The following is a 115,062-nucleotide window of genomic DNA, read 5'->3' as shown; positions in this document are numbered from 1 at the left end:
GGTCACACCGTGTTCCTGCGCCCGTCTTTGCGGGCTGCCATGCACCTTGAACGGCTGCACGGTGGCTTTCCCGAACTGCTGCGCAAGCTGGAAGAATTCGACACGCTGACTGTCTGGCAGATCATCACTGCCGGAGCTGGCAAGACAGCCACTGATGCCCTGTTTGGCTATGTCGCAAAACAACCCTTGTCCGGGTTCGCCAACGCAGCACTTATGCCGCTCTTTGAGTTTGTCACAGCTCTGTTCCCGACCAGTGCAGACGATGGCGAAACCAAATCGACCAGCACCAATCCACTGCCTTGGGCTGATCTGTTCAAGCAGCTCTATGGATACGCTACCGGCTGGCTGAACTGGCCGCCTGAAACAGCATGGAATGCAACGCCGCAGGAAATCACAGACGCCTTTGAAGCCCACATGAGCAAGCTCATGGCTATCCACGGCGCTCCTGAAGAAAACCAGCAAGGCCCCACCGAAGAACAGCGCCAAGAGAACGTTCGAAACAACCTTGACCCTGAGTTTGACCGCGCCGGGCTGGATAGCCTGCGCGCACTCAGCACCATTCGAGAAGGACAAATGATCTGATGCCGACTATTGACCCGTATTCCGGCTACGGCCAATCGCCTGACGGACCGTATGAAAACGCGGTCGAAGTGCAGGCAGACGACAATAATGACCTACCGGTCATTCCCGGTGCGCTGGTCTTGAACAGCTATTGGGAAACCCCGCTGCCCGTCCGCATGACTTTGCAGAACGGCAATGCTGTCACCTTACGGTTGCTGCCGGGTATCATCCACCGGATACGCCCGAAGCGCATTCACGTCACGGGTAGCACGCTCGTCCCTGAAGACGCATCATTCACATTGCTCTGGTGATCTGATGCCCCGCCCGCCTCATATCTGCTCGTGTGGTCAGATCGTTCCGCATGGTGAGCGCTGCGCCTGTCAGGTTGCGCGCACCCGTGCGCGGAACAAACGCCATGATGCGCGCCGCCCGTCTGCATCGGCACGAGGCTACGGCAGCAAATGGCGCGCAGCTCGTGACGCTTTCCTAAAGATCAATGATCGCTGCGCATGGCCCGGCTGTGGAGCCAAGGCCACGCTTGTAGATCACATCATCGCTCATCGTGGCGAAACGCGCCTGTTCTGGGATCGCTCAAACTGGCAGCCGCTCTGCACGTCTTGTCACAGCCGCCACAAGCAACGGCGGGAGCAGTCTTCATGAACTTAGGGTTTTCTGTTCGCCAGCGCCATTTCGAGCTGCCGTTTACGTTCGGCAAGTTCTTCATCGGCATAAATCGTAGTTTCGGACGTTCTTTCAGTAGGCTTTGTTTTTGTGGGCGTCGAATCTGCACCGACATTAATGCGAGCCGTAACCTTGTCACCCACTTGCTCAATCGCACCCCAAAGAACCAATGCGTAGCCAAGCAAGATTACGTTCTCAGCAATCGAGACAAGGTGAAGGTTTACAACTTGACCAAAATCCGTGTCAGCTCCTGTAAATCCAATCAAGAATATCCATCCTGCCACGCCAATACATGCGCCTACAGTGATTTTCGTCATACTTGTTCTCTCATTTTCAAATCAACTCTGAGCTGCACCCGTAGCACGAGAGGAAACACCGGGAAACCTGCAAACTTTGCATTCGGCTGCTGGAACTTGATGCAGGTTAGGAGGTGTTCTGGATGAGCTACAACCCTAAATCTATGCTCACTTATCAGGGCAGCACCCAATCCATCACCGATTGGGCGCTAGACTATGGCATCCCTCCTGCAACGATAATCAAAAGACTTAAGGATGGCTGGCCTGTTGGCTGTGCTATCGGCGAACCTATCGCTGCTGACCCCGGTGATAAGCTGAGAGATCGGCTGACCATCGCGGCAATCCGCAAGCTGAGTGAAGCCAAGCCGAAGCAGACGAGATCGTTTGTCCGCCTCACATTCCGTGGTGAAGAGCACAGCCTCAATCAATGGGCAGAGATCACCGGAATACAAAAAGCTACCCTGCGATATCGGCTGAACCAAGGCTGGTCGGTTGCAAGAGCATTGACTGAGCCCGTGTCGAAGAACAGCCGCCCCAGACCGGGGGTGGGTTCGAACTTTAGGCGCTTTAAGGGGACCGGCGTGGGGACGTCCGCACAAGACAGGCCGAAAATAACTTTTTCAGAAAGAGAGGCGAGCTGATGGCCGCACTGACACCCGTTGCGTTGCTGAAATCGCAGCTCAACCTTGATCATGATCTTGATGACGCCCTGTTGGCGCACAAGCTGGACGCTGCCGAAACATGGATCGGCCACTACACCGGAACAACCTTTGTGGCTGGTGAAGCACCCCTGACCGAAGCCGCTTTGCAGCTTGCGGCCTATTGGTATGAGCAGCGTGAGGCCGCGTCATTCGGCATGACTACTGCGCATATTCCCTTTGGTGTGCGTGACCTGCTTTCCCCTTACAAGAATCCGGTGACTGGTCATGTTCAAGAATAAGAGCCTGACCGAACAGTCGAAGCGGCTGGAAGCCCGCCTGAATGCTATTCCCAAAGAGGTGGTCGCAGCCTTGCGCCCTGCGTTGGTGAAAGGTGCTGAGGAAATGGCCGCAAACATGCGCGCTCTGGTGCCCGTCGATGAAGGCGACCTGAAAGAGTCCATCACTGTGACCGCACCGGGCGAAACCACTCCGGCCTATGCAGAGGGTGGCGGCAGGCGCACCGCTGGCCCCAATCAGGCACTTGTCACTGTCGGCAATGAAGACGTGCGCCACGGCCATTTGCAGGAATTCGGCACAGTCAAACAGGAGGCGCAGCCGTTCATGCGCCCCGGAGCCCGGCTGGCGAAACCCCGTGCACAGCGGCGCATCAGCCGCGCTATCGGTCAGGCAATCAAGAAGGCAGCGGAGGGCAATGCATGATCACGCCCGATATCGAGTTCCAGACGCAAATCAGATCGGCGCTGATCGCCAGCTCGGCGGTCACCGACCTTGTTCCTGTTGACCATATCCGGGCTGGATCGACGCGCCCGGACAAGCTGCCTTGTGTCATTATGGCGAACCCTGACACTGCCAACCTTGGCCGGGCCGGTGAATGGCACCTAACGCGCGTGTGGCTGGACCTGCATATTTGGGCGATTGAAGACGGTGCCGATATGGCCCGGCAGATTGGTGCTGCCGTATCACATTCGCTGTGGGATGCGCCTGTATTGGGCGAGACCGATATCGACACCTATGGACGCCCCAGCTTCAAATACATGCGCGACCCGGACCCCGACAAAGCATACTGCCACGGCATTGCGACTGTATCGGGTGTTGTCAGGTGGAGGCCGTGACCATGATCCGAGCTGGCAAACTAGATCGGGAGATCACCATTGAACGGGAAAATGAGACCGTGGCCGCGTCTGGTGCTGTTTCGAAGACGTGGGCACCTATCGCAACTGTCCGGGCAGAATTGGTGCAGCTCAGCGCCGAAGAATACCTGACGGGGTTCGGTGAAGGTGACGCAAGCGACGCAGTGTTCCGCATTCGCTTTCTATCGGGGATCACCACGGCTGACCGCGTGACCTTCGATAGCACGGTTTACGACATTGACGAGATCGTGGAACAGGGCAGAAAACGCGGCCTTGAGCTTCGCTGCTCTTTGGTGGCGTCATGAGCGTTCATTCGCGCGGTGTGAAACCGCCCCTTTCACCTGACGCCGAGGCCCTGACCAAAGCACCGCCGGTGCCGAAATACCTGTCAGCACATGCCAAGGCGGAATGGCGGCGCATCATGCCCCAGCTCATTGCCCGGTGCGTCATCACCAAGGCTGATCTAGCCGGGGTTGAGGCTTATTGCGTGGCCGCTGGTGCTGCCCGGCAGATCGCCGACACCATGAGCACCGGTGCCCTGCCCGATCTGAAACTGGGCGGGTTGCAAATCCGATACATGCAAGCAGCACGCCAGTTTGCCGCCGAATACGGCCTGACGCCGACAAGCCGTGCCCGGATCGGTGCTGTGCAATCGGATGACGATGATGAAGACCTGACAAGAATCTAAGATGGCTAAAAAGAGCACATATCCGCATTGGCTGTTTGATAGCAGCGAGATCCCGGACCCCCTTGGGCACGGGGAACGCGCTGTGCGTTTCCTGCGCGGTCTCAGACATCCCAAAAGCACCGAACCCAAGCAGAAAATCAAATGGGCTGAGTGGCAGGAACGGATTGTGCGGCGCATCTACGGCCCAGTAGATGAAGACGGCGAACGGCTGGTGCGTGAAGTCTTTCTGATGATCCCGCGCGGCAATCGCAAAACGTCGCTGGCGGCAGCGCTTTCGATCCTTCACCTGCTGGGTCCGCAGAAGCTACCGGGCGGCCAGATCATCTTTGCCGCCGCTGACCGATCGCAGGCCGCAACAGGCTTTGAGGAAGCCGCCGAGCTGGTGCGCTACCAAAAAAGCTTAGAGCGCTCAGCCACAATCTACGACCCCAGCAATGCGCCCAAATCCATCAAATCAAAAATAGATAGTTCCCGGCTAAAAGCTGTTTCCAGCGATGGTAAAAATGTGCACGGCACAACGCCAACATTCGTCCTGGCTGATGAAATCCACGTCTGGCGCAACAAGGCCGGACGTGAAATGTGGGAAGCGATTAAGAGTGGCATGTCAAAGCGCATTGGCGGCCTTACTGTTGTTGCCACCACGGCGGGCCGTGGCCGCGAAGGTCTCGCTGCCGAACGCTACGAATATGCGCGCAAGGTGGCACTTGGCGAGATCGACAACCCGGCGTTTCTGCCGATCATCTTTGAACCTGAAGAGGGTGACGATTGGCTAGACGAGGAAGTTTGGCACAAGCTCAACCCCGGCTTCAAAGACGGGTTCTGCGACCTGAAAGGGATTCGAGCTGAGGCGCTGGAAGCGCAGCAAAACTCATCCAAGCGCTTCGAGTTTCAGCAATACCGCTTGAATGTCTGGCATGCCAACAGCCGTGAACCGCTGTTCGATTTTGACACCTATGACGAATGCTGCTTCCCCGATGAGGAAACTGATTTGCTAGGATTGCCGTGCTACCTTGGTGTTGACTACGCGCAGTCTGGCGACCTTGCCGCCGTGGTAGCTGCGTGGAGGTTCCCGGACAAGCGGATAGCTATTAAACCGTGGTTTTTCGTGGCTGGCGAAAGGCTTCAAGAGCGCGAACAGTTGGAAGGTCTACCGTATCAGCGTTGGATTGATGATGGCTATATCACCGCCTGTGACGGGCCAGTGATCCCCCAACAGGATGTCCAAGACCTCATTGAGAAACTGTGTGCTGACTATTCAGTTGAAGAAGTCGCCTACGACCCTTGGAAATTCCGTGTTGCGGCAATGGAACTGCACGATAAGGGCCTGCCCATGATCGAAATGAGGCAAGGCCCGGCAACGATGGCACCGGCGACAGGTGAGTTTGTCCGCACTGTGAATGGCCGTGTGATCCGGCATGACGGCAATCCGGTCTTGCGCAATCACTTTGCTAACGTGGCTGCCGTGACCGGCGATACCGGCAAGATCACAATGTTCAAGGCCGATCCGAAACACGACCACATCGACGGTGCCTTTGCCGCCGTCATGGCTGTGTCACGGGCCGTCGCCGCAGAATCCAACAAATCAAAATACAACGATCCGAATTACAAAACGTTGTCAGATATCCTTGAGGAAGCAGCATGAACGACGCAACACTGCCCGGCCTAATTGTCCCTATCGAAGCCCGGATCGACAAACTTGAGAAAGGCTTACAGCGCGCGAACCGCACACAACGGCGCGGCGCACAGCAAATGGAACGCCGGGCGCAGCAATCGGCCAACCGTATCGACGCTACCTATTCCAAGATGGGCCGGAATGTTGCGGCCAGTTTCGCCCGGATGGCAGTCCCGCTGGCTGCCGGTATCGCATCAACATCGACGCTCAGGGCGATCTCAGACACCACCAAAGGCGTGGCGAAACTTGGCGACGAAGCGAAGCGGGCTGGGTTGTCACTTAGAGAACATCAAGAATGGCGTTTCATCGCGCAGCAGAACCGCATCGAAGTTGACGCGATGGTCGACTCTTTCAAGGAACTGAACCTGAGAGCCGATGAATTCATCGAGACCGGCAAGGGTGGAGGCGCTGAAATGTTCGAGCGCCTTGGGTTCAGTGCCGAACAGCTTCAACAGAAGTTGCAGAAGCCGTCCGAGCTGATGCTTGAAATTCTTGAGCGGTCGCGGCGATTGAACCGCGCTGGCCGTATTCGTGTCGCAGATGAGATTTTCGGTGGCACCGGTGGCGAACGCTTTGTTGCGCTAATGGAACGTAGTGACGCCGAGCTGCGCAATACGATCAACCGGGCCCACGAACTTGGTGCGGTGCTGGATGATGACATTGTCGCTTCGGCAGATGAGGTCAGCCGCAAGTTTGATGAGCTGAATACCCGGCTCAGTGCATTCGGCAAAAGGCTGGCCGTGTCCATGTCCGAAGGTGTGGCTGGCATCCTCAGCGCCAAGAAGAACCTTGAAGGTATCTTTGGCGACATCGAACGGGCTGAGGCTGTGCTAGGCCAAGAACTCGCCAAAGGCCTTGAAGGCAATAAGGCGGCCATTGCAGCTCATGCCGGTGATCTCCGCGACTTGCACGGCACCTATGATGAGCTGTTCAACCTGATCAACCGTATGACCGGCCCGGATGGTGTGCGCGTTTTTGAGATCGACAACACCGACGCGCGGTTCGCCCTGGCTGATATCATGGGCGACTTGAAACGGCTGGTGGATGCGCTGGAAAATGGCCAGATCGAAGCCGACGAATTTGAATCTGAGATCGGCGACCTTGTTGGCGACGCGCGCGAAGTTGCCAAGGAATTGGGAGAGATCGACGGTGCACGTTTCGCAAATGTGATTTCTGCCATTAGTGGTATTGGCGACGCGCTGGACAAAGCTATCGGCAAAGCGACCTTGCTGAAAACACAACTACCCGGAAATGGAGGCTATACATCGTCTGGCCGTGGCAATGGTGAGGCCGAAGCTGAACGCCGTCGACTAGAAGGCAATCAGCCTGCATCTGATCTAGCCCCTACATCCTCCATTCGCCCCCGTGTCGCGCCGCCGATGCTTCATGAGAACGTGGACACCGGGCGTGGTGGTGCTGGCAGGCTCAACGAGTATGAGCGCATCACATCTGCCTTGCGCTCAGAGATCACCATGTTGGAACTTGAAGCAACCGCACTTGTCGCAAGTGCCGCTGCTGGTGGGGAATACTCAGTTGCGATTGCGACGGCCCGCCGTGAAGCTGAATTGCTGCATACTGCGCAAGAATCCGGCAGGCAGATCACCCCGGCCCTGCGTGAAGAAGTTCGGCAGTTGGCACGCGACTATGCCGACGCTGCAGAAGCCGCCAACCAGACCGCACAGAAGTTTGATGAAGTCGATGCGGCGCGTGCTAATTTCACCAATCAGGCCGCAGATGCGTTCACTGGGATCGTCACCGGCACAATGAGCGCACGCGAAGCGCTGGCAGCCTTAGCTAAAGACTTAGCGGCCATGGCAGCCAAGAAACTATTCATGTCGATCATTGGCGGCGTAGTTGGCGGCCCGGCGGGCACTTTGCTAGGTGGTCTCTTCGCCGAAGGTGGCTACACCGGAGATGGTGGAAAATATCAACCGGCTGGTGTCGTTCACCGTGGCGAATACGTCATGAGCAAAGAGGCCACGAACCGCATTGGCGTCAGCAACCTAGAGGCGCTGCACAGCTCCGCTAAGCGGGGTTATGCGTCTGGCGGGTATGTGGGCCGGGCACCTGTTCAGGCGGTCTCAGCGGCGCGCTCTGAGTCTGTTGGCGCGGAGGCAGCACCGAATGTCACGATCAATTCGCCGATCACCATCAATGGTTCCGCTGGCACGCCGCAACAGAATGAAGACTTGGCTGCCCGGATGGCTTCGCAAATGGAAGGCACGGTGCGCGGCGTGGTTGTGGATGAGATCAGGAAACAGGGACGCCCCGGGAACATGATGAATAACCGGCGGCAAGGTGCGCGCTAATCCGGAGATGTGGAATTCTGCCCGCCAAATGTGGAATTCTGCCCGTCCCGGAGAAGTAGAGCTATGCCAAAAATGTGGAATTCTGCCCGTTTTCAAAATGTGGAATTCTGCTCGTATATATAGATATTACTTCTTACTTAGTCTTATTAAGAAAGAAGAATAAGAAGAACGGGCAGAATTCCACATTTTCATCAAACACCTTCCGGGACAGCAAACACGCTTGTCTCTTCTTTCCTACACAATCTGCATCATCCGGGTTGTTCATCTAATAGTTAACTGTTAGAATGGCGGAAAGATGAAACAGGAGACCCCATGTCTAGCCCCGCTATCAAACTTTCCCCGGAACGCCATGCCCAAGTCAAAGCCATTGGTGCCGCACTCGGCGGCCTGTCTTACGCCGAAACCGTCGGATACATGGTGAATTGTGAAATCGCCAAAGGCACTATCCCGCCGGGTATCCAAGGTGTGAATTTGGTCGCTGGCAACACTGGCATTCTGATTGGACTTGACGATCAGCCGCCCGTCCCTTTCTCGAAAGACGGTGTCGCCGATCTGGCGAAAACACTGCGCGCTTTCGTTGATGGCGATGAGAAAGCCCAGAAGCTTGTCAACATGCAGCACAACTACCTGATCGAGCGCAAAGGCAATGGTGTGAAGCTGACCATCCCCTTCGCTGGCAAGGTGACAAAGTCGTTCCCGTGTGACGTGGCGCGCGACCTTGCAGAGCTGCTGGCAGCTTAAACGAAGAAGGGGCAGCGTCGCACCGCTGCCCCCTCCAATCTCAACATCGTAGGAACTACCATGCTTATAGCAGAACCCGACCGGGACGACGCGGAAAAGGCTGAAAATCTGCGCGCATTTTTTTCGGGGGAAGCACCTACGAATTCCCGAAACGACCTGTCGGCGGGCATCAGTGATGAAGCCTACGCACTGCGCCAGAGCAACCGGCTTGAGGGAATACTGTCTAAGCTGGATGACTTGGACAGTTTAGATGAACAGACTGCCTCAGAGCCTCTTGTGAGCGCTGATGAGGCATCCACTGACCGAATCGACCACAAGCCCCATCTGACGCGCTACGACAAGGCGATGAGCGCCGAACGTGAAGCACTGGCTCTGGCCGCCAGATCGGAACAAGGATCAGACGCCTACCGTCAAGCAATGTCTGACGCAGCCGCTGCCCGATCCAAACGTAAGGCAGAGGAAAACCGCGATGCTGATCCGGTTGGCCGCAAGCAGAACGAGACTGACCGTTGGCGTGCAGAAGAAGGTCGCCCGACTTACAACGCCAGCCGCCGGTCGCGTGAACGGCCAAACGACATGACGCCGAATGAAGTTCTGGCTGCGATGACACCGGAACAGCTCGAACGGTATAAGAAGGACCAAAAAGCAGACAGCAACGTCCGTATCAGGTTCACCAAGAAGCTCGGACCCAAAGGCCAAGGATTGACGGGTGCTGCTTTGGTCGATGCCGTTGAGGCCGAAGTCGTAAAGCGCCGCAATAGTCGCCTAGCGAAAAGGTCTGGCGGCTGATTCCAATCTGTTATAAAATAACACATGTAGTTGCAGCAAAGGCAACACCAGAACCCCGCGCAGGATCATCGCCACGATGTAAGTCAACCGGCGCGGGGTTCATATGTTCAGCGCTAAGTAAGTTATTACTTATAGTAAAAACAATAGCTTACGTCATTTTCCCTCTTGCACCTCGGATTCCACTTATGCGAGTCTGAGCGCACCAAATCATCTTAAAGAGGAATAGTTTCGTGCAGGCCCCCACAAATACACAAGAAATCTATCTGCCGGATCACATTTACCACGCACTGAAATCCAAGCTGGAAAAGCTAGTATCTGAGCCGTTCGAAGAGTGCGGCACTGACCCTGAGACCGAAGTTGTTTCGGCTCTGGGCGAGATCGGAAACATCTGGCCTGTGTCGGTGCTGGATGACGCTCAGATCGCGGAGGCGGCATAGGACCGATTCGGCCCTAATTTTCCTACGAACTTCCCATCGAAATTGTGCTATAAGGTAGTTGTGACGCGGATCAGTTTGGCGACCGGACCGCGTCACATTCATGTAAATGACAACATCAAAGGAGCCATTTATGGCAACAGAATACGCGACTTCAACGAATGGGGCAACTCTGCCCAGCGAAGGCAGCACCTTGACGCTCAATATGAGCTGGAGAGAGTTCAATAGCTTCCTGCATGAGATGCACGGGAACCCCCGACACGATGAATGGAAAGTCCCGTCAATCGATCTTCCGGATTGTCAGTTTGATCGTTCTAAGTATTCGCAGATTGAAATCTTCGCGGACACGCTGGTTGGCCCTATCGTGGCCCAGCATTTGTCAAAAGCTGATGCAGTCCAGGTAACGGTCAACCGGCCCAAAGATGCAATCTGGAAAACCGCGCAAGACTTGATCGCGGAAGTCCGCAGCGGTGTCGCGGCATAGCGACAAAAGCAACTCTGAATTTGACGAACCCGCCGGTGCAAGCTGGCGGGTTCTTGTTGTTCTTGAGACATTCTGGTTTCAAGTTACAAGCGATATTTCAAAGGGATTCTCTATTGTTCACTTCCGCACAAGCACTGCATCAAATTCTCGTTTCAACATCAAGAGCGCCGGATCAGACCAAGTTTCTTGAGGCTCTTGCCAAGGAACTGGGATTTACTGAAAAGGATGCCGAAATCGAGGCAGCAACATACATCGTTAAGCTATCACGTGATGTTGAAGCAGATATCGAACAGATTCCATTTGGGGCCACTGAGAAAAAACAAGCCCATCAATGGTTTGCCAACTTTAGCGGTCTATCGAACTACGCCCACCTCGGAATGGACATACGCGGCGCAAAAGGCAACTTTCTTCATCCTAATCACCTCCTAAACCTCACTCATTTACATATGGCAATGTCCGGCCATATCACTCGTGTCAGCACATTTCCAGAGGCGGAAGAACTCGCGCAAGAATTCAGAGATATCCGCGAGAAAATTGCAGAACAAGACTTCCCGGACTCTATTAGGGATGCATTGTTTAGCCGCGTCACGCAGATCATATCGATGTTGGACAAGGTATACTTCTACGGCACTGATGGTATTGCTGACGAGCTAAATGGATTGGTTGGCGCCATCGTTATTAACGCACCAAAAACCGCCGCTGACACCCGCCCGTTTTGGAAAGATTTGGTTAACCTCGCCAACCGCTCTGTGAATGCAGTCTATTGGGTGGATAAGGCGAGCGGAGCTGTTGAGATAGCAAAAGACAAAGCGGCTTTTCTCATCGACATTCTACCAAAGTAATTGAGAGTAGCAGTTTAGTTTGGCCCTGCTTGGGTCAGATCAACAACAATCAAAAGTCAGACACAGACCAAGAAACAACCCATGACAGAAAACAAGAACAACAACGTTATCAACGTAAACCTACCCGGAGATGCGATTGATAAAGCTGCCGGTCAAGTAATTTCAAAGCTGTTCGGCGGCGCAAGCGATGGTGCGCTTGATGTTGCTGGCAATGTCTTTGGGGGCTTAATAGGTGATCGCATAAGAGAATGGCGAACTCGAAACTTGATCCACACCACGGCCCGGACCGCTGAGTTTCTGAAAGAGAAAGGGATATCTCTTGAAGACGCCAAAGCTCTACCTATGGGTGACATCTACCGTATCTTTGAGGGTGCCTCCAAAGAAGAAGAACCAAGTGTTCAGGATATGTGGGCAAAGCTGTTGGCGTCCAGCCTAGACATGAAGAACTCTGACTTGAATAAAGCAATTTACCCGGTGCTTGAACAGTTCTCGGGAATTGATGCCAAGGTATTTAATCTCGTCAACCAATATTGGCTATGCCAGAGGCGTTTTGATCAATCGTTTCACGATGACGGCATCTTGGTGGGTAAAGATGAAGATCTCTATTCTGAACGCGTCAAAATTTTTCAGGCGGAGATTTCAGAGATACTGGATGAAATCGAACCTCTCAAAAGATATGAAATTGATCTCTCGACCGCTAACCTCGTGCGGCTTCAGTGTATTGCCCCATCGGACGCCCAACGCTCGACCAGTATATGGGGATCGGCATTTGAGAAGACGAACATTGGTTTCGCCAGACCCAGCCTAACAGAAGTCGATACGGACAAAATTGCAGAAGAATTCTGCAAAGTTTCAGACCGTATTGGAGAACTCTTTGGGCTGAGAGACTATCCAGAAATAATCTTTCAGAATGCGTTTACCGGGAAGCCGGAATGCAATTTTCAGCCAACAGATTTCGGCAGCCATCTATTCGAAACTTGTATTGAGTAACATCATTGGTTTGAGAGACCACAAACTGCATCAGACATAGCTTGACGCAACGTCATCCAGTCCATACTAGGGCCGGTTACACGGTTACAAAACTACACCTAAGTCATTGATTTTAAACGATTCGGTGGGAGTTCGAGTCTCTCATCACCCACCATCCTTTCCACACAATGTATCAAGGTCTTACGCGACTAGCACCTTTTGCTGTGCTGCGCATGAAACTGTGTCCGCTGCGCCTCCGCTGCACTTAGACAGAAAAGATGTCTCCAACACAGGAGATATGGGCCATGGCAACAATCGTAAAACGGCCTAGTGGAAAGTGGCAGGCGACGGTTCGGAAGGACGGGCAATCCCGATCCAAGTCATTTCTAAAGCGTGCTGATGCGACGAAGTGGGCTCGTGAGACGGAGTTGAGCGCCGACAGGGGATTGCTAACCCCAGACCTCAGTGTGAACGCATCCGAGATGACACTTGGTGAAGTGTTGCGAAAATACCGAGATTACATCACGAGCGAGAAACGGTGCGCGGACAATGAAAGTTATGCAATCAACGGGTTCCTGCGTAAATGCTCCAAGTTAGCCAACAGGAAGGTCGGCAAGTTACGATCCGCTGACTTTGCCCACTATCGTGACCAGCGCATTAAATCCATGAAGGCGGCGACTGTGGTGAGGGAACTGGGTTGGTTGCAGCACGCCCTTGATGTCGCCTGCGAGGATTGGGGGCAGAACCTGCCACGGGGGAACCCAGTCAAGCCTATCCGGCGACCCAAGATCGACAACCGCCGCGAGAGACGATTGCAGCACGGAGAATGGCAGGCTTTGTTGGGTGCTGTGAACCAAGCTCGGTCTCCATTAATGAAGCCGTTGCTGACGCTGGCTTTGGCGACTGGGATGCGCCGAGGGGAATTATTATCAATGCAATGGAAGCATGTAGACCTTGAGCGTCGAACAGTGTTCTTGCCCCAAACCAAAAACGGTCGCGCCCGTACAGTTCCTCTCAGCCCGAATGCCGTTACCGTTTTGATGGACCTGCCACGCGGGAACGACCGTTGTTTGCCCCTGTCTGGTAACTCTGTGCGATTGGCCTTTGAACGTCTCAGAAAACGAGCAGGCGTGGAAAACTTTACATTTCACGATATTCGGCATGAGGCGGTGTCCCGCTTTGTGGAAAGCGGTTTATCGTTGGCGCAGGTCCAAATGATCAGCGGACATCGGGATTTGCGGATGCTGATGCGTTACACCCACCTGCAGACCGATGACATCGTGGCAAAGTTGGCAGCCGTCGAACATGCCTAAATCGGCGTGATGCTGTGCAGGGTGGTCGTAGTCTCTCGATGCATCAGTTTTGACCACCCTACTCCTTGTCAAGCGACAACACTGCTCCCCGTGCCTTTTGGCTGTCCCGTGGCTGGCTTTCTGTCCCGCACACATTTGGAAATGGCATTAACCCTTCTTCTTATGAACACACAGGCACTAACCCTCCCTCTTGTGAACTAACAGGCGTTACCACTCCCTCAGTTGAGCAAAACCCCTCCATCAATTGAGCACACAGGTTTCGCTTGGTCAGCGTTGATCGGGCCGCTTAAGCGGCTGGAAGATACGAGTTTCACCTGGCCCGCCATTCGGGACGGTGCGATGGCGCTGAACCATGCCCAGTTTGAGGCGCTTTTTGCGGGGTTGGACTGGCGTAAGGTGAAGGCTTTGGAAAACCTGCTCAAGTCAGAGTTGAAACGTAAGGGAGAGACTTACGCTCAACTTGTTGAAAGATTGGCCGATATTGGAATCAGTGAGAAGGAGGTAAACGTCGCCAATAAGCTGTCCCGAGGGACGTTTTCAGCGGCGTTTATGTTGGCATGTTTAAACGCTATTGGATCGTCGCAGTTGCATTTGGATTGAGCGCATCATTAGGGCAAGCCGATGAGAAAGCAGGAGATGCCGATCATCACAGCCGAAACAACCCAAATAAAGTTTATGAGTTTCCAATACGCATTCCCGTGGAAATTGTTGAGGATGAGGGTGTCACCAATGCACGCAAGCAAAAGGAAGAAGAAGCCAACCAGCGGGAGATACGTGATCTTATAGCCCAAGAGGGAATGAACACTGCGACACACGTAATGAACCGGGCCACCCAAGACATGGCCAAGTACGCTCTCTGGTCTACAGTGTTTGTCGGGATCGGCACTGTTCTTTTGCTCTATACGCTCTGGCTTACTCGCCAAGCTAATAGGTCCGCCAGAGACAGCGTAAGTGTAACTGAGAGGCTCTTGCAAGATCAACTTCGAGCATACATTTGTTTTCAATCTTCCAGCGACACTGGGATTTGTACGTTTTTGTTGTCCCATGATCTGCAAATTGACTTGTCGTTCCAAAATGTTGGCAAAACACCTGCTAGAGATATTGTATTCAACGGGGTGGCTTATGTGAAATCTGGCAGGCAAGTTTTGGCATGGGCTAAGATTGTCGATGTTCACGGCGGCATTGCCCCGACCGGGGAAGCTACAATAGGCACTCGTGTCACTGGAATTTCTGCCAAAAGTATGTCCAAGATCGACAACGCCAATGGGCCATGGCAACTATCGTAGATGGCCAGGCATGGCCCTCCTCTTCTTGACCCATTAGTTACTGCGCTCGCAGCGCTGCGAAACCCTCAGGCTGCAAACAGGTTCTGTTTCAACTCCTGATCCAACTGCATATCGCTGTGAATCAGTGCCTGAATCGCAGGGCGTGCCAAAACGCGCTGACGATAGGCTTCGATGTTGGGGTAACTCGCATGATCCACTTGCGCGTGACCCGACAGCACGAAGAACCATGTCAGATATGCATCTGCTGCCGAAAACCGGTCGCCAAGCAAAAACTCCTGCCCGTTCAATTGGTCTTCCAGCACATGAAACCGCGACGGCATCAGCCCGCGCACGCGCTCTTTCACCTCGTCGGTGGCTTCCTGATAGAACACGACACGGAACAGGCCCTTGTGCAACTCGGTTGCGCAGAACGCCAGCCAGCGCAGCATCTGGAAATACAGGGGGCTGTCCGGATCAATACGGAAATCGGCATTCGCCGACTGCGCCTGAATCCACGCGATTACCGTCGATGTCTCGGTCAATTTGGTCCCGTCGGGCAGAGCCAGAACCGAGACCTGCCCCAAAGGATTAACATCATAGAGCGAACCGCCCGCCGCAAGCTCCTTGGTGGCAAGGTTCAGCGGGGCGATATTCAGATCCACGTCGCCCTCGGCAGCGGCAAACCGTGCGGCCAGCGAGCATGTCAGCGGTGCGTGATAAAGTGTCGTCATTTTGAGTTCCGAAAGTTCACTAGAGTTATACCGAAGCCAGATAATCGGTGGTTGTCACAACTTTGGCATAGGCAAAAGACAGCGCGGACATATACGCTTTGTGCACTTGTTCCGCTGCGATGACATCACCGTTGAATTCGAGATCGCGGGATGAGCAGGCATCTTCAACGACGGTGACATTCAGCCCGATATCGGCGGCATTTCTGGCGGCCGCGTCGATACACATGTGGCTCATATCCCCGACGATGGTCACATCTGTCACACCGTTCTGTTCCAGCAGTGATTGCAGATTGGTGTCGCGAAACGCGTTCACATAATGCTTGAGCACCTTGTGCTCGCCCTCTTGCGGCTGGACAGAAGGGTGAAATTCCGCCCCCGGTGTGCCCGCTTCAAAGAAGGGCGGGTTTTCGATCTGAAACTCGTGATGCACGTGAACGATCATCTGATCCGCCGTGCGGGCCTGCCCCAGAATGCGGGCAGCGTTGGCTGCGGTCTGCTCGATCTGGTGCAGCTCCCATTTCCCGCCGGGGAAGTAGTCCTTTTGGATGTCGATCAGGATCAATGCGGATTTGGCCATCTTGGTCTCCGTTGCTGGCTGTCTCAGTTGGTTATTTAGCGCATGGCTCGCCCTTTCTTGATTGGCGCATCGGACATAAAACGCGCTAGATCGGACAAATGAAAACCGGAACCAACCCCATCAGGGTCGGCCTTGCGGCCTATCCCGGATCACAAAGCGCCGCCATATATGGCTTGCAGGACCTGTTTGCTGTCGCCAACCGCTTTCAACAAGATCAGGCCACGCAGATCAGCCCGATGGAAACCGAAACCATCAGTAATTTCCCGGCGCACGGCAGCGCCCTGCGCGCGCTGATCCTGCCCCCCGCGTTGGGGCAAAGGGTTGAGGGCGCGACCGAGCGGCAACTGGTCGCCTGGGTACAGCACCACCACAGGCAGGGGGCGCTGATCTGTTCGATCTGTGCCGGGGCCTTTCCCCTGGCGGCCTCGGGCCTTTTGGACGGTCGGCAGGCCACGACACATTGGGCGCTGGCCCCGGAGTTCGCCAACCGGTTTCCGGCCGTTCACCTTCAGGCGGATCGTCTGGTGGTCGATGATGGCGATGTGATCACCGCAGGCGGGTTGATGGCCTGGACCGATCTGGGTCTGCGGCTGATCGCGCGGTTCATGGGCCCTGCCCTGATGCTCAAGGTGGCGCGGTTCTTTCTGATCGACCCGGGCGAACGCGCGCAGAGCTTTTACAGCTCGTTTTCGCCCAACCTTGCCCATGGTGACACGGCGATCCTGCGGGCCCAACACTGGGTGCAATCCCGCTATGCCCATACGGTGTCCGTGCGGGAGCTTGCAGAGGCCGCGCAGCTTGAACTGCGCACTTTCGGGCGGCGGTTTCAGGCCGCCACCGGGTTTAGCCCGTCAGAGTATGTGCAGCAATTGCGCATCGCCAAAGCGCGCGAGCGGCTGGAGCTGTCACAGGCCAGCATTGACACCATTGCGCACGAAGTTGGCTATCTGGATATCTCGGCGTTTCGCCGCATGTTTCACAAAATCGTCGGCCTGTCGCCGGGCGAATACCGCAAGCGGTTCTCTCCGGCCGTGAAGTAAACCCTTTGATCCGACGCCGGTTCAATCGACCGCAGCTGACGCCACGGTCTTCAGCCCGTTACCACCCCGGTTTTCAACTTAGGCTTACATCTCGGATATCAGCTTCATGGCCGCCATCTTGGCGTGATTTTCTGGCCGTTGCGCGTTGGAAGCGGTCGGCGCGCTAGAGAATGTGGCGATGACGGTGTTGCTGGTGCGGTCAACATACAACACCTGCCCGTAAACGCCCCGCGCTGTGAACACGCCCTTGGCGCGATCGTGAATCCACCAGAAATTTCGATATGCCTGCAGCAACGCGTCGTAGCTGGCTGACCCCTCGCCCTTATAGGCCGAGCGATCGGTAAAGGTGATTTCTTCGTCCGTGGCGGCCTGAATACTTAAGGTGTATTCCTCGGGGAAGACGCGGACACCGTTAAACGTGCCTCCGTCCAGAACGGCAAGCCCAAACCGGGCAAAGTCGCGCAGCGTGGTATTGAACCCCCCGGTCGCAATCGGAACAAACCCGACATCGGTGGTGAAATAAGCGTCGTGTTCGGCCCCGATTTTCGACCAGATGTTTTCGGACACGAACTCGTTCAGGGGCATGCCACTGATCCGCGCGATAAGCCAGCCGATCACATCCACATTGGGCGAGTGGTATTCGAAGACATAACTCGGCTCCAGATCCGGGTTTCCTTCGAACTGCGGCAGGAACTCCAACGTGCTGCGGGGCGTGCTGTCGGTCTGCGGGTCGACCTGCATCAGATCAAAAGCCGGGGTAAGACCCAGTCGGCGGAAGTACTCATAATGGACCGTCCCGGGGCGCAGGTCGGCATAATCTTCGGAATAGTTTAGGGCGCTGACCATGTTCATGACCTGCTGAACGGTCAAATCTGCAAAGGCACCATCGGCCAATTCCGGTATGTACACCTTGATCTTTTCTTGTGGGTCCAGCCTGCCATCGGCCATCAGAATCCCCGCCGCCATCGAGATCAACGATTTGGTCGACGAGGCCCACAGATGGTGGCTGTTTGCCTGAAAGCCGCCGAAATACCGCTCGTACACGATCTTACCGTTCTTGATGACGATAAACCCGTCGGTGTTCTCGGCCTCCAGCGCGTCGAGCACGGTCATCCGTTTGCCGTCATGTTCGAATTCAAGCGGCTCGATGTCGATCGGATCGCCATAGGGTATGTCTACGATTGGCCCGCCCCTGGGCACCATCACCGACGACTGAACGCTCATGTTGCGGAAACCCCAGCGGGAATAAGGCGCAATCGCCTGGTTCATCAGCGTGACCTGACTGTCCGCACTGGCAGGAACACCCTGCATGACGCCCTCCTGCCCAAGCGCCGGATGGACAAGGGCGCAGATTGCTATGCTGAACGATAGGATTGTGCTTTGAAAGTGCTTCATGCGAATGTCCTTGCTGTCTGTGGAACGAAGGAAAATCAGTGGTTGAACCGACTTGTTCATTTCAACCAGACTATTGCGGCAGGTCAAGCCGCCCAGCATATGCCCAAACGTCCTGAACCCTGCGTCATCCGGCAGGTACCCTTGCAACCGATTGCAAGTTTTGTGCGGCGGTGCATAATATCATCCCCATGAAATCCTGTACCAACCTCATCCAAAACCCCGGGTCCCGATCATGAGTGTCACACTGAAAGACGTCGCCGCGCTGGCCGGTGTGTCACGCTCGGCCGTGTCGCGGACTTTTACCGAAGGCGCGTCCGTATCCGCCAAAACCCGCAGCAAGGTTGAAAAAGCGGCGCAGGAATTGGGCTACAGTCCCAATGCGCTGGCCTCGTCCCTGACGACCGGGCGGACGAAATTGATCGGGCTGATTTCCAACAACTTTCACAACCCGATTTTCCTTGAGGTTTTCGACCAGTTCACCCGCGCGTTGCAGGAACGGGGATTGCGACCGCTTATCGTCAACTTGACCGACGAGACCGAGCCCGCCAATTCGGTGCGGATGCTGCGGCAATATTCGGTGGATGCCGCCATCGTCGCCTCATCAACCCTGCCGCCCAGCTTTGCCAAAGCGTTCCATGACGCGGGCGTGCCGGTGGTGCATACCTTCGGGCGTTCAGCCACATCGCCCGAGGTTCACGTTGTGGGGATCGACAACGTCGAATGCGGGCGCATGGCCGCCCGGGAATTGCTGGCCCGCGGGTATAAGCGTGTCGGGTATTTGGGCGGCCCCAAAAATGCCACCTCGGCCATGGACCGGTATCGCGGCTTTATGGAAGAGGTCGAGAATCATTCCGACCTGGAAGTGTCCCACTCATTCGCAGACAATTATTCCTTCGAGGCCGGGCGCGCCGAAATGCTGCGCCTGCTGAAGGGAACCCCGGCCGATGGCTATTTCTGCGGCGATGATATCCTGTCGATTGGCGCGCTTTCGTCACTGTCTGACAACGGGTTGAAACCGGGCAAGGATATCGGGATCATTGGTCTGAACGACATGGAAATGTCGCGCTGGGAAAGCGTAAACCTGACCACGATCCATCAGCCGATCAAGCAGATCATTACCTCATCCGTCGATCTGGTGGAAGAAATGCTGAAAGATCCCACGCGCTATCCCGAAGCGCGAATATTCCCGTGCCGGGTGATTGAGCGGGGCACATTGCGGCCCCGCCTCTGATCAGCGGAACATGGGCGGGCGCGCGTCTTTCCAGGCGCCGTCCTCTTTACCCGACGCCACGGCGGCATGTACTGCGGCAATCGACCGGACACCATCCGATGCACCCGGCAGCCCGTCACGGATTTCGCCCCGGATCGCATCGGCCAGATCGCAATAGATATTGGCCACAGCCAGCGGAAAGCCCTCGGGGTGAGCGATGGCAACGCGCGACAGGCGCTGAACCTCGTCATGCAGCCCGCCTTCACCTTTCTCGACGATCTGCGTGCGCCCGCCAACCGGGGTATAGATCAGTTGATTGGGCTGCTCGGACGCCCAGCACAGACCGCCGGTTTCGCCAAAGACCTGAATGTCGAATCCGTGCTGCCGCCCGATGGCAATGGATGAGGTCCAAAGACGGCCAACCGTGCCACCCTCCATCCGGAAGTTGACCATGGCGTCATCCTCCAGCTCGCGACTTGAAATGGTCGAGGCCATGTCGGCGGACAGAGTTTTGACCTCATCGTCACAGATGAAACTGGCCATGTGCAGCGCGTGAATGCCGCAATCGGCGAACTGGCCGGACACACCCGCCATCGCCGGATCATAACGCCAGCGCACACGCGGGTTGTCGGCATCGGTGGCGTCGCCGTGGTGGCCGTGGCTGAAATTGGTCACCACCAGCCGCACCTTGCCGATATCCCCCGCCCGCACCATGGCCCGCGCCTGCCGCACCATCGGATAGGCCGAATAGCAATAGTTCACCGCGCATATCCGACCCGAGGCTTCGGCCACGCGCACGATCTCCTCGCCCTCTTCCACGGTCATGGTCATCGGCTTTTCGCACAGCACGTTGAACCCGGCCTCAAGAAACGCCTTGGATATCTCGAAATGGGTGGCGTTCGGGGTGGCAATTGTCACCAGATCAATCCGGTCATCGCGATCCTTTTCACCGGCCAGCATGTCCTGCCAGTTGCCATAGGCACGGTCAGCGGCAACGCCCAACCGCTGCGCGTAATCCCGCCCCACCTCGGGGCGGTGATCCAGCGCGCCTGCGGCGAATTCGAACTTCCCGTCCGCCTGCGCCCCCAGACGGTGGGCGGGTCCGATCTGGCTGCCTTCACCACCGCCAATCATGCCCCATTTCAGCTTTGCCATGGTCTTTGTCTCTCTTCAGAATTTGTCGTTAAACGATCAGAAATCGCTGATGTCCTGCCATTGCCGCTGGTCGGACGAGGCCAATGCGGCGGCCAGCACGCGGTTGACCTCATGCCCATCGCGGAAGGTGGGCCAGATCGCTTTGCCGGTATGGATGGCCTGCAGGAAATCCTTGGCCTCGATGATGATCTGGTCCTGATAGCCGGTGCCATGCCCCGGGCCCTGACAGAACGGTTCATAATCCGGGTGGGCCGGGCCGGTCAGGATTTTGGTGAAGCCACGCTGCGCTTCGGGGCCGTCGTGGCGATAGAACCACAGGGCGTTCTGATCTTCCTGATCGAACCGGATCGCGCCCTTGGTGCCCGAAATCTCATAGGCGTAGCCCATCTTGCGTCCGGTCGCGATGCGGCTGACATAGATATTGCCCATCGCGCCATTCGCGAACCGGCACATGATCTGGGCATGGTCATCATTGGTCACCGTGCCACCGGGACGGGTGTGATGAACAGTTTCCACTTCGGCCATGACTGCGGTGATCGACCCGATCAAAGCAAGCGCACCATTGACCATATGCGGGGCAAGATCGCCGATTGTGCCGTTTGCCATCCCCGTGGTGCGCCACGTGGCCGGGGCCTGAGGGTCGGCATAGAAATCCTCGGTATGTTCGCCCCGGAACCAGGTGATATCCCCGATATCGCCATTGGCAATCAACTGCCGCGCAAATTGGGTTGCCGGTGTGCGGATATAGTTGAACCCAACCATATTGGTCACCCCGGCGGCCTCGGCCGCGTCGACCATCGCCTGACCGTCCTCAAGCGACGCGCCCAACGGCTTTTCGCACAGCACCGGCTTGCCCAGCGCAAAACCCGCCTCGGCGATCTGTCGATGCGTTGTCTGGGGCGAGGCGATGACGATGGCCTCGACCTTCGGGTCGTTGACCAGCACACGCCAATCGCCGGTCGCGCGGTGGAAACCATAGGCGGCCCTATACCGTTCCGCGCTGTCCGGATTCGAGGCGCATATCATCTCAAGACGCGGGCGCAGCGCTGTGTTGAACACCGCCCCCACCGCCGACATGGCAACGGAATGAGCTTTGCCCATATAGCCGCCACCTATGATTCCAATTCCGATTTCAGGCATCTGCCACGGCTCCGAACATATCATTTGCAACCGGTTGCAAAATCAGTATCGTGTGAATCGATTCAACGCAAGGTCCAAACTTTGCCGACCCCATTTTGCCGGAGGACATGACGTGAGCGCTTTGATGGACGGTATCAAAGGAAACCGTTTCGCCGTTCTGGGGCGGGCTGGCATGGACCTGTACGCAGACCCGGTTGGCGTCAAAAGCGAGGACGCCGATACGTTTCACGCCGATCTGGGCGGATCGTCCGCGAATATCTGCGCGGGTCTGGTCAAACTGGGCAGTCAGGCGGCCTTGGTCACCTCGGTCTCGGACGATGCGATTGGCCGCTTTTGCGTGAACCGGCTGCGCCACTACGGCGTCGATACCTCGCATATTCGCGTGGTGGGCGGTGAATATCGCATGTCGCTGGCGGTCTACGAAAGCCGGGCCGAGGATTTCCAGAACGTCATCTATCGCAACGGCGCTGTCGATTTTCAGGTCACTGAAGAGGATATGGACAGGGTCGACTATGACGCATTCACCGCACTGATCTCGGCCGGGACTGTATTTGCCGCCGAACCGTCCCGCAGCGCCACGTTCCGGGCCTTCGACAACGCCCGCAAGGCCGAGTTGCCGGTGATCTTCGACATCGACTATCGCCCCTATAGCTGGCCCTCCGCGCAGGTGGCCGCCGACGTGCTGTCGCGCGCGGGTGACGCATGTGACCTGATCGTTGGCAATGATGAAGAGTTCGGCTTTATGGCCGGTGGCATCGAAAAAGGTTTTGCCAAGGCCAGAGAGCTGGCCGAAAAACCCGGCCGTATCGTCATCTACAAGATGGGTGAAAAAGGCGCGATCACCCTGACCGACGGGCAAGAGATTCACACAGGCATCTATCCGGTCACCGCCGTCAAACCCAATGGCGCGGGCGACAGTTTCATGGCCGGGCTGCTGGCCTCGGTCGCGGCGGGGCATTCTTTGAAAGACGCAGTCATGCGCGGCTCTGCCTGTGCTTCGATCGTGGTGTCCCAACCCGGCTGCGCGCCTGCCATGCCCACCACATCCGAGTTGGACGCGTTCCTTACCGATCATCCCAGCCCGACCCCGTAGGAGTATCCAATGCATATCGCGCCCTATGACAATCAGAACAAACCCATTGTCGATGCCGACGACCCGACGGTGCCGCTGAATTACTTCAACATCGTCAAACTGAAAAAGGGTGAGGCGTTCGAATATCAGGTGCCGGGGTACGAAACCTGCATCGTGCCCGCAACCGGCAGTGTCGATGTCGAAATTGAAGGCGTCCGCTTCGACAGTCTGGGCAATCGGGGCGAGGATGTCTGGGACGGCGAGCCGGAAGGTGTCTATGTACCGGTCGGTGCCGAAGCTCTGTTGGTCTGCCTGTCGGATGAGGCTGAAGTGTTCATCGCCGGTGCGAAATACGACAAGGTGCTGGACCCGTTCGATGTTCGTAAACATGACCTTGTCCAATACGGCAGCGACGACACCAAAACCCATCGCAAGATCAAGCATATCCTGGGCCAGAAACAGCAGGACAAGGTCGGTCGTCTGCTGGTCAGCGAATTGTTTACAGTTGGCCAGGGCGGCTGGTCGGGTTTTCCCAGCCACAAGCACGACACCAACCGCCTGCCCGATGAAACCCGCCATGATGAGACCTATAATTTCCGTTTCAAACCCAACTGGGGGTCGGGCCTGCAGATGCTGCAACGTGAAGATAACGAGCCGGGTGATGCCTATCACATCGTCGACGGCTCAACGATCTGCATCGACAAGGGCTATCACCCCTGCTGCGTTTTGCCGGGGTACGAGATGTATTACTTCACCATCCTCGGCGGGCTGACCCAGCGCTCTCTGGTGCAATATTTCCAACCGACACATGCCTATCAGATCGAAACCATCCCGGGCATCAAAGACATGATTGCAAAGTTCAAATGACCCTTGTCACACTGAAAGACGTCCTTACGCCCGCATACACGCGGGGCTATGCGGTTGGCGGCCTTGTCACCCTTGGGTGGGAGGATATGCGCGCCTATGTGGCCGCGGCCGAGGCTGAAAACGCACCTGTCATCCTGCAAGCTGGCCCCAGCTGCCGCGACCACACACCCCTGCCCGTTCTGGGCAAGATGTTCCGCCATCTGGCCGAGAATGCTTCGGTCCCCGTAGTGGCTCATCTGGACCACGGCTATACGTTCGAGGACTGCAAGATCGCCCTCGACAGCGGGTTTACCTCGCTAATGTTCGACGGCTCGCGCAAGCCGTTGCAGCAAAATATTGATGAGACCGCCGCGATTGCCGAAATGGCCCATGCAGCCGGAATCTCCTGCGAAGGCGAGATCGGGTTTGTCGGCTACTCCGGGGGTGAAGGCTCCAACGGCACCGACCCTGATGAGGCGGCGCAATTCGCCAAAGAATCCGGCGTGGATGCGATGGCGATCTCGGTCGGGAATGTGCATTTGCAGGAAAACAAGGAAGGCGGTCTGGACGAGGACCGCATTGCCCGGATCGACGCCATGACCAATGTGCCGCTGGTCATCCACGGCGGCTCGGGCGTGCCAGTGGAACAACGCGCGCGGCTGGCGCGCGAAACCTCGATCTGCAAGTTCAACATCGGAACCGAATTGCGCATGGCATTCGGGGCCGCCCTGCGAGAGGCGGTGACCCGCGACCCCGACCGGTTCGACCGCGTTACCATCCTGAAAGAGACCCAAGACCCGGTCGAAGCCGCAGCCCGTTTAGTCATCCGCGCCTTTGGTGCGCCGCCTCAGAGATAGCAGCGCACAGGTTCAGATCGACCCGCCTTCGACCATGAAATTCCCGGCGCTGCACATGGCTGCGTCATCAGAAGCAAGAAACACCACCATTCGCGCCACGTAGACCGGATCAATCGAATCCGGCAGGCATTGCCGATCCACTTGCTTGGCCAATGCCTCGGGCGTGACCCACAGGTCTTTCTGACGCTCTGTCATGATCCAGCCCGGCACCACAGTGTTCACCCGAATACGGTGATCGCCCAGTTCACGCGCCATGGTTCGGGTCAGGCCGTGAACGGCGGATTTGGCGGTGGCATAGGCCGGAAACCCGGCCCCGGCCTCCCACCACGAATTCGATCCGAGATTGACGATAGACCCGCCACCTCGTTCGATCATTCCCGGCGCGACCGACTGGATGGCAAAGAACATATGGCGGATATTGGTGGCCATACGCTCATCCCAATACTCCGGCGTCACCTCGCGCCAGTCATGGCGGTCATCATGGGCGGCGTTGTTGACCAGCACATGAGCGTCGCCCAACTCATCCACCAGTTGGCGCAGCGCCACCTGCAGCGCAGTGATATCGCGCAGATCGCATTGCGCAAAGGCGTGCGCGCCGTCCAGTTCGGCCAGCAGCGCCTGCCCGGCATCCGCGTTTATGTCCAAAAAGCCGACCTTTGCCCCCTGGGCCACAAAGGCGCGCACCGTTTCCGCGCCGATGCCGCCCGCACCGCCGGTAATGAAAACGGTCTTGCCGCTCAAACTGGGATAGTTGGCAAAATCTGGGGTCATCCGTCACGCTCCATGATCCATTCGACCTCGGGGGCCGCCACAAAACGCCATTTCCGCAAAGGCCCGGCCATGACGTTCAGATAGTACATCTCAAACCCATAGGGCGCACCGCAAGGGTGATGACCGCGCGGGACAGTCACAACATCGCCATCCGAAACCGCCATCGTCTCATCCAACTGCCCATCATCCGTGTAAACCCGCTGAATCCCAAACCCGTTGGCCGGGTTCAGACGGTGGTAATAGGTTTCCTCCAGATAGGTGATGCGGGGGTAATCATCCTCGTCATGGCGGTGGCTGGGGTATGAGGACCAATGCCCGTTTGGTGTAAAAACCTCGGTCACCAGCAGGCTGTCGGCGCAATCTTCGGCCTCCATCGCGATGTTGTTGATATGGCGCGTGTTCACCCCCTTGCCACGCTCGGTCAGGGTTATGCCATCCGGGCCGATGCGGCGTGCCGCGTGTCCACCCTTGCCGGGGGCCGAGCAGACGGCGATGACACAATCGGTTTCGGCCACGGCCTCCCACTCGGTTCCGTTTGGCAGATACAGGCAATGGGGCGGCGATTTTTCGAACACATTCATCCGGTCACCCAGAACGCCCCAATCCTGCCCGGCCCCGGTGATCTGCGCCTTGCCCTCGACCATCACCAGAATGACCTCGCGATCACCCGTGGCCTCAGCTGCCCGGTCGCCCGCGCGCAGGTGGTAAAGGCCGAACCCGACATAGCGCCACCCGGCACTGGCCGGGGTGATATCGTGGACCTTGCCGCGGGTGCCGACGGGTTTCTTGAGCAGGTCTGCCATATTTGTCTCCACTAAGGACGGGCACAGGACCCGCCCGGTTCTTGTTTCAGGCAGCTTGCCGTGTGTGCAGCGCCAGGAACGCTTCGGCCAATTGCGCCCCGTTCCAGCCCTCGGCCACCGCCCGGCGCAGAATGTCGGCCTGACTTTCCGGCGCGTTGCCCCCGATCGGAGGGTCCGTGTCCAGATTGGTCGGAAAGGCATACCCCTCGGCCGTGGCTGCAATCGCCGCGTCCAGTTCGGGGGTGGTCAGGGCACCGCGTTGTTTCAGGGCCACCAGCGATGGAAAGACGGCCTTGGACATCGCGTGCCGGTCAACCGCCTCCATCGCGCGCCCGAAGGCGGACGAGATTTGCAGCAGGTTCGCCATGCGGTGAATATCGGTGCTGCTGTTTTCGCCCGCCGCGTGGAACAGTGCCGGGTTAAAGAACACCGCGTCGCCCTTTTGCAGGGGTAGTTGGATATAGCTGTCTTCGAAATGCGCCCGGTGCGCCGCGTCGTGGAAGGCCAGATAGCCGGGTGGATAAAGCTGCGAAAACGGCAACAGCTTGGTTGGCCCGCTTTCCACCGGCATATCGCAATGGGCCACCGCCCCCTGCAACGTCAGCGAGGCCGTGACCAGATGGGCGTGCGCCGGATAGCGCGCTGCGTTTTCAGCACTTTGGAACCCCAGATGGTAATCCCGATGCGCCTGCTGCGCCTTGCCCCCGGGCCGCACCTGATTGATCTGTGCGGTGATCTGATAGTTGGGCCCAAGCCACGCCTCACACGCCGCCGCAATCGTCGTGTTCCCGAAGTACAGTGCAAAACCTTCGGGATCGCGCAGGCATTGTTTCTGCAACGCGTTCCAGATCCGGTCATTCGCGCCCGAGGCAGCAAAATGGTCGCCTTCACCTGCCCCGCTTTGGCGTTCTTCCTTGATGATCTGGCGAAAGACGTCGCTTGCCCGGTCGATCACCGATGTGTCGGCATAGGCCCCTTTCAGAACGATCACCCCGGCCGATTTGTCCAGCACACGGCCCCACTCCGCCAGCAGCGCGCGGCGCTGATCACTGTCCTCCAACGCCGGGCGCAGGGCTTGCATGTCATAGATCGGCACGTTCTTTTCAATCGCCGCGGCAAAGGGAACCGCCGCCGCCAAAAGGTTCTGCGAGGTCAACACCTTGAATTCATCCAGATCACAGGAGTCCCGGTCGAAATAGCCGACAAAACCCAGTTCTTGGTTCACCATGACAGTCTCCTTTCGCATGGCTGCGGTGTTGGTCATTGGGGCGGAGTGTCAGGCCGTGATCTCCAACCCCGCCTGCTCGCAGACATCGACGATGTGTTCATACCCTTTCCTGGAATACTCATAGGGCGGTGCCTTGGCCGGGTCCTGTTCGGCCTCGACCACGATCCAGCCGTCGTAATCCATCGCCTTCAGCGCATTGGCAACAGCCTGAAAATCAACACACCCATCGCTGGGAACGGTAAAGGCACCGGCGATGACCGCGTCCAGAAAACTGCGGTTGTTTTCGCGGGTGTCCTGCACGACCGCCGGGCGGATATCCTTGAAATGCACGTGATGCACGCGGTCGCCCCAACGGTTCAGGGTGGCCATCACATCGCCGCCGCCGAACAACAGATGGCCGGTGTCAAAGCACAGCTTCACCTCCGGCCCTGCCCCCTCCATCAGCCAGTTCACTTCATCTTCGCTTTCGATGATCGTGCCCATATGGTGGTGATAGGCCATCGGCATTCCCTGATCGGCCATCCATTTCGCCAGTTCGGTGATCTTGGCCGCATAGGCCAGCACCTCATCCCGCGACAGCTTTACCCGGTCGTTGACCGGCGTCCCGATCTGGCCCTGCACGGTGTTGGAGCATTCGGCATAGACAATACACGGGCTGTTTAGCGCCACGAACTGTTCGACCTGTTCGCGCACCGCCTCGCGCTCGGTCGCGAAGTCGTTGACCAGCGATGCGCCGGAACACCATCCGCCACACAAGGCGATGTCATTGCCATCCAGATAGGCGCGCAGACCTTCGGTATCGCCCGGCATCCGCCGGCCGCGTTCCACGCCGGTATAGCCGATCTCGCGCGCTTCTTTCAGCGCTTGCTCCATGGTGTAGGCTGCCGTCAAATCCGGCAGATCATCATTCTGCCACGCGATCGGAGAGATCCCGATTTTCACGCTCATTTCGTGTTTCTTTCCTTGATCGCGACCTCATAGGCCGCGCGTTTTTCGTTGACTTCGGGGCGGGTGCTGACCTCGGGCACCGCCACTTCCCACCAGGTGCCGCCATATTCGGTCGACGGGTAGGGGTCGGTGTCGATGACCACCACATAAGGGCCGTTGATGTCACCGCGTTTGGCCAAGGCTTCCTCCAGCCCGGCAATCGAGCCGACCTTGACCGAGGTCGCCCCCATCGCCGCCGCATGGGCGGCGAAGTCGATGGCCGAGGGCGTGTCATGTACCGCATGATCCAGAAGGTTGTTAAATTCGGCCCCACCGGTGCCCATCTGCAAGCGGTTGATGCAGCCAAAGCCCCGGTTGTCGGTGATGACCACGGTGAAGGACACCCCCATCATCGCCGCCGTCGCCATTTCAGAGTTCGCCATCATATAGGTGCCGTCGCCGGTAAAGCAGATCACATCGCGTTCGGGCTGGGCCATCTTGATGCCCATGGCACCGGCGATTTCATACCCCATGCAGCTGAACCCATATTCCATGTGATAGGCCCCAGGACGCGGCGCTTTCCACAGTTTGTGCAGCTCGCCGGGCATGGTGCCTGCGGCGCACATGACCACCGTATCGTCATGCGCGGCGCGCTGCACCGCGCCCACCACCTGCATATCGGTCGGCAAGGCGTTGCCGTCACCCGGCGCGTCGGTCAGCGCATCGACCTTGCCGAACCAGTCCGATTTCAGCGTATCGGCCACGGGGTCCGCGCGGTATCCCGGCAGGGCAGTGCCCAACGCCTGCAACCCGACACGGGCGTCGGATTGCAACGGCATGGCACCGTGTTTCTCGGCGTCATAGGCGGCGGTGTTCAGGCAGATCATCTCGCGCTCAGGGTTCGAGAACAGCCCCCACGAACCGGTGGTGAAATCCTGCAGGCGTGTGCCGACCGCCAGCACCAGATCAGCCTCGGCGCAGGTGGCATTGGCAGGCTCACCGCCGGTTACGCCCACGGGTCCAAGGTTCAGCGGGTGATCCCAGGCCAGTGCCGATTTGCCCGCCTGTGTTTCGACAACCGGGATGTTGTGGGTCTCAATAAAGCTTTGCAATGCGTCGGTCGCACCTGAGTAATGCACACCGCCCCCGGCCACGATAACCGGGCGCTTGGCCGCCTTGATGGCCGCAACGGCGCGGGTAAGTTCCCCCTCATCCGGGCGGATGCGGCGCTGATACCAGACGCGCGGTTCAAAGAAGCTTTCGGGATAATCATAAGCCTCGGCCTGCACGTCCTGACAAAAGGCCAGCGTCGCCGGCCCGCAATCGGCCGCGTCCGTCATCGTGCGAAAGGCGCGCGGCAGGGCGGTCAGCAGATGCTCGGGGCGCGAGATACGGTCGAAATAGCGGCTGACCGGGCGGAAACAGTCATTGGCGCTGACCGTGCCGTCTCCGAAATCCTCGATCTGTTGCAAAACCGGGTCGGGCCCGCGCGTGGCAAAGACATCGCCGGGCAACAGCAGAACCGGCAGGCGGTTCACATGCGCCAGCGCCGCCGCCGTCACCATATTGGTGGCCCCTGGCCCAATCGAAGACGTCACCGCCATGGCTCGCGTCCGCCGCATCTGTTTGGCATAGGCAATCGCGCAATGCGCCATGGTTTGCTCATTGTGCCCGCGATAAGTTGGCAGACTGTCTTTAACGCCATGCAGCGCCTCGCCCAGCCCGGCCACGTTGCCATGGCCGAAAATGGCCCAGACACCGGCGATAAAGGGCTCTCCGGCCTCGTTCATCTGCGCGCCCAGATACCGCACCAGAGCCTGCGCAGCGGTCAATCGGATTGTCTTGCTCATCATGATCCCTTTCAACACATGCCGCCCCGGGCAAACTGTCGAGTTTCACATTTTCCATGGTTTCAGGCCGTTTTGCACGGCCATATTGTTTGTGGCAAACCTGCGCCACTTAGTCTTTGGATGCCCCGCCCTGTCAGCCAGGGCACCCGGGTTTTCTGGCTTTAGACAGTTCCGCCCAAAGACCCTTCTAGCTGTGCCATTTCCTGACCCCCGGCCATAAGGTCCTGCAATTCCTCGGGCGTGATTTCACCGCGCGTAGCTGTGCCCAGGGTCTTGCCCCGGTTCAGCACGGTAAAGCGATCCCCTACCGCCAACGCGTGGCGCACGTTGTGGCTGATAAAGACGACTCCGATACCCTGGTTGCGCACCCGGTCAATGGTGGCCAGAACATTCGAGGTCTGGCGCACACCCAGCGCCGAGGTCGGCTCGTCCAAAATCAGGATTTTCGCACCGAAATACACGGCGCGGGCAATGGCAACGGTCTGACGTTCACCGCCCGAAAGGGTTCCCACTGCCTGATCCGGGCCGCGCAGGTTGATGCCCATCTTGCGCATCTCTTCCATACAGACGTCATTGGCCTGATCCACATCGAACCGCTTCAACAGGCCCCTTCCTTTGGTCGGCTCGCGCCCCATGAAGAAATTGCGTGTCACGCTCATCAGCGGGATCATCGCAAGATCCTGAAACACGGTGGCAATGCCTGCCTCCATCGCGTCGCGAGGCGTGTCGAAATGCAGCGGCTTGCCCTCGAAAAAGATCTCGCCCTTGGTGGGTTTATGCACACCGGACATGGTCTTGATAAAGGTCGACTTGCCCGCACCGTTGTCGCCCAGAAGGCAGTGACATTCGCCCGGTCTGACGTCAAAGCTGACACCGGCCAGCGCGATGATGTTGCCAAAGTGTTTTTCGATGTCTTTCATCTGCACGATCGGGGCCTTATCGCCCGTCGCATCGCCATGATGGAACTTGGTATCTTCGGTCATATCAGCGCTCTCCGGTTACGCGTTTGCGGATCGCGTTGTTGAACAGAACGGCAATCAGCAGCATGGCACCCAGGAAGACCTGGAACCAGTCCTGATCAAAGTCGGTATAGGTCAGGCCAATCACCACCATGCCAAAGATGATCGAGCCGAAGAACGCCCCGATGGCCGACCCATAGCCGCCAGTCAGCAAGCAGCCACCGATAACCGCCGCGATGATCGCCTCGAATTCCTTTTGGAAGCCGCGGCGCGCATCGGTCGACCCCGCATCCATCACAGTGATGATCGCCACCAGCGCGGCGCAGCAGGCCGTCAGCATGAACAGCGAGACCTTGACCCGGTTGACCGGCACGCCCGAGTTTGACGCCGCAACCTTGTCGCCACCGGATGCGAAAATCCAGTTCCCCGCCGGTGTCCGCAACAGCACATAGGTCGCCACCAGCGTGATCACGACGAACCACAGGATTTCAACCGGAATACCAGGCACCTTGGGCGCGCCGTTTTTGAATGTCGCGATGACCCCGGTTTCGGCCAGCCAGGCAAAAAGGCTGCCGAATGCCTCGCCCGAGAAAACCGGCGCAAGCCAGTCGTTTTCGACCTGATCGCGTACACCGCGCAGCTGCGTGGACCCACCCGTGGCCAACTTCAGACCAACCAGCGACAGACCGCGAAGAATGAACAGAAACGCCAGCGTCACAATAAAGGACGGCAAGCCCGAGCGGATCACGATATTGCCGTTGATCGCGCCGACCGCCGCCGCAAACACAAACGTCATGGGGATGGATAGGATCAGCGGCAATTGCCAAGTCACCACGCAGACACCGAAAAACAGGCCGGAAAAAGCAACCATCGAACCAATCGACAGGTCGAACTCTCCGCCAATCATCAGCAGTGCGGCCCCGATGGCAAGAATGCCCAGCTGAGCCGCAGGCGTCATGAAATTCATGATCCCGGCCAAGGTGAACATCGAGCTGTCCGCGGTGATCGCGAAGAAGATGAACACCAGAATGACACCGGCCATGGCGCCAAGCTCGGGGCGTTTCATTAACTTGGTCAGAAAAGGTTCTTTCTTGACCCTTTCGTCCGCTGCACCTTGCGCTGACTGACTCATCATTCCCTCCCGGTTCGATTGAAACGGCGCAGGCCGCGCCGTTTCATGTGTCACTGTCCAACAGGCTTAGCGGATGCCCTGAGACGACAGTTCAATCACCTGTCCGGCCTTGTCCCCTGTCACCAGGTTCGGGCCCGAAGGAACATCGCCACCCGGCATCAGACCGTATTTGGCGTGCAGGCCCATGAAGTTCACCGCCAGATAACCTTGCAGGTATTGCTGCTGGTCAATCGCAAAGGCCGCATCCCCGTCGACGACCGACTGCAGGAAGTTGGCCGACAGGTCGAAGGACGCGACGTTTACGTCCCGGCCCGAGGCCTTGGCTGCGGCCACCGCAGGCTCGCCCGCCGAACTGGCACCCAGTGCCATGACCGTGTCGACGCTTTCATCCGACGCCAGGGCAGCGGCCACTTTCGATTCAATCTCGGACGGGTCGTTCGACGTTGGCAAAACCGAGACATTGCCGCCAAACCCTTCGGCGAAGCCTTCGCAGCGCAGATCCAGCGACACGTTGCCAACCTCGTGGTTGACGCAGATCGCATTGCTGCCGCCCATGGACGCCAGTGCCGCACCGGCCGCCTTGCCCGCGTCGAATTCGTCTTGTCCGACATGCAGCAGAGCGCCCAGTTCTTTTGCGACCTCAGCACCTGAGTTGATCGAGATCACCGGGATACCGGCGGCAACCGCGCGTTCGATTGACGGGCCAAGCGCGTCCGCATCGGGGATCGAAACGATCAGCCCATCGGGTTCCTGATTCACGGCGGCGTCGATCAGTTGCGACATGGCCACCATGTCAAAGGTCTCAGGCGCGCGGTATTCGACGTTGACGCCAACGTCCTTGCCCGCCTGCTCTACCCCGTTCTTGACGACGTTCCAGAACGCATCATTCGCCTGACCGTGAGATACGACCACGATCTCTTGCGCAAATGCAGGCGTGGCCAGGGCCAATGCGCTGGCAGCCAGCGCGCCTTTTACGAACTTATTCATTTGGTTTCCTCCCATAAGAACAGTTTGTCTTTTTGTCGGGGTATCAGCCCCGATCATCCGGATTCACCGAATCTCCTCCGCTCCGGTTACTGGCGGAGCTTTCCTCAGTTTCCGGAAATCCATTCATTTTGCAACCGGTTTCAAAACATCAACCATCGCAACCGGCTGCCCGGACTGTGCCGACCGGCTCGCAGCCTCGGCCATGGCCAGGGCGGCGACGCCGTCCTCCAGCGTTGCTGGCATCGCTGATCCAGACAGCGCGGCCTGTACAAATGCGTCCCATTCCGCACGGTAGGCGGGCATGTAACGTTCGAGGAAAAAATAGGTCGGCTTGGCACCGATGACGCCCTCTGCCGTCGACTTGACCACCGCGTTTTCCAGAACGTTGTGCGCCTGCAGCAGCCCGCCCGAGCCAAGCAATTCGATCCGCTGATCATACCCGTAGACAGCTCGCCGTGAATTCTTGATAACTGCGATCTGACCATTCGCGTAAGTCATTGTGACCACAGCGGTATCCACATCCCCAACCTGCCCTATTTCAGGATCGACAACCGAGGTGCCCACAGCGGAAATCCGCACCGGCAATTGGCCCATCAGATAGTTCGCCATGTCAAAATCATGGATCATCATGTCCCGAAACAGCCCCCCGGACACCTTGACGTAACTGATCGGCGGCGGCGCCGGGTCGAAGGAAGTGATCGACAGCAGCTCGGGCGTACCGATTTCGCCCTGATCGGCGGCTGATTTCAGCGCTGCGAAGCTGGGATCAAACCGGCGGTTGAACCCGACCATGACCGGCTGGCCGGTTTCCGCCGCAACTGCCTGACAGGCCAACGCCCGCTCAAGGCTCAGATCGACCGGTTTTTCGCACAGAACCGCCTTACCGGCGCGCGCGGCGGCCTCGATCAGGTCGGAATGGGTGTCCGTCGGGGTGGCGATCAAAACCGCATCAATCGACGGATCAGCGATAATTTCCTGAGACGTGCGCGCCGCAGCCCCCTGTTCAGCGGCAAGGCTTTCAGCGGCATCGGATATTGCGTCGGACACTGCACAAAGCTGGCTCTGCGGATGCGCGGCGATGGCCTGTGCATGCACCCGGCCAATGCGTCCGGCACCAAGCAATCCGGTTCTCAGCATGCGGTTCTCCCGATTCTCTTTCGGGTGTCACAATGATTCTCTTTGCAACCGGTTGCAAGAATTTTTTCAACAAGATGAATCCACACCAAGGAAACCCGCGAATTCTGCAGCGCGAACGTGGTCTGTGAATGAAAGAAAATGGCGATCCCGGAAGGACTCGAACCCTCAACCTGCTGATTAGAAGTCAGCTGCTCTATCCAGTTGAGCTACGGGACCGCTGCGCCCTTCTTGCGGTTTTTACGGGCGGGGTTCAAGACCCAAGCGCATGAACGCACTGTTGGGATCGGCCTGATATCCAAAGATTGGCCCGCAATAGGAATATCCCAACGCTTCGTACAGTTTTCGGGCTGCGTCATATTCGGTCAGATGGGGCGCGCCGGTTTCCAGAACCAAAGCGATGGCCCCTTCGGCCCGCGCCACATCCGCCAGATGCAGCATCATCGCCCGCGCCAGCCCGCGCCCACGGGCCTGCGACAGAATATGAACCGATTTCACCTCGGCTGTGCGGTCCGGCAAAGTCTTGAGGGCACCACACCCCAGCGGCGTATCCCCATCATAGATCGCCCAAAACCGGATTCCGGCATCGCGCAGGGCATCGACATCCAACGTATGATTCGACGTCTGAGGTGTTGCCGCCCAGCTGTGCGCCAGATGCGCCTGAACAAGCGGGCGCAGATCTTCTGCACCCGGATCAGCCTGACGAATGTCGATCATTCAGTGGGTCCAGGGAGCACGCCGGTCGGTGGCAAAATTCTCGCCATAGCCGCGCGACCGCAGCTTTGGCTTGCGCTTGTGCGGCTCGCTGACCAGCGCGTCAATACCGTGATCCTTGGCGTAATCCAACGCCTCTTCCCTGGTGTCGAACTTCAGCCGTACCTGAGTTTGCGTGTCCGACGAAGACGTCCAGCCCATCAACGGGTCAACCTCACGCGCGGACGCGGGGGCGTATTCCAGAACCCACTTGCGGGTCTTGGCCATCCCCGAGGTCATTGCATTCCTTGCGGGCTGGTAAATCCGTGCGCGCATGTCGCCTCTCCGTACTCACTTGGCTGGGGCTGTTTATGCGCTACGTAAGCCGCGCGGACAAGCCCGCAATTGTCGCAATTCCACTGAATTGATTTGCCTCTTGAACAAGAACAAAAACAGATCAAAATCAGGCGCGAAAGGAATCCCCCCTGATGGCTTACGCTCATTCCGATAAAACCCAGCTGACCGCCGATGACGTCCGCGCGCGCCTGAAGCTGGAAGGCGGCAAACCCTTTGTGATGCAGACGGAGTTCGCGCCGGCGGGTGATCAGCCAACCGCGATCAAGGAGTTGACCGGCGGCGTGTTCGACGGGGAGCGCGATCAGGTGCTGCTGGGCGCGACTGGCACCGGCAAGACCTTCACCATGGCCAAGGTGATCGAAGAGACGCAGCGCCCGGCCATCATCCTTGCACCCAACAAAACGCTGGCGGCACAGCTTTATGGAGAGTTCAAAGGCTTCTTTCCCGAAAACTCGGTCGAATACTTCGTGTCGTACTACGACTACTACCAGCCCGAGGCTTATGTGGCGCGGTCGGACACCTACATCGAGAAAGAATCCCAGATCAACGAACAGATCGACAGGATGCGCCACTCGGCCACGCGGTCTTTGCTGGAACGCGATGACGTCATCATCGTCGCCTCGGTATCCTGCATCTATGGTATCGGGTCGGTCGAAACCTATGGCGCGATGACGCAAGAGCTGAAGGTCGGCAACGAATACGACCAGCGGCAGGTGATGGCCGATCTGGTCGCCCAACAATACCGCCGCAACGATCAGGCATTTCAGCGCGGGTCCTTCCGGGTGCGCGGCGATTCACTGGAAATCTGGCCTGCCCACCTTGAGGACCGCGCCTGGAAGTTCTCTTTCTTCGGTGAGGAACTGGAACAAATCACTGAATTCGATCCGCTGACCGGTGAACGCGCCGCCACGATGGAGCAGGTGCGCGTCTACGCGAACTCGCACTACGTGACGCCAAAACCGACGATGCAGCAGGCGATCATCGGCATCAAAAAGGAACTGCGGATGCGCCTTGACCAACTGGTCGGCGAAGGCAAATTGCTGGAGGCACAGCGACTGGAACAGCGCTGTAATTTCGATCTGGAAATGCTCGAGGCCACCGGCGTCTGCAACGGGATCGAGAACTATTCGCGCTATCTGACAGGCCGCGCGCCGGGTGAACCGCCCCCCACCCTGTTCGAGTTCATCCCTGACAATGCCATCGTCTTCGCCGACGAATCCCACGTCAGCGTGCCGCAGATCGGCGGCATGTACCGGGGCGACTATCGGCGCAAGTTCACGCTGGCCGAACACGGGTTCCGCCTGCCCTCCTGCATGGACAACCGCCCCCTGAAGTTCGAGGAATGGGACGCCATGCGCCCCCAATCCGTCTTCGTCTCGGCCACCCCTGCGAAGTGGGAGATCGAACAGACCGGTGGCGTCTTCACCGAACAGGTGATCCGCCCCACTGGCCTGCTGGATCCCGAGGTCGAAATCCGCCCCGTGTCGATGCAGGTCGACGATCTGCTGGATGAGGTGCGCAAGGTCACCGCCGATGGCTATCGCACGCTGGTCACCACGCTGACCAAACGCATGGCCGAGGACCTGACGGAATACCTGCATGAACAGGGAATAAAAGTCCGCTACATGCACTCGGACATCGACACGCTGGAACGCATCGAAATCCTGCGCGACCTGCGTCTGGGCGCCTTCGACGTGCTGATCGGCATCAACCTGCTGCGCGAGGGGCTCGATATTCCCGAATGCGGGCTGGTCGCCATTCTGGACGCGGATAAAGAGGGCTTCCTGCGGTCTGAGACTTCATTGGTTCAGACCATCGGCCGCGCCGCGCGGAACGCGGATGGGCGGGTGATCATGTATGCCGACAAGATCACCGGTTCCATGGAGCGCGCGCTGGAGGAAACCAACCGCCGCCGCGTCAAGCAGATGGCCTATAACGAAGAACACGGCATCACCCCCGCAACGGTGAAGAAGAATGTCGAGGACGTTCTGGCCGGGCTCTATCAGGGCGATGTCGACATGAACCGCGTCACCGCCACCATCGACAAACCGATGCACGGCGCCAACCTTGAGGCGCACCTAGACGGTCTGCGCGACAAGATGCGCAAAGCCGCCGAGAACCTGGAATTCGAAGAGGCCGCCAATATCCGGGATGAGATCAAACGTCTGGAAGCGGTCGATCTGGCCATCGCCGACGACCCCATGGCGCGCCAATGGGCGGTCGAGAAAGCCTCGGAAGACGCAGTGAAATCGCGTGGTCGCTCAACGGCTGGCAGGCCGGGCCAGCGGGGTGGGAATGTGAAGAGAAGGAAACGGTAACTGGTTGAAGTAGGTGTCTACTTATGGGAGAGTGTCCCAACAAATCTTTATCGGTGAAATGGCTTCAAGATGTTGAAAAAATTGTTCTTTACATGTTTTCTAGGTTTAATTGCGCCTATGGCGAACGCGGAAAAGGCCACAGTACTCGTACAAGAAAGCGCACCGTTAGAAATCACATCTTATACGAACCGTTACAAGTCCCCGGACCGAGTTGGCGATGGGACTGTCATCCATCGAGCGCAAGTACAAAATGTGTCCAATCAACCGGTTGAGGCATACGGCCTCGGCTTCTACATCTTTGATGCGTTTAATAGAGACATGGGGCGACCGTTCGTCGGATATGCCATGAACCAAGTTATGGTCGATGCAAGCGACGAACCGGGCTGGGAACAACGTGCCAGTTCGGCGTTTTTGTTTCAACACCACGGACATGGCTTGGCCTACGTTGCGATCGTCAGATTCAAAGATGGGTCCATTTGGCGAGCGGACAACTCTGCTATAACTAAGCAGCTTGAAGACTTTGAACTCCTTCTCGATGGAGAGACCAGTAACTAGTCTTCTTAGAATGGGTACTTCTACCTATGTTGTTGAATTGTTCACGATGCTTGATTTATGAACCTTCCCATCCCAAGGCGCTGCATTCTAGCGGCAAGCGTAGGATGGGTTTCCAACCCATCACTTCGGATTCAACCAAACGCGCGATGGGGTAAAACCCCATCCTACCCCCTGCACACTCCCCCCTTGCAGCCCAGCGCGCACTCCTCCACGTTTGAAATCACAAATTGTGATTCCAAACGGTTGCCATGACGAACCCGAACACCCTGCCCAGCACGCATGAGGTCCAAAGCGCCATTCACCGGGTGCGCGGCACCCGCGTGGTACTGGCCGAGGATCTGGCGCAGTTCTACGGAAAATCCGTCAGCGCCTTCAATCAGGCCGTCTCGCGCAACAAGGACCTGTTCGAGGGCTACCGCTTTCAGCTGACCGATGCCGAGGTCGGTGATTTGCAATCACGGAATGTGATCTCAAAACCCAAGGGCCGCGGCGGGCGACGGGTCAATCCATGGGTCTATACGGATTACGGCGTGGCCATCGCCTCGGCCCTGTTCAAGGACCCGCGCGCGATCAAGATCACCCGGATGATCACCGAGGCCTTTGTCGACGGCGCAAACGCCCTGGTCGAGACCCCGCGCAGCGTGCCGGAAATTCTGCCGCCCGCCGATGCCCCCGCCCCGCTGCTGCCCAATGGCGAGCAACTGCGCGATCTGGCGGAAAATATCCTCGATTCCGGGCAACAGAGCCTGGTCGATTACATCGCCAACCCCACCACCAAACGACAACAGGCCGTGGCGGTGATCATGAAGACCCTCGCCGAAACCGCCGGAGAAGAGGTGCGCACCCAGCAGGAACGCCTGCGCCTGCGCATTGCCGAACGTCTGGCAAGTGGCGATTACACCGATGATGACGACCGGAAACAATTGCTGGAACTGCTGCACGCGATGAAGGGTTAAACGCCCAACTCAGCCCGCATCTTTTTGGTCAGCTTGGCCACGACCAGATCATAAGACGTGACGATATGCTCGCGCAGTGAGGCGTCGCTCATCCCGCGTTCTTCATAGACCTGCAGCCATTTCATCCCCCGCGACGCCAGATAGGGCGCTGGGCGGATACCGGGTTCATCCTGAAGCACTTCAAAGGCCAGATCGGTGGCCTTAAAGGTAAAGGCATCTTCGCCGTCGTTCCAGCCACAGAGCGCGAACACCTTGCCGCCCACTTTCCACACATCCGCATTGCCCCACTGCACCACATGGCTGGTGGCTTTCAGGGCGGCGCAGAATGCATTGAACTCATCACGGGTCATGACCCCAACATGGGCAATCTGGTGAATGAAATGCAAGACAGACTTCGCGTCTTAACCCGGCCTTAACCAAACCGGATAAACCCTGCGACCATGCACACCCGAAACTCTCCGCTCTCGCCCGAAATATGGCTCAACGACCTGTTCGCATCCAAGGCCGTACAACAGGGTGGCGTGATCCGGCGCAAGGCACGGGACATCGAACGCTTTGCCGGGATGGAGCGGTTCATGGCCGAAATCCATCGGCGCGGATATCAGGTAGCCGAAAATTCGGGCCAGATCGTGATCTTCTGCAATCGCGCACCTGTGCGTTGGCTCACCTGAGCCACGCATCGCTTTCTTGAAAAGAAAGCGGACCAGAAATCTTTTCAAGATTTCGGTGCGAGCTTACCCCTTGTCCCAATGGACAACCACGTCGAACCCGGCGGGCGATGGCGGGCCTTCGAGGAACTCGGCGAAGTGACCCCAAAGCTGCGCCACCTTGGACGCATTGGTGTTCGAGGTTTCTTCGCTTTGCACAACCGCAACCACGAAACCGGTGCCGTCCTCGTTCATGACATTGGTAAAGCTGTGCATGCCATCCATGCCCATGATTTGATCTTTCAATTCGTTCATCTTCGCCTCGGCCGCGTCTCGCATGCCCGGCTTCATTTTGAATTGAGTAATACGTGCAAACATGTCGTTCCTCCCTTTCAGGGCGAAATCCCCCAATGACGACGCGCACGGCGCGCCGTACTGCATGATAGCACGGCAAAGCGGGTGTCAGGCAGAAAGGTCCACGCGGCGATCAGGGGCGTACAAACTTGGCGTTACCCACCGACCTTTGTTGCGATGCCCCGCCTTGTTGCGGTACCGCAGCTGGCACCGGCGCAGCCCGGATTGTGCCGCAGGCAACACCATCACCGTCAGGGTCATTGCGCGCATGATACCCCGGCTGACCGACCAGAAAGGGCCCCGGCACAATGGCTTCAGCCGCCTTGCACCCTGCCATCGCAATCAGATGAAACGCTGCCTGCTCGTGTTCAAATTCGGATGTGCGCATATAGACGCCCATCGCAATGATCAGCGTCGTGAAAGGCAGCATAAGGACCATCGTCAGAATTCGCACCGGCGACAATGCCCGTTTCCGCAGGGCCTCGGCACGTTTTTGGCGCCTCTTGAGAGGCGGGTCGGACATCGTGGCACGCGGTTCGGAATTCTTCGATGGCATTGCCGCAAGATAGGCCGGATTTGTGGCAATACCGAGGCCCAATTTCCCGCCATGGGATCACGATCCTTTTGACGCGGGCCCATACTAACTGTCGAATTTAGTGGGAGTTTGAGCTATCCAGTCGATAGCAGCCAAACCAATGAACCTGAACATATCGTGACAAACGCTGATCCATATCGCCACGTCGACGACACGGCCCGAACCTTGGCTTGGAACCTGATAGACCGGGTCAGCCATGCGGCCCTTGCAACGTTGCACCCGGACAGTGGGCTGCCCACCGTGTCACGGATCGCGCTGGCAACCGACGAGGATGCGAGACCGATAAGCCTGATATCCGCACTGGCCGATCATACGCAGGCCGTGCATGCCAATCCGGTCTGTGCGCTATTGATCGGTGAACCGCAAGAAACCGGAGACCCCCTGATCCACCCCCGGTTAACCCTGCATGTCCGCGCCGGGTTCATTGCACGAGAAACAGCGGAACACGCCAGATTGCGGGCGCGGTATCTTACGCTGCGCCCCAAGGCGAAACTCTATGTCGATTTCGCCGACTTCAGCTTTGTTCGTTTTGAAGTATCCGACGGAGTGCTGAATGGCGGTTTCGGAAAGGCGTGGCGTTTGGCCGAAACTGATCTTTTCCCCGTTCAGCGCACCACATGAACCGCACAGGCGGCGTGACGAACAAGGTGATTGGCCGTCGACCCCAAAAGCAGATCCTGCATTCCAGGCCGATGTGAAGCCAGAATAATCAGGTCCGGTTTATGCTCTAGCGACCAATCCAGAATGGTGCGGCCTGAATGGCCCTCGACCACCACCCCTTTGGCATTGGGCAGTTTCGCCGCCAGGTCATCCAGCTCTGTCTGGATCGCGCGGCGCGCTTCGGTCAGGTATTCGGGCGGCATGTATGAAATGGCATAGTTCGGAATATGCTCGACCACATGCAACAGGGTGACCTGCGCATCGGGGGTCGCCAGTATCTCGGCCAGCTTCAGCGGGCCAGATATATCCCTCTCGGCATCGAATGAAATGGGAACAAGAATGTTATGATACATGACGCGCACCTCCGTTTTCACGTCACCACGTTGCAACCAACCCGGATTTTCGGCTTTGATCTGGGTCAGGAACTGCCAAACGTTCCGGCGACATCATACATGACCGGCTCAAAACTCTTGCACAGTTCGTTGATCTTTCGGTTGCGATCCCGCATCTCCGGGGTTCGCAGCATGGCCAGAAAATCCTCGCGGCGCTGCCACTGTGAATAATTGGCAATCCTTGTCTGGGCGTCGTTCACATGCAGGCCTGCCGCAATGAAGCCGGGTTGTTTCGAAATGAATTCAGCAAAGGCATCTGTCAGCGCCTCCAGCAGGTCCTGACACGTACCGGGCGTCATCTCAAATGTTGTAATAACGGTCTGGATACTGGCGCTCTTGGAAATCTTCGGCATCTTGTTCCTCCCTTGACAGCTCTAGCCTAACACAGGTTTTGAAAACGTCTTGGGTTTCCTTCGCTTACCCGCCCTTTTTGGGCGTTTCCAACAATTGAACAAAATACTAACGGTCCGTTAACCATGCCATTGGATGCTGCGCGCATGGGCCGGGTCGTATTATTGTTGTTTCTTCTGCTCGCCGCAGCGCCTGCCAGACCGGGGGCCTGGCTGCAGGAAAAGGATTCAGCATTCACCGCAGCGTCCGTCGCTGCGTTTCGAAATCAGGATGGCAGCTTCGACTACAAGTCGTCGTTTTATGCGGAATTTGGGTATCGGCCCAACCTAACAATCGGATTGGATTTAGAGGAACGCCAGGACCTAAATGGTCATGCCCTGATGTTTGCCAGAATACCGGTTGCCGACTTTGGCCAATGGGGGCGCTTTTCCGCAGAATTCGGTGCCGGGGCTCATCACAAACAAGCCCGCGCCTGGGCCTTGTACAAAGTGACCCTATCCTACGGCAAAGGGTTTCAAACCGGACGGGGAAACGGCTGGCTGGCCATAGATGCGGCACTTGAAAACCGAACGCATGATGGCGTGTATCGTAAACTGGATTTCACCGCGGGCTTATCCTCGGATCGGTTGCTGAATCCTCTTATTCAAGTCGAAACAGCCTATCGTTCTGGTGAACCGTTGTACTGGAAGGCGCGGCCATCGGTGATGATCCGCGCCAAAGACAGTGCGATAACATGGGTACTGGGCCTGGAACGCAATGATGCCCGCGATGACACGGGCATCAAACTTGCAATCTGGAACAGGTTTTAGGCGCTTGCCGCGGCCGTCCTACCCAATTGGGCCGACCCGATGATCAACGCTCCATTCGCATGATTGCGGACACTTCCCCCCTGACCGCCTGCGGCCAGCGCAAACGAATGGCCTGGGCGCCTGCATCCTGTTCCAACTGAACGTACGGGGCTGCGTATACAGCGGCCCCAAAACCGTTCGTCAACGGCCCCAGGGCCGTAACCGCGTCGCAGCTGCGTGCCCTGCCCCCAAATGGCAACCGCCCCTGAGACGAGATCGCCCAAGCCTGAGCCGCGGTCCCCTGCGCATGCCGGATACGCAGCGGGTTTTCGACCTTTGCCGTCACCCCGTGAAAGGTGTTGTTCTGGAACATCACGTTGCGATGCGCAGTGTTGTTCAGATCCGCGAAAGTCGTGTCCACCCGTTCCGCCCGATCAATACTGCCATTGGCCGAACGGAACTTGTTCCCGGCCACGATCACACCATTCAGGAAATGCCCGGCCCCATAAGGGCGGATGACAATACAGCTGAACCAGGGGGCCACCTCGCTGGAATAAAAGATGTTGTCCGAGATTGTCATCGAGCTAAAGGAAAACCCGGCCGTGTAAACAGGGTTTGCATCCCGCTCATTGGTCCACTCGACAAAGCAATTGTCGACATAGTTTTCGGAAATGGTCGAGCTGTTATAGGTGCCGATCATGACCAGCCCGGCGCTACGCACCCCTTGTGGGATTCTATCCCCCTGAAAGAAGTGGTTCCCCAGGATCATATTGTTGGTGCCGCCCACAACAGCAAAGTGCAGGAACCGCACCACACGGTTGTGCCGAAGTTTGAGGTCATTCGCATTGGTGTTCACGGCGATAGAGGTCCGGTCGGACACGTTAAAGGATTCTTCGCGCGACAGAAACTGACAATTGTCGATCAGCATCCCCTGACAGCCGATCCCGATCGAGGTGATCCCCCGATCCCTGGGACGGCTGATGAAGCAGTTGGAAATCGCAAAAGTGCTGCCCGCCGGGGCCAGACGGATCGCGCTGCAACGGCCATTGCACTGGAATTCGATCTCTTCCATGCCAAACTTGCGCAGGGTGTCGAACTCACTGAAATCAAGCAGGTATTTGAACGAGACAAAGGTGAAGGTCTGCGTGCCCGCTGCATCATAGATCGGCGCGTTCAAAGTAATCTCGCCTGCGCCTTCGTTCTTGGATCGCACATAGATTTCGCGCCCGACCCCGCTGCCTTGTACCAATGCACCGACGGGGATATTTGCCACATTTGCCACATTGGTCAGCCGGGTTCGGTCATTTGGGTTGTAGGTCGCGACCGAAGTGAACGTTTCGGTATCCCAGGCCGAGCTGGACTTGACGTCAAACTGACCGTTTCGGATGATACGGCGTGTTGAAAACCCGCTTTTCTTGTTCGGAACCGCAGCCGCCATATCAATCGGTGCGTTAACCGATATCTTACGCCCGCCCATATCCAGAGATTCATGATCCGAATTGTTCAACAGTGCCTGAAATGCCTTTTTGAAGGCCAGCATTTCGTCACCAAAGGCATTGATGTACGCGGGCAGATCAAAGTTCTTTGTCAGCAGCAGCATTTTGTCATCGGGCATCGTGACGGTGCCCTCAAAATCCATCTCGGACGCCATGCTAGTGTTTTCAGCCAGATGATACACGCCTTGCGGCACGTAAACCCGCCGCCCCCCAGCGGCCTGATCGGCGGCCTCAAACGCGGCCGAGTCATCTGTGACCCCGTCGCCGACCGCACCGAAGTCGCGCACGTCCACGATGCTGATCATCTCACGCAGGAACACGCCGGTCACATCGGTAATCTCGATGTCATCGACCCGCACCAGAGCGCCGTTGGCGCCTTCGATGTCCAGACCGAAATGCCCGTAAAGGGCCGCAACACCCCAAGGCATATCCACGCCCGGGCGTCGGCCCGTGCCAACAATCGCCGTAATCTCATGCACGGTGCCATAACCGGACAGCTGGGTCACCGGCCCCTGCTCGACCACGCCGGGCACATGGGTATCCCCGGCCGCACCGGCCCAGGCAGCGATCCTGACTTTGGGCAGCGGGCCGCTGATCGCCTTAACTCGCGCCCTTATCTGCAGGTAACACCCCGGCAACAGCGGCGTCTGACCCATGTAGCGCAGCTTTTGCGTGGCAGTGACCTTCAAAATCTCAAGGCAGCCGCCAAAATCCGCATCTGCCGGGACAAAGACGCCGGTACCGGACCCGTCATAAGTCGGCGATCCAGGCGTGCCGTCCCCGGCGGACCAAACCCCCAGACCATTTGCGAAAGCAGGCGGCGTGAACACGATGCCGTCGGTGATTGCCTTGTTCATTGAAATCCCTTTCCCAATCGCGCAAACGCGCGCCAAAACCCAAGGCCCGGGGCAAGCCCCGAGCGCAAAGGTCTGAGTATCGAAAAGGAATTAATCCCGGCTCATACCACCGTGACGGTGCTGTTGCCTCAGGCCGCCGGGTCCGCGTTGTCCAACAACTGCACGCCGTTGATCTTCCAACCGTTTTCCTGCTGCACCATCTGATAATCCAGAATATGCACCCGGCCGTCGCCGTCGGTGATCATAACCTTCTGCCACAACGCCCCGGCTATTTCGCGCAGCTCCAGAAACCGCACATCAGCGGGCCGCCAGACCATCGGATAACCGTTGCGGACCATAGCGCCAAAGTTATCGGGGGTGCGGAACAGATTCTGAATGTTGGGGCTGGCAAAAGTAAAGGCGGTGGCGAAATCATCCACCTTGAACGCCTGTATCTGCGCCGCGATGTTCGCCTCGATCTCGGCATTTTGGGCAATCGCAGCGGACGCCAATCCGGCGCTCAGGGATACAGCAAGCAACAATCGACGCATGGGGCCACCTCCTGACGAAAGGATAGCCCCACGCGGTATCAGGTCAAATCAGGCCAGCTCTCCGGCCAGCGCCTTGTCGATCAGCGCGATGGTTTCAGGCACGCCATAAAGCGCGATGAACCCACCGAACCGAGGGCCTTGGGACGCGCCCAGCAGCACCTCGTACAGCGCCGTGAACCAGCCGCGCATCGGGTCGAACCGCTCGCGCCCGATGGAATAGACCACCGATTGCAGCGCCTCATCCTCAACAGGCCCGTCATAGGCCTCAAGCGCGGTTTTCAGCGCCTCCAGCGCCTCGCGTTCCTGATCGGTCGGGGCGCGGTGCTTGCGGGTCGGTTTGACGAAATCGTTGAAATACCGCACGGCAAAGCCCGCAGCCTGATCCAGATCGGGATGCGTTTGTGCCGTGGCTTCGGGCGCATAGCGGCGGATAAAGCCCCACAGCGCCTCTTTGTCCTCGGCCCCGGAAACGGATGCAAGGTTCAGCATCATCGCAAAGGGTACGATCAGCGTCGATTCTGGCACGTCTCCGCCGTGAATGTGCCAGACCGGGTTGTTCAATTGCGCCTTCAGCTCTTGCCCCGGATAGGCCCGCAGCTGCTGATGATACTCATCATAAGCTTTCGGGATCACATCGAAATGCATCCGCTTGGCCGTCTTGGGCTTTTGATACATGAAATAGGCCAGGCTTTCGGTCGGCGCATAGGTCAACCATTCGTCAATCGACACGCCGTTACCGGACGATTTCGAAATCTTCTGACCGTTTTCATCCAGAAACAGCTCATAAGAGAAATGCTCCGGCGCGCGGCCCCCCAGCGCCCGGCAGATTGCGTCATAAATCTTTTCGTTGGTCGCGTGTTCCTTGCCGTACATCTCGAAATCAACGCCCAGCGCGGCCCAGCGGGCGCCAAAATCCGGCTTCCACTGCAGCTTCACATTGCCGCCTGTGACGGGCAGCGTCCATTCCTTGCCGTCTTCGTCATCGAAGGTCACGGTGTAGGTCTCGGCGCAAACCTTTTTCATCGGCACATACAGAACCCGGCCCGTTTCGGGATGGATCGGCAGGAAGATCGAATAGGTCTGCTGGCGTTCCTCGCGCAGGCTTTTCAGCATGATGGCCATCACGTCATCATACCGCTCAACCGCCCGCTTCAGAATCTCGTCAAACTGTCCCGAACGATAGAATTCGCGCGCCGAATAGAATTCATACTCGAACCCGAAGGTATCGAGGAACCGACGCAGCATCGCATTGTTGTGCTCGCCAAAACTGTCATGCGTGCCAAACGGATCGGGGACCGAGGTCAGCGGACGCTGCAAATGCTCCTCCAGCGCCTTTGGGTTTGGCACATTGCTGGGCACTTTGCGCAGCCCGTCCAGATCGTCCGAGAAACAGATCAGCTTGGTCGGGATATCCGACAGCGCCTCGAACGCGCGCTTGACCATTGTGGTCCGCGCCACCTCGCCGAACGTGCCGATATGTGGCAGCCCCGAGGGGCCATAGCCCGTCTCAAACAGTACATATCCCTTGTCCGGGGCACCCTGTCTGTACCGTTTGAGCAACCGCCGCGCCTCTTCAAAAGGCCAGGCCTTGGACGACATCGCGGTTTCACGCAGTTCAGACATTTCAAAGTGCTCCATCGGGAAAAAACAGCGCCGGTCGCCCAAAGCAACCGACCGACCCCTCCTATTGTGCCGGTGCAGCATGAGTCAATAAAGCGCGGGTTTTTTCCGGACGGGAAAGCCGTTCAACACCGTTTCAGGCGGTCAGCTGGTCCAGTTTGGCCGCCCAGATAAAGTCATTCTCGCTCAGACCGCCAATTTCATGCGTGGTCAGTTTGACGTCCACATATCCCCACCCAAAGGTGATATCCGGATGATGCCCCTGCTGATCGGCCAGCCAAGCGCAGAGGTTTGCCAGATAGGTTGCCTTGGCAAACCCTTTGAACTTGTAATGACGGCTCAACGCTTTTGCGTCCGCGTCCAGTTTCCAGTCGGGCGCAAGTTCGGCCATGTGGGTATCTGCCTCGGCGCGGGTCAATGCCGGAATGCCACCGGAACAGGGCACACAGGTCCGGTCTGACAGGCTGCAGGTTTGTCCTGATGTGGTCATGGTCTGTTCACTCCGCTGCGGTTGCTTTTTCAGGGAACTTGTTCGGCAGCAGCCCAAGGGACTGCGCCCGGTGCACATCTGCCAACAGGTCACGGTCGGCGGCTGCAAACAGCTCCTCGGGTGAGTTTAGCACGAAATAACCCATCTGGTGCATGTCGATCCGATAGGGTGTGCGCAGGATCGTCAGGACATCGAATGGGTCCCGATCCGGAATGTCACTTTCCACGGCATAGACCAACTCGGTTGGCGAGGACGCAAGCCCAGACCCCAGCGCCTTGATCTTACCATCCTGGCGACGCAGCCCGAATTCGATCGAGAACCAATATAATCGGATCAACCAAGCATAGTCTTTATCACCCGCCTGCGCCCCCGCACGCCCAACGGCATGGCTGAAGGCCGCGAACCGAGGGTCGCTTAGCAATGGGGTGTGGCCGAAAATCTCATGAAAGATATCGGGCTCTTCGATATAGTCGAAATCCTCGCGCGACCGGATAAAGGACGCGGCAGGAAACACCCTGTCCGCCAGCATACCAAAGAAGGTCTTGAACCCGATTAACGCCGGAACCGGCTGAACCCGCCAGCCAGTCATGTCCAGCAGCCGTTCCGAGATATCCAGGCAAGAGGGCACGCGGGTTTTCGGAAGGTCCAATCTTTCAAGTCCGGCAAGATAGTCGCGCGCCATATATTGCTGTACGTTTTCCTGCTGCGCGGCATAAAGATCGGCCCAAACCGCGTCTTCCTCTGGCGTATAGGCGATATGGCCGCGTTCGTCGGCCACTTTGGCGGTGTATTTGGTCGACTTTGGCATGGTCGTCTCCTCCTGCGAAGAAGTATAGCCGTGCGACCTGATGATTTTGGTTTGGTTAATCAGTGAATTTCCGGTAATTTAGCGTAAACATGTCGCAGAGCACCTTATTGTGAAACAAACCATTCAAATCGCCGACATCGCCATCTTGCAGGAACTGCAGACCGATGGCCGCTTGTCGATGCAAGAGCTTGCCGATCGCACCGGTTTGTCGGCTTCACAATGCTGGCGACGGGTGCGGGATCTGGAGGCATCCGGTGTGGTGTCCGGCTATGCCGCACAGGTGCGGGCCAAATCCGTGGGCCTGAACGCCATTGCCTATGTCCATGTCGCGCTGCGCGATCACCAAGAGGACAGCATCACCTCATTCCTGCGCTTGGTCGAGATCGAGCTTCAGATTGTCGAATGCGCCTCGATCACCGGGGATCACGATTTCATCCTGAAGGTCTATGCAAAAACCCCCGAAGATCTTGAACATTTCATCATGCAGAGGTTGCTGAAATCCGGTCTGGTACGCGACACGCGCAGCAATTTCGTACTACGTCAGACGAAAACGCGCGGGCCATTGCCTATTCTCTAACCACATCCACGGCAAATTTCGTTGAACCTGCCCGCCAGCCCTCTTATCGTGCGCGTTCAGAACAGCCCAATCAGGACGACTCCATGACTGAACAAGTTCCCCATCCGATGTCCCCGCAGGATTGCCTTGTCGCGATCATGGTTGCAGTATCCGCGTCTGATGAGACCATCCGCACTGCCGAGTTGGTCAAGATCGAAACCGCGGTGAACATGCTGCCGGTCTTTGCCGATTACGACATCGACCGCACACGCCGCGTGTCGCAGATCGTGTTCGACCTGTTCGAGCAAGAGGACGGCCTGGATGCCCTGTTCGGTTTGATCCGGGAAAACCTGCCCGAACGGCTGAACGAAACCGCCTATGCGTTGGCCTGCGACGTCGCCGCCGCAGATGGATCGCTGGCAGAAACCGAACTGCGCCTGCTGGAAGAAATCCGCTACGAGCTCAGCATCGACCGCCTGCACGCCGCCGCCATCGAACGCGGAGCACGGGCACGTCATACGATCTGAGGCTTCAGCTGCCGGACAATGATCCCCAGCGCTCCAGCAGCGTGCGCTGCAACCTGCGCGACCTGCTGCTCCAACTGCGCGCGCCCTCGGGGCGTTCGCGGTGGGCGCGCGGGATCGTGGCGCGGTGTTCCATATCAGCAGTGAAAATCGCAAAAGCCAGATCGGTCCCGTCCACAGTGGTCAGAAACCCGCCCAGCCCCGAAACAAAGTTCAGCGTTCCGGTTTTGGCATTCACATTGATCGGATGGTCCCGAATGGGCCGCCCGTTGCTGTCCAGCAAGGAATAGGATTTCAGCAGCGGCCGCAGTGTCCCGGCCTTTTGTGCCGCCACCAGTGCAGTCACCAAATCACCTGGTGCCATGCGCGACGCATCCCCCAACCCGGAATGATCCACCATGGCAATTCCGCGCACCCCATAGACCTCGGCGGCCCAGCGGTTCATCTCGGCGGCCGAGGCGGCCAGATCCTGCGGCATGACACCACGCGCCTTGGTGGCCGCCATTCCGACCATCTCGGCGGTCAGATTGGTCGAATATTTCAGCATCCCGCGCAGAATACTGTCCAGCGGATCGCTCTGATGCACCACCAAGACAGTGCCCTGCGGCGTTTGCCGCGTGATCTGTACCCGGCCCAGAACGATCCCGTTCACACGCGCCAATGTCCGAAACACATCGCCAGTGTACAGCGCAGGCTTGCGCACCGGTAACCACCGGGCACCACCATTGCCCAACGCGCCTTTGGCAACGGTCCAGCGGTCCTGCCGTGCCGTGGACTGATAGGTGTAGATCGGCAGCGACCGCCCCTCGACCTCCATCGCGGCCATATCGACGTCCGGTCGATACCGCGCGGTGCGGGCATCCATCGTCACGTCATAACCTTTGCCCGCGCGCTTCCATTCGAAATGCACCCGGTTGAAATTCAGGGACATCCCGCTGATGGCCGGGCTGTACCCCAGATGATCAGGCTGGCCCGGGTCGATACTGAACACATATGGCAGCGCCCCGTCATAGACCTTGAACGCGCCCTGCACTTCGGTGATCCCGGCCTCGCGCAGATTGGCGGCCATTGCCGCCAGCGCATCTGTATCCAGCAGCGGATCGCCACCACCCACAAGGATCAGATCGCCCTTGAGAATACCGTTTTCAATCGGCCCGTTGGCCATCAAGGTTGTTTCGAACCGGTAATCCGGCCCCAATACATCCAGTGCGTACAATGCCGTCAGCGCCTTGGCGACACTGGCAGGCGGTAAACCGTCCCGATCGCCAAATGCCTCTAGCTGCGCGCCGGTTTCCACGTCGGCGACGGCAAAAACCACCTCGCCCTTTAGCCCGGCGGCCTGGATAATCCGTTCGACCCCGTTCAGTTCGACCCCGCGCACCTGGGGACGCAACGACTCCAGCGGCGCTTCCGCCAGCCCGGCAATGGGGATCAGTGCAGCCCCCAGCCCCCCAAGAAATTTACGACGTGAAAAACGATCAATCATGGATCAAATAAAATCCCAGAGACAAAAGGCAGACAACCGCAGATTTACACTATGCGACTATAGGGGCTATTCCGGCAACACCCCATCCGCCCATTCGCCGCGTTTGCGGATGTCGCTGGAACTGACATCGACCATCGGTACATTGACAAAACACCACGCCGGAGCCTGCGCCCGCCCCAGCAGATGCCTTGCCTGCCCATCGATCCGGTATTTGGCATAAATCCGCGCGGCAGGCGACATTCTGGCCGAAATCCGGTCCCCCGGCCGCGCCAGAACGCCCACAGGCACGCTGTCCATGATCTGCCGCCAATCCTTCCAGCGGTGAAACTGCGCCAGATTGTCGGCGCCCATCAGCCAGACAAACCGCACCTGCGGGTACAGTCGTGTCAATGCGGCCAGAGTATCCGCTGTCGCCCGCGTTCCGATGAGGTCTTCCAGACCCGTCACCTCGACGTGCGGATGCTGCATCACCGTGCTGGCCGCCTTGATCCGCCGCGACAGCGGCGCAGGACCGCGTGTTTTCAACGGATTGCCCGGTGAGACCAGCCACCACACCCGATCCAACCCGAATGCCTTCATCGCCTCATGCGTGACATGCACATGCCCCTGATGCGGCGGATCAAAAGACCCGCCGAACAACCCGATGACCTGCCCGGGCCGCGCATATGGTATCGCGCTTCGCATCATCCCTTGCTGATGTTCAGAACTGAAGCGGGTTGTCAATCAACAGGTTGTACCGGATCACCCAAGCGAACACGCCCGGGCCGCACCACCTCGGCACACCAACCGCCATGCCCGCGCACGGCAGAGTATCCCCCCTTGCCCAGCGCCTCCTCCATCCGGCTACACGGCGCACAAATCACGGTGAACCGCAAAATGGCCTCGCCCACCTGCACCTCCCGCCCCTTGAGCGCCGCCAGATTGATCCCCGAAACCACCAGATTGCGCCGCAGGATTTCGGGTGAGACCGGTCCGCGCCCCAGATAAGAGCCAATCGCCCCCAGATGCTCCTGCTGGATCAAAGTCACCGCCCGCTTGCCCGCACGGCTGCGGTCGCCGTCGAGCCCGACGGAAGAAATCATAGTCGCGTCCGCAACCTCCACCCCAAGTCGTCGGGCGGGCCGCAGACCGATCCACTCAACGCGGCCCGGTTTAGCCCAGCCGGATATCAGTTCACGCAGGGACAAAACACCTCCTGATCAACCGTTCATACATGTTTTGAATTCGGCGGTTTCAACAATCTCTTTCAGTGGCAAAAACGGGATGTCACTTTCAACAACACACTTAATGTGAAGTTTAGAATCCTCTGACTGCTGCTTCCATTCTATCTGCGGATAATTCACGCTCCTTGGCAACCTTACCGTCGGCTCAATGAAAAAATCCAAGTAAGCCAAATAGACTTGAGCTCTGATCTCGTCACGTGTCAGCGATACATATCTAAGCATCTGGTGCGTAAGTGACCTTTTGAGCTGTCGGTAATCTTCGGTCAGTGCGAAGCCTTCCTCGATATTTGCAAGTGATTGAATAAGCTTGAAAGTAACGTAAAACCTTATGCTGTACTCTGCCTTATCCGAAACATTGACCATAGTCAGAATACTTACGGAAGCAAAATCACCGCCCTCTATTTGAGACGTCGACATCTCCGTCACATTATATGTTGAGCAATAAGTTGCATCCTTGTACGCCTTGCAGTCCGACGAGTTTTCAGCACGAGCCACCATTGAGCTGATCGCCCCGAAACCTAAGAAAAAGGCGATCGAGATTAGCGCCTTGCTGCTCATCTTCATTTACACTTCTCCCGTTTGAGTTGCGTGTATACAGCAAACCTTGCTGAGGGAATGCTCAAGATCCGAAACCTGACGGCTTCAGCCCATCGAAGCCACGTTCTAAAGATTGCTCTGACCCAGTGATCGATCCAATGGTTCATGATTGCCCCCACCCAAACCATCCGCTATCACACCGCCCAACCCAATTTCCCCGACCCAGAGGACGCGACATGGCCGCCTATCAATATGTCTACCACATGCAGGGTGTCTCCAAGACCTATCCCGGTGGCAAGAAGTGCTTTGAAAACATCCACCTGAGCTTTCTGCCCGGCGTGAAAATCGGCGTCGTCGGCGTCAACGGCGCGGGTAAGTCGACGCTGATGAAGATCATGGCGGGGCTCGACAAGGACTTCACGGGTGAGGCATGGGCCGCCGAAGGCGCCAAGGTTGGCTATCTGCCGCAGGAGCCGAAGCTGGACGAAAGCCTCAGCGTTCGCGAAAACGTCATGCTGGGCGTGGCCGAAAAGAAGGCGATCCTCGACCGGTATAATGAGCTGGCCATGAACTATTCGGATGAAACCGCCGATGAGATGGCCAAACTGCAGGACGAGATCGACAGCCAGAACCTCTGGGACCTCGACAGCCAGATCGACGTCTCGATGGAGGCGCTGCGCTGCCCGGCAGACGACGCCAACATCGCCAACCTCTCAGGCGGTGAAAAACGCCGCGTGGCGCTCTGCAAACTGCTGCTTGAAGCGCCTGACATGCTTCTGCTCGACGAACCGACCAACCACCTGGACGCCGAGACGATCGCGTGGCTGCAACAGCACCTGATCGACTACAAGGGCACCATCCTGATCGTCACCCACGACCGCTATTTCCTGGACAGCATCACCGGCTGGATCCTTGAACTCGACCGTGGCCGCGGCCTGCCTTACGAGGGCAACTATTCCGCATGGCTGGAACAAAAGGCCAAACGGCTGGAGCAGGAAGCGCGCGAGGACAAGTCCAAGCAAAAGACCCTGCAACGCGAACTGGATTGGATGCGTCAGGGGGCCAAGGCCCGTCAGGCCAAATCCAAGGCCCGGATCAATGCCTATAACGAGTTGGCAGACCAGTCCGAGCGCGAAAAGCTGACCCGCGCCCAGATCGTCATCCCCAACGGCCAGCGTCTTGGCGGCAAGGTGATCGAGGTCGAAGGTCTGGCCAAACACATGGGCGACAAGCAATTGATCGAAAGCCTTGATTTCACCCTGCCCCCTGGTGGCATTGTCGGCGTCATCGGCCCCAACGGCGCCGGTAAATCGACCCTGTTCAAGATGCTCACCGGTCAGGAACAGCCCGACGCCGGCACCATATCGCTAGGTGACACGGTCGAGCTGTCGTATGTCGATCAGTCCCGCGACGACCTCAAGGACAACGACACCGTGTGGGAGGCGATTACCGGCGGTGCCGAGATCATCCAACTGGGTGACGCGCAGGTCAACTCCCGCGCCTATTGCTCGTCCTTCAACTTCAAGGGCGGCGATCAGCAGAAAAAGGTATCGCTGCTATCCGGTGGTGAGCGCAACCGCGTCCACATGGCCCGCCTGCTGAAAGAGGGCGGCAACGTCCTGTTGCTGGATGAACCGACCAACGATCTGGACGTCGAAACCCTGCGCGCGCTGGAAGACGCGCTGGTCGATTTCGCCGGCTGCGCCGTGGTCATCTCACACGACCGCTTCTTCCTCGACCGGATTTGCACGCATATTCTGGCGTTTGAAGGCGACGCCCATGTGGAATGGTTCGAGGGCAACTTCGAGGATTACGAAGAGGACAAAAAGCGCCGTCTGGGACCGGATGCGCTGGAGCCTAAGCGGTTGAAGCATAAGAAGTTTGCGCGGTGACTCTCGTGCGGGTTGCGGAGGTAACTCCTCAACCCTTTATTTAGAGCTGGCGCCAGTTTTGCTGTAACCAGATCATAGCATCAAAGGATGCTAGTTTTGCTTCTCTTTCAGAGTCAAAAGCTTTCCGTCCGAATTTTCCGTCCGCCAAATGCGGATGCTTGATAACAAATTTGTATCTGCTGCCTCTTTGAAAGACCGTAACTCGCATTCCTTCCTTCAGAATAGTGGGGTTTCCGTTTCGGGAATGCGCCCATGATTTCAATGAAGGAAAATTTTGACGTCGCTTTGATGCGTTTCGCATGGCTTTGTCGCGTTCATTTGATCGCGTCAAGCTTCCTTCCATGTGCCCAGCACAGTCGCACCCGCATGCTAAGACATTTGGATAGTCTTTGTGAGACATGTAGTGAACAAATCGAATCTCTTGAGATTCGCACATCTGGCAGGTTTCGCTTGGTTCGCCCAAATCTTCAATATCTGAACAAATCCAACCCTTCTTAGGCACACCAGCTTGTGACCACTTACCTCTGTTCAATAATCACCTCGTATACATATTCACGAACATACAATTTGGAAACTCTTCTAGCAATTTCAATAGCCTGAAACAGCAAGCGTAGGATGAGTGCTCGCACCCATCACTCCATCTTGTAGGCCGGGCTTCAGCCCGGCAATGCGTGCAACACTGGCGACTTGGTCAACGTCCACCAACGGATTTCACCAAATCCATCCAATCGCCCCGAAGGTCATGGTGAATGCCGGGCTGAAGCCCGGCCTACAAAATTCGGATTTCCATCCTACGGCTCTCCGAACGTGCCCTTGGTCACACCGCCACTCCATTCCGGATCAACCCGGCCTGCGCGGATATCGCGATGGATGGACGAATATTGCCAATCGGTCGGATGCTCTACCAATCCATGTTTGACCGGATTACCCCAACAATAGGCCATGTGATTGCGATAATCCTGCTCATCCCGAATGGTATGCTCCCAAAACCGGCGCTGCCAAACGGCACCTTCGCGTTTGTCGGCCCGTAGGCCGGGCTTCAGCCCGGCATATCTGCCAGAGGTTATTACAGGCAAGTTTTCGGGCACGGGTGCCGGGCTGAAGCCCGGCCTACGGTTTGTCTTGTTCACACGCATGGTAAACCGCGCCTTGATCGCACCCCACCGCGTCGAATAATCCGCATCCCCCGGCGGCAGAGTCCAAACCGCGTGCAGATGATCGGGCAACACGACAAACGCATCACACCAGAATGGCCACTCTCTCTGTGTCGTCGCGAAAGCCATCCGCAAATACGCTACCTCGCGCGTCAACAAATCCGAAGACCGGTCGGCCAGAGACACCGTGAAAAAGTACTTGGCACCAGGGATGCGGATGCGGCGGTAATTGCTCATGCCGCGACTTGATCACAGGCTTGGTTAAAGGATTCTGAATTTCTGTTGTGCCCTTTGAACCAATAACCACATCATATAGAAAGCACTCCAAACCATAACCAAGCCCATCAGCGGATTCTTGTACAAACCGGGCGGTTGGCCCTCAAACCCTTGTACGAAACGCACAAAATCCCTTGTCACACGACCTGACCGATGCCATATCCAAAGGGCTTACGTTTTTCTATTTCGACCCACTGTCTCCGATTCCGGCGCTCAGTCTATCGATACAGACAACGACGCCGGGCTGCCGCAACTCCGTGGGCAGCACTAAACAGGAGACAACGGATATGCCCGCAGGCACCGTAAAATGGTTCAACACAACCAAAGGCTTCGGCTTTATCGCACCTGAAGATGGCGGCAAAGACGTGTTCGTACACATCTCAGCTGTCGAGCGTTCGGGCCTCACTGGTCTGGCCGACAATCAGAAAGTCACGTACGAGCTGCGCTCGGGCCGTGACGGCCGCGAAAGCGCCGACGACATCCAGCTTGCCTAAGCTGCTGAAAGGGTAGAGGTTTTCTCTACCCTTTCGTTCCAGGCACATGGCTGCGTCACAGGTGACAGCAGACAGTGTGTCCTGAAGATTACATCACATTTGGGTTACTTCTGTTTGGCGATTGACCGGATCGGCTATCATTCCGACACTATGGTCATGATTTTTCTGTTGAATTGAAGAGAACCACAATGTTCACACGTCGCACATTTCTATCGGCAACCGCAGCGGCGGGCCTTGCGCCCAGCATTGCATCGGCAAAGAAAAAAGCCGCTGAATATGATGCCGCGCCACAATTCGTTCGGGTCAAGAAACAGTTCCAGCCGGGCCAGCTTCTTGTTGTTCCCCGGTCTTTCTACCTGTACTTCGTGACCGAGCCCCGAAAAGCGATCCGGTATGGTTGTGGGGTAGGTAAGGCAGGGTTGGAATTCACCGGCACAGCCACGATCGACGTCAAGAAAGAATGGCCGACATGGCGCCCGACGGACGAGATGATCGAACGTGAACCAGCCACTTATGCACGCTTCAAGGACAACGACTATGTCCAACCCGGCGGCAACGATAACCCGTTGGGCGCACGCGCGCTGTACCTGTTTCAGAACGGTGTCGACACATATTTTCGCATCCACGGCACGACCCAGCCGCAAACCATCGGACGCGCGGCGTCAAATGGATGTATCCGGATGTTGAACGCGCATGTTGTCGACCTGTACGAACGCGTGCCGATCGGAACCGTGGTCACGGTTGTCTGATCATCGCTTCGCAGATTGCACCAGATCCATGACATGCGGGCCTAGCTCCTCGACAATCAGGGCCACACCTGCGGCATTGGGATGAATGCCATCAGGCTGCATGTAGGGCTGCGCTATATCCGGGTCTCCTTCGGCGTTCAGACCGGCAAAAAAGCTGGCGGCATAACCCGTTTGGTACAGCCGGGCCAGATCCGGATAGATCGCATCGAAGGTGGTTTTGTACTCGGCCCCGTAATTCCCCGGGGCCTGCATACCGATCAACAGGATGTCGACATCCGACGCGGTTGCTGCTTTGACAATCGCCTCAAGGTTCCCGCGCGACACCGCAGGATCAATTCCACGCAGCAGATCATTCCCCCCAAGGGCCACAATGATCCCATCCACATCCGGCGTCAGCGTCCAGTCGACGCGCGCCGCCCCGCCCGCCGTTGTATCCCCTGAAACACCGGCATTGATCAGGCGTACATCCGCCCCCTGCGCCCGTAGCCACCGATCCAGCTGAGGCACAAACCCATCCTGTTCGGGCAACCCATACCCCTGGGTCAGTGAATCCCCCAAGGCGGCAATCACCACCGGTTCAGCTGTGGCCCCAAAGCCGCAGCACGCAAACAGCACTGACATCAAAGTCTTGCGCAACATCCGAACCGCTCCATATCCCAATTGACCGCTCCTGTCTGGAATGACCTATGACTACATCTGTTCTTACGCTCCAAAATGCTGCTTTGTCGCTGGATGGCAATGCCGGTCGGGTTGATATCCTGCACGACATTAATCTGAGTGTGCAAAAGGGCGAAACGCTGGGATTGGTGGGACCGTCCGGGTCCGGGAAATCCTCGCTTCTTATGCTGATGGGCGGGCTTGAGCAGGCAACACGCGGCAAGATCGCTGCTTTGGGCCATGATCTGACCGCTATGAATGAGGACGCGCTGGCCCGATTCAGGCGCGATACCATGGGCGTGGTCTTTCAGAACTTTCACCTGATCCCGACTATGACTGCCCTGGAAAATGTCGCCACACCTTTGGAACTGGCCGGGCACAAGGGGGCCTTTGACCTGGCCGAGGCTGAACTGGAAATCGTGGGCCTGTCGCATCGGCGCGATCACTATCCTGCGCAGTTATCCGGGGGCGAACAACAGCGTGTGGCGCTGGCCCGTGCATCAGCCCCACGCCCGCAGATTTTACTGGCCGATGAACCCACCGGAAATCTGGACGAAACGAACGGCGCGGCCATTGTGGATTTGCTGTTCAGCCTGCATGACACACATGGGGCGACATTAATTCTGGTGACGCACAGCCATGGTCTGGCCCAGAAATGCGACCGGGTGATCCGACTGCGGGACGGGCGTATCGCAGATGACGCGCAGCATGAGGCGGCGGAATGAGCCTAAGGCTCGCCAGTCGGCTGGCGCGACGGGAACTGCGCGGTGGGTTGCGTGGCTTTCGGGTGTTTCTTGCCTGCTTGGCATTGGGTGTCGCAGCCATCGCCGCTGTTGGATCGGTCCGATCCGCAATCCAGACCGGATTGGTACAAGAAGGTGCCGCGCTTTTGGGCGGTGACGCGCAGTTAGAATTCACCTACCGCTTTGCCAACAATCAGGAACGGGCCTGGATGGAGACAATCGCGACGGACCTGTCCGAAGTGGTGGATTTCCGATCCATGGCCGTGGCGCGGCAGAATGGTGAAACCCAGCGCACCCTGACACAGGTCAAAGCCGTAGACAGCGCTTATCCGTTGATAGGGTCGGTCGAACTGGCGCCTGATCAGCCGGTTTCATCCGCATTGGACGGAATTCAGGGTGTGCCCGGCGCACTGATGGACCCGTTATTGATTGACCGGCTGGGCCTTTCGATCGGGGATCGCTTCTCCCTCGGAACGCAGGATTTTGTGTTGATGGCTGCCTTGATGCACGAACCCGATGGCGCTGCGGACGGATTTCGCCTTGGGCCCCGAACCCTTGTGCGAACGGCCGACCTGCGGGCGTCGGGTCTTTTGGCTCCGGGGACGTTGTTTTCAACCAAGTATCGGCTGGACCTGCCGCCGGGGTCGGATATCGAAACCCTGTCATCCCAAGCCCGGCGAACCTTTGACAGCACCGGCATGCGCTGGACCGATGCCCGAAACGGCGCGCCGGGAATTGCCGAGTTTGTCGCCCGGCTCAGCGCCTTTCTGGTGCTGGTCGGCCTGTCCGGCCTTGCGGTTGGCGGCATAGGCATTTCCGCCGCCGTGCGCGCCTATCTGGCGCAAAAAACTGAAACCATCGCCACGCTGCGCACATTGGGCGCGGACAGGGTAACGATTTTTCAGACCTACATGATACAGATCGGCATTCTATCAGGGGTTGGTATTGTCTTGGGCATTGCCTTGGGCGCATTTACCCCCCTGCTGCTGGCCCCTTTGATTGAATCCCGGCTGCCGGTTCCGGCTGTTTTCTCGCTCTATCCCCGCCCTTTGGCCGAGGCCGCCCTATACGGTCTGCTGACCGCCTTTCTGTTTACCCTATGGCCGCTGGCCCGCACCGAAGACGTGCGCGCCGCAACCCTGTTTCGCGATGCGCTGTCAACCACTCGGCTCATCCCGCGCGGTGTTTACGTGTTTGCGACGGGCATCGCCCTGACGTTGCTGGTCACATCGGCAGCTTGGTTCAGCGGCTCGGTGCGCCTGACCCTATGGACAACAGTCGGGCTGGCAGGGGCGTTGGTGCTTTTGTCCCTGTCATCCCTCGCAATTCGCAGACTTGCCCGCATCAGCGCCCCGTCGACCCGCGGTCGCCCTGCCCTGCGTTGGGCTTTATCGGCCATATCCGACCCACGCGAAGGCGCGGCCTCGGTCGTTTTGTCCCTTGGGCTTGGGCTTTCGGTTCTGGCTGCTGTCGGGCAGATCGACGGAACGTTGCGCAATGCGATTTCTGGCAACCTGCCCGATGTGGCACCGTCGTATTTCTTTGTCGACATCCAGAAGGATCAGATGCCCGGATTCTCAGATCGGCTTGCGTCCGATCCCCTTGTCAGCCGGGTCGAAAGCGCGCCGATGCTGCGTGGGATCATCTCACGTATCAATGGCCGCCCGGCGCGTGACGTGGCGGGCGACCATTGGGTTCTGGACGGTGATCGGGGCGTGACTTACTCCACAAAACCGCCCGGCAATGCCCGCATCACCGCAGGTGAATGGTGGCCCGAGAATTACGCGGATACACCACAGATCAGCTTTGCCGCAGAAGAGGCCCAAGAGATGGGCTTGAAACTGGGCGACGAACTGACGGTCAACATCCTGGGGCGCGACATCACCGCCAAGCTCACATCCCTGCGCGAGGTCGACTTTTCAACCGCCGGCATGGGTTTTGTCATGTCGATGAACCCCTCAGCACTGGCCGGTGCTCCACACAGCTTCATCGCCACCGTTTACGCCGAAGAACAGGCAGAGGCCGCCATTCTGCGCGATCTGGCCGAGCAGTTTCCCAACATTACCGCGATCCGGGTTCGGGATGCGATTGATCGCGTATCAGACCTGCTGGCAGGGCTGGCGGCGGCCACATCCTATGGGGCTGGCGTTTCGTTGCTGACCGGTTTTCTGGTCCTGATTGGCGCAGCCGCCGCAGGCGAACCGGCGCGCCGTTACGAGGCGGCAGTCCTCAAGACATTGGGGGCAGACAGGCGGCGGATACTACTCAGCTTTGCGCTGCGGGCCATTCTGCTGGGTGCCGCCGCTGGCAGCGTTGCCCTGCTGACCGGCATACTTGGGGGGTGGGCTGTCGCCACCTATATCTTTGACACCAAATTCACGGTCATCTGGCCATCCGCCATCGGCATTGTTCTGGCCGGGATCGGTGTAACTCTGGGCGCGGGCCTTGTCTTTGCGCTGCGCCCACTGGCGGTGCGCCCGGCCCGCATCCTGCGCGCCACTGACTAGGATCAGCGCACGCAGGCCACCGGTTGCAGGATCTTCAGCAACTGATCGTTACCGCAGACCAACGCATCCAGCGTTATTTCGTCCAGCGAGGCATAGAACACCTCGGCCGCGTCCTGCAGGGCCAGCCGCAAACGGCAGGCGTCCGTCAGCGGGCAGGTGTTGTCGGCATCAGCAAAACACTCGGCAATTGGCAGGGTGCCTTCGACGTGCCGAAACACAGATCCGATGCGGATCTGGTCGGCTGGCCGCGCCAGAGACATGCCGCCGTTGCGGCCCCGTTGCGTGCTTAGATAATCCAGCTGGCTGAGTTGATTGATCACCTGCGCCAGATGGTTTTCCGAGATATTGCAGACATCGGCGATCTCGGCCTTTGTGACCAGCCTGTCCTGATGCGCGGCGCAATACATCAGCAAGCGCACCGCTATGTTCGTCCGTTTGGTAATCCGCATGGTGGCCTCGCAAAATTCAAGATGCGGACTTATTGCATGTCTGGCAAAAAAGCGGTTTGACATACATCAATCGTCAGAAAAGGATGCGACGGCACATGGCAGACCCGTATTTCTTTGGCTATGGCAGCCTTGTGAACCTGGCCACCCACGATTTCCCCGATCCACATCCGGCCCGGCTGAAGGGGTGGCGACGTGTATGGCGGCATACGGACCTGCGCCCGGTCGCCTTCCTGACCGCGGTGCCGGACCCAGCGTCCGAGATCGACGGGATGATCGCCCATGTTCCGAAAAACGATTGGGCGGCGTTGGATGAACGGGAATGGGCTTATGACCGGGTGCCCGCAACGCAGGCGATCGCGCACCCGCTGACCCATGCGGTCGAAATCGCCGTTTATGCGGTGCCGCAGGATCGTCAGAACGACCCATCCAACCGCCATCCGCTGCTGCTTAGTTACATCGACGTGGTCGTGCAGGGATATCTGCGCGCATTCGGCGAAGACGGCGCTGACCGTTTCTTTGCCACCACCGACGGGTGGGACGCGCCGATCCTGAATGACCGGGCCGAACCTCGATATCCCCGCCACCAGCAATTGAAGCCCTTCGAGGCTGACTTTGTAGACGACCGCCTGCGCCGTCTGTCCACGGCCATAGTGCAATCGGCATAGAAAAAGGCGGGGCCATCTGACCCCGCCTTTGGTGAGTTCCCAAGCCCTGCAATCAGCCGCGCGCGCGGATCACCTGCAACAGCGGCAGCAAGGTGGCCATTTCCGGGCCACGCTCCATCCCAGTCAACGCTTTGCGCAGTGGCATGAACAGGCCCTTGCCCTTGCGGCCGGTGGCCTCTTTCACCGCTTTGGTCCAGATGCCCCAGGTCTCGCCGTCGAACGGGCCTTCGGGCAGCAGGGCCATTGCCTCGGGGATGAAGTCACGATCCTCATCGGCAATCAATGGGTCCGCGCCATCGCGGCACAGATCCCACCACGCCTTAAGGTCGCCCAATGTGGTGATGTTTTCGCGCGCCATCGCCCAGAAGGGCTCGGCCAGATCGGCGGGAACACCGGCTTCGGCGACCGCCTCCGCGACCTCCGACAGCGGTAGTGATTGCAGGTGTTTGGCGGTCAGCGGAAACAGGTCCTGAACATCGAACTTGGTCGGCGCGGCGCCAAAGCGATTGATGTCGAAACCTTCGATCAGCTCGGCCATTTCGGACCGCAGCTCAATCGGGTCGGACGAACCCAGACGTGCCATCAGGCTCAGCAAGGCCATCGGTTTCACGCCCTGTTCACGCAGGTCGCGCAGGGCCAGCGTGCCCAGACGTTTCGACAGCGCCTCACCTTGCGGGCCGGTCAGCAGTGAATGGTGGGCAAAGCGCGGGCAAGCACCGCCCAGCGCCTTGATGATCTGAATCTGCGTCGCCGTGTTGGTCACATGGTCGGACCCCCGCACCACGTCGGTCACGCCCATCTCGGTATCATCCACGACTGATGCAATCGTATACAGCACCTGACCATCCGCCTTGATCAGCACCGGATCAGACACGGATGCCGCATCAATCGAGATATCGCCCAGAATGCCGTCATTCCACTCAATCCGCTCGTGATCCAGCTTGAACCGCCAAACGCCGGTGCCACGTTCGGCCCGCAGCGCGTCTTTTTCAGCATCCGACAGGTTCAGCGCGGCACGGTCATAAACCGGCGGCTTGCCCATGTTGAGCTGCTTCTTGCGCTTGAGGTCCAGCTCGGTCGGCGTCTCAAACGCCTCATAGAACCGGCCCATCTTGCGCAGCCTGTCGGCGGCATCGGCATAATGGTCCAGCCGGTCCGATTGACGCTCGACCCGGTCCCAGTGCAGACCCAGCCATTCCAGATCCTGCTTGATGGCGTCGACATATTCTTCTTTCGACCGCTCAGGATCGGTGTCGTCGATACGCAAGATGAACGTACCGCCGGCCTTGCGGGCGATCAGATAGTTCATCAAGGCGGTGCGCAGGTTGCCGACATGGATGAAACCGGTGGGCGACGGGGCGAAACGGGTGGTGGTCATGGAAGTCTCCTGTTGGCGCGGCTCATGTCACATGGGCGCGTTTTTGTCCAGCAGATGCTGTACCAACAAGGGGTTCAGGTCGGCTCGACAGGCCATAAACGGTTCAGGTCGTCCAGCCCGGCCCGGATCAGCCGGGACAGAACGTCCAGATCAATATCCGCCAGCTTGTTTACGTACAGACAGGATTTGCCCAGCTTGTGCTTGCCCAGACCGGACAGGATATCCCCGAAATCCGCATATCCGGGCATGATGTAAATTGACAGCGCCGCCTTGCGCGGGGAAAACCCGGTGGCCAGAAAATCGCCCTCGCGCCCGGATTTATAGCGATAGTGATAGCGGCCATAACCCACCATCGACGGCCCCCACATGACCGGTTCAAACCCGGTCGTCCTGCGGAAAAGCCTGTCCAGAACCTGCGCATCCTGGGCCTTCGACGCCGGTTGAACGGCGGTCAGAAAGCGTTCAACGCTTGCTTTGGTGGGTACGGTCTTGTTTTCTGATCGCGGCATAAACAAAATTTAACACGACATGTTCATCCACGCAGCCCATTTCAAAAGAGTATATACTGGCCACAATCTCGTGCCGACCTAATTCACCCACAGGTGTTCTGACAGGGAGAACCACAATGACCATCAAATTGACACGCCGCGCCGCGCTAGGATCCGCAGCCGCTTTGCCATTTGCCGCAGCCGCGACACCGCTTTTGGCAGCAGGGGCTGAAACCAAGGCAAATTCAACCATCGCCAAATCATTCAGCTTGGGCGATTTCACCGTCACCACGCTGCTGGACGGCAGCCTGCCCCGCGATGGCGCCAAAGAGATTTTCGGCGGCGGTGCCTCGGATGAGGATTTCGCCAAGGTCTCGGCCGACAATTTCATCTCGCCAGAAGTGGCGCAATTCTTCTTCACCCCGACATTGGTCAACACCGGATCCGAACTGGTTCTGTTCGACACAGGGCTTGGACAGGGCGGCATTCAGGCCGCGTTGGCGGATGCGGGCGTGACCCCCGATCAGATCGACATCGTGGTTCTGACCCATATGCATCCGGATCATATCGGCGGCATGACCACCAATGATGCGCCCACTTTTGCGAACGCGCGCTATGTCACGGCGTCGCCCGAGTATGATTTCTGGGCTGCTCAGGACGCGGGCAATCGCGTGGGTGATCTGGTTGCGGCGAAGGTCACACCGCTGGCCGAAAAGATGAGCTTTCTTGAAGACGGTGGCGAAGTGGCCTCTGGCATTACCGCCGTGGCGGCCTATGGGCACACACCGGGCCACACGGTCTTTCATCTGGAAAGCAATGGTCAACGGCTGGTGCTGACAGCCGACCTGGCCAACCACTACGTCTGGTCCTTTGCCCATCCGGAATGGGAGGTCCGCTTTGACATGGACAAAGCCGCCGCAACCGCGTCACGGCGCAATGTTCTGGGCATGCTGGCCGCCGACAAGGTGCCGATGATTGGCTATCACATGCCCTTCCCGTCGGCTGGCTATGTCGAAGCTCGCGGCGATGGCTTCCGGTTTGTTCCGGTCAGCTATCAGATGATGGGTTAAGCCCCTAGTATCCAGGGTCCGGCCGCACCTTTGAGCCATCCGTAAAACGGGACAGGCGAAAGGCGGCCGGATCAACAAAGGGTGCCGTACCCGCCACCAGATCAGCCATCAGGCGACCCGCCGCAGGGCCGATTCCGAACCCATGGCCGGAAAACCCGGTGGCGATGAACATGCCCGGGATGTCCTCCACGCCCGAGATGACCGGCACGGCGTCCGGCGTCACATCAATCATGCCTGCCCAGCTTTGCACGATCTCAGCCTGCTCTAGCGCCGGAACCCCTTTGCGCGCCTTTGCCCAGACCTGCCGCAGCACCCTGGATGACGGCTCGGGGTCCAGCACGCGGCAATGTTCGAACGGAGTCACATCAGTGGGCAGCCAGGTCCGGTCCTGCTGCGCCTCGATGCCCCAGCGATTTGAAAGCCGGAACCGCAAAGACCGCCACTCCTGCGCGAAGGCAGGCAGGAACAACCGCGCCAACCGAAAGCTGTCGGGTACGATATCCACGGTGTTTTCGTGGCCAGAGGCGATGGTATATCCCCCGTCCGCGCGCTTGCGAATGGCAAACTCGTCCGACCACAGCGCCGTTTCCGGCCCCGGTGACGGGGATGTCCGCAGAACCGTGTTCAGAACCCTGAGCTGAGGCAGCTCGATCCCGGCATTCCCGGCAAAAAGACGTGACCACGCCCCCCCGGCCAGAACGACGTAGGGACACGCCACGCGGCCCCGTTCGGTGAAAACACCGGTGATATGCCCATCTTTGGTATCAAGGCTGCGCACAGCACAATTGGTCATCAAAACCGCGCCCTTGTCGCGCGCGGCCTCGGCAATCGCAGGGGCCGCCCATTGCGGCTCGGCCCGGCCATCCTGCGGCATATAAAGGGCGCGATCAAAGCTGGTCTGATTGTCCGGCAGCAGGGTGCCCAGTTCCGCTCCGGCGACCAGTTTCGCACCGGTCTGCAACCCGTCCACATGGCGCAACCACCGTTCCAGTTGACCGCTGCCGCGCTTGCCCGAAGCTCCGAACAGAATGCCCGCGCGGGAATATCCGGTTTTGCGACCGATCCGCTGGTCCAGACCCTGCCACAGGCGCTGTGCCTCAATCATCAGCGGAATTTCCCGCGGGTCGCGCATCCCCAGACGCACCCACCCCCAGTTGCGAGAGCTCTGCTCGCCCGCGATCTGGCCCTTTTCGCACAACAGGACGGACGCCCCCCGTTCCGACAATTCAAGCGCGGTCGACGCGCCGATGATACCGCCGCCGATGACGACAACATCGACGGATTTCGGCAGGTGCAGATCTGGTTCAACGGGGGTTGGCTTGGGGCCGGGCATCAATTGCTCTTACTTCATGGCTCGAACTGCCATGAAGGCGTGGGGTTGCTGCACAGGCAACATGCCTTATGCCGCAAGGGTGATGATTTTTGGAAGCTGTGGCTAACGCGCCAAACGGAGCGAGAAATTCGCGCCGATCTACTTGGAAAAAACGATGATCTATGCCGCCCCGCGCAGCCCCGCCCACTTCTGGCGCAAAGCCGTTGCCAATCCAATTTCCCCAGACTGGACCTCTTCGTCGATCTCTGCCTGTTCGGGCAGTTCAGGAAAGGCCGTATGGGTTTTCTCAGGCCCAACCTCAGGCTCGGGCTCGTCGGGTTCTTCCTCACGCAAAAGGTCAGCAATTGCCGAATCCAGCTTGGATTCGTCCAGAACCCGGGCCTCGGACTCCATCGACTTGTACCTTAAAGGCGGGTGAATAGGCTTGTCATATCCCTCATACATAATAACACCAAATCGTTAACACAGACATCCAACAACATGTGCGTCACATTCGTAAAAATCGAATTGAGGTCGCACCGCCCCACATGGGGCGTCAATTAAGCTAAAATGTGGCAAAAAAATGTCTCAACTTCAAGCCGTCAGTTCCCTGTCAGCCCGAAAAACCAGAGCATCGCCTGTTATTTAGAAACAATGATGGAAAAATCACCCGCATTGGGGTGATTTTCAAAACATCAGCTTTCCCGCCTGCACGTTTCCAGACCGGCTCAGCCCTGATCCCGCCACCTGTTCACGATCGGATACCGGCGATCTAACCAGAATGCGCGGCTGGTCAGGCGGGTTCCGGGGGCGGACTGAAAGCGTTTGTATTCGCTGATGTAAATCAGATGCTCTATGCGTTGCGCGACAGCCGCATCAAAACCGGCCGCGACGCAATCCGCGGTGGACCCGTCCTGATCGACCAGAATATCCAGAATCGCGTCCAGAACCGGATAATCCGGCAGGCTGTCGCTGTCTTTCTGATCTTCACGCAGTTCCGCGCTGGGGGGTTTGTCGATGACCGAGGGGCGGATCACCTCGCCGTCCGGCCCCATCATCCAGCTGCGGTGATTGGCGTTGCGCCAGCGGCAGGTCTCAAACACGCGCGTTTTATAAAGATCCTTGATCGGGTTGTAGCCACCATTCATGTCGCCATAGATCGTGGCATAGCCGACCGCGACTTCGGACTTGTTGCCGGTGGTCAGCAACATCTCGCCGAACTTGTTCGACAGCGCCATCAGCAGCAATCCGCGCAGGCGGGACTGGATGTTTTCCTCGGTCAGATCCGCATCATGCCCGGCAAACAAAGGGGCCAGAGTATCCGTCACAGCGGCCCGGCTGTCCGAGATCGGCACATAGTCGTAATGCACGCCCAGCGCCTTGGCGACAGCTTCCGCATCATCCAGCGAAGCCTGGCTGGTGTATTCCGATGGCAACATCACACAGCGCACGTTTTCGGCCCCGATGGCATCCACCGCAATTGCCGCGACCAGGGCAGAATCCACCCCGCCGGACAAACCCAGCAACGCCTTTTTGAACCCGGTCTTGGCCATGTAGTCGCGCAAGGACTGGACCATCGCGCGATAATCCTGCTCCCATTCATCCGGTTGCGGGACAACCTCGGCCGGGACAATGCGCCAACCATCATCGCCGCGTTCCAGATCGACATGGGTCACGGCCTCGTCGAACACTGGCATCCGGAACGCCAACTCTCCGCCCGGGTTCAGGCCGAATGTGGCACCGTCGAACACCTGATCATCCTGCCCACCCACCATATTGAGGTAGATCAGCGGCAGGCCGGTTTCGACCACCCGGGCCACCATATGATTCAGGCGGATATCGTATTTGTTGCGGAAATAGGGCGATCCGTTGGGGATCAGGAGAAACTCTGCCCCGGTTTCCTCAAGCGTCTCGGCGACATCAGGATGCCAGCTGTCCTCGCAGATCGGGCTGCCGATCCGCGTGTTTCCAACCGAATAGGGGCCACCCAAAGGACCGGCATCATACAGGCGCACCTCGTCGAAAACGGTTTCGTTGGGCAGGTGATGCTTCAGCGCCTTGCTGCTGATCCGCCCGTTTTTCAGAATCAGGTAGGCATTGAACAGGCTGCCGTCTTCTACCCAAGGCCCACCTATGGCGATTGCCGGACCATCGGCGCATTGAATCGCCAAAGCCTCGACCGCTGCCATCGCGGCCTGATGAAACACGGGCTTTATCACCAGATCCTGCGTGTTGTAGCCGGTGATGAACATTTCGGGAAAGGCCACCAGATCGGCCCCGGCCTTACCGGCCTGTTCCCAGGCGGCAACAGCCTTGGCGGCATTGCCGTCGATATCCCCCACAACAGGGTTGAGTTGCGCCAGAGTGATGCGGAAACGGTCGGCCATGCTGCCCTCTTGCCCTCGTCAGTCTTACTGCCATTTAGCAGATCACTGCGCGAGTGAAAGGCAAATGCGGCAAAACCCGTTGCTCTGCCCTCACGGGTACCTTAGTTTTAGGCAAAAGCATGAAAACCGGGCAGGCAGAAATGACCATGAGAGCTTTTCGCATTTCAATTGCCGCATCAGCGATGACGCTGATCGCAGCAGCGGCTGCCGCGCAAGACGGGCAAGTGATCGTCAAGAATGACGAGGTCGGTGGCGTTTACGAAGGCACCTTTGAAAACGGCCTGCGCCACGGAACCGGCACCTATCGCCTCCCCAATGGGTTCGAATATCAGGGCAATTGGGTCGAGGGTGTGATTCAGGGCAAAGGCATCGCCCGCTTTGTCGATGGCGCGATCTACGAAGGGACGTTCGCCAACGGCCAACCCGAGGGGCGCGGCAAGATCATCTATACAGATGGCGGCAGCTACGAAGGGGAATGGGCCAACGGGACGATTCACGGTACTGGCGTCGCGGTCTATGCCAATGGGGTGCGCTATGAAGGCGGGTTCCAGAACTCCCGTCATCACGGCAAGGGCGTGATGACCGACCCGGGCGGGTACAGCTATGACGGCGATTGGGTCGAAGGTGTCAAACAAGGCAAGGGCAAGATCACCTATGCCGAAGGCGGCGTTTATGAGGGGGATATCAAGGACGGGCAGCGCCACGGTCAGGGCAGTCTGACCCTGCCTGATGGCATGAGCTACGTCGGCGACTGGGTCGAAGATCACATCACCGGCAACGGGCGGCTGTCTTATGTCAATGGCGACGTGTATGAGGGCGCTCTGATCGACGGGCGTCGTCAGGGCAAAGGCAAGATCGTCTTTGCCAACGGTGACGTCTACGAAGGCGACTATGCTGACGATGCCCGCAATGGTCAGGGTGTCTATACCGGAACTGACGGATTTGCTTACACCGGTGAATGGACCAGCGGCCAGATCGAAGGTCTGGGTGAGATGACCTATCCCGACGGATCGATCTATGTCGGGGATTTTCTGGCTGATCTTGCCGAAGGCAAGGGCCGGATCACCTATACGGACGGCTCGACCTATGAAGGAGACTGGATCGCCGGCGTGATCGAAGGCCAGGGTGTTTCGACCTACCCCAATGGAACCGTCTACAAAGGGCAATTCAAAAACGCCAAGAACCACGGCAAAGGGATCCTGCGCCTTGCGGATGGTTACAGCTATGACGGGGAATGGGTCGACGGGCTGCGACAGGGTAAAGGCATAACCACCTACCCTGATGGAACAACCTACTCCGGCGACTTCGTTCAGGGCAAACGCCATGGTCAGGGTAAGATCGCCATGGCAAACGGCTTTAACTATTCGGGCGCATGGACCGAAGGCAAAATAACCGGCAACGGTGTTGCAACATACCCAAGCGGTGACGTCTATGAAGGCAGCTTTGTCGATGCCAAACGTCAGGGCAATGGCACGGTGCGCTATGCCAATGGCGAAGTGGAATCCGGCGTATGGGAAAACGGAGCGCTGGCAACATCGGACGACAACGAGCCCGCCCCGACGCCCGAGGCGACCCCTTCAGACACCAACAGCACAGACGGCTAAGCCCGCACCGTTACCACGGCACCGGTTTTCCCGCCCAGTCAAAAAAGCCACCGCTGTCGGCAGGGGTCAGTTTCGACACGACGTTCAGCAGGTTCTTGGCGGCGGCCTCTGGCGTAACAGCGGGGTGCCGCCCGAGGTACTTTTGGGTGAATTCCGTCTTTACGGTGCCGGGGTGCAGGGCAACACAGATCGCCTGTGCGTGCGTCCGGGACAGTTCTATGGCACCGGTGCGGATGATCTGATTCACCGCCGCCTTGGACGCACGATAACTGACCCATCCGCCCAGCCGATTGTCCCCGATCGACCCGACACGTGCCGACAGAACGGCGAAAACCGCACGCCGATCACGTGGCAATAAGCGCGGCGTGTGCCTTAGAATCAAGGCCGGGCCAACGGCGTTCAGCGCGAATTGATCCATCATCGCCTGCGCCGAAACAGACCGGACAGTCTTCTCCGGGGTTGCGCCGTTGATCTCCAGCGCTCCAGTCGCGACGAGGATCAGGTCAAACAAATCGGGGATCGCAGCCAATGCGCGGTCTACGCTATCGGAATCTGTCAGGTCAAACCCGTCAACCGAGCGCGACAAGGGCGTCACCAGCGCCCCCTGCCCGGTCAGGCGCGCGCAAACCGCGTGTCCGATTCCCCCCGACGCGCCTATGACCAATGCCGTTTTCATGGCAAACTACCTAGCCGCCGGCACAGGCGGATCAATGCAACGGGGAAAAGAAACCGCTCTGCCGTTATTACCCGCAAATTGGTCTTTTCATTCCGGGCGGGCTCTGTATAAATTCCGCCTCATGATTAACCGCGCAGATATCCCTTTTGCCGACGCCGCCCTTCGCGGTGCGTCGCTGCGTGGCCTACTGATCCTAATCCGCCTCTGAGCGTGCCACCCGGCGCGCCCGCTCAGAGGAGGACGCCCGCGCGCCATAGGCTTTAGGACAGACAAGAAAGAGATTCCCATGACCAATGTGACCGATCAAGACCGCGTCGTGATCTTCGATACCACTTTGCGCGACGGCGAGCAGAGCCCCGGCGCGACCATGACCCATGCCGAAAAGCTGGAAATCGCCGAGCTGCTGGACGAGATGGGCGTCGACATCATCGAAGCCGGTTTCCCCATCGCCTCCGAGGGCGATTTCAAGGCGGTTTCCGAGATTGCGCAGCGGTCGAAAAACAGCCGCATCTGCGGTCTGGCCCGCGCCAATTTTGCAGATATCGATCGCTGTTGGGAGGCGGTGAAACACGCTGGCAAAAGCCGCATTCACACCTTTATCGGCACCTCGCCGCTGCACCGCGCCATTCCGAACCTGACCCAGGACGAAATGGCCGACAAGATCCACGAGACGGTCAGCCATGCGCGCAATCTGTGCGAAAACGTGCAGTGGTCCCCGATGGATGCCACCCGCACCGAATGGGATTACCTGTGCCGTGTGATCGAAATTGCGATCAAAGCGGGCGCAACCACGATCAATATTCCCGATACGGTTGGCTACACGGCCCCGGTCGAATCCGCCGACCTGATCAAGCGCCTGATCGACGCTGTTCCCGGCGCGGATGAGGTGGTGTTTGCAACCCATTGCCACAATGACCTTGGCATGGCGACCGCGAACTCGCTGGCAGCTGTTGCTGGTGGCGCGCGTCAGATCGAATGCACAATCAACGGCCTGGGCGAACGCGCGGGCAACACCGCGCTGGAAGAGGTGGTGATGGCGCTGCGCACCCGCAACGACATCATGCCGTGGCACACCGGCATCGACACCACGAAGATCATGCATATCTCGCGCCGCGTGGCGACCGTGTCGGGCTTTAACGTGCAGTTCAACAAGGCCATCGTCGGCAAGAACGCCTTTGCCCATGAAAGCGGCATCCATCAGGATGGCATGCTCAAGAACCGCGAGAACTTTGAGATCATGCGCCCCGAGGATATCGGCCTCTCTGGCACGTCGCTGCCATTGGGCAAACACTCGGGCCGGGCTGCGTTGCGCGATAAGTTGGAAACCCTGGGTTTTGACGTTGGGGACAACCAGCTCAAGGACATCTTCGTGCGCTTCAAGGACTTGGCGGACCGTAAGAAAGAGGTCTTCGACGATGATCTCATCGCATTGATGACCCTGGATGAGGCCGGTGATCATCTGCAACTGGTGTCGATGAAGGTCACCTGTGGCACGGGCGGTCAGGCAGAATCAACGGTTGAACTGGAGGTCGATGGCAAGGACGTCATCGCCACCGAACATGGCGACGGGCCGGTGGATGCGACGTTCAAGGCCATCCGCGCGATCTATCCGAACAAGACCCAGCTGCAGTTGTATCAGGTCCATGCGGTCACCGAAGGCACGGATGCGCAGGCAACAGTCTCGGTCCGGCTGGGTGAGGATGGCATGATCGCAACTGGCCAGTCGGCGAACACGGATACAGTGGTGGCTTCGGCCAAGGCCTATATCCACGCGCTGAACCGCCTGATCATGCGCCGCGAAAAGACCGGCCCCGGCGCCGATGCGCGCGAGATCAGCTATAAAGACCTGACCTGACCACAGAGCGGGGGCAAACACTCCCGTTCCCGCGGCGGGCCGGCTGCGCCGAACCACCTTGCGGCATTGGGCCCGGCAGCGCGCCTGCGGCGCGCTGCCGGGCCCAACTCGGTTGGCTGCATCTTTGATGCGGGCACCCGAGGCGGGAGCCGTCCCGTCCTAAGCTGGAATTCCCCCCGACCAGATATCAGAGATCAGCAAACACCGCCGATAAACGCGCCGTTTCGGTTTCGATGCCAAACGGCGCATTGATAATAAACATGCCTGACCCGATCATACGGTGACCGTCGCGCACCGGTGCAAACCGCACCTCGTGGCGGACGGTTTTCTGCAAGCTTTGCGCCTGCAGTGCTGAAATCATTGCCTCATGCCGCATGTCCGTCAAAATCGGATACCACAGTGCGATGACCCCGACATTCCACTTGCGATGCAACTTGGCGATCATTCCGGGCATCCGGTCATATTCCGACTTCACCTCGTAACTGGGATCAATCAGCAACAGTCCCCGCCGGGGTGTCGGCGGCAACAAGGATTGCGCCAACTCATACCCATCCTGTCGATACACTTTGGCGCCAAACGGAGACAGCACCGTTGCCAGAACCGAATGCTCTTGGGGGTGCAACTCGGCAAAATGCAGGCTGTCTTGTTCTCGCAAAAGACGCGCTGCGATCAAAGGTGACCCGGCGTAGGCCTCTGGCCCATGCTGCGCCTGGACCTTTTGCAGCGCCCGGGACAAGGGATGAGTGTCGTCAAACCAGCCTTCACGCTGGCCGCGTTGGATGCCTGCCGCGGCCTCGCCCGTGCGCTGTGCCTCGGTCGCATCCAGCTTATACAAACCACGCCCTGAATGCGTCTCAAGGTAGGTCAGCGGTTTGTCCTTGCCGGTCAGATAGTTCAGCATCCACGCCAACAATGCGTGCTTTTGCACATCAGCCAGATTTCCAGCATGGTAAATGTGTTGATAAGAGAGCATGTTGCCTTCTAAAGTCCCATTCAATAAGGCGGAAAGGTGCTGACTAACGCGGAATCAGCCCTTTTACCGGGCGTGATGGCACCCTATAAGACATCCGTCCCGGAACCGTCGAGTCGCGGGCAGTAGAAATTCTGACTAACGGGATCAGGGGTATCATGGGCATCTTTGGCAATCTGGGCGGCCTGTTCACAGCGGACATGGCCATCGACCTTGGGACAGCGAACACGCTGGTTTATGTCAAAGGGCGCGGCGTGATCCTGTCTGAGCCTTCTGTGGTCGCCTATCACGTCAAGGACGGCGTGAAAAAAGTGCTGGCCGTGGGTGAGGATGCCAAGCTGATGCTGGGCCGGACCCCCGGTTCGATCGAAGCGATCCGCCCGATGCGCGAAGGTGTCATCGCCGATTTCGATACCGCCGAAGAGATGATCAAACACTTCATCCGCAAGGTGCACAAACGGTCCACCTTCTCGAAACCCAAAATTATTGTCTGCGTCCCCCACGGTGCGACCCCGGTTGAAAAACGCGCGATCCGCCAGTCGGTTCTGTCCGCAGGCGCACGCCGCGCCGGGCTGATTGCCGAACCTATTGCTGCCGCAATCGGTGCCGGCATGCCGATCACCGATCCGACCGGCAACATGGTTGTCGATATCGGCGGCGGCACCACCGAGGTTGCGGTTCTGTCGCTGGGTGACATCGTTTATGCCCGTTCGGTCCGCGTGGGCGGAGACCGGATGGATGAGGGCATCATCTCATACCTGCGTCGCCAGCAGAACCTGCTGGTCGGTGAATCCACCGCCGAGCGCATCAAAACCACCATCGGCACCGCCCGTATGCCCGACGACGGACGCGGTCAGTCGATGCATATCCGGGGCCGCGACCTGTTGAATGGTGTGCCCAAGGAAATTGAGATCAGTCAGGCCCAGGTGGCCGAGGCGCTGTCCGAACCCGTCCAGCAAATCTGCGAAGCGGTGATGACCGCACTGGAAACCACGCCACCCGATCTGGCGGCGGACATCGTGGACCGGGGCGTGATGCTGACCGGCGGCGGTGCGTTGCTGGGCGATCTGGATCTTGCCTTGCGCGAACAGACCGGCCTGGCCGTGTCGATTGCCGACGAAAGCCTGAATTGTGTGGCTTTGGGCACCGGCAAAGCGCTGGAATACGAAAAACAGCTGCGCCACGCGATTGACTACGAAAGCTAAGGCGCGCACCCTTTAAGAACGGGGTCAACAATCGGGCGCGAGCAGCACGGGAAGGAGTCCTGTGGCAAAAGACCGATCACAGCGCGATGAATACACCACCCCCCTGCGCCGCTTGCTGCTGGGGATTGTGGTGCTGTGTCTGCTGGCCATCTTTCTGGTCTGGCGCATTGACAGCCCACGTGTGGAACGGTTCCGCGCGCAGGTGGTGGACAAGGTGGTGCCTTCGATGGAATGGGCCATGGTTCCGGTCACGGCTGCGGTCAATCTGGTGCGCGATTTCCAAAGCTATCAGCGCCTGAGCGAGCAAAACCAAGAGCTGCGCAGCGAGTTGCGCCTGATGCGCGCCTGGAAAGAGGCCGCGCTGCAACTGGAACAGGAAAACGCCAGGCTGCTGGACCTGAACAATGTGCGCCTTGATCCGCGCCTGACTTACATCACCGGTGTTGTCATGGCCGACAGCGGTTCGCCCTTCCGGCAGTCCGTTCTACTGAACGTGGGCGAACGCGACGGTATCACCGATGGCTGGGCCACCATGGACGGAATCGGCGTGGTCGGGCGCATCTCGGGCGTGGGGGCGGATACGGCACGGGTGATCCTGATGACCGATGCATCCAGCGCAATTCCGGCGACGATTCAACCCTCGGGCCAGACCGCCCTGATCACAGGCGACAACACCCCCGCACCTGTGGTTGAGTTTCTGGAGAACCGCGAACTTGTGCGCCCCGGCGACCGTGTGGTGACCTCGGGCGATGGGGGCGTCTTTCCCGCTGGCCTGCTGATCGGTCAGATCACCGCCGACCCCGGTGGTCGCCTGCGCGTGCGCCTGTCGGCAGACTTTGAACGGCTCGAGTTTCTGAGGGTGCTGCGATACCATTCTGCGCCTGCAATTCGGGAATCCGGTGACATCGTCGGCCCGAAACAACCCGAAGCCGCGCTTACCCCGACCGAGGTTGGTGATGGATAGCCAGGTCTCGCAACTTTGGTCCAAACGCGGGTTATTCCTGTTGCTGGCCGCGCTGATCATGTTCCTGCATCTGCTGCCGCTGGACACGCAACCTGATCGCTGGCCGTTTCCCGATTTACTGATCGCATTGACCTTTGCCTGGGTTCTGCGGCGGCCTGAATACGTCCCGACCGTATTGATTGCCTTTGTGATGCTGATGGCCGACCTGCTTCTTCAGCGGCCGCCCGGCTTGCTGGCGGCCCTTGTCGTATTGGGCGCGGCCTATCTTCGGTCGGCAGGATCTGGAATGAGGGATGCTGGCTTTTTGGGCGAATGGAGCACTATCGCTGTGGCGATCACGGCTGTTTTTGTTTTGAATCGCGTTATTCTTGCTATTCTTTCGGTGCAACAGGCAGCATTGGGGCCAGTCGCCGTGCAAGTGGTTCTGACAATTGCGGTTTACCCTCTGATCGTTCTTCTCAGCCAGAATGGATGCGGCGTGCGACGTGCATCTACCGCTGAATCCGGCACATCAGGGGTGCGAACATGAAACAGCACAAATCCAAATCCCAGGGCCTTGCCTATAAACGCTTGCCGCGCAGGGCGCTGATCCTGGGCGGATTGCAAGCCGCCTTTGTCGGCGGGTTGGCGGCGCGGATGCGGTTTATGCAGGTCGATCAGGCGGACGAATACCGCCTGCTGGCCGAGGAAAACCGCATCAACATCCGCCTGATCCCGCCGACACGCGGACGCATCTATGATCGCAACGGGCAGATCATCGGACAAAACTCGCAATCCTACCGGATTGTCATTGTGCGCGAGGATGCGGGCGATATCGACAAGGTCATCGCCAAGCTGTCCGATTTAATCCCGCTGACCCAGGATGAGATCGAGCGCGCCAAGGCTGAAATGCGCCGCTCGGCCCCGTTCCTGCCGGTTACGCTGGCCGATCAGGTCACGTGGGAGGATATCTCGAAGGTCGCCGTCAACGCCCCCGCCCTGCCCGGCGTAACGCCTGAGGTCGGGATGGCCCGCGAATACCCCCGATACGAGGATTTCGCCCATGTGGTCGGCTATGTCGGCCCGGTCAGCGACTATGACCTCAGTCAGATCGAAGACCCCGAACCGGTGCTGCGCATTCCCCGGTTCCAGATCGGCAAGGTCGGGCTGGAGGCCAAACAGGAAATCAGCCTGCGCGGCAAAGCTGGTGCCAAACGGGTCGAAGTTAACGCCACCGGCCGCGTGATGCGCGAACTGGATCGTCAGGAAGGCGAAACAGGGGCCGATCTGCAACTTTCCGTGGATGCGGACCTTCAACAATACGCACAGGCCCGGCTGGCAGGTGAAAGCGCGGCAGCGGTCGTGATCGACTGCGAGACCGGGGATATCCGGGCCATCAGCTCTGCCCCAAGTTTCGATCCCAACCTGTTCGTGCGCGGTATCTCGGTCGCGGACTACCGGACCCTGACGCAGGACAAATATCGCCCGCTGGCGAACAAGACCGTGCAGGGCACCTATCCGCCCGGGTCCACCTTCAAGATGGTGACCGCGCTGGCCGCGCTTGAGGCCGGAGTGATCGGACCGGGAAACACCGTCTATTGCCCCGGACACCTGAAGGTGGGCAGCCGTCGCTTTCACTGCTGGAAACGCGGCGGCCACGGCACCGTCGATCTTGGCCTGTCACTGAAACGCAGCTGTGACGTCTATTACTATGACGTGGCCCTGCGCACAGGCATCGACAATATATCCGAGATGGCCCGGAAGCTGGGACTGGGCGTCAGGCACGACATCCCGATGTCTGCCGTTGCGGCCGGTCTGGCGCCAAATCAGGAGTGGAAGCGCCGAGTACACGGCGAGGAGTGGCTGGTCGGTGACACGGCGAACGCCTCGATCGGGCAGGGCTTTATGCTGGCCTCGCCGCTGCAGCTGGCGGTCATGACAGCGCGGATCGCGACCGGGCGCGCAGTTTCCCCGCGTCTGGTCCGGTCGGTCGATGGAGTCGAACAGCCGACGGGTGCGGGCGAACCGCTGGAGATCAACCCCTACAACCTCGATCAAATTCGCAAAGCAATGTTCTCGGTCTCGAATGACCGGCGCGGCACCGCCTATCGCAGCCGGATCATCGAGGATGAGTTCCGCATGGCCGGCAAGACCGGCACCAGCCAGGTGCGCAACATCACCAAAGCCGAACGCGCCGCCGGTGTGATCCGCAACGAGGACCTGCCGTGGGAGCGCCGCGACCACGCGCTGTTCGTCAGCTTTGCGCCCTATGACAACCCAAAGTATGCCATCGCTGTGGTTGTGGAACATGGCGGCGGGGGGTCCAAGGCGGCCGCCCCGGTCGCACGGGATATCATGCTGCAGGCGCTGTACAATGGCACACCGCCGCTTGATGCCTATCCGGTTGCTGACCGCGAACGCATCAAGGAACAGCAAAAGCGGCTAGAGGGCGACCGACGCCCCAAAGCGCGTCCCGATGAAAAGGACCGCGCATGAGCTATCTTGAATACGCCGTCAAATCCACGCCATCGGGGTTCCGCAAGTTCCTGTATATGAACTGGCCGCTGACCCTGTTGCTGATCAGCACGGCCAGCGCCGGTTTCCTGATGCTGTATTCGGTGGCGGGCGGGTCGTGGCTGCCCTGGGCCGAACCGCAGATGGAACGGTTCGGGCTGGGTCTGACGGTCATGTTCATCATCGCTCTGGTGCCGATCTGGTTCTGGCGCAACATGTCGGTGGTGGCCTATCTGGGGTCCATTGCCCTGCTGATTTTTGTTGAGCTGTTTGGAACCATCGGAATGGGCGCCCAGCGCTGGATCGACTTGGGGTTCATGCGTCTGCAGCCGTCCGAGGTGATGAAGGTGACGCTGGTGATGCTGTTGGCGGCCTATTACGACTGGTTGCCCTCGTACAAGACGTCCCGGCCACTTTGGGTTGTCATTCCGGTGATCCTGATCCTGGTCCCCACCTTCATGGTCTTGCGCCAGCCTGATCTGGGCACCTCGATCCTGTTGTTGGCAGCGGGCGGCGGGTTGATGTTTCTGGCCGGGGTTCACTGGGCATATTTCGCCGCCGTCATTGCCGCCGTGGTTGGCCTGATTGCCACCGTGTTCAACAGCCGGGGCACGGAATGGCAGCTGCTCAAGGATTATCAGTTCCGCCGGATCGACACGTTTCTGGACCCGTCGACCGACCCGCTGGGGGCGGGGTATCACATCACCCAGTCAAAGATCGCGCTGGGATCAGGTGGCTGGAACGGGCGCGGCTTCATGCAGGGCACGCAATCGCGCCTGAACTTCTTGCCCGAAAAACACACCGATTTCATCTTTACCACACTGGCCGAGGAATTCGGCTTTGTCGGGGGCATCACCCTGCTGACCCTGTACGGGCTGATCCTGATCTTCTGTCTGGTCACGGCGCTGTCGACCAAGGACCGGTTCTCGTCACTGGTGACGCTGGGCATTGCCCTGAACTTTTTCCTGTTCTTCGCCGTTAACATGTCGATGGTCATGGGGCTGGCCCCGGTTGTGGGTGTGCCGCTGCCGATGGTCAGCTATGGCGGCTCGGCAATGCTGGTATTGATGGCGGCCTTTGGCATCGTGCAAAGTGCCCATATCCACCGCCCTCGCTGATCTGAAAGGCCATCCATGCCCGTGAACGTCCTGTTTTCTGCGCGCCCTGCCCTGTGGCCCGTGTATGAACCGCTGCTGACCAAAGGCCTGACAGAGGCCGGGCTGGATTTTCACCTTGCCACCGACATCGACCCGGATCAGGTCGACTACGTCGTCTACGCCCCAAGCGGAGGGTTGCTGGATTTCACCCCCTATACGCGGTTGAAAGCGGTGCTGAGCCTTTGGGCCGGGGTGGAAAAGATCGCAGGCAATGAAACCCTGACCGTGCCGCTGGCACGAATGGTGGATCACGGGCTGACGCAGGGTATGACTGAATGGGTGGTGGGCCATGTGCTGCGCTATCATCTGGGGATGGACCAACACATCACCGTACAAGACGGAGTGTGGACCCCCGACGTCCCGCCGCTGGCACCCGAACGGCAGGTCTGTATCCTTGGGCTGGGCGCGCTGGGACAGGTCGCCGCCCGTGCGCTGGCGGCCCTGAATTTCGACGTCACCGGTTGGAGCCGCACGGCCAAAGATATCCCCGGCATCACCTGCCTGCATGGCGATGACGGGCTGCATGCGACCCTGGCACAGGCCGAGATACTGGTTCTGCTGCTGCCGGACACGCCAGCGACTGAACATATCCTGAATCCCGATACGCTGGCGCTGCTGCCCAAAGGCGCGTGCATCATCAACCCCGGTCGCGGGCCGTTGATAGACGATGACGCGCTGCTGGCGGCGCTGAATACGGGGCAGGTCGGCCACGCCACGCTGGACGTGTTCCGGGTTGAGCCGCTGCCGGTGGATCACCCCTATTGGGCGCATCCGAATGTGACGGTAACGCCGCATATCGCATCGGAAACCCGGCCCGTGACGGCGGCGCAGGTGATCTGCGACAACATCCGACGGAGTGAGGCGGGCGAGCCCTTCCTGCACCTCGTCGACCGTTCGTTGGGGTATTGATCAGGCCGCGATCAGCCCGCGCCCTTTCAGCAGCGCCTCAACCCCCGGCATACGCCCACGGAAGGCCAGATACAGCTCCTCGGCCTCGCGAGTGCCGCCGGTGGACAGGATGTTGTCCTCCAGCGCTTTGGCCCGTTCGGGATCAAACGCGCCACCGGCCTCTTCAAAGGCGGCGAAGGCGTCGGCATCCATGACCTCGGACCACATATAGCTGTAATAGCCCGAGCTGTATCCGTCGCCCGCGAAGACATGGGCGAAATGCGGGGTGGCGTGACGCATTCCGATGGCCTGCGGCATCCCGATCCCGGCCAGAACCTCGGCCTGTTTCGCCATCGGATCAGCCGGGGCATCGCCGTCATGGAACGCCAGATCGACCAGCGCCGAGGCGACATATTCCACCGTCTGGAACCCCTGATCGAGGTTCGCCGCCTTCAGCACCTTATCCAGCATGTCCTGCGGCATCGGCTGACCGGTTTCGGCATGGGTGGCAAATTCTGCCAGAACCTCGGGCACCTCCAGCCAGTGTTCGTAAAGCTGGCTGGGCAGTTCGACGAAATCACGCGCGACGCTGGTGCCTGAAATGCTTTCATAGGTCACATCGGACAGCATCTGGTGCAGGGCATGGCCGAACTCATGAAACAAGGTCCGCGCGTCGTCATAAGACAGCAGCGCCGGGTCGCCCTTAGCAAAGTTGCATACGTTGATCACAACCGGGGCCTGCGCTTTGGGGAATTTGGCCTGCGCCCGCATCGCGCTGCACCACGCGCCCGATCGTTTCGAGCCGCGCGCAAAGTAATCCCCGATGAACACCGCGATATGCTGCCCGTTGCGCGTCACCTCCCACGCCCGGCAATCGGGGTGGTAAAGCGGCACGTCCAGCGGCGCGAACTCCAGCCCGAACAGGCGGTTGGCACAAGCAAAAGCGGCCTCGATCATGCGGTCCAGTTGCAGGTAGGGTTTCAGCGCGGCCTCATCCAGATCATGCTCGGCCTTGCGGCGTTTTTCAGCGTAATAGCGCCAGTCCCATGCCTCAAGCGGGCCGTTGACGCCATCCTCTTGCATCATCTGCGTCAGGATATCGGCATCCGCGTTAGCGCGGGACTTTGCCGGTTCCCAGACCTGCATCAGCAGGTCGCGCACCCGGTCGGGCGTGCGGGCCATTTCTGTTTCCAGCTTGAAATCGGCAAAGCTGTCGTAACCCAGCAGTTTGGCGCGTTCCGTACGCAAGGTCAGGGTTTCAGCAGCGATATCCCGATTGTCGGTCTCGCCGCCATTTGCACCGCGCGCGGTCCAGGCCCGATAGGCCCTTTCCCGCAGATCGCGGCGGGGCGAGAATTGCAGGAACGGCACGATCAACGAGCGGGACAGCGTCACAACCGGGCCCTCTGCCCCTTTTTCTTCACCAGCCGCGCGGGCGGCTTTCACGGCGAAATCGGGCAGACCTTCCAGATCATCCTCGGACAGGGTCATGAACCATTCGCGTTCATCCGCCAGCAGGTTCTGCGTGAAATTCGTACCCAAGGTGGCAAGCCGCGCCTTGATGTCCTGCATCCTCGCGTCCTCGGCCCCTTCAAGGGCCGCACCCGCGCGCACGAACCCACGATGGGTCAGCATCAGTACGCGGGCCTGTTCGTCGGTCAGGTCCAGATTCTCTTTGCGCGCCCACAGATCCGCCACGCGCTGAAACAGCGCCTTGTTTGACGAAATGCCCGAGAAATGCGCCGACAGATTGGGCGAAAACGCGCGCTGCAATTCTTCGCGCGCCGGATTGCTGTCTGCCCCCGCAACGGTGAAAAAGACGGACAGAACCTTGTCCATCTGCTCACCCGCCGCCTCAAGCGCCTCAATCGTGTTGGCGAAGGTCGGCGCGTCCGGGTTGGCGGCAATCGCGTCGATCTGAGCGTTGTGGGCCTGCATGGCCTGGTCCAGCGCGGGCGCGAAATCGTCATCGGAAATCTGGTTGAACGGCGCGATTTCAAACGGTGTGGTCCAGTCGGACAGGATCGGATTGGTCATTGGGGTCTCCTTTGCCCCCAACCTAGGAACGGTTGGGGTGATGATCCAGAGCGGGCAGTTGTCACTCGCCGCAAACCGGACAATCGGCGCGGCGTGACAGGGTGATCTTGCGGCTTTCGCCATAAAGCGCGTCATAGATCAGCATTTCACCGCGCAAGGTCTGACCCGCACCGGTGATCACTTTGATCGCCTCGACCGCCATCATCGAACCCACCACACCGGGCAGCGGGCCGACCACCCCCGCCTCGGCGCAGGACGGGGCCAGACCGGGGGCCGGGGCCTCGGGGAAGATGCACTGATAGCACGGCGCGCCGTGGGCCGGATCAAAGACGCTCAGCTGCCCTTCCCACTGCGACAATGCGCCCGAGATCAGCGGCTTGCCCAGTGCAACCGCCGCGCGGTTCACCAGATAGCGGGTGTCGAAATTATCGGTGCCGTCAAGGATCAGATCGAAATCGGCAAACAGCTCTGCCGCGATCTCCTCAGTCAGGCGGCGATGGTACGGCAGGACCACCACATTGGGGTTCTGCGCCTGCATTGCCTGTTGCGCGGAAAACACCTTGGGCATGCCAATATCGGCGTCACGGTGGATCACCTGCCGTTGCAGATTGGCATTCTCGACCTCGTCATCGTCGATCACGCCGATGGTGCCGACACCGGCGGCTGCCAGATATTGCAGGGCAGGCGCGCCCAGCCCGCCTGCGCCGATGACCAGCACCCGCGCCTGTTTCATCTTTTTCTGACCCGGCCCGCCCAGTTCGCGCAGAACAATGTGGCGGGCATAACGTTCAAGCTCGGTCTCGGAAAACTTGTCGGATGGCATCGCGGGCTCCTTGGCTGAGGTTGACGTGGCGCGATTGCGCAGCGCTTTCAGCGCCCGTCCATAAACCAGAACCAGCAGCGCCGTGCCACCCAGTATCAACCATATCGCCGCAGAGCCGCCAGTCGCCTCGCGCAGGGGATTACCATCGGGCAGGATCAGCTGTGCCGTGATCACGCCCAGCAACAGCACCCCGACCAAGGTCATACGCGCAGCGCGCGAAACGCCCGCCAGATATCCGACACCCCAAAGCCCGGCAGCCAGGATCAGAACCAGCAGCATCAGCCGCGCCCAGTCGACCCAAAGCCGCCCAAACCACGCGTGGTGTCGCTAAGCGCGCCCACGGACTCGAACGTGGCCTGAACGACGGGGGCAACGACCAGTTGGGCGATGCGTTCACCATGGGTGATCTTGAACGCGTCTTGCCCGGCGTTCAGGACGATCACACCAAGCGGACCGCGATAATCACTGTCAATCGTGCCCGGCGTGTTGGGTAGTGTGATACCGTGTTTCAGCGCCAGCCCCGAACGGGGGCGCACCTGCACCTCAAAGCCTTGCGGAATTTCGATCCGAAGGCCGGTTGGGATCAAGGCGCGCTGACCCGGTTCCAACGTGATCGCGGCACCATCTGGCAGGTTCGCCCGCACATCCGCACCGGCGGCCCCGGATGTCTCATAAGACGGCAAAGGCACCGACGGATCGGCCCCATCCTCGCGGGTCACTCGGATTGCAACCATCACGGCACCTCTTGTCTAGCTGGTCAGCGCGTCGGCGATCTTGCGCGCCAAACGCTCGGCCACGGCATCCTTGCCCATGCGCGGCCACTCCTCGGCGCTATCGTCCGAAATCAGGACCACTGCGTTCTCGGACCCGCCCATAATGCCCGTCGCCGGGCTAACATCGTTGGCGACGATCCAGTCGCAGCCTTTGCGCGCCCGCTTGGCGGTGGCGTGGTCGACCACATTGTCCGTCTCGGCGGCAAAGCCAACAACCAGTGCGGGGCGACCAACCTTAAGGTGAGCAATGCGTTTGAGGATGTCGGGGTTCTCGGCGAACTCCAGCGCAGGCATCCCGTCGCGGCTTTTCTTCAGCTTTTTGTCCGATGCGCTGGCCACCCGCCAATCCGCGACTGCTGCGGCGAACACACCCGCATCTACCGGCAGCGCGGCATCCACCGCGTCCGACATCTGTTGCGCGGTTTCGACGGGTACCACCTGCACCCCCTGGGGCGGTGGAACATCTGCCGGTCCGGTCACAAAGATCACTTCGGCCCCCAGTGCCGCCAGCGCCCGGGCCACTGCCGTGCCCTGCGCCCCCGAGGACCGGTTGGCGATATAGCGTACCGGATCAATCGGCTCGTGCGTGGGGCCGGACGTCACAAGAACACGCTTGCCTTGCAGCGGCCCGCCGCCCAGTTCGGCCTCGATTGCCGCGACGATTTCCAAGGGTTCCGACATGCGGCCGGGACCAAATTCACCACAGGCCATGTCGCCATCGTTCGGGCCGACAAAGCGGATGCCATCGGCCTGCAGCTGCTTCAGATTGCGCCGGGTTGCAGGGTGGTCCCACATCCGCACGTTCATCGCAGGGGCACACAGAACCGGCGTATCCGTCGCCATCAACAGGGTCGAGGCCAGATCATTGGCCAGCCCCCCGGCCATCTTGCCCATCAGATCAGCGGTTGCCGGGGCGACAACAACAAGATCGGCAGAGCGCGACAGCTGAATATGCCCCATCTCGGCCTCATCCGTCAGGTCGAACAGATCACGATAGGCCTTTTCCCCGGCCAGAGCGGACACAGACAAGGGCGTCACGAATTCCTCGGCGGCACGGGTCAGAACCGGCGTCACTGCCGCCCCGCGTTCCCTGAGGCGCCGGATCAGGTCCAGCGACTTATAGGCCGCGATGCCACCGCCGATGATCAGCAGAATGCGTTTCGATGCCAGCATGTTGTGCCCTTCCCGTCCCGGTCGGCCCCGACATTAGGCAAGGCCGCCCGCCAGTTCCAGCAGTTAATTTCGGGTTTCAAACGCCAGGCACGGGTCTTCGCGGTCGATGGCGGGGCTGTCGATCACGGCATCGAATTCACCATCCACCACGCCATCCTCAGATTGGCCCAGCACAAACACCTTCAGCCCCGGGCGCAGGCGGGACAAAAAGGTTGGAATGCCCCGGTCCCTGCGCGCGTGCCCATTGCCAGTGATCACCCCAACCGGCCCGCCGGTTTCATCCATAGCGCGCAGAATGGCGCGTGCCAGCACCGCGTCGCGCAGCCGTTGAATGGCCACCATCTGCGGCAGTACCTCTGCTGGAATCGCGTTGCAATGTGCCGCCAGTTGGTCCGCCTCACGCTCTGCCTGTTCTTCGGCGGGCAAAGGCACCGTCAGGCCAAAACGCGCGGCATCTGCGCCCAGCGCAGTGGCCGCGCCCCGCTCCATCGCGGCACGTGCGGCTGCGCGCGGGACCATGGCCCCGTAAATCGGCGCATCCGTGGCCTGAAAAACCGGGTAATACATGCTGAGCGGTGGCCAACCGGATTCGAGCCAGCGCAGGATTCTGGATAACTCTTCGGGATCGGAAACGGCCTTATCCGCAAGACGCTGCGCGCCTTCTTCGGTCACCATCTCCCACACAACGGCCGAGGGCGCGATGGCCTTCAAAGCCTCGGCCTGAATGACGTGGTGCCGGGGATTGTCGTGGGTTTCACCCAATATCACAATATCCGCAGCGGCCATCGCGGCCGCTACATCGTCGGGTATCAAGTCATCGGCACGGCCGGGACCGGCCATAACCACAAGCGCACACAGCAGAATCGCAATCTGTTTCATGCGATGAAGTGTTGCACCTCGCGCGATTGGGCTTCAAGGTTCTTGCGCATTTTTGCAAAAGCTGCCGCCTCAAGCTGGCGCACACGTTCTTTGGACAGGCCAAGTTCCTGCCCCAGACTTTCCAGCGTCCGGTTCGGTTCGCGCAGCTTGCGTTCGCGTATGATGAACTGTTCGCGGTCGTTCAGCGCCTGCATAGCCGTCACCAGCCATTCGCGCAGCTGCTTGGTGTCATGGCTGTTCTCAACCGTTTCCGCGGCCTGTTCACGGTCATCTTCCAGGGCGTCAATCCATTCCCGCCCGTCCTCATCCGCCGATTGCACGGCGTTCAGCGAAAAATCGGACCCCGACAGCCGCCCTTCCATCATTTCTACATCCCGCAGAGGAACGCCGATCTCGGCGGCAATCATCTGATGCAACTGGTGGCGGTCCAGGTTCATACCATCGGTCGCAGCCTCACGTTCCAGACGCGCCTGAACGCGGCGCATGTTGAAAAACAGAGATTTCTGGGAAGAGGTCGACCCGGTCCGAACCATTGACCAATTGCGCATCACATAGTCCTGAATGCTCGCCTTGATCCACCAGACGGCATAGGTTGAAAAGCGCACGCCGCGGTCGGGGTCGAATTTATCCGCCGCTTTCATCAGGCCCAGCCCGGCCTCTTGAATCAGATCATTCATCGGCGCGCCATAGCGTTTGAACTTGGCGGCCATCGAAATTGCTAGCCTCATATAGGCTGTAATCAGCCGGTGCAGTGCCTGTTCATCCCGGTCGTCGCGCCAGGCATAGGCCAGCCGTAACTCGGTCTCGGCGTCCAGCAACTCGGCCTTCATCGCTTGCCGGGACATCGAAAAATCTTTTGCGTTGTCCAGTGCCATAGAAATCTCCCCTTTTCACAGGCGCGGGTCGGGCTTGCCATGCCGACCTATGGTCGATACGCAGAACAAAACCGGTTGGATCACCAGAAAGGTAATAACAGTGACGCGGGATTTAACCTTTGTGTTGGGCGGGGCGGCCTCGGGCAAGTCTGCGTTCGCCGAACAACTGGTTGTTTCGTCAGGGAAAAACAAAGTTTACCTAGCGACATCACAAGTGTTTGATGACGAGATGCGGACCAAGGTCCAGCGTCATTTAACCCAACGTGGCGCAGGGTGGACCACCATCGAAGCCCCGTATGACCTTGGCCCGGTGCTGGCCGATCTGAACGCCGATCAGGCCTGTCTGATTGATTGCGCAACCATGTGGCTGACCAATCACCTGCTTGCGGAACACGACCTGGAGCAGGCTCAGGCCACGCTGCTGCAGGCGTTACAATCGTGCCGCGCGCCGGTTGTCATCGTCTCGAACGAAGTCGGATACGGCATTGTCCCCGAAAACGCCCTGTCCCGCCGGTTCCGCGAGGCGCAGGGGCGGCTGAACATTGCACTGGCGGCTCAGGCCGATCTGGTGGTGCAGGTCACCGCCGGGCTGCCACTGGCGCTGAAGGGGCAGCTGCCATGACCCGCCTGCATCTTGTGCGCCATGGGCCGACGCACGCAAAAACCATGGTTGGCTGGTCCGATCTGCCAGCCGACCTGAGTGATCATGCTGCAATCGCCCGCCTGCACGATTACCTACCGGACGGGGCGATTGTCATCTCATCTGACCTGTCGCGTGCGGCTGACACGGCCTCGGCCATTCAGGGGGCACGCGAACGCCTGCCGCACCACCCCGACCTGCGTGAAATCCATTTCGGCACGTGGGAGCTGCGCGGGTTCAAAGAGATTGAGGCCGAAGACCCGGAGCTGACCTTTGCCTATTGGGACAATCCCGGCGACGTGCGCCCCCCGAACGGCGAAAGCTGGAACGAGGTTCGCGCCCGTGTCGATGCGGCAATCGACAGGCTGATCGCGCGGCATACCGGGCGCGATCTTATTATCGTGGCCCATTTCGGCGTGATCCTGACGCAGGTTCAGCGGGCCCTGAATGTCGACGCGCAAGAGGCACTCAGCCATCGCATCGACAACCTCTCGGTCACCGAAATCACCCATCACGGCGACCGCTGGTCGGTTGGGCGGATCAATCACTGTCCGTGATCGGGTCGCGCACAAATCACTGATTTACGGCAGGCTCGGGCCACGCCATCCTTGCGCCATGACCTATGATTTGTATATCGGAGACCGCCTGTTTTCCAGTTGGTCCCTGCGCGGCTGGCTGATGCTGGAAAAGTTCGACCTGCCCTATCGAAGCCACATGATCGGCCTGTATTCCGGCACCATGGCGGAGGATATGAAACCCCTCGCCCCGGCCCGCCTTGTGCCCGCCCTGCGCCTGCCCGACGGCGTGGTGGTAGGCGAAAGCCTCGCCATGGCCGAGACATTGTCCGAGCGGCACCCCGAGGCCGGATTGTGGCCGACAGAACCTGCCGCCCGCGCGACCGCACGCTGGCTTTGCGCCGAGATGATTGCCGGGTTCACGGCCTTGCGGGGCGAATGCCCGATGCAGTTGTCACACTGCTGGCAGGGGTTTGACCCCGCGCCTGAAACACGGGCCGATCTGGACCGTATCGAGACACTGTGGTCCCATGCCCGCGCTATTTCCGGTGCGACCTCAGGGCCGATGTTTGGGGCCTATTCTCTGGCCGATGTGTTCTATACGCCGGTGGCCGCGCGCATAATCGGGTACGGCCTGCCCGTGTCGGATGCCAACCGGGACTATTGCCTGCAATTACTGTCGGATACATCAGTGCGGCAATGGCGCGCGATGGGCATGACCGTGGCCTATGATCCATTTCCTTATGCACGGGATCTGTCGGTTCAAGCCTGGCCGGTGGGTGGCCAATCTGACGCCCGCGCGGCCCAGGACGGCCCTTCGATTAACAAAAACTGCCCCTATTCAGGCAAACCAGTCACCCATTTTCTGGAACTGAACGCGCAGCGCTGGGGTTTCTGCAACCAGTTCTGCCGCGACAAAACCGTCGCAGACCCGGACGCATGGCCGAAATTCTCTGCAATGACCAACGCCGTTAACGATTCCTAAACCGGGACCATGGCAGCAACGACCTGTTAACCAAAAAGGGTCGTACATGGTTGCCCGTGCCCATACAGTCGCGTTTCAGGGGGTCGACGCCCGCCCGGTCGAGGTGCAGTGCGCCGTCTCGCCGGGGCTGCCCGCCTTTTCCATCGTCGGACTGCCCGACAAAGCCGTGTCCGAGGCCCGCGACCGCGTCCGCAGCGCGCTGAGTTCGATGGCTATCGCCCTGCCATCGAAACGGATCACCATCAACCTGTCGCCCGCCGACCTGCCCAAAGAGGGCAGCCATTTCGACCTGCCCATCGCCGTGGCATTGTTGTCCGCGCTGGATATCATTCCCTCAGACGCCGCTGAGGGAGCCGTTTCACTGGGGGAATTGTCACTGGATGGATCGCTGGTGCCGGTCGTCGGTGCCCTGCCCGCCGCCATGACCGCCGCCGCCGAAGATCGCACGTTGCTCTGCCCCCGCGCCTCTAGCGCCGAGGCCGCCTGGGTTGACGCAACGCAGGTGATCGGGGCGGGTTCTCTGGGCGATGTCGTGCGCCATTTTTCGGGGCAGTCGCCGTTGCCAGCCGCCCAGCCCGGCGAGGTAAACCTTGCCCCCAGTGCCCGCGACCTGCGTGACGTCAAAGGACAGGAGCGCGCCAAACGCGCGTTGGAAATTGCCGCCGCCGGGCGGCATCACCTGATCATGATCGGAACGCCCGGGTCGGGCAAATCCATGCTGGCCGCGCGCCTACCCGGCATTCTGCCACCCCTGACCCCGACAGAGGCATTGGAAACCTCGATGATCCAATCGTTGTGCGGGTTGCTGGATGAGGGCGGCATCAGTCGCAGCCGACCCTTTCGTGAACCGCACCATACCGCGTCGATGGCCGCCATAGTCGGCGGCGGCTGTAAAACACGCAAGAGAAATAGAAAGAGTGCAAGAGGAGTAGAACGTATATCGTACTCAGGGCGGTTGGTCGCAAAAATCACTGGAACACATCGCTCCCCCGTCAGCATTTCACCCAGGGCACACACGCTGCTTTTTTGGCTAAAACGCTACAAAAAGATAATGGAAGCCATAAAAAAGAAGCCAAGTTGCTTTCAGTTAGCCAAATTGGCCACTCTATTTGGCAAGCACAGGGAACCCCCGACGGGTGCGCATCAAAGCTCACGCTCGGAGTTTGAGATACATGCCGCTAAAGGAAACGAAGGTGAGATTTCCCCTGCCATGCGCCTCAGCAATAGATGCAGGTGCAACGATAACCCGTTCGAATTCGGTGAAGCCCAGGCTCACGAGTCACGACGTCATTTTCATTTGAAAGCTGAGGAAGGTGTAGGCTCCGCACCATGGTCCTGCGCGGTCCTTGTGACATGCCTTCACTGCAAGACGGTTATGGGTAGCTATTGCGGTCCGAACCTTTGCGAATCCGCTTTCTATAAAGCGTTGTCCAAAGCAATGGAAAGTCGCTCGAAAGGGGAGACTGTTGTTTTGTCGATTGAGATGTAAGCAGTGTAGCTGACCAATTGAATAGACGCTGATTAACCTTCAATGAGCGGATTGACGATACCGCCAAAGTTAAATTGAAAAATCCCAATGCTCCGCGCAACTGAATCTCATTCGGCGGCGCGCAAATCCTGGAGAGACTGTGTATCAAAGCGGAGCACAATGCGACCGTCGCGTCAGGGCTGGCAGTTTGAGCCCTGAGCAGACACTGACGTGCTTCTTTTGTTTTGCGCATGCAGAATGTTGCGAAGAAATCGAAGCCGAGGTTAAGTGCGCAGATTGAGATAGGGCACATCACCTTAGAGGGCAGGTCATGTGATTTGACGCCCCACGTCTGACCTACTTTCACTGCCAACCGGCTGAGGGAGAATTGTCTGCAAGTATCGCCCTTCCCGAGATCGCGAATACCGATAACCAACATACTTGTTCGAAAACAATTCTCCGTTTGGATTTAGTATTTTGTGATAGCGGGTCTCAGAAATCGTTTTATTCTCAGTCGACAGTCCTAAGACAGTTTGGTCTCTGCCTTCCCAGATATCAAACAACTCACTCATCGTTAATGGCAGGTTTCGCGCCAGTACCATTGCAGCTGTATCAATCCGGTCACAAAGATGAGCTCTTTGTACGCCTTTTGGAACGTGCCGGAATCCCACGCCTGCAAACTTGTTTAGAGCGGCAGGAGTAATCCCAATTACACGCCATCCGGCTGGTGAATCAGACAGCACTGATCCAATCAATGTGTTGCTTCGTTTTAGCGTTATGTTACCTAGTCGAAACTGTTCATGAACCACTCGATAAATTGCGTAACATGCGGATCTTTGACCGGAATCCAAAGGCGCGCCCTCTCATAAGTACATGGATTTATGGTTTTTTTCGGCCCATCGCCATTGAAAAGTAAAGTCTTCACGGAGCCCCGACCGGACCTCCACCACCATACTACGCTTTGCTCATGCAAACAGTCGCGAAAAACGCAAACCGGACGTTGGGTAAGCCATCGTGATCAACGGCATCACGAAGTTAGGGGATTGACCCGCCATTTCACTTTGCAACGAATGTCGGTATTCACATTGCCCCATTTTCAGGCCTTCCATGACCAAGCAACCATATTCTGGCCAATCTGAGCGCTTCCACGCACGAATCCTCTCACACTGTCAGCAGCACACCTTTCAGTGCCGAAAATACATGGAAATAGGGAAGTTCTTGGACCTCCTAACCCATCGAAGGCTGCCTCTCTCTCGCGTTGATACATTCTCAGACAAAGCGGAAGCTCAGGTTGGTCTTGAGCTGAAGAAAAAGTACATTCTTGATCGAGTGGATTGGTATACGCAACGACTTGTGTCGGCTACTGGAAACGTTCAAGCAGACAATGCTATCGTACAATCGATTGAAGCTTTAAAGGGCTACCTCGAAACAGCGTCAGATGATGAAGGCATAAACGCTTCGCTTGAGATCGCACATGGCAATCTTAAACAGACAGGCTTCAAATCCGCTCTGCTGCGTCCACTTATTCCGGTTTCAGCGAACGACTATCTACACGAGTGGTATTGCTTTTCATGTTGCGGACCAAATTCAGATTCGGAGCCGAATACGAGCGCGGAAAGCTACTTGATGTGGAAGACTTATGTTCCGTCTGGAAAAGGTGTTTCATTTACGTTCAATAGTTTGGAGCTGCTGAGGGCAATCGAAGATCCTGCCTATGATGCAAGCTTGGGGGACACCGGACCTGAGCCACATATTTACTTTGGTAAAGTTGACTACTCCGGCCAAGAGGCTTGCGACATTGAAGATGCCGTGTTTTCCAAACGTGCCTACTACAAGGATGAAAATGAAGTACGCTACGCCAAACGATCACCTGGTGGAGGGTACGAACCAGTTATCTATTGCGATCTTTCGCTTTCGTTGCCCCTGCTGATACAAGAAATAACTTTTTCTCCATTTATGAGCCGTTGGGAAGTAGACACATACATCGAAGTTATCGAAACCATCTGGCACAAGCACTTTGATGACGTCGCTTCGATACCTCAGATTTTAGCATCACAGGTTGAACGCGCCTAGCTATCGCAACCTTTATTTAGCGTCGTGTCGGCCGTTGCGGTTCACCTTGTCGGCGGTCTACTAAGCCAGCTTTTCAATCGGCATGACTGTTACCTTTAGCGAAACAATAACACCAACGGAGAGGCAAAGATCGTGAAAATTGGCGCTCGGGATGATTTTGAAAACAAATATATGGGCAAGTTCAGAGCTTTGGCCGCACCTTATGGCGTTTTCGTTGACTACGAGCGTGACAATGCCGGGCGCGACATTGGACTGCATCTAACAACGTCAAACCAAACACGCGACGGGATGATCGTCACGCCAGCCCTGGTCTGGTTCCAAATGAAAGGGGTCATGGCCGGTACATTGAGCAGTGAGGAATACGCAGCTACTGACAAAGTGGCGCTGGACCTAGAAGTCGCGCACTTAAGGTTCTGGTATCTCAATATCCAACCAACCTACCTTGCGGTATTCGTGGAAAGCGTTGATCGGTTTTTGGCCATAGATTTGCAGAAATGGGTGGAAGATCATTTCGGTAATGAGATCATGACCCTCAATCAGAAGACTGTTCGAGTGAAGGTCGATAAAAAAAACGAGCTTGATGGTGATTTTTTTCGAATTGTTCTGAACCGCAACCTAGTCCCGGCTCTTAGGCGCTCTTTGAGCGAAGAGAACGACAAGGAAATCGCCCGATTCTTACGGGACTCGTCTGTTGTGCAATGGTTGAGCAATTGTCGCCAGCATGGTGCAGAAGCGCGTCTGACCATAGTCAGTTGGATATCAAAGATGAGAACAGAGGCGTATTTTGAAGCTCGCGCGCCCGAAGGCGATTGGGAGCCGTTCCGCGCGCATTGGGAATACTCAATGGGTGAGCTGGCTTTGGCATTTCCCTACCTAAAGTTCATCCCTGAAACGAGAGCGGAACCTGTTCGCTATCCTGATGTTATACAGGACTTTGATGGAGAAATTATCGAGATCTGGCACGAGAGCTTCTGCGTCATTGAATCTAAAACTGGCCACGAGCTTGATGAGGACGAGATTGAAGGCGAATGTCTACTCGAAATAGGCAATAGTGAATATTCCTATGGAGATATGGGAGGAGGCGAATTGGTCGAACACCGGCTCACCATAGAACTGAATGAGATTGGTGAGCGGTGGGCAGACACCTTAGCGGTGCTTGTCGATGCCGAAGTAGTCTCAGTTGACGTGGAGCCACACCAGATTAGCGTCGCTCCGTGGCATGCTCGGGACGTTTAACGGCAATGCAGATATGTGGATTATAGGCGAAAGCTGGAAAAGGCGTTTGTGAACACTGCGATATCCGCTTTATGTGCATAGCTGCCGTCGGTTACGCTCATTGTTGCAACCGCGGCGAACGGCGGCTCAGTGGCCTACATGCACTTTTTTTGTGATCGGGAGGCACTTGCGTTGATAGTCCGCTTCTGTTGCGCATATTGGGCGCTCGATATTGACAACCTAGGAATGTCAGCTTTGGTGCCATGAGCAGTAGTTCACCATACCGCTCGTTAATGATATTGGGTAACTTGGTCATAGGGATGCGCAGCTGCTTGGGCTCAGACGGCATTGAGCGACTCGTGCCACTCCGCATTCCCTTGTCGCAGCCCTTTTGCGACATTCAAGCGAGGTGCCGATGTATCGATGCTACAGGGGCAGCCGAGTAGGTAAATACGGCCGATGAGGAAGTCGCTCCAACCAACTAGTTTGCAAGCTTGTACGGCCACATTGTGGTGACTAGGTTTCCGCTTGCTGGATGAACTTCTTCTGATAAACAAGTCTGCAACCATGAGAATAGGAGATCGAAGTGAGCAAGAACGACCCGAAAACTCTGTCTTTGAACACTGTCGATTACCCGTTTGAGACCTTGGTGGCACGCGTTACGGCGAATCCTCCCAAATTGATCTTAGACCCTGACTTTCAAAGGAAGTTCAAGTGGGACAAAGAGGGCTGGGATCGGTCATCTAAGTTTATTGAATCTTGTTTGATGCGTATACCGCTGCCTTCCTGCTATTTTGCGGAAATGGATGATGGTCGGCAACTTGTGATTGATGGAGTGCAAAGAATAACAACTATCTGCAAATTCATGAATGATGACTTCGCTCTCTCCGGTCTCGAGACACTGAGCCACTTGAATGGAAAAAAATTCTCCGACCTCACATCGGAAGCTCGGGATCTCGAGTCCACGACAATTCGTTGCATCGTGTTGAGGCGTGAAAACCCCGAAGAAATAGTTGCCGAAATATTCTCGAGGCTCAACCAAGGTGGAGTTGACCTTTCAGATCAGGAAATTCGGCACGCTTTGTTTCCGGGAAAATTCAATGATTTGCTATCGGAATTGGCTGAAACCAAAGAGGTGAAAAATTTCAAGATAGGAAAACGTAGTAGCGCCAGAAATGACTCTCTGGAAGGTGAAGAGCTGGTTTTGCGATTTTTTGCTATGAATAACGATCTGAAAAGCTACGAGGGCAATTTGAAGTCATTTTTGGATCGTTTTATGAAAACCCACAAAGGGGATGGCGCTGCAGAAGTAAAGCGTTTTCGGTCAGAATTTGTAGCGGCTCTAGATAGATGCAAGATCGTGTTTGGCGGTGACAACGAGCTCTTCACTAGCCTTTCTGGTCAGCGCCGTCGACAAGGTCTGGTCTATTTTGATCTGCAAATGAGTACTTTATCGGCGTTCTCAAAGCGAGATCTTAGGGCCCACAAGACGGCAATAAGAGACGCCTGGGAAGAGATGTGCTCTTCGCGTGAGTTTAAAAGGCTCACCGAGGGAGGAGTTCAAAGAAAGTCATCGGTGGGTTTGAGAAACAAAATCTGGAAAGAAAAGCTCGATTCTATTGTTCCCTGATTTTAGACAGAGACCCCTTTCGAATGAACCCACATTCCTCCTCTATTCACTTTGAAGAGCAGTTCTCTGCATTGCGCGAAGTCGCGGAGGAGAGTAACCGAAGGCTACTTCAAGAAGTGCCGGATGCTCTCTTTGAAAACCATTCCAATGTATTCATTAAGTCGTACTTGGTTAGCGCGTGCTCCGTCCTCGAAGCCTTCTTGCAAAATGAGGTGCTTTACTTCGTTCATGAAATTAAAGGGCGAGTGTTTAGCGCAAACATTCCTCACAATCTTACGACGTGGTCCGCTGGGGCGAAAGAGTCTTCTGCAAATAGGAAATTTTCTCCGTTCGAGATCGATTTGACAGATAAAGAAGTCACCGAAAAGGTGAGCGGAAACATTGAGAAAACGATAAATTCGTTCGCAAGTGTAGGGGTGGATTTGACTGGGGATGACGAGTTCAGAGCCCTGAAGGATTTCATCTCTGCCAGGGTTACAAAAAGGAACTCAATTATTCATGACAACGATGACGCTTCGGACGTCAGTTTTTCTGATGTAATCGAGCTGGTGGATAAGTTTACAGAATATTGCCGCTGTATTCAGCGGATAGTTCGAAACAATTCTCATTTGCGTTGCTAACTTGCTTTGAAGAGCTAGCCTCTTAGGCGAACTCCAACTGCCCTTCATGTCGGTGAGGCGCAGCGTATGGCTTTCTGGATCTTGGTGCATTTTAGGCCTGGCATCTTTGTATTGAGGGCATGTCAAAGCCCCGAACTGTTCTGGTTGCACCTGCAGCGAATGTCTGCTTGGTGGCCCGCGACTCTGTCGCTTCGAACCTTGTTCAAATAGGGGCCGTGGACGCCTTCGGAAAGCACCACTACTGCCCTCGTGCTCAATTGAAGCGGCTTCAGAAGAAGTACAACGACGAATTCAGTAGTTAACAAATAGGAGCGCAGTTTGAACTTACTTTATGTAATTTGGGTCGTTGCTTTTTTGGGTTTACTCGCCTTGACCTTTACTGCCTTGTTCAGTTCCTTCCTTCCAGAGTTTTACCGTTTTGGGGCAATCGGTCTTGTTGGTTGCTTGTGGTGGGTGTTGTTACGTTGGTACTTTCGGGAAGATTAGAGGATAGAAGATGATTGAAGATGGGGACTACCCTGGGCTTTGGGACAGTTTTTACGACGGTCTGGATGAGGGAATGTACAGCTTCGGCTTCACGTTCCCATTCCTGATGGTCTACCTGATAGCTTGGTTCGGAACCATCATCTGGATACCGATGGCGATCCGACTGGCGCGCAAGCACGTCGTAAAGCCAACCCAAGAGATTTTAGGCAATATGCGCGAGCAGCCCCATGAGGGTGAAAATCAACAATAGGGAGCTAATTTTGAAGTGTCCAAGCAGTGATTGTCGCGGCGGCAGCCATGACCGGCAAGTAATGGTATCCAAGGGGCTGAAAGAGAATCTGCCCGAGGACATACGGGATAGGGCAAGAAGTCGATGCCAGTATTGTGGGTGTGTCTATGATGTGCATGACAGAATTCTAGGGTGGTATGATAACGGGGTGATAGGGCCGGGTTGGCACTGCAAACGGGTTCCTGGTTCGCAATAGGGAGCAAGCCGGTCTTGACTAAGTATTACACCTATTTGTTTTTCGGCATTTTCTTGACTGTCCTTCCTTCAGGGTTGGTGGCCCAGAATGGTGAAGAACCAAAGTACCAGACCAAAGAATTTTCCGGTTCAGAAAGCGTCATTCCTACTGCATTCTTGTGTATGTTTGTCGGACAGCAAACCGGCATCGAACCGGATGCCACGCCGTTATTATTAGACTTCATGCTGGACTTAGGAGGCACCCCTGAGCAGGTTGATCTGTGGGCGCAAGATGCTGTTCTTTACATCAATCACGTTCTTCCTGGCGCGGATTTAGAGGAAGTTTGGGGGGCCGAATGTGCCGCGCCGATTGCTAAATTGAAAGGAATTTACGGTTCACAATGAGAAGCCGTTTGCGTTGTTGAATGTCCGGTATCGGTCCGCCAAGAAGGCCTCGCAGTTCGGGCAGCATTACCAGTTCGCATTCAAATGGGTGAGCGGGCACTAGCGGCGAAAGTCTGCTTTGTGGCCTTCTCTACTCGGTTGTTAGGAGACAATGATACCATCTGCCTAGATGCACATTCTTAACAAGATTGGACGGCAACATTATTGAGATTCACGGGGCAATTCACTGGGAAGGTGCGTTACGTCGCTCACAGCGCAACGCCCGTATGTTCCAGAATGCAACAAATGGATTGAAATCAGGCAATCGACGAATTGGAACGACCACAACCCTTCAGCTCAATCTGCCTCAGACTGTTGGACTTCCTCCCGGAGCCGAGCTTTGAGGGCATCCACAATCAGCAGTTCGATTTTGGCTACGCGCCACCCGTGCTCAAACGCCAACCTTTCGACAAGGTCAACGATTTCTGAATTTTTGGGGCCATAAATATGCCAGTCGTGCAGTTCGTGCGTGTCGGGATGATGCGGTTTCTTCATTTTGGAAAACATCGCCTAGTTTCATGGGACATCGTAGTTTTTTTGACTTAGAAACCTCAAGAAAAATTTGCTCAAACGAGCATCCGCTGGATGCAACAGCAACTGACTTTCACTCTGCAATCCAATCGGTCGACTAGACCACATCAATTCAAACTTCATCTAACATTGCGGGAAGGCGCACGATTGGTGACCAGATGTTGCCCTTATGGATTCGATAGCAGTCGCTTATTGGCAGCGACCAGAATTGGCTTTTACCGTTGACTACGGCCAACGAGCTGCGGAAGCGGAAGTTAGCGCCGCGTCTCAAGTAGCGGATGAACTTGGCATCCAACATGAGGTCATCTCAATCGACTGCAGTCAGATCGGCTCGGGTGACATGGCCGGAAGCGACGCCATTGATATTGCTCCAGTTCCCGAATGGTGGCCATTTCGAAATCAATTGTTGATCACGTTCTCAGCGGCGCGTGGTGTGACACTAGGCGTTAGCGAAATTATGACTGGATCTGTAGCTTCGGATAGCAGCCATGCTGACGGAAGGCTAGGTTTCTATCAAGCGATGGACACCGTTACCTCATACCAAGAAGGAGGAATTCGGGTCAGCGCACCAGCCTTAAGAATGACTACAGTTGAACTTGTTCAGCTTTCTTCTGTTCCTCGAGAAATATTGGCGTGGGCTCATTCATGCCATACCGGAAACATAGCGTGTGGCCAGTGCCGGGGTTGCATAAAGCACTATGAGGTAACAAAGGAAGTCTACGGAATTGCTTACTGACCAAGAACCTCTGCCGAGAAACAACCCCGATCCTCCCGATCCGCGTCGTTTTCGCGGGGATTCAGTCCATCGCCTCCCCACACCTAAGATGCTACCTGGAGTCGGATTCAGCAACGTCCTAGAAGCACGAAAATCTTCAGTTACCGGCGCGCTGACAGAGCAACAGCTTGGCGACCTTCTCTTTCACGTGATGAAAAAAAGGCGTGGTGGCAAAGGGCGTTTTGGGCAGGATTGGGAGGGTCGCGCAAGTCCGTCAGCTGGCGGGCTACACACTATATCAATTCTTTGCATTCCACTCGAAAACACCTCGCCCGTAGGCGTGTACGATCCGAAAGCGCACCTGTTGCGAACAAGCGGGGCACTGGATCGTTCACGAAAAAAAAATGCTGCAAGTGTCAAACTTCTTAGCTCAGCGACAAGCGGAACTACACTACAGTTCATGGCCGACGCAGATCGCATCGCGGCTTGTTATGAGAATTGGGCCTCGCTGTTATGGCGAGACAGCGGAGCCCTCGCAACTACAATCTGCTTCGTAGCGACCTGTCTTGGTTTTTCCTCTGTTGTGCTAGGAAGGACTGGAGATAATCTACTGCGACAGGCCAATATTGAAGGCTTTGTGGGCGTTGGCGGAGTCCATCTGGGCTCGATACAGCGTTAGCTCGATTGAAACTTCTCAACTTCGATATCTGGCACAAACCAACCGGCTAGCGCATTGCCCAGCGACTCGCATTGCCGAACCCTTGCAAAAATCCTGTGCCAATTCATGGGACACTATTACATGAGCGTCAATCAAGCGCCCCATAGTTGAAAAACAACCAAATCGATACCACTTTAGATCGCAGTTCTCGTTGACGAATCTAGCTTCAACGGATCAGGGTGTATGCACCCAAAATATTGATGAGCAGACTTGGGATAACAGTTGGTAAGAATTACAGAATTTCCAGAAGACGGCCACAGTTGGACAGTAGTCGACATTGGTCCAGTTGAGCGCCTGAAGGAGAATGAAAACGACATTACTTGGCAAATCAAGTTAAGGCGATTTGAGCATGGCGAGCCAATCTATAAACCGGTGTCCGTCGCAGCGCCACTCTTTCGAAGAATTCGACTTCAGAGCGTTTGGAGAGCCCAAAAACCGGCCACGAACATGTCGCCGCCAAAACATTGGCGGATAAAATTCCACGGCGCGGATAGTCGTATTGTATGGCTGCGCAAATGGAACGGTGAGATTAAAATTCTCAGCAGTGACCCGCATGATAACTCTCCTCCGTACGTTTTGGCCTATTGCGAAACGAACGTTGTTCCCGTGCAATCAAAATATGGCGGACGAGTTCCGGTCCCGATTCATTCCATACTAATTCGACCGACCGAAGTAATTCGCCACTATTTAGCAAAAACCGATGCGCTTGCCAGATACATGTTCGATTTCAGCGACAATGGGGGGCGCAACGATCACCTTTTCGGCCGGCAAAAAACAGGTTGGTTTGGAAACGAGTACATTTTCGATCCTGCTGGAATATACTATGACGAGCACTCTCTAGGCCAACTAGTTGGAACACTTTCCATTAGAAACTTGCAACGTTGCCTTGGCGACCTGTCCAACAGAGCAAGGGCTGACCACATCAACGGAGTTTCTCATCGTCCGATATGTAAGCTTCTCAACAGTGGACAGAATGATTGGCTGGTAGAAGGTGATTTTCGTAACCTATTTGATTACAATGCTGGCTTTGACGGGCCGCTGACTGCCTTTGGGGTTTCGGTACTTCTTGAAGATAGGAACAGACCCGCAACGCCTTGGGGGAAAGGCGTTCACTTCAAGCCAATCGAAAGATCGCTCTCACCCAGAACTCCCATAGGAATGCCCAAAACAGGCCTAATCCCAGACGCCGCCAGCATCAGTTCGGACCCGTCAGTCTCTAGTAGGCAAGCCGGGGGCAACCACAAGAAGCTGGCCTTCGAAGATGATGAATTTTTCGATAGTAGCGAACCCAGCATCGCACCCGACGAAGTCGTGAAACGAACTGGTTCTTCTGCTGATCCAAGTCACTTCAGACGACCTGTAGCTGACGTAATCGATCAGTTTTCAGCGTTATCTGGCAGCTCTGGCAACATGGATGTTGGAAAGTTAGGCGAACCTGAACATGAAAAGCCGAGGAATACCAAAGAATCTCAAGATGATGAGCCTAAATTTGAAGACAGGAGCCACTTACCTGCGATTGATACCCCATTCAAATTAGAACCCCTAGATTTTGCGCCAACTCAAGAAGGTGAGATACCAGAGCACTTCTGGCCTTTCATTGGGATGGGAAAAGCGTTCCAAAACGGAACGGAATACGATGTTTCGGTAAGCTACTTCGATTCCGGACGACGGCTGTCGCTACCACACATTCCACTCTCTTGGGATAGCCGAGCCAGTTGTACGCACTCTCCATCTGGACGCCGGCGCGCCTTGATAATCCGTCACACCATTAGCGGCTATTTAGGCATCCCGGTATATTGCTGGCTGTTCGACATTGAACGGCGGATCAAGGGAGAAATGGCACCAGTGTTTTTTTTGACTGATAGCCCCAGCCTACTGAACCATCACGCGGTCCAAAACATTTTGCACTACAGAATTTCGACAGAGAATTCAGGCTGGCCGAGTGAGAAGACGCACGATGGCCCCTTCAGATCGTACCCAGTTAAACACCCATCTGGGTCCATTAGACCTGAAGTAAGCGCGGCCAATAAGCTTCTGAATTGTCTGAGCCGATGGAGTCGATAACGTTTTTGTATGACCACCACGTGAGGAAAAGTCGAATTCTGAGACTGGGCAATTAGGGCACCTTCCTTGCGCATCGCTTACAATGGACAGTGTGTTGCTTTTCGCTAGGCCGCCCAAAATCAGACCAAGGCAATCCACCTAGCGACCATTGACTATTGGCAGCGCCGTCATTTCCGCTTGGGACCTGAGATCTGTCAAGATTTTGCGATATAACGTACATAGCTGTCGCGGCGAGGGGTTATGGTTAAGGCTTTTTTGAGCGCCATAGGTGCTGCTGATTGACCCCCATTCACTTGTTCGTACTTTTGGGTGTCAACAAAATCGCGTGCACGACGAATTCTCATTCGGGCGACCAAGACCCTGAAAAGTATCCAGGGTCGGGTTGCCGGAGTATCCAGACTTCACCCGATGCATTACATAGAAATTTTCTATCAACCCATTCGTCCTTTTGATCGACACTGCCTATCTCTCGGCAAACACCTCCTGATGCTTGATTTTCAATCCATCTCACAAATCTCTTAAACTCCATCGGAGAGGAGAACGCGTCGATTCTCTCCCATTCACATTCAGATTCACTCATTGGCTAATCCAATCTGGGTTCAGTGGGTTAACGTCGCGATCAAAATAAACTTGATTGCCTCCACCTACCAAGTCTCGTTGGGGTGCTGCAAACCCTTCAAACAATCGAGTGCCAGCAGGTACTTCCATTTCAACCACTCGGGTGGCTGTATTTCCCCAGTTTTGATCTAGCGCGCTATCGATGACGGATTGGAGCGGCCCTTCCGGTTTCGTTCGTGTCCAGTACCCGCCAGCCGGGTTCCCATTGTCGCTGATTACGCGATAGAGCTTGGTAGGCTCGGTTGTAATGACCTCATTGTATGTAGCGCTACGGAACGTTTTGGCGATATCGGTCGGTAGCGGACCTTCGTTTATGGGGTCATAACGGTTCTCGATCCTACTTCCGATATGCTCAGGATCAGAGCCTCGCAACACTACTTTGATTCCGCCGCTTGTTGCGCTCGCTGCGCCAGCCACCCCTGCTACTGAGAGATAACCGCTTATGAACACCTTGCTGCGCAGCTTGTTGGCTTCTTGGATCTTGCCCTGCGCCTCAAGGCGATCAGCTTTTTCCAGATCGGCCTTTATCTGGTTTTGAGTTGTCCCAATCGGGTCTTTGATCAAGTCCCATGTCTGGCTGGCAACCAACTTCAGCTGTTGTTGTGCTGTCTCGTCACCTGTCAGCGCAAGAGCGGAAATCTCGACCAGGTCGATTACGCCCTTTGCTGAATCCACAGGCATTTCGATGAGAGCTTCACGCGCAGCCTTCGACATCGCTTCACTTCTGTACGTCCCGAATTTCGAGGCGACATCGAGATATTCGCCTAGCGTACCGTCAGCCAGAACTTCGCGTGATCTGTATGCTCCTTCGTAGCTTTCAAACGCATCCTGAAGCTTGGTCAGCTCGTTACGACATTCAGATGAAGCGCTGCCGGCGCCACAAGCGGCAGCAAAGTCAGCGTCACGTTGCAGGTCCAGTTCGTTCAGCTCTCGAAGCTTACTGAGGTCTTCTTCGCAACCTCCCGATTGGCATTCTTCACTCAATAGCTTGTCGACCAGATCAGAGCGTAAAGCCGCTTCTGTATGTGACAGGTAGTTGTTCAGCGCGGCAGATTGAGCAACTGCCGCCGCAGCGACAACGTTTTCAGCATTGCCTCCAGATGCGAGCAGGCCTGCGACGGCACCAAATAGCTCCGCACGTTTTTGAATCTCGTAGTCTGACAGCCCTACGAGTGCAGGATCCGTACCTACAAAAATACTCTGCGCAATTCCACCTGCCGCGCCCGCCGCACATTCCGCACCGGTGGCTTCGGCGGCGGCACAACCCGCGAGCGCATGAAGTAGCATGTGACCTGCCGAGCCTTCGCCACCGTTGATGGCGTTGCCGTTCGCGTCGGTGAACAACCCGCCGATCTCAAACTGAGCATCGGCCAGCGCCAGGTTGGTGACTGTCTGTACAAGGCTTGCTGAGAAACCATCAGAGAAGTCAGTTCCATAGACGGCTGAACTCAGACCGGAGGAAATTGAGCCGTCCAAGGCTCCTTCTAGAATACCTGCCACAGTGAGTTGTGGACCTTGCGGGTTACCAAAGCCACTGATCAACGCATCATTCAGGGGGCTGCTCTCAGGGATGTTCAGATTGATGCCCGAGGTCAGACCAGCAGATACACCGGAGAACGTGGCGGCTTCCAGGATCGCGCCAAGGTCGATATCTCCGGCGACGACGCCATCCAGCGTTTCGACAAGTGCCGTTGAAGTGAAGGCAGTCGCGCCATTGTAAAGACCCGTCGTAAGTGCCGTGGCACTTTGTGCGCTTGCCGCTGTTGCGAGTTGTGGAAGCAATTCACCGACAAGTGCCGGTGCAACATAAGCCGCCACCACAATTGACACCAACGCCTTGAACGCCGGCGAGAGCTGTGTCTTCTCTTCATAGAAATACTCATCCGCCAGTTCCTGACTGATCAGTTCCAACCCATCGATGGCCAGAAGTTCCTCAGGGTAGAGATCTTGCGGGTTTGGCGCATCAACACCTGCGGTTTGATACACCACCAACTCTGCATTCCCGCCGATGTCGAAATTCATACCTTGGCCAGCCAGCAATTCGGTCAGCTGGGCCGTTTCGGTAGAGCTGGTCTCGGTGATCGTCGTCATGACGACCAGACCCATGTCGGTCTCGAAGAACTCGGAACGGTGGCTGTCGATGGCGGCCTGAACCGAAAAATCACCACCGGTTGTGATGTTCAGGTTCTGACCCGCAGATAGCGTTGCGCCGACCAAAGTGGTGTCCGTGCCTGATACAATACTCAGATCCAGCGCTGCCAACGCATCGGTGCCAGTATTGATGTGATCGACCGTGTGCAACTGGCTGGATTTGCTCAGCAGTCCACCAAGATAGCTCTTCTCCTTGATATGCGTCACTTCAAACACGTCGGTGTAGGTGCCGACGAGGATGTTGCCCTCGGTCGCAGTGAGGTTGATATCACCTGAGGCGCTGGCGAATTCCGTCCCGGCTGTGGTCAGATCACCCGTCTCGGCGATAACATCGATATCACCTCCAGCAGTGATGGCTACACCTCGGTTGGTGACCGCAAGTGTGGATCGCGTTTCCTTTTTCTTCGACAGGAACCCGCTGCTGGTCTTGCGTGTTTCTGATTTGGCTATGTCTTGTGCTGCCGCCAGAACCACGTCACCCGCAGCCGCCAGATGTGCCCGCCCGCCCGCATTTATCTGAGTACCAACCAGCACCGCGTCACCGCCCGCATTGGCAATAAAGTCGCCGCCAGTAGACAGCTGCGTGACCTGCGCCGTCAGGGTCAGGCGGTCTGTTCCGTTGCTTTTGTTGCCAGCGTTGTACTGAACACCGGATTGCTCAGCGAGCAGGTAGAGGTTGCCACCTGCCGTCAAACGCGTGTCCCCTGTGACCTGGGCTTGAACACCTGCCAGAGTCGTGTCGACAGTGGAAATGATGGACAAGTTGCCGCCGACTTCAAAGCGGGACGCGAGGTTTTCGGTAATCTTTGTGACGCTTGTACCGGTGTAATACTCTTCGGTTTGCGCCAGGCCTTCGATGGTGACGTTTCCGGCGGCAAATATAGAGGTGTCAGAAGCCGATTTGATCACCAACGCTTTACCGGAGAAATCTCCTCCTGTGATGATCTTGACCAGGTCGCCACCAAGTTCGGTGTCTTCAAAATCAATGTTCCCGAAAGACGTTAGGGACAGAGAACCGCCTTCCGCAATCAGCGACCCACCAGACCCCGTGATGCTGCCGGCAGTAATCTTCAGATCACCACTTTCAGATGCATTGGCTTTGTTCAGCGATGCCAACACTCCGCTCTCAGACAAGCCGAACCGGTCACCAAATCCAATAAACTCTGAATCCGGGATCTGGACAGTGCTTCCACCTGCAAAATTTACGCCATCGCTTTGATAACCGTTCCATTCGGTTGGCCGGTTGATGTTCTGGAACAGCTCATTCTGAATCTGCAAACGATCCAGGAAATAGTCGGAGGAAAGCAGGTCCTCATAGGACACCGGCGTTGTACCGAAATTAGTGCGACCCTCGCCGATCAACACATCCAGGTTTGCCAGTTTTTGAAGCTCGGGCAGCACCGGTTCAAGAGGTGGCTGGTTTTTCACTTCCGGCTGAACAGGTTCAAGAGCAGGCAAATTCAGTACGTCCGGCTGTACTGGTGCAAGGGCATTTGCAGGGACAACCAGCTCTGGCAGGGGCGTATTGGTTACAATTGCACTTTCACCTGGCGATACAGCACTTGTGGTTCCGGCCTTGATATTGCCATCTGCATGAACCGTCGTTCCGTTGATGTTGATCCCGCCCCCAGCAAGGATTTCGCCGGAAACCGAATTGGCACCATTGGAGGCAATACGTTTCACCGGCGAATAGATGATATGCTCAAATGCCCGCCTGCGGGCATCACTGGTGCCTGGGTCTATTTTTTCAATTTGTCGTGTATAAGTCGCCGTATGGGTGACTCGATCATCTTCGTAGGCTCTATTTTCAAAGCGGTTACTGCGAATTTCCATCCCGGCAGCGGATGAGATCATGCCAGCATTGTTTCGGACAACATTTGCTTGAATGGCAATCCCAGCTCCCGAAAGAACTTCGGGTTGAGCGCCCGTTGTCACAACAGATGTCCCACTGCTCCAGGTTACACCACCAACATTGGACTGATCGGAAATACCAAAATTGTAGATCGTAGCGCAATTGCTGGAAGAATATGAGTTAAAGGGAATTTTGGCCGTGCAACTGTCCAGCTCCAGGTCAGCAGGGTCGACAAATATTGTACGGCTTCGAGTTTTTTCGGTTGGGTTCCCTGCAAATACCTCCACGCCCGAAGTAGAGGGCTGGATCGTGACGCTATCAAAACTGTTAACGAACACTTCTGCCTCGACGGCCAGACCACCATCTGCTTCGATGCGTCCGGACTGGTTGAGGACTGTACCGTCTCGGGCCACCAACTGCATTACCTCGCCGGACTTCAATAGCCCACCGCGATTGTTCAGATCCGACCCACTGCGAAGCTGAAGATCACCACTCGCCTTGATCGTACCTCGGTTCTCGAGGTCACCGCCGAGATCGAGCAGAAGGTCTCCGTCAAGTTCCACTCGCTCTGATGCACCAACGGATAATCCACCGGTGGCCAGAGTGACTGCAAGACCATCGCCTGCACGCAGCTGATCAAAGTGAGACGCATTCAGTCCGCCGCTCAGCGACCCGGATTGCAGCTCCAGAATCGATTGACCGACCGCGGTCGCATCTGCACCCAGTGTGGTCTGGCCGGACACCGAAACATTGGTGTTGCGGGCATTTATCTGGCCTTGAAGGTCCAGATCGCCGACTGTCACGGAAATATCTGCCTGTTGACCCGCAATCAGATTGCCATCAATGATCGCCTGATCCGTCGCTGTTACCTGCACATCTGCAATAGCTGCAATTTGCGAGCTATCGCCCGTTTGCACACGATCAGCCGACAGGGTCACAGACTGCCCACGAGATCTGCCCGAATGCTCCAATGTTCCATCACGGGCCTCGATAGAAATCCCGTTTTGTGCTTCTGCTTGCCCACCAATTTGGGCTGCGGCACCGGAGAGATTTATCGACCCGGCCACAAGCTCGGATGCGTCTCCGATTACAAGTTCAGCACCGGCCGTCAGAGTGGCCTGGTTCTGAACCGCAGCACGTCCGTTTAGCGCGACTTGGGTCTGAGCGTCTACATCGAGCGTATCCGCCACCAGTTCGGCGCCATCCTCGATGGTTACCGACGCGCCGGTCGATGTGATTGCAAGCTCTGCCCCCGAGGCGAGTTCGCCACCGAGGAGGATCTGATCTGTTGCCGTCACAGTGAGACCATCCACCGCAGCGATCTGGGATGTATCGCCAGTCTCAACAGTGTCGCCAATTATCGAGACGTTCTGCCCACGAGACACACCGCTATGCTCAACCGCGCCATCCGTTGCCTCAATCGTCAGCCCATCAATGGCTCGAATTTCACCAGATAACTGCGCAGTTTCCCCGGTGAGCGCCACGCTGTCGGCCAGCAGTTCTGAATCCGTCCCTGTGGACACCTCGGTTCCCGCCGACACAGAAGCTGTCTCAAGAGCGGCAGCCTTGCCATCAAAATCAATACGAGTCTGCGCCTTAACATTCAGGGATTCAGCCAGAATCTCGGCATTTGTTTCAACGGCTATCCCGGCTGCTGTGGATTTGAGTGTCAGCCCCTTCCCGGCGACTAGCTCTCCGCTGATCTTGGCTTGATCTGCGGCGGTTACGCTCAAATCACCTACTGCGGCGATCTGCGATCCATCGCTCGTTTGAACGTCATCACCCGTTATCGTGACAGCTTGCCCGCGAGACGTGCCCCTGTGGTCGACGCTCCCGTCTGTCGCTTCTATGGTCAGGTTTTCAAGTGTTTGCACCTGGCCTTCAATCCGAGCGTCACCCCCGGTAAGAGCCGCAGATTCCGCAACCAGTTCTGAGCTGGTACCTGTTACAAGCTCTGTCCCGGCCGTCAGCGAAGCTGTTTCAAGGGCAGCTGCCTTGCCGTCGAAGGTCAGCTGCGTCAGCGCATCAACGTCAATGGACCGCGCGAACACCTCGGAGTTGTTGTCCAGCACCACGGAAGCACCGGTCGATGCTGCCTCAAACGCCTCGCGCGCAACAATCGCGCCGGAGATGTTTAGCATTCCCGCGCTTTCCAGACGGATTGCACCGCCCGCTGCCTGACCGTTGAAGATCAGGTCGCCATTGCTGGTTCTGATGTCGATCAGATCACCACTCTCGGAAGTAATCGCGCCTTCCAGAAGGATCGGACCCTGGTTGCGGACTTGGACGCGGCCGCCCGCTCGGATCTGGGGTGTATGGCCATTTGACGGCGCGCCCAGCGTAAGCTGCCCATCAGCCCGCAGTGCGATATTGGTCGAGGACGCCATGTCCCCGTTCAAACGCACACCGACACCATTTTCAGTCGCAATCAAACGGATCGCATTGGCGTACATGCCGCCAAGAGCAGCGACATCCACAGCCAAAGCCGGGGCTGCACCTTCGCCCGCCTGTTCGGTGATCCCGGTCACCGCGCCGGTTTCCGCATCGTAGGACCAGTTGTAGTCAACTTGATTGGCGCCAGCGACGATGTTGAGTTGGTCTGCGCGCATCTTGCCATAGATCGCAGCCGCTCGTGCTATCACATCGACGCGGCTGGTATCGGTCAGACCTATCCGGTTTTCCGGGTTCAGCCCCCCGGGCCCGATTGTGACCGTACCGCGGCGCACATCGAACCCTGTCAGTGCGCCATTGCTGCCGAATTGCGGCTTACCGGTTGTCAGCGTCGCACGGCCAGTGTTTATGAAACCGCAACCATCGCAGGTGATGCCAAACTCGTTGGCCACCACCACGTCCATGCGCTTGCCGGCAACTTCCAGAATACCGTTCAGCTGGGTCTGATTGCCGCCGACAACCTCACCGATCCAAAGATTGGCCTCTTGTCCCGGCGCCAAGTTGCCGTTGCCCTCAATCACACCGCCCAACTGGGTGTTGGTGATCGTGGCCGAGTTGTTCAGGATCAGGTCATTTGCCTGAAAATCGGTGTAGACATCGTGGCTGACGCCCGCGCCATTTGGGGTCGAGATATTGACTACGGTGGTGCCATTCAGAGACTGGTCGACATGCGGGCGCGGACCTGTACTTGGGTTCACAGGTTGGATGTTCTGCGCATGAAGCAAGGCAGGTTGTATTGTCAACGCCAGCGTCAGGACCGAAGAAATGACTTTCTCAAAAACACGTCTACGCATGGCTACAACTTTCCAAAAAACAATGAACGGCGAATAACTTCGGAGCACTTTCAGAAAGTGTTGAGCCCGAATACGCTGCCTCTCGCTTCACCATCTCGGCAACTTGCATGCGCAAGCGCCTGTCAGGTGAGACGCGAACGCGTATACGGCCAACATCTATCTTTTCAATTTTCTGGAAGTGCTTCATCAGAACTGCAACCTCAGACTGACATACCCAACGGTCTTGTCGGACTCGAAGGCTGGATTGGTGTTGGGTGGGGACTCATCAGGTCGGCTCAACGCATGTGCCACCTGCATCTGCAAGGTAACCTGATTGTTCATGATGATATCAGCACCCAGACTGACACCAGCCAGATGATCCTGAGACCAGCTGCGCAGAGTGGACGGTTTGACATAGCCGAAGTCGAGGCCCGCATTCATGCGCACTTCAAACCTGGGCGCTTTATAGGCTCCCCATTCGACAGTATTGCGGAGATAGATCCCGGTGTCGCCATAGAGGCTGTTGTCGTGAAAGCCCCGAACCGTGCTCCATCCGCCAATGCCGAACTGTTCAATGCCGGGCAAGATATCGTCCGAATATTGCCCTGCTAGAGTACCCCGATAGGTAAGTCCGCTTTTTCCAAGTGGAGCAGAGAAATCAGCGCGGATTTTCACAAGGCGGAAGTCCTGATCGATTACACTGCGTTCGGGAATGTCAGCACCAAGCGCATCGAGCCCGGCCTTCACGCCAATGTTCCAGAACAGCCGACCCTGTCCGATGGTCTGCTCACCTCTCAGGCCCAGAGAAGCAACTGTCAGGCGCTGACGTTGGCTGGTAATCTCGATGCCGTTGATCGAGGTTTTGGTTCTGTTCAGCTTCAGATCGCCATAGGCATAAACCTTGGAGGTCTGGTTCCGCATCAAAAGACGCTCGGTCAGCAGGATCAGGTATTGGCTGCGCCCTTCCGTGACAAAGGATTGGTTTATGCCTTCGGTGATGAAGCGATAATCGCTTGCCCCAAAATCCGCATTGAACAACCAGTTGCCCACGGGCAAACCCCAGTTGACAGAGACAGAATCCGAATAGCGCTCGCCCCGTTCCTCAAATGGCGTGGTGGTGATCCCAATCCTCAACTGGTCATTGAGGTTCAACCCGTTGTCGAGGCCAAAGGTGCTGGTGCCTTTGATCCGCCCCGTGGACTCAAAACCGGAATTGTCGAATTGGAAATCCAGATACCAGGGGCGTCGATCCTGCACGTCAACCTGAATGAACGACCCACCAGGGGTTTCGCCGGGGACCAACTGGAACTGACCGCTTGCTGATCGTGGCGCGTTGATGTTCTCCAGGCCTTGTTCCAGATCGCGCAGGTTCAGAAGGTCACCACGTGCAGTCGGGAACGCCGTATTCAGACGCGCATCCGCTGGCTTGCCGGTTCCGTAGACATAGCCTTCGATGCGGCCCGGCACGATGGTGATCGCCAGAGATCCATCTGCAACGTCCTGTTCCGGCACATAAGCGCGGGTCGTGATGTAGCCTAGCTCCTGATAGAATGTGTTGATCAGGTTCAGTGTCTGCGCAATGTCAGCCGCCGTTGCGCAAGTTCCGATCAGATCGCGATATCCCTCAGGCTCACGTTTGAACGCCTCAAAACCTTCGAGATCAATGCTGCGGATCTCAAAGCACGGCCCGCCCGGAGGAGGGACATAGAGTTCCACTCCGGCGCTCTGGTCCTGTTCCACATCCTCACGTTCTTCGAATTCCCGGCGACGGCGCTCCTGTTCTTCGGTCTGTTGAGTTTGCTGCTGAAGAATTTCATTACCAATGCGCTGCAAATCACCGGGCGAGACGCCTTGCGCGGAAACGACTGTTGCCGTCAGCAGGATCGCACTGAGACCGAGTGCTGTTGTCAGGACGAGGGACCGCAAACCCATCAGTTGTCCCCCGCCGTTCTGAATTGATTGTATGCGGCGGTGAACCCGCGCAGAGAAACGGGAAAGTCAACAGCCTTGTCGCGGGCTGTCCAAACTCGGGCTTTGACTTCCAGTCCCTTCCGGAATGCCGCCAGGACATCCCCTTTCATGCGAAACCCGGCGTGGCACCCAAGCTGATCGCAGACCTCGTACAAGACCTTGAAGGGGCGGCGGTTGTCCACGTGTAGTTCGATCCCCGGGGCCAGATAGACACCAACCGGAACCGTTATGACTGCATAGCGTTGGCCCGTGTCTTCATCGTCAGACACGCTCAGCAGAAAGACTGGCGGGCCATTCTCTTCGGCGGCGACGCTCTGCATCATCTGGCAGGCGACATCCTTTTCCACCGGGTGGCACAACACCCGCCAGTCCGAAAACACCTCTTCCGTAGACTGGGGCTCAGCCACTTGTGCCAAAGCCGTCGACTGGAAGAGGGTGAGACCGATACTCATCGCCAGCCGGTATGGAGAACTGCTCTTCATGCGCATTCAAACCTGTAGGTTATGCGAACATGCGGCGTGTTTACGGGGAAGCTCGCCGTCTGGACCAATTGGCCAATGGCTGGGTTCCATGTTTGCTGCTTGTATGTGGTTTGTTTGTTAAACGGGGCCGAAACGGTTCGGGACGTGATGGTCGCGGGGCCCGCACAAATCTCGTTGAATGCGTTCTGGCTAAACTTATCCTGCTGATCAGCATGGTTTGCGCGCACTTCTATGGAGGCCGTATAGCCGCCGTCGCTCGACGGAGAGACGCCGTAGATCTCTTTCAGGCGCTCAGGCGAAGTATTTGTGCAACCGCTCAGGAGGCACACAACAGCAACGGAGAATAAAAGAGGGGGTTTCATAACAGAGGAACCAATCTGAACCGACGAGAACTCAAAGCCTGAAAGCGCGCTACTGCGCAGCCTGATCCAGCGGCGTTGCTTCCCATTTACGGGCAAAGCTCTGTGCTGCCTCCAGATCATCACGATCCAGCTGTGCGTTCAGCGTATCTCGCAGAGCGCGTGCCTCATCCATGCCCCGCGCGGAGGCCAGATTAGCAAAGCCATGCGCTTTGATGAGGTCCTGATCCACGCCGTTTCCTGATTGATAGGCTTTGGCCAGTTCGAAGAGCCCTAACGGGTTGCCCGCTCTCCCGGTGCGGGAGAAATTCTCAAAAGCGGCCTCATAGCTCTGTGTTACTCCCGTGCCATCACGATAGGCCTGACCCAGATAGTTGATTGCAGCCACGTGGTTCTGCTCTGCGGCTAGTTTCCAGTAGTTTACGGCCTTGACCGCATCCTGTTCCACGCCTTGTCCATCCGCAAAAAGCAACCCGCAGTTGAATGCGCTGTTGGCATCACCGGACTCTGCTGCCGCACAAATCAACTCCGCAGCGCGCTGGTAATCCTGCAAGACCAATTCGCCGTTCAGATACATCAAGCCAAGCCGGTTCTGCGCCAACGCACTGCCCTGATCAGCTGCCGCGCTATAGAGCTCGACAGCGCGTAGCATGTCGCGCTCAGTTCCCAGACCCATTTCAAACAGGCGCCCGATGAAAAACGCACCATCCGCGTCACCGTCGTCAAATCCAGCCTGAAACTCCTCGACCGCGCCCGAAACGTTACCGGCTTCAAGGGCAGCTATGCCCGCAGGAACGTCCGCAAATGCAGCACACGCGATAGATGCAGAAACTGCCCCGCCAAAGGCGACCCTCAAAATACCCATTCTGTAACCTTTTGTTTATTTAATTAGCTTCTCGCTAACAAAGGTCACAGCACACGTTAAGGGGGAAAATCAGATTAAACTTCACTAAAAAGTTATGAAAGCCTGGTCTGTGGCCGCAATGTGGCAACTCGCGTCGATTGGAAAGGTGCATGGCCAGTTTGCCGCCACATTTGTATCCATGAAAACAAAATGTCTGAGCTTTTCAACGAAGCAGTTCGAGAGCTGATTGAGGGAGTGTTGGTAGTATGTCGAATCACTTTGCTGGAGTCATGAAGCCGAACCTTGACGACATACACAAAGCACTTTCGATCATCTCCTTATCTGAATTAGTCTCGATGTGATCTGACACCGCCCCCTTCTCAGCAAGCTGAAACGGGGGCGGCGCATCTCTTGAAGGAGATGATGGTTGTCCGTTTTGATGGTGGTGCCAACCAACCCATCGAAACGAGGAAACCACGATGTTGAATACTACCGACAAGATCATCAAACACAAAACCGGCTTGCTGAACCTGGCCGAGGAACTGGGCAATGTCTCGAAAGCCTGTCAGGTGATGGGCTATAGCCGGGACACGTTCTACCGCTACAAGGCGGCGGTTGACGAAGGCGGGGTGGAGGCGCTTTTCGAGCGCACCCGGCGCAAGCCCAACCTTGCTAACCGGGTCGACGATGCGACCGAGCAGGCCGTGATCAAATCCGCCACCGAATTTCCGGCCTATGGTCAAGCCCGCACCTCCAATGAATTGCGCAAACAGGGCGTCTTCGTCTCGCCCTCCGGTGTCAGGTCGATCTGGCTGCGGCACGATCTGGCCAACTTCAAAGCCCGGCTGAAGGCCCTGGAAGCCAAGGTCGCCGAAGAGGGTTGCATCCTGACCGAAGCGCAGGTGCAGGCGCTGGAAAAGAAGAAGCTCGACGATGAAGCCTGCGGCGAGGTGGAAAC

At 57.5% G+C, this 115,062-nt stretch carries 113 protein-coding genes, 1 tRNA gene and 1 pseudogene; 61 read left to right on the top strand and 54 right to left on the bottom strand.

The genetic code is table 11. The annotated features are described in order from the left end of the window. Nucleotides 1–9 precede the first annotated feature (9 nt). Genes JT51_RS19970 through JT51_RS21625 form a run of 3 tightly spaced genes read left to right on the top strand, consistent with a single transcriptional unit; the run spans nt 10 to nt 1,221 of the window. Nucleotides 10–582, top strand: coding sequence for a hypothetical protein (locus JT51_RS19970; RefSeq protein ID WP_152563400.1), 573 nt, complete (start codon nt 10–12; stop codon nt 580–582). Beyond that, complete coding sequence (locus JT51_RS19965; RefSeq protein ID WP_037317177.1) at nt 582–872, top strand: spike base protein, RCAP_Rcc01079 family; 291 nt, start codon at nt 582–584, stop codon at nt 870–872. The genes JT51_RS19970 and JT51_RS19965 overlap by 1 nt, the downstream gene beginning before the upstream one ends. Then, complete coding sequence (locus tag JT51_RS21625) at nt 757–1,221, top strand: HNH endonuclease signature motif containing protein (RefSeq protein WP_327285853.1); 465 nt, start codon at nt 757–759, stop codon at nt 1,219–1,221. Before JT51_RS19965 ends, JT51_RS21625 begins: the two co-directional genes overlap by 116 nt. Before the next feature lie 2 nt (nt 1,222–1,223). On the opposite strand, the gene JT51_RS19955 is transcribed toward JT51_RS21625, so the two are convergent. After that, on the bottom strand, nt 1,224–1,559 hold the full coding sequence (locus JT51_RS19955; RefSeq protein ID WP_037317170.1) for a hypothetical protein: 336 nt from the start codon (nt 1,557–1,559) through the stop codon (nt 1,224–1,226). 122 nt (nt 1,560–1,681) lie between these two features. Between JT51_RS19955 and JT51_RS19950 the strand changes: the two genes are divergently transcribed. The 17 genes from JT51_RS19950 to JT51_RS19865 all read left to right on the top strand — a co-directional run bounded on the left by JT51_RS19950 (nt 1,682) and on the right by JT51_RS19865 (nt 14,857). Then, nucleotides 1,682–2,179, top strand: coding sequence for a hypothetical protein (locus JT51_RS19950; RefSeq protein WP_037317167.1), 498 nt, complete (start codon nt 1,682–1,684; stop codon nt 2,177–2,179). Then, nucleotides 2,179–2,478 (top strand): head-tail connector protein, encoded by a 300-nt coding sequence (locus JT51_RS19945; RefSeq protein ID WP_081894757.1) that lies wholly within the window; start codon nt 2,179–2,181, stop codon nt 2,476–2,478. The genes JT51_RS19950 and JT51_RS19945 overlap by 1 nt, the downstream gene beginning before the upstream one ends. Further along, complete coding sequence (locus tag JT51_RS19940) at nt 2,465–2,899, top strand: HK97-gp10 family putative phage morphogenesis protein (protein WP_081894756.1); 435 nt, start codon at nt 2,465–2,467, stop codon at nt 2,897–2,899. The genes JT51_RS19945 and JT51_RS19940 overlap by 14 nt, the downstream gene beginning before the upstream one ends. Further along, nucleotides 2,896–3,312 (top strand): tail completion protein gp17, encoded by a 417-nt coding sequence (gp17, locus tag JT51_RS19935; RefSeq protein ID WP_037317164.1) that lies wholly within the window; start codon nt 2,896–2,898, stop codon nt 3,310–3,312. The genes JT51_RS19940 and gp17 overlap by 4 nt, the downstream gene beginning before the upstream one ends. A gap of 2 nt (nt 3,313–3,314) precedes the next feature. After that, nucleotides 3,315–3,635, top strand: a complete 321-nt coding sequence (locus JT51_RS19930) for a phage head closure protein (protein ID WP_037317297.1) — start codon at nt 3,315–3,317, stop codon at nt 3,633–3,635. After that, on the top strand, nt 3,632–4,018 hold the full coding sequence (locus JT51_RS19925; protein ID WP_037317161.1) for a P27 family phage terminase small subunit: 387 nt from the start codon (nt 3,632–3,634) through the stop codon (nt 4,016–4,018). Before JT51_RS19930 ends, JT51_RS19925 begins: the two co-directional genes overlap by 4 nt. A 1-nt stretch (nt 4,019) precedes the next feature. Then, nucleotides 4,020–5,660: a terminase large subunit gene (locus JT51_RS19920; protein WP_037317157.1), complete on the top strand. Its 1,641-nt coding sequence runs from the start codon at nt 4,020–4,022 to the stop codon at nt 5,658–5,660. Then, nucleotides 5,657–7,999, top strand: coding sequence for a phage tail tape measure protein (locus tag JT51_RS21325; protein ID WP_051927659.1), 2,343 nt, complete (start codon nt 5,657–5,659; stop codon nt 7,997–7,999). Before JT51_RS19920 ends, JT51_RS21325 begins: the two co-directional genes overlap by 4 nt. Nucleotides 8,000–8,311: 312 nt before the next feature. Then, complete coding sequence (locus tag JT51_RS19910) at nt 8,312–8,740, top strand: hypothetical protein (protein WP_037317154.1); 429 nt, start codon at nt 8,312–8,314, stop codon at nt 8,738–8,740. A gap of 60 nt (nt 8,741–8,800) precedes the next feature. Further along, nucleotides 8,801–9,529 carry a hypothetical protein gene (locus tag JT51_RS19905; RefSeq protein WP_037317151.1) on the top strand — a complete coding sequence of 243 codons (729 nt, stop codon included), beginning with the start codon at nt 8,801–8,803 and terminating at the stop codon, nt 9,527–9,529. 230 nt (nt 9,530–9,759) lie between these two features. Then, complete coding sequence (locus tag JT51_RS19900; RefSeq protein ID WP_037317148.1) at nt 9,760–9,966, top strand: hypothetical protein; 207 nt, start codon at nt 9,760–9,762, stop codon at nt 9,964–9,966. A gap of 130 nt (nt 9,967–10,096) precedes the next feature. After that, on the top strand, nt 10,097–10,447 hold the full coding sequence (locus tag JT51_RS19895) for a hypothetical protein (protein WP_152563399.1): 351 nt from the start codon (nt 10,097–10,099) through the stop codon (nt 10,445–10,447). Nucleotides 10,448–10,560: 113 nt separating this feature from the next. Continuing rightward, nucleotides 10,561–11,289, top strand: coding sequence for a hypothetical protein (locus tag JT51_RS19890; protein ID WP_152563398.1), 729 nt, complete (start codon nt 10,561–10,563; stop codon nt 11,287–11,289). Between the two features lie 81 nt (nt 11,290–11,370). Beyond that, nucleotides 11,371–12,279 (top strand): hypothetical protein, encoded by a 909-nt coding sequence (locus JT51_RS21320; protein ID WP_051927658.1) that lies wholly within the window; start codon nt 11,371–11,373, stop codon nt 12,277–12,279. A gap of 284 nt (nt 12,280–12,563) precedes the next feature. Then, complete coding sequence (locus JT51_RS19880) at nt 12,564–13,571, top strand: tyrosine-type recombinase/integrase (RefSeq protein WP_037317139.1); 1,008 nt, start codon at nt 12,564–12,566, stop codon at nt 13,569–13,571. A gap of 222 nt (nt 13,572–13,793) precedes the next feature. Next, nucleotides 13,794–14,171, top strand: a complete 378-nt coding sequence (locus JT51_RS19870; protein WP_152563397.1) for a DUF6471 domain-containing protein — start codon at nt 13,794–13,796, stop codon at nt 14,169–14,171. Beyond that, the gene (locus JT51_RS19865; RefSeq protein WP_152563396.1) at nt 14,129–14,857 is read left to right on the top strand and encodes a hypothetical protein; all 729 of its coding nucleotides are present in this window, start codon (nt 14,129–14,131) and stop codon (nt 14,855–14,857) included. Before JT51_RS19870 ends, JT51_RS19865 begins: the two co-directional genes overlap by 43 nt. A 65-nt stretch (nt 14,858–14,922) precedes the next feature. Here the strand turns inward: JT51_RS19865 and JT51_RS19860 are convergent, their stop codons facing one another. Both JT51_RS19860 and JT51_RS19855 read right to left on the bottom strand, forming a co-directional pair. Continuing rightward, complete coding sequence (locus JT51_RS19860) at nt 14,923–15,567, bottom strand: glutathione S-transferase family protein (protein ID WP_037317134.1); 645 nt, start codon at nt 15,565–15,567, stop codon at nt 14,923–14,925. A 25-nt stretch (nt 15,568–15,592) separates the two neighbouring features. Then, complete coding sequence (locus JT51_RS19855) at nt 15,593–16,144, bottom strand: cysteine hydrolase family protein (protein ID WP_037317131.1); 552 nt, start codon at nt 16,142–16,144, stop codon at nt 15,593–15,595. Between the two features lie 98 nt (nt 16,145–16,242). On the opposite strand from JT51_RS19855, the gene JT51_RS19850 reads away from it, so the two are divergent. Then, nucleotides 16,243–17,184, top strand: a complete 942-nt coding sequence (locus JT51_RS19850) for a GlxA family transcriptional regulator (RefSeq protein ID WP_037317129.1) — start codon at nt 16,243–16,245, stop codon at nt 17,182–17,184. Between the two features lie 84 nt (nt 17,185–17,268). Here the strand turns inward: JT51_RS19850 and JT51_RS19845 are convergent, their stop codons facing one another. Continuing rightward, nucleotides 17,269–18,579, bottom strand: coding sequence for a serine hydrolase domain-containing protein (locus tag JT51_RS19845; RefSeq protein WP_037317282.1), 1,311 nt, complete (start codon nt 18,577–18,579; stop codon nt 17,269–17,271). 232 nt (nt 18,580–18,811) lie between these two features. On the opposite strand from JT51_RS19845, the gene JT51_RS19840 reads away from it, so the two are divergent. Further along, a complete protein-coding gene (locus tag JT51_RS19840) occupies nt 18,812–19,810 on the top strand; it encodes a LacI family DNA-binding transcriptional regulator (RefSeq protein WP_037317127.1) in 999 nt (332 codons plus the stop codon). Here the strand turns inward: JT51_RS19840 and JT51_RS19835 are convergent, their stop codons facing one another. Both JT51_RS19835 and JT51_RS19830 read right to left on the bottom strand, forming a co-directional pair. Beyond that, on the bottom strand, nt 19,811–20,944 hold the full coding sequence (locus tag JT51_RS19835) for a Gfo/Idh/MocA family protein (RefSeq protein ID WP_037317125.1): 1,134 nt from the start codon (nt 20,942–20,944) through the stop codon (nt 19,811–19,813). Between the two features lie 36 nt (nt 20,945–20,980). Further along, on the bottom strand, nt 20,981–22,084 hold the full coding sequence (locus JT51_RS19830) for a Gfo/Idh/MocA family protein (protein ID WP_037317123.1): 1,104 nt from the start codon (nt 22,082–22,084) through the stop codon (nt 20,981–20,983). Nucleotides 22,085–22,208: 124 nt separating this feature from the next. On the opposite strand from JT51_RS19830, the gene iolC reads away from it, so the two are divergent. From iolC to JT51_RS19815, 3 genes are read left to right on the top strand one after another with little or no spacing between them, the layout of a single operon-like run. After that, a complete protein-coding gene (iolC, locus tag JT51_RS19825) occupies nt 22,209–23,177 on the top strand; it encodes a 5-dehydro-2-deoxygluconokinase (protein ID WP_037317121.1) in 969 nt (322 codons plus the stop codon). A 9-nt stretch (nt 23,178–23,186) separates the two neighbouring features. Continuing rightward, nucleotides 23,187–24,023, top strand: a complete 837-nt coding sequence (locus tag JT51_RS19820) for a 5-deoxy-glucuronate isomerase (RefSeq protein ID WP_037317119.1) — start codon at nt 23,187–23,189, stop codon at nt 24,021–24,023. After that, nucleotides 24,020–24,859: a class II fructose-bisphosphate aldolase gene (locus tag JT51_RS19815; RefSeq protein ID WP_037317117.1), complete on the top strand. Its 840-nt coding sequence runs from the start codon at nt 24,020–24,022 to the stop codon at nt 24,857–24,859. The genes JT51_RS19820 and JT51_RS19815 overlap by 4 nt, the downstream gene beginning before the upstream one ends. A gap of 12 nt (nt 24,860–24,871) precedes the next feature. Here the strand turns inward: JT51_RS19815 and JT51_RS19810 are convergent, their stop codons facing one another. The 12 genes from JT51_RS19810 to JT51_RS19755 all read right to left on the bottom strand — a co-directional run bounded on the left by JT51_RS19810 (nt 24,872) and on the right by JT51_RS19755 (nt 35,679). Further along, the gene (locus JT51_RS19810) at nt 24,872–25,630 is read right to left on the bottom strand and encodes an SDR family NAD(P)-dependent oxidoreductase (protein ID WP_037317114.1); all 759 of its coding nucleotides are present in this window, start codon (nt 25,628–25,630) and stop codon (nt 24,872–24,874) included. After that, nucleotides 25,627–26,433, bottom strand: coding sequence for a 5-deoxy-glucuronate isomerase (gene iolB / locus JT51_RS19805; RefSeq protein ID WP_037317111.1), 807 nt, complete (start codon nt 26,431–26,433; stop codon nt 25,627–25,629). The genes JT51_RS19810 and iolB overlap by 4 nt, the downstream gene beginning before the upstream one ends. Before the next feature lie 46 nt (nt 26,434–26,479). Next, on the bottom strand, nt 26,480–27,661 hold the full coding sequence (locus tag JT51_RS19800; protein WP_037317278.1) for a phytanoyl-CoA dioxygenase family protein: 1,182 nt from the start codon (nt 27,659–27,661) through the stop codon (nt 26,480–26,482). A gap of 48 nt (nt 27,662–27,709) precedes the next feature. Next, nucleotides 27,710–28,609: a myo-inosose-2 dehydratase gene (iolE, locus tag JT51_RS19795; RefSeq protein WP_037317108.1), complete on the bottom strand. Its 900-nt coding sequence runs from the start codon at nt 28,607–28,609 to the stop codon at nt 27,710–27,712. Continuing rightward, on the bottom strand, nt 28,606–30,438 hold the full coding sequence (gene iolD, locus JT51_RS19790; protein ID WP_037317105.1) for a 3D-(3,5/4)-trihydroxycyclohexane-1,2-dione acylhydrolase (decyclizing): 1,833 nt from the start codon (nt 30,436–30,438) through the stop codon (nt 28,606–28,608). The genes iolE and iolD overlap by 4 nt, the downstream gene beginning before the upstream one ends. Nucleotides 30,439–30,599: 161 nt before the next feature. Beyond that, nucleotides 30,600–31,421, bottom strand: a complete 822-nt coding sequence (locus JT51_RS19785) for an ATP-binding cassette domain-containing protein (protein ID WP_051927657.1) — start codon at nt 31,419–31,421, stop codon at nt 30,600–30,602. A gap of 1 nt (nt 31,422) precedes the next feature. After that, complete coding sequence (locus JT51_RS19780; protein ID WP_037317273.1) at nt 31,423–32,529, bottom strand: ABC transporter permease; 1,107 nt, start codon at nt 32,527–32,529, stop codon at nt 31,423–31,425. 66 nt (nt 32,530–32,595) lie between these two features. Further along, nucleotides 32,596–33,516, bottom strand: coding sequence for a sugar ABC transporter substrate-binding protein (locus JT51_RS19775; protein WP_037317102.1), 921 nt, complete (start codon nt 33,514–33,516; stop codon nt 32,596–32,598). 123 nt (nt 33,517–33,639) lie between these two features. Then, nucleotides 33,640–34,653 (bottom strand): inositol 2-dehydrogenase, encoded by a 1,014-nt coding sequence (gene iolG, locus JT51_RS19770; protein WP_037317099.1) that lies wholly within the window; start codon nt 34,651–34,653, stop codon nt 33,640–33,642. A gap of 139 nt (nt 34,654–34,792) precedes the next feature. Beyond that, nucleotides 34,793–34,869 (bottom strand) — tRNA-Arg (locus JT51_RS19765). A 21-nt stretch (nt 34,870–34,890) separates the two neighbouring features. Beyond that, nucleotides 34,891–35,367, bottom strand: coding sequence for a GNAT family N-acetyltransferase (locus JT51_RS19760; protein WP_037317096.1), 477 nt, complete (start codon nt 35,365–35,367; stop codon nt 34,891–34,893). After that, a complete protein-coding gene (locus JT51_RS19755) occupies nt 35,368–35,679 on the bottom strand; it encodes an ETC complex I subunit (RefSeq protein WP_037317093.1) in 312 nt (103 codons plus the stop codon). It abuts the gene before it with no gap. A 152-nt stretch (nt 35,680–35,831) separates the two neighbouring features. Here JT51_RS19755 and uvrB point away from each other — a divergent pair, with 152 nt between their 5' ends. From uvrB to JT51_RS19740, 3 genes are all read left to right on the top strand, one after another. Next, nucleotides 35,832–38,018, top strand: a complete 2,187-nt coding sequence (uvrB, locus tag JT51_RS19750; protein ID WP_037317090.1) for an excinuclease ABC subunit UvrB — start codon at nt 35,832–35,834, stop codon at nt 38,016–38,018. Between the two features lie 69 nt (nt 38,019–38,087). After that, a complete protein-coding gene (locus JT51_RS19745) occupies nt 38,088–38,573 on the top strand; it encodes a hypothetical protein (protein ID WP_037317087.1) in 486 nt (161 codons plus the stop codon). Nucleotides 38,574–38,821: 248 nt separating this feature from the next. Continuing rightward, nucleotides 38,822–39,529 carry an ORF6N domain-containing protein gene (locus JT51_RS19740; RefSeq protein ID WP_037317084.1) on the top strand — a complete coding sequence of 236 codons (708 nt, stop codon included), beginning with the start codon at nt 38,822–38,824 and terminating at the stop codon, nt 39,527–39,529. On the opposite strand, the gene JT51_RS19735 is transcribed toward JT51_RS19740, so the two are convergent. After that, entirely contained in the window at nt 39,526–39,879 is a 354-nt protein-coding gene (locus JT51_RS19735; protein WP_037317270.1) for an MmcQ/YjbR family DNA-binding protein, read from the bottom strand. The genes JT51_RS19740 and JT51_RS19735 overlap by 4 nt on opposite strands. Before the next feature lie 90 nt (nt 39,880–39,969). On the opposite strand from JT51_RS19735, the gene JT51_RS19730 reads away from it, so the two are divergent. After that, nucleotides 39,970–40,200 carry a hypothetical protein gene (locus JT51_RS19730; protein WP_037317081.1) on the top strand — a complete coding sequence of 77 codons (231 nt, stop codon included), beginning with the start codon at nt 39,970–39,972 and terminating at the stop codon, nt 40,198–40,200. A 63-nt stretch (nt 40,201–40,263) separates the two neighbouring features. On the opposite strand, the gene JT51_RS19725 is transcribed toward JT51_RS19730, so the two are convergent. Both JT51_RS19725 and JT51_RS19720 read right to left on the bottom strand, forming a co-directional pair. Continuing rightward, nucleotides 40,264–40,554 carry an antibiotic biosynthesis monooxygenase family protein gene (locus JT51_RS19725; RefSeq protein ID WP_037317078.1) on the bottom strand — a complete coding sequence of 97 codons (291 nt, stop codon included), beginning with the start codon at nt 40,552–40,554 and terminating at the stop codon, nt 40,264–40,266. Between the two features lie 109 nt (nt 40,555–40,663). After that, nucleotides 40,664–40,960, bottom strand: a complete 297-nt coding sequence (locus JT51_RS19720) for an excalibur calcium-binding domain-containing protein (protein WP_235216215.1) — start codon at nt 40,958–40,960, stop codon at nt 40,664–40,666. Between the two features lie 282 nt (nt 40,961–41,242). Between JT51_RS19720 and JT51_RS19715 the strand changes: the two genes are divergently transcribed. After that, nucleotides 41,243–41,746, top strand: a complete 504-nt coding sequence (locus JT51_RS19715; protein WP_037317264.1) for a HugZ family protein — start codon at nt 41,243–41,245, stop codon at nt 41,744–41,746. On the opposite strand, the gene JT51_RS19710 is transcribed toward JT51_RS19715, so the two are convergent. Both JT51_RS19710 and JT51_RS19705 read right to left on the bottom strand, forming a co-directional pair. Further along, nucleotides 41,731–42,138, bottom strand: a complete 408-nt coding sequence (locus JT51_RS19710; protein WP_037317261.1) for a universal stress protein — start codon at nt 42,136–42,138, stop codon at nt 41,731–41,733. The genes JT51_RS19715 and JT51_RS19710 overlap by 16 nt on opposite strands. Before the next feature lie 65 nt (nt 42,139–42,203). Continuing rightward, on the bottom strand, nt 42,204–42,530 hold the full coding sequence (locus tag JT51_RS19705; protein WP_037317074.1) for an antibiotic biosynthesis monooxygenase family protein: 327 nt from the start codon (nt 42,528–42,530) through the stop codon (nt 42,204–42,206). A 123-nt stretch (nt 42,531–42,653) separates the two neighbouring features. Between JT51_RS19705 and JT51_RS19700 the strand changes: the two genes are divergently transcribed. Next, nucleotides 42,654–43,337: a hypothetical protein gene (locus tag JT51_RS19700; RefSeq protein ID WP_235216214.1), complete on the top strand. Its 684-nt coding sequence runs from the start codon at nt 42,654–42,656 to the stop codon at nt 43,335–43,337. 43 nt (nt 43,338–43,380) lie between these two features. Here JT51_RS19700 and JT51_RS19695 read toward each other — a convergent pair whose 3' ends face one another. From JT51_RS19695 to phhA, 5 genes are all read right to left on the bottom strand, one after another. After that, on the bottom strand, nt 43,381–45,669 hold the full coding sequence (locus tag JT51_RS19695; protein ID WP_037317071.1) for a glycosyl hydrolase family 28-related protein: 2,289 nt from the start codon (nt 45,667–45,669) through the stop codon (nt 43,381–43,383). A gap of 128 nt (nt 45,670–45,797) precedes the next feature. Next, nucleotides 45,798–46,199, bottom strand: coding sequence for a DUF4864 domain-containing protein (locus tag JT51_RS19690; protein ID WP_037317068.1), 402 nt, complete (start codon nt 46,197–46,199; stop codon nt 45,798–45,800). Nucleotides 46,200–46,247: 48 nt separating this feature from the next. Further along, entirely contained in the window at nt 46,248–47,822 is a 1,575-nt protein-coding gene (locus JT51_RS19685; protein ID WP_037317255.1) for a lysine--tRNA ligase, read from the bottom strand. Between the two features lie 133 nt (nt 47,823–47,955). Beyond that, nucleotides 47,956–48,309 (bottom strand): 4a-hydroxytetrahydrobiopterin dehydratase, encoded by a 354-nt coding sequence (locus JT51_RS19680; RefSeq protein WP_037317064.1) that lies wholly within the window; start codon nt 48,307–48,309, stop codon nt 47,956–47,958. A gap of 7 nt (nt 48,310–48,316) precedes the next feature. Then, entirely contained in the window at nt 48,317–49,117 is an 801-nt protein-coding gene (gene phhA, locus JT51_RS19675) for a phenylalanine 4-monooxygenase (protein WP_037317061.1), read from the bottom strand. A gap of 109 nt (nt 49,118–49,226) precedes the next feature. On the opposite strand from phhA, the gene JT51_RS19670 reads away from it, so the two are divergent. Beyond that, nucleotides 49,227–49,694 carry an Lrp/AsnC family transcriptional regulator gene (locus tag JT51_RS19670; RefSeq protein WP_235216213.1) on the top strand — a complete coding sequence of 156 codons (468 nt, stop codon included), beginning with the start codon at nt 49,227–49,229 and terminating at the stop codon, nt 49,692–49,694. Between the two features lie 83 nt (nt 49,695–49,777). Beyond that, nucleotides 49,778–50,200, top strand: coding sequence for a tellurite resistance TerB family protein (locus tag JT51_RS19665; RefSeq protein WP_037317058.1), 423 nt, complete (start codon nt 49,778–49,780; stop codon nt 50,198–50,200). A 4-nt stretch (nt 50,201–50,204) separates the two neighbouring features. Here the strand turns inward: JT51_RS19665 and dacB are convergent, their stop codons facing one another. The 4 genes from dacB to JT51_RS19645 all read right to left on the bottom strand — a co-directional run bounded on the left by dacB (nt 50,205) and on the right by JT51_RS19645 (nt 53,470). After that, on the bottom strand, nt 50,205–51,683 hold the full coding sequence (gene dacB, locus JT51_RS19660; protein ID WP_037317055.1) for a D-alanyl-D-alanine carboxypeptidase/D-alanyl-D-alanine-endopeptidase: 1,479 nt from the start codon (nt 51,681–51,683) through the stop codon (nt 50,205–50,207). A 66-nt stretch (nt 51,684–51,749) separates the two neighbouring features. After that, entirely contained in the window at nt 51,750–52,367 is a 618-nt protein-coding gene (locus JT51_RS19655; RefSeq protein ID WP_037317249.1) for a nicotinate-nucleotide adenylyltransferase, read from the bottom strand. A 35-nt stretch (nt 52,368–52,402) separates the two neighbouring features. Beyond that, nucleotides 52,403–52,765 (bottom strand): MOSC domain-containing protein, encoded by a 363-nt coding sequence (locus JT51_RS19650; protein ID WP_152563401.1) that lies wholly within the window; start codon nt 52,763–52,765, stop codon nt 52,403–52,405. A gap of 117 nt (nt 52,766–52,882) precedes the next feature. Continuing rightward, entirely contained in the window at nt 52,883–53,470 is a 588-nt protein-coding gene (locus JT51_RS19645; protein ID WP_037317049.1) for a hypothetical protein, read from the bottom strand. A gap of 209 nt (nt 53,471–53,679) precedes the next feature. On the opposite strand from JT51_RS19645, the gene ettA reads away from it, so the two are divergent. Next, the gene (ettA, locus tag JT51_RS19640; protein ID WP_037317046.1) at nt 53,680–55,335 is read left to right on the top strand and encodes an energy-dependent translational throttle protein EttA; all 1,656 of its coding nucleotides are present in this window, start codon (nt 53,680–53,682) and stop codon (nt 55,333–55,335) included. A 40-nt stretch (nt 55,336–55,375) separates the two neighbouring features. On the opposite strand, the gene JT51_RS21860 is transcribed toward ettA, so the two are convergent. Continuing rightward, entirely contained in the window at nt 55,376–55,867 is a 492-nt protein-coding gene (locus JT51_RS21860) for a hypothetical protein (protein WP_152563395.1), read from the bottom strand. A gap of 259 nt (nt 55,868–56,126) precedes the next feature. Beyond that, a complete protein-coding gene (locus JT51_RS19635) occupies nt 56,127–56,726 on the bottom strand; it encodes an REP-associated tyrosine transposase (protein ID WP_037317043.1) in 600 nt (199 codons plus the stop codon). Nucleotides 56,727–57,052: 326 nt separating this feature from the next. On the opposite strand from JT51_RS19635, the gene JT51_RS19630 reads away from it, so the two are divergent. Continuing rightward, entirely contained in the window at nt 57,053–57,259 is a 207-nt protein-coding gene (locus JT51_RS19630) for a cold-shock protein (RefSeq protein ID WP_037317246.1), read from the top strand. Nucleotides 57,260–57,447: 188 nt separating this feature from the next. Continuing rightward, a complete protein-coding gene (locus tag JT51_RS19625) occupies nt 57,448–58,008 on the top strand; it encodes a L,D-transpeptidase (protein ID WP_037317040.1) in 561 nt (186 codons plus the stop codon). On the opposite strand, the gene JT51_RS19620 is transcribed toward JT51_RS19625, so the two are convergent. After that, the gene (locus tag JT51_RS19620; protein WP_037317038.1) at nt 58,009–58,647 is read right to left on the bottom strand and encodes an arylesterase; all 639 of its coding nucleotides are present in this window, start codon (nt 58,645–58,647) and stop codon (nt 58,009–58,011) included. Between the two features lie 47 nt (nt 58,648–58,694). Between JT51_RS19620 and JT51_RS19615 the strand changes: the two genes are divergently transcribed. Both JT51_RS19615 and JT51_RS19610 read left to right on the top strand, forming a co-directional pair. After that, nucleotides 58,695–59,390 (top strand): ABC transporter ATP-binding protein, encoded by a 696-nt coding sequence (locus tag JT51_RS19615; protein WP_037317035.1) that lies wholly within the window; start codon nt 58,695–58,697, stop codon nt 59,388–59,390. Continuing rightward, nucleotides 59,387–61,915 (top strand): ABC transporter permease, encoded by a 2,529-nt coding sequence (locus JT51_RS19610; RefSeq protein ID WP_037317032.1) that lies wholly within the window; start codon nt 59,387–59,389, stop codon nt 61,913–61,915. The genes JT51_RS19615 and JT51_RS19610 overlap by 4 nt, the downstream gene beginning before the upstream one ends. Nucleotides 61,916–61,917: 2 nt before the next feature. Here the strand turns inward: JT51_RS19610 and JT51_RS19605 are convergent, their stop codons facing one another. Beyond that, nucleotides 61,918–62,364 (bottom strand): RrF2 family transcriptional regulator, encoded by a 447-nt coding sequence (locus tag JT51_RS19605; protein ID WP_037317243.1) that lies wholly within the window; start codon nt 62,362–62,364, stop codon nt 61,918–61,920. A 95-nt stretch (nt 62,365–62,459) separates the two neighbouring features. Here JT51_RS19605 and JT51_RS19600 point away from each other — a divergent pair, with 95 nt between their 5' ends. Beyond that, nucleotides 62,460–63,029, top strand: coding sequence for a gamma-glutamylcyclotransferase family protein (locus JT51_RS19600; RefSeq protein WP_037317240.1), 570 nt, complete (start codon nt 62,460–62,462; stop codon nt 63,027–63,029). A 52-nt stretch (nt 63,030–63,081) separates the two neighbouring features. Here the strand turns inward: JT51_RS19600 and gltX are convergent, their stop codons facing one another. Both gltX and JT51_RS19590 read right to left on the bottom strand, forming a co-directional pair. Then, nucleotides 63,082–64,407 carry a glutamate--tRNA ligase gene (gltX, locus tag JT51_RS19595; RefSeq protein WP_037317029.1) on the bottom strand — a complete coding sequence of 442 codons (1,326 nt, stop codon included), beginning with the start codon at nt 64,405–64,407 and terminating at the stop codon, nt 63,082–63,084. A gap of 74 nt (nt 64,408–64,481) precedes the next feature. Beyond that, a complete protein-coding gene (locus JT51_RS19590; RefSeq protein ID WP_037317026.1) occupies nt 64,482–64,916 on the bottom strand; it encodes a DUF1801 domain-containing protein in 435 nt (144 codons plus the stop codon). Nucleotides 64,917–65,032: 116 nt separating this feature from the next. Between JT51_RS19590 and JT51_RS19585 the strand changes: the two genes are divergently transcribed. Further along, nucleotides 65,033–65,965, top strand: a complete 933-nt coding sequence (locus JT51_RS19585; RefSeq protein WP_037317023.1) for an MBL fold metallo-hydrolase — start codon at nt 65,033–65,035, stop codon at nt 65,963–65,965. Between the two features lie 4 nt (nt 65,966–65,969). Here JT51_RS19585 and JT51_RS19580 read toward each other — a convergent pair whose 3' ends face one another. From JT51_RS19580 to JT51_RS19570, 3 genes are all read right to left on the bottom strand, one after another. Then, entirely contained in the window at nt 65,970–67,298 is a 1,329-nt protein-coding gene (locus JT51_RS19580) for an NAD(P)/FAD-dependent oxidoreductase (RefSeq protein WP_037317020.1), read from the bottom strand. Between the two features lie 159 nt (nt 67,299–67,457). Next, nucleotides 67,458–67,691 (bottom strand): hypothetical protein, encoded by a 234-nt coding sequence (locus JT51_RS19575; protein ID WP_037317017.1) that lies wholly within the window; start codon nt 67,689–67,691, stop codon nt 67,458–67,460. A gap of 314 nt (nt 67,692–68,005) precedes the next feature. Next, nucleotides 68,006–69,664, bottom strand: coding sequence for an NAD+ synthase (locus JT51_RS19570; protein ID WP_037317014.1), 1,659 nt, complete (start codon nt 69,662–69,664; stop codon nt 68,006–68,008). Between the two features lie 146 nt (nt 69,665–69,810). On the opposite strand from JT51_RS19570, the gene JT51_RS19565 reads away from it, so the two are divergent. Then, nucleotides 69,811–71,268: an MORN repeat-containing protein gene (locus JT51_RS19565; protein ID WP_037317238.1), complete on the top strand. Its 1,458-nt coding sequence runs from the start codon at nt 69,811–69,813 to the stop codon at nt 71,266–71,268. Nucleotides 71,269–71,278: 10 nt separating this feature from the next. On the opposite strand, the gene JT51_RS19560 is transcribed toward JT51_RS19565, so the two are convergent. Next, nucleotides 71,279–71,944, bottom strand: coding sequence for an SDR family NAD(P)-dependent oxidoreductase (locus JT51_RS19560; protein ID WP_037317011.1), 666 nt, complete (start codon nt 71,942–71,944; stop codon nt 71,279–71,281). Between the two features lie 286 nt (nt 71,945–72,230). On the opposite strand from JT51_RS19560, the gene JT51_RS19550 reads away from it, so the two are divergent. Next, nucleotides 72,231–73,799, top strand: a complete 1,569-nt coding sequence (locus JT51_RS19550) for a 2-isopropylmalate synthase (protein ID WP_037317005.1) — start codon at nt 72,231–72,233, stop codon at nt 73,797–73,799. Nucleotides 73,800–73,986: 187 nt separating this feature from the next. Here JT51_RS19550 and JT51_RS19545 read toward each other — a convergent pair whose 3' ends face one another. Continuing rightward, a complete protein-coding gene (locus JT51_RS19545) occupies nt 73,987–74,772 on the bottom strand; it encodes a 23S rRNA (adenine(2030)-N(6))-methyltransferase RlmJ (protein ID WP_037317002.1) in 786 nt (261 codons plus the stop codon). 155 nt (nt 74,773–74,927) lie between these two features. On the opposite strand from JT51_RS19545, the gene JT51_RS19540 reads away from it, so the two are divergent. The 6 genes from JT51_RS19540 (at nt 74,928) to JT51_RS19515 (ending at nt 81,497) form a co-directional block, all read left to right on the top strand. Beyond that, complete coding sequence (locus JT51_RS19540) at nt 74,928–75,974, top strand: rod shape-determining protein (RefSeq protein WP_037316999.1); 1,047 nt, start codon at nt 74,928–74,930, stop codon at nt 75,972–75,974. Between the two features lie 61 nt (nt 75,975–76,035). After that, nucleotides 76,036–76,938, top strand: a complete 903-nt coding sequence (gene mreC / locus JT51_RS19535) for a rod shape-determining protein MreC (protein WP_037316996.1) — start codon at nt 76,036–76,038, stop codon at nt 76,936–76,938. Beyond that, the gene (locus JT51_RS19530; protein WP_037316993.1) at nt 76,931–77,467 is read left to right on the top strand and encodes a hypothetical protein; all 537 of its coding nucleotides are present in this window, start codon (nt 76,931–76,933) and stop codon (nt 77,465–77,467) included. The genes mreC and JT51_RS19530 overlap by 8 nt, the downstream gene beginning before the upstream one ends. Beyond that, on the top strand, nt 77,464–79,413 hold the full coding sequence (gene mrdA / locus JT51_RS19525; protein ID WP_037316990.1) for a penicillin-binding protein 2: 1,950 nt from the start codon (nt 77,464–77,466) through the stop codon (nt 79,411–79,413). Before JT51_RS19530 ends, mrdA begins: the two co-directional genes overlap by 4 nt. Then, on the top strand, nt 79,410–80,549 hold the full coding sequence (gene rodA / locus JT51_RS19520) for a rod shape-determining protein RodA (protein ID WP_037316987.1): 1,140 nt from the start codon (nt 79,410–79,412) through the stop codon (nt 80,547–80,549). The genes mrdA and rodA overlap by 4 nt, the downstream gene beginning before the upstream one ends. Before the next feature lie 15 nt (nt 80,550–80,564). Beyond that, on the top strand, nt 80,565–81,497 hold the full coding sequence (locus JT51_RS19515) for a 2-hydroxyacid dehydrogenase (RefSeq protein ID WP_037316984.1): 933 nt from the start codon (nt 80,565–80,567) through the stop codon (nt 81,495–81,497). Here the strand turns inward: JT51_RS19515 and JT51_RS19510 are convergent, their stop codons facing one another. The 6 genes from JT51_RS19510 to JT51_RS19485 form a co-directional block, all read right to left on the bottom strand. Further along, the gene (locus tag JT51_RS19510) at nt 81,498–83,513 is read right to left on the bottom strand and encodes a M3 family metallopeptidase (RefSeq protein ID WP_037316981.1); all 2,016 of its coding nucleotides are present in this window, start codon (nt 83,511–83,513) and stop codon (nt 81,498–81,500) included. It lies immediately after the preceding gene. A 61-nt stretch (nt 83,514–83,574) separates the two neighbouring features. Continuing rightward, the gene (locus JT51_RS19505) at nt 83,575–84,615 is read right to left on the bottom strand and encodes a HesA/MoeB/ThiF family protein (protein WP_037316978.1); all 1,041 of its coding nucleotides are present in this window, start codon (nt 84,613–84,615) and stop codon (nt 83,575–83,577) included. Next, entirely contained in the window at nt 84,615–85,070 is a 456-nt protein-coding gene (gene dut / locus JT51_RS19500) for a dUTP diphosphatase (protein WP_037317235.1), read from the bottom strand. The genes JT51_RS19505 and dut overlap by 1 nt, the downstream gene beginning before the upstream one ends. Before the next feature lie 15 nt (nt 85,071–85,085). Next, nucleotides 85,086–86,282, bottom strand: coding sequence for a bifunctional phosphopantothenoylcysteine decarboxylase/phosphopantothenate--cysteine ligase CoaBC (gene coaBC, locus JT51_RS19495; protein WP_037316975.1), 1,197 nt, complete (start codon nt 86,280–86,282; stop codon nt 85,086–85,088). A 63-nt stretch (nt 86,283–86,345) separates the two neighbouring features. Then, nucleotides 86,346–87,161, bottom strand: a complete 816-nt coding sequence (locus JT51_RS19490) for a ChaN family lipoprotein (protein ID WP_037316972.1) — start codon at nt 87,159–87,161, stop codon at nt 86,346–86,348. Next, nucleotides 87,158–88,036, bottom strand: coding sequence for an RNA polymerase factor sigma-32 (locus JT51_RS19485; protein ID WP_037316969.1), 879 nt, complete (start codon nt 88,034–88,036; stop codon nt 87,158–87,160). Before JT51_RS19485 ends, JT51_RS19490 begins: the two co-directional genes overlap by 4 nt. Before the next feature lie 100 nt (nt 88,037–88,136). Between JT51_RS19485 and cobU the strand changes: the two genes are divergently transcribed. The 10 genes and pseudogenes from cobU (at nt 88,137) to JT51_RS19435 (ending at nt 98,536) form a co-directional block, all read left to right on the top strand. Next, nucleotides 88,137–88,658, top strand: coding sequence for a bifunctional adenosylcobinamide kinase/adenosylcobinamide-phosphate guanylyltransferase (cobU, locus tag JT51_RS19480; protein ID WP_037317232.1), 522 nt, complete (start codon nt 88,137–88,139; stop codon nt 88,656–88,658). Then, a complete protein-coding gene (locus tag JT51_RS19475) occupies nt 88,655–89,233 on the top strand; it encodes a histidine phosphatase family protein (protein WP_037316966.1) in 579 nt (192 codons plus the stop codon). Before cobU ends, JT51_RS19475 begins: the two co-directional genes overlap by 4 nt. A 58-nt stretch (nt 89,234–89,291) precedes the next feature. Continuing rightward, nucleotides 89,292–90,176 (top strand): glutathione S-transferase, encoded by an 885-nt coding sequence (locus JT51_RS19470; protein WP_037316963.1) that lies wholly within the window; start codon nt 89,292–89,294, stop codon nt 90,174–90,176. 46 nt (nt 90,177–90,222) lie between these two features. Continuing rightward, nucleotides 90,223–91,077: pseudogene (locus JT51_RS22400) on the top strand (YifB family Mg chelatase-like AAA ATPase); the annotation flags it as partial. A 1,785-nt stretch (nt 91,078–92,862) separates the two neighbouring features. Then, nucleotides 92,863–93,717 carry a hypothetical protein gene (locus JT51_RS19460; protein ID WP_152563394.1) on the top strand — a complete coding sequence of 285 codons (855 nt, stop codon included), beginning with the start codon at nt 92,863–92,865 and terminating at the stop codon, nt 93,715–93,717. Between the two features lie 132 nt (nt 93,718–93,849). Further along, nucleotides 93,850–94,953 (top strand): DUF4365 domain-containing protein, encoded by a 1,104-nt coding sequence (locus JT51_RS19455; protein WP_081894754.1) that lies wholly within the window; start codon nt 93,850–93,852, stop codon nt 94,951–94,953. Between the two features lie 565 nt (nt 94,954–95,518). Continuing rightward, on the top strand, nt 95,519–96,562 hold the full coding sequence (locus JT51_RS19450; RefSeq protein ID WP_037316954.1) for a DUF262 domain-containing protein: 1,044 nt from the start codon (nt 95,519–95,521) through the stop codon (nt 96,560–96,562). Between the two features lie 23 nt (nt 96,563–96,585). After that, complete coding sequence (locus JT51_RS19445; RefSeq protein ID WP_037316951.1) at nt 96,586–97,182, top strand: HEPN domain-containing protein; 597 nt, start codon at nt 96,586–96,588, stop codon at nt 97,180–97,182. Nucleotides 97,183–97,678: 496 nt separating this feature from the next. After that, entirely contained in the window at nt 97,679–97,918 is a 240-nt protein-coding gene (locus tag JT51_RS19440) for a hypothetical protein (protein ID WP_037316948.1), read from the top strand. Between the two features lie 249 nt (nt 97,919–98,167). Further along, nucleotides 98,168–98,536, top strand: a complete 369-nt coding sequence (locus JT51_RS19435) for a hypothetical protein (protein ID WP_152563393.1) — start codon at nt 98,168–98,170, stop codon at nt 98,534–98,536. Between the two features lie 336 nt (nt 98,537–98,872). Here the strand turns inward: JT51_RS19435 and JT51_RS19430 are convergent, their stop codons facing one another. Then, complete coding sequence (locus tag JT51_RS19430; protein ID WP_051927655.1) at nt 98,873–99,082, bottom strand: hypothetical protein; 210 nt, start codon at nt 99,080–99,082, stop codon at nt 98,873–98,875. 193 nt (nt 99,083–99,275) lie between these two features. On the opposite strand from JT51_RS19430, the gene JT51_RS21620 reads away from it, so the two are divergent. Then, complete coding sequence (locus JT51_RS21620; RefSeq protein ID WP_081894752.1) at nt 99,276–99,842, top strand: 7-cyano-7-deazaguanine synthase; 567 nt, start codon at nt 99,276–99,278, stop codon at nt 99,840–99,842. Between the two features lie 919 nt (nt 99,843–100,761). Then, nucleotides 100,762–102,603 (top strand): hypothetical protein, encoded by a 1,842-nt coding sequence (locus tag JT51_RS21855; protein ID WP_152563392.1) that lies wholly within the window; start codon nt 100,762–100,764, stop codon nt 102,601–102,603. A gap of 576 nt (nt 102,604–103,179) precedes the next feature. Here the strand turns inward: JT51_RS21855 and JT51_RS19425 are convergent. The 4 genes from JT51_RS19425 to JT51_RS19405 all read right to left on the bottom strand — a co-directional run bounded on the left by JT51_RS19425 (nt 103,180) and on the right by JT51_RS19405 (nt 114,125). After that, the gene (locus JT51_RS19425) at nt 103,180–110,469 is read right to left on the bottom strand and encodes a DUF6862 domain-containing protein (protein ID WP_037316942.1); all 7,290 of its coding nucleotides are present in this window, start codon (nt 110,467–110,469) and stop codon (nt 103,180–103,182) included. Between the two features lie 186 nt (nt 110,470–110,655). Continuing rightward, a complete protein-coding gene (locus tag JT51_RS19420) occupies nt 110,656–112,380 on the bottom strand; it encodes a ShlB/FhaC/HecB family hemolysin secretion/activation protein (RefSeq protein WP_081894751.1) in 1,725 nt (574 codons plus the stop codon). After that, a complete protein-coding gene (locus JT51_RS19415; protein WP_152563391.1) occupies nt 112,380–112,901 on the bottom strand; it encodes an invasion associated locus B family protein in 522 nt (173 codons plus the stop codon). Before JT51_RS19415 ends, JT51_RS19420 begins: the two co-directional genes overlap by 1 nt. Before the next feature lie 411 nt (nt 112,902–113,312). Next, nucleotides 113,313–114,125: a tetratricopeptide repeat protein gene (locus JT51_RS19405; protein WP_037316930.1), complete on the bottom strand. Its 813-nt coding sequence runs from the start codon at nt 114,123–114,125 to the stop codon at nt 113,313–113,315. Nucleotides 114,126–114,583: 458 nt separating this feature from the next. On the opposite strand from JT51_RS19405, the gene JT51_RS19400 reads away from it, so the two are divergent. Next, nucleotides 114,584–115,062, top strand: a 479-nt coding sequence (locus JT51_RS19400; protein WP_037316927.1) for a helix-turn-helix domain-containing protein, incomplete at its 3' end; no start/stop codon positions are given.

The sequence above is a fragment of the Ruegeria halocynthiae genome, from assembly GCF_000743705.1.
In the GTDB taxonomy this organism is placed as follows: Bacteria; Pseudomonadota; Alphaproteobacteria; order Rhodobacterales; family Rhodobacteraceae; genus Ruegeria; species Ruegeria halocynthiae_B.
This window is presented reverse-complemented; position numbering and strand designations above follow the sequence as displayed.

Coding starts and splice junctions, on each gene's coding strand:
- JT51_RS19590 (WP_037317026.1), bottom strand. CDS start 64,916: ATGCCGCGATCAGAAAACAAGACCGTACCCACCAAAGCAAGCGTTGAA.
- JT51_RS19680 (WP_037317064.1), bottom strand. CDS start 48,309: ATGACCACATCAGGACAAACCTGCAGCCTGTCAGACCGGACCTGTGTG.
- JT51_RS19550 (WP_037317005.1), top strand. CDS start 72,231: ATGACCAATGTGACCGATCAAGACCGCGTCGTGATCTTCGATACCACT.
- JT51_RS19710 (WP_037317261.1), bottom strand. CDS start 42,138: ATGTATCATAACATTCTTGTTCCCATTTCATTCGATGCCGAGAGGGAT.
- gp17 (WP_037317164.1), top strand. CDS start 2,896: ATGATCACGCCCGATATCGAGTTCCAGACGCAAATCAGATCGGCGCTG.
- rodA (WP_037316987.1), top strand. CDS start 79,410: ATGAGCTATCTTGAATACGCCGTCAAATCCACGCCATCGGGGTTCCGC.
- JT51_RS19925 (WP_037317161.1), top strand. CDS start 3,632: ATGAGCGTTCATTCGCGCGGTGTGAAACCGCCCCTTTCACCTGACGCC.
- JT51_RS19735 (WP_037317270.1), bottom strand. CDS start 39,879: ATGACCCGTGATGAGTTCAATGCATTCTGCGCCGCCCTGAAAGCCACC.
- JT51_RS19700 (WP_235216214.1), top strand. CDS start 42,654: ATGCCATTGGATGCTGCGCGCATGGGCCGGGTCGTATTATTGTTGTTT.
- JT51_RS19800 (WP_037317278.1), bottom strand. CDS start 27,661: ATGGTGAACCAAGAACTGGGTTTTGTCGGCTATTTCGACCGGGACTCC.
- JT51_RS19485 (WP_037316969.1), bottom strand. CDS start 88,036: ATGGCACTGGACAACGCAAAAGATTTTTCGATGTCCCGGCAAGCGATG.
- JT51_RS19820 (WP_037317119.1), top strand. CDS start 23,187: ATGCATATCGCGCCCTATGACAATCAGAACAAACCCATTGTCGATGCC.
- JT51_RS19510 (WP_037316981.1), bottom strand. CDS start 83,513: ATGACCAATCCGATCCTGTCCGACTGGACCACACCGTTTGAAATCGCG.
- JT51_RS21325 (WP_051927659.1), top strand. CDS start 5,657: ATGAACGACGCAACACTGCCCGGCCTAATTGTCCCTATCGAAGCCCGG.
- JT51_RS19920 (WP_037317157.1), top strand. CDS start 4,020: ATGGCTAAAAAGAGCACATATCCGCATTGGCTGTTTGATAGCAGCGAG.
- JT51_RS19620 (WP_037317038.1), bottom strand. CDS start 58,647: ATGTTGCGCAAGACTTTGATGTCAGTGCTGTTTGCGTGCTGCGGCTTT.
- ettA (WP_037317046.1), top strand. CDS start 53,680: ATGGCCGCCTATCAATATGTCTACCACATGCAGGGTGTCTCCAAGACC.
- JT51_RS19490 (WP_037316972.1), bottom strand. CDS start 87,161: ATGAAACAGATTGCGATTCTGCTGTGTGCGCTTGTGGTTATGGCCGGT.
- JT51_RS19775 (WP_037317102.1), bottom strand. CDS start 33,516: ATGAATAAGTTCGTAAAAGGCGCGCTGGCTGCCAGCGCATTGGCCCTG.
- iolB (WP_037317111.1), bottom strand. CDS start 26,433: ATGGCAGACCTGCTCAAGAAACCCGTCGGCACCCGCGGCAAGGTCCAC.
- JT51_RS19530 (WP_037316993.1), top strand. CDS start 76,931: ATGGATAGCCAGGTCTCGCAACTTTGGTCCAAACGCGGGTTATTCCTG.
- JT51_RS19415 (WP_152563391.1), bottom strand. CDS start 112,901: ATGAAGAGCAGTTCTCCATACCGGCTGGCGATGAGTATCGGTCTCACC.
- coaBC (WP_037316975.1), bottom strand. CDS start 86,282: ATGCTGGCATCGAAACGCATTCTGCTGATCATCGGCGGTGGCATCGCG.
- JT51_RS19565 (WP_037317238.1), top strand. CDS start 69,811: ATGAGAGCTTTTCGCATTTCAATTGCCGCATCAGCGATGACGCTGATC.
- JT51_RS19470 (WP_037316963.1), top strand. CDS start 89,292: ATGACCTATGATTTGTATATCGGAGACCGCCTGTTTTCCAGTTGGTCC.
- JT51_RS19850 (WP_037317129.1), top strand. CDS start 16,243: ATGAAAACCGGAACCAACCCCATCAGGGTCGGCCTTGCGGCCTATCCC.
- JT51_RS19665 (WP_037317058.1), top strand. CDS start 49,778: ATGACTGAACAAGTTCCCCATCCGATGTCCCCGCAGGATTGCCTTGTC.
- JT51_RS19580 (WP_037317020.1), bottom strand. CDS start 67,298: ATGCCCGGCCCCAAGCCAACCCCCGTTGAACCAGATCTGCACCTGCCG.
- JT51_RS19685 (WP_037317255.1), bottom strand. CDS start 47,822: ATGTCTGAACTGCGTGAAACCGCGATGTCGTCCAAGGCCTGGCCTTTT.
- iolE (WP_037317108.1), bottom strand. CDS start 28,609: ATGAGCGTGAAAATCGGGATCTCTCCGATCGCGTGGCAGAATGATGAT.
- JT51_RS19445 (WP_037316951.1), top strand. CDS start 96,586: ATGAACCCACATTCCTCCTCTATTCACTTTGAAGAGCAGTTCTCTGCA.
- JT51_RS19860 (WP_037317134.1), bottom strand. CDS start 15,567: ATGACGACACTTTATCACGCACCGCTGACATGCTCGCTGGCCGCACGG.
- uvrB (WP_037317090.1), top strand. CDS start 35,832: ATGGCTTACGCTCATTCCGATAAAACCCAGCTGACCGCCGATGACGTC.
- JT51_RS19475 (WP_037316966.1), top strand. CDS start 88,655: ATGACCCGCCTGCATCTTGTGCGCCATGGGCCGACGCACGCAAAAACC.
- JT51_RS19865 (WP_152563396.1), top strand. CDS start 14,129: ATGTTTAAACGCTATTGGATCGTCGCAGTTGCATTTGGATTGAGCGCA.
- JT51_RS19835 (WP_037317125.1), bottom strand. CDS start 20,944: ATGGCAAAGCTGAAATGGGGCATGATTGGCGGTGGTGAAGGCAGCCAG.
- JT51_RS19430 (WP_051927655.1), bottom strand. CDS start 99,082: ATGTTTTCCAAAATGAAGAAACCGCATCATCCCGACACGCACGAACTG.
- JT51_RS19910 (WP_037317154.1), top strand. CDS start 8,312: ATGTCTAGCCCCGCTATCAAACTTTCCCCGGAACGCCATGCCCAAGTC.
- JT51_RS19930 (WP_037317297.1), top strand. CDS start 3,315: ATGATCCGAGCTGGCAAACTAGATCGGGAGATCACCATTGAACGGGAA.
- JT51_RS19585 (WP_037317023.1), top strand. CDS start 65,033: ATGACCATCAAATTGACACGCCGCGCCGCGCTAGGATCCGCAGCCGCT.
- JT51_RS19405 (WP_037316930.1), bottom strand. CDS start 114,125: ATGGGTATTTTGAGGGTCGCCTTTGGCGGGGCAGTTTCTGCATCTATC.
- JT51_RS19705 (WP_037317074.1), bottom strand. CDS start 42,530: ATGCCGAAGATTTCCAAGAGCGCCAGTATCCAGACCGTTATTACAACA.
- JT51_RS19950 (WP_037317167.1), top strand. CDS start 1,682: ATGAGCTACAACCCTAAATCTATGCTCACTTATCAGGGCAGCACCCAA.
- JT51_RS19880 (WP_037317139.1), top strand. CDS start 12,564: ATGGCAACAATCGTAAAACGGCCTAGTGGAAAGTGGCAGGCGACGGTT.
- JT51_RS19740 (WP_037317084.1), top strand. CDS start 38,822: ATGACGAACCCGAACACCCTGCCCAGCACGCATGAGGTCCAAAGCGCC.
- JT51_RS19940 (WP_081894756.1), top strand. CDS start 2,465: ATGTTCAAGAATAAGAGCCTGACCGAACAGTCGAAGCGGCTGGAAGCC.
- iolC (WP_037317121.1), top strand. CDS start 22,209: ATGGACGGTATCAAAGGAAACCGTTTCGCCGTTCTGGGGCGGGCTGGC.
- JT51_RS19830 (WP_037317123.1), bottom strand. CDS start 22,084: ATGCCTGAAATCGGAATTGGAATCATAGGTGGCGGCTATATGGGCAAA.
- JT51_RS19785 (WP_051927657.1), bottom strand. CDS start 31,421: ATGACCGAAGATACCAAGTTCCATCATGGCGATGCGACGGGCGATAAG.
- phhA (WP_037317061.1), bottom strand. CDS start 49,117: ATGCCAAAGTCGACCAAATACACCGCCAAAGTGGCCGACGAACGCGGC.
- dacB (WP_037317055.1), bottom strand. CDS start 51,683: ATGATTGATCGTTTTTCACGTCGTAAATTTCTTGGGGGGCTGGGGGCT.
- JT51_RS19955 (WP_037317170.1), bottom strand. CDS start 1,559: ATGACGAAAATCACTGTAGGCGCATGTATTGGCGTGGCAGGATGGATA.
- JT51_RS19895 (WP_152563399.1), top strand. CDS start 10,097: ATGGCAACAGAATACGCGACTTCAACGAATGGGGCAACTCTGCCCAGC.
- JT51_RS19755 (WP_037317093.1), bottom strand. CDS start 35,679: ATGCGCGCACGGATTTACCAGCCCGCAAGGAATGCAATGACCTCGGGG.
- JT51_RS19560 (WP_037317011.1), bottom strand. CDS start 71,944: ATGAAAACGGCATTGGTCATAGGCGCGTCGGGGGGAATCGGACACGCG.
- JT51_RS19540 (WP_037316999.1), top strand. CDS start 74,928: ATGGGCATCTTTGGCAATCTGGGCGGCCTGTTCACAGCGGACATGGCC.
- JT51_RS19655 (WP_037317249.1), bottom strand. CDS start 52,367: ATGCGAAGCGCGATACCATATGCGCGGCCCGGGCAGGTCATCGGGTTG.
- JT51_RS19625 (WP_037317040.1), top strand. CDS start 57,448: ATGTTCACACGTCGCACATTTCTATCGGCAACCGCAGCGGCGGGCCTT.
- JT51_RS19695 (WP_037317071.1), bottom strand. CDS start 45,669: ATGAACAAGGCAATCACCGACGGCATCGTGTTCACGCCGCCTGCTTTC.
- JT51_RS19760 (WP_037317096.1), bottom strand. CDS start 35,367: ATGATCGACATTCGTCAGGCTGATCCGGGTGCAGAAGATCTGCGCCCG.
- JT51_RS19630 (WP_037317246.1), top strand. CDS start 57,053: ATGCCCGCAGGCACCGTAAAATGGTTCAACACAACCAAAGGCTTCGGC.
- JT51_RS19645 (WP_037317049.1), bottom strand. CDS start 53,470: ATGAAGATGAGCAGCAAGGCGCTAATCTCGATCGCCTTTTTCTTAGGT.
- JT51_RS19945 (WP_081894757.1), top strand. CDS start 2,179: ATGGCCGCACTGACACCCGTTGCGTTGCTGAAATCGCAGCTCAACCTT.
- JT51_RS19720 (WP_235216215.1), bottom strand. CDS start 40,960: ATGCTGCCTTTCACGACGCTGATCATTGCGATGGGCGTCTATATGCGC.
- JT51_RS19610 (WP_037317032.1), top strand. CDS start 59,387: ATGAGCCTAAGGCTCGCCAGTCGGCTGGCGCGACGGGAACTGCGCGGT.
- JT51_RS19575 (WP_037317017.1), bottom strand. CDS start 67,691: ATGGAGTCCGAGGCCCGGGTTCTGGACGAATCCAAGCTGGATTCGGCA.
- JT51_RS21620 (WP_081894752.1), top strand. CDS start 99,276: ATGGATTCGATAGCAGTCGCTTATTGGCAGCGACCAGAATTGGCTTTT.
- JT51_RS19635 (WP_037317043.1), bottom strand. CDS start 56,726: ATGAGCAATTACCGCCGCATCCGCATCCCTGGTGCCAAGTACTTTTTC.
- JT51_RS19905 (WP_037317151.1), top strand. CDS start 8,801: ATGCTTATAGCAGAACCCGACCGGGACGACGCGGAAAAGGCTGAAAAT.
- JT51_RS19605 (WP_037317243.1), bottom strand. CDS start 62,364: ATGCGGATTACCAAACGGACGAACATAGCGGTGCGCTTGCTGATGTAT.
- JT51_RS19965 (WP_037317177.1), top strand. CDS start 582: ATGCCGACTATTGACCCGTATTCCGGCTACGGCCAATCGCCTGACGGA.
- dut (WP_037317235.1), bottom strand. CDS start 85,070: ATGGTTGCAATCCGAGTGACCCGCGAGGATGGGGCCGATCCGTCGGTG.
- JT51_RS19690 (WP_037317068.1), bottom strand. CDS start 46,199: ATGCGTCGATTGTTGCTTGCTGTATCCCTGAGCGCCGGATTGGCGTCC.
- JT51_RS19440 (WP_037316948.1), top strand. CDS start 97,679: ATGATTGAAGATGGGGACTACCCTGGGCTTTGGGACAGTTTTTACGAC.
- iolG (WP_037317099.1), bottom strand. CDS start 34,653: ATGCTGAGAACCGGATTGCTTGGTGCCGGACGCATTGGCCGGGTGCAT.
- JT51_RS19545 (WP_037317002.1), bottom strand. CDS start 74,772: ATGCTCTCTTATCAACACATTTACCATGCTGGAAATCTGGCTGATGTG.
- JT51_RS19505 (WP_037316978.1), bottom strand. CDS start 84,615: ATGCTGCTGGTTCTGATCCTGGCTGCCGGGCTTTGGGGTGTCGGATAT.
- JT51_RS19600 (WP_037317240.1), top strand. CDS start 62,460: ATGGCAGACCCGTATTTCTTTGGCTATGGCAGCCTTGTGAACCTGGCC.
- JT51_RS19810 (WP_037317114.1), bottom strand. CDS start 25,630: ATGACCCCAGATTTTGCCAACTATCCCAGTTTGAGCGGCAAGACCGTT.
- JT51_RS21320 (WP_051927658.1), top strand. CDS start 11,371: ATGACAGAAAACAAGAACAACAACGTTATCAACGTAAACCTACCCGGA.
- JT51_RS19725 (WP_037317078.1), bottom strand. CDS start 40,554: ATGTTTGCACGTATTACTCAATTCAAAATGAAGCCGGGCATGCGAGAC.
- JT51_RS19745 (WP_037317087.1), top strand. CDS start 38,088: ATGTTGAAAAAATTGTTCTTTACATGTTTTCTAGGTTTAATTGCGCCT.
- JT51_RS19650 (WP_152563401.1), bottom strand. CDS start 52,765: ATGATTTCTTCCGTCGGGCTCGACGGCGACCGCAGCCGTGCGGGCAAG.
- JT51_RS19615 (WP_037317035.1), top strand. CDS start 58,695: ATGACTACATCTGTTCTTACGCTCCAAAATGCTGCTTTGTCGCTGGAT.
- JT51_RS19420 (WP_081894751.1), bottom strand. CDS start 112,380: ATGGGTTTGCGGTCCCTCGTCCTGACAACAGCACTCGGTCTCAGTGCG.
- JT51_RS19780 (WP_037317273.1), bottom strand. CDS start 32,529: ATGAGTCAGTCAGCGCAAGGTGCAGCGGACGAAAGGGTCAAGAAAGAA.
- JT51_RS19845 (WP_037317282.1), bottom strand. CDS start 18,579: ATGAAGCACTTTCAAAGCACAATCCTATCGTTCAGCATAGCAATCTGC.
- JT51_RS19840 (WP_037317127.1), top strand. CDS start 18,812: ATGAGTGTCACACTGAAAGACGTCGCCGCGCTGGCCGGTGTGTCACGC.
- JT51_RS19815 (WP_037317117.1), top strand. CDS start 24,020: ATGACCCTTGTCACACTGAAAGACGTCCTTACGCCCGCATACACGCGG.
- mrdA (WP_037316990.1), top strand. CDS start 77,464: ATGAAACAGCACAAATCCAAATCCCAGGGCCTTGCCTATAAACGCTTG.
- JT51_RS19855 (WP_037317131.1), bottom strand. CDS start 16,144: ATGGCCAAATCCGCATTGATCCTGATCGACATCCAAAAGGACTACTTC.
- JT51_RS21625 (WP_327285853.1), top strand. CDS start 757: ATGCTGTCACCTTACGGTTGCTGCCGGGTATCATCCACCGGATACGCC.
- gltX (WP_037317029.1), bottom strand. CDS start 64,407: ATGACCACCACCCGTTTCGCCCCGTCGCCCACCGGTTTCATCCATGTC.
- iolD (WP_037317105.1), bottom strand. CDS start 30,438: ATGAGCAAGACAATCCGATTGACCGCTGCGCAGGCTCTGGTGCGGTAT.
- JT51_RS19570 (WP_037317014.1), bottom strand. CDS start 69,664: ATGGCCGACCGTTTCCGCATCACTCTGGCGCAACTCAACCCTGTTGTG.
- JT51_RS19515 (WP_037316984.1), top strand. CDS start 80,565: ATGCCCGTGAACGTCCTGTTTTCTGCGCGCCCTGCCCTGTGGCCCGTG.
- JT51_RS19425 (WP_037316942.1), bottom strand. CDS start 110,469: ATGCGTAGACGTGTTTTTGAGAAAGTCATTTCTTCGGTCCTGACGCTG.
- JT51_RS19730 (WP_037317081.1), top strand. CDS start 39,970: ATGCACACCCGAAACTCTCCGCTCTCGCCCGAAATATGGCTCAACGAC.